The organism is Halomonas sp. SpR8, assembly GCF_031010195.1.
In the GTDB taxonomy this organism is placed as follows: domain Bacteria; phylum Pseudomonadota; class Gammaproteobacteria; order Pseudomonadales; family Halomonadaceae; genus Vreelandella.
In genome coordinates, this window is record NZ_JAUAMC010000007.1 from 111,585 (window position 1) to 226,290 (window position 114,706).

Annotated in this window: 110 protein-coding genes and 1 pseudogene (2 of these 111 only partly in view); 81 read left to right on the plus strand and 30 right to left on the minus strand. The window is 53.1% G+C overall.

What is annotated here, in order from left to right:
• From QT230_RS14690 to QT230_RS14700, 3 genes are all read right to left on the minus strand, one after another.
• Nucleotides 1-932, minus strand: the 5' portion of a protein-coding gene (locus QT230_RS14690) for an ABC transporter permease (protein WP_308322704.1). 22 nt of this gene lie to the left of the window's left edge; only the first 932 of its 954 coding nucleotides appear in the window; it begins with the start codon at nt 930-932; its stop codon lies beyond the left edge, outside the window.
• Nucleotides 929-1,978 carry an ABC transporter permease gene (locus QT230_RS14695; protein WP_308322705.1) on the minus strand — a complete coding sequence of 350 codons (1,050 nt, stop codon included), beginning with the start codon at nt 1,976-1,978 and terminating at the stop codon, nt 929-931. Before QT230_RS14695 ends, QT230_RS14690 begins: the two co-directional genes overlap by 4 nt.
• 189 nt (nt 1,979-2,167) lie before the next feature.
• Nucleotides 2,168-3,748: an ABC transporter substrate-binding protein gene (locus tag QT230_RS14700; RefSeq protein WP_308322706.1), complete on the minus strand. Its 1,581-nt coding sequence runs from the start codon at nt 3,746-3,748 to the stop codon at nt 2,168-2,170.
• A 299-nt stretch (nt 3,749-4,047) separates the two neighbouring features.
• Here QT230_RS14700 and QT230_RS14705 point away from each other — a divergent pair, with 299 nt between their 5' ends.
• Nucleotides 4,048-4,557, plus strand: a complete 510-nt coding sequence (locus tag QT230_RS14705; protein WP_308322708.1) for a hypothetical protein — start codon at nt 4,048-4,050, stop codon at nt 4,555-4,557.
• Nucleotides 4,558-4,608: 51 nt separating this feature from the next.
• On the opposite strand, the gene QT230_RS14710 is transcribed toward QT230_RS14705, so the two are convergent.
• Nucleotides 4,609-4,995, minus strand: a complete 387-nt coding sequence (locus QT230_RS14710) for a glutaredoxin (protein WP_308322710.1) — start codon at nt 4,993-4,995, stop codon at nt 4,609-4,611.
• Nucleotides 4,996-5,267: 272 nt separating this feature from the next.
• Between QT230_RS14710 and mpl the strand changes: the two genes are divergently transcribed.
• Genes mpl through QT230_RS14725 form a run of 3 tightly spaced genes read left to right on the plus strand, consistent with a single transcriptional unit; the run spans nt 5,268 to nt 7,957 of the window.
• A complete protein-coding gene (gene mpl / locus QT230_RS14715; RefSeq protein ID WP_308322712.1) occupies nt 5,268-6,677 on the plus strand; it encodes a UDP-N-acetylmuramate:L-alanyl-gamma-D-glutamyl-meso-diaminopimelate ligase in 1,410 nt (469 codons plus the stop codon).
• Nucleotides 6,674-7,330, plus strand: coding sequence for a flavin prenyltransferase UbiX (locus tag QT230_RS14720; RefSeq protein ID WP_308322713.1), 657 nt, complete (start codon nt 6,674-6,676; stop codon nt 7,328-7,330). The genes mpl and QT230_RS14720 overlap by 4 nt, the downstream gene beginning before the upstream one ends.
• Nucleotides 7,331-7,333: 3 nt before the next feature.
• A complete protein-coding gene (locus tag QT230_RS14725; RefSeq protein ID WP_308322714.1) occupies nt 7,334-7,957 on the plus strand; it encodes a LysE family translocator in 624 nt (207 codons plus the stop codon).
• Between the two features lie 18 nt (nt 7,958-7,975).
• On the opposite strand, the gene QT230_RS14730 is transcribed toward QT230_RS14725, so the two are convergent.
• The 3 genes from QT230_RS14730 to QT230_RS14740 are packed head-to-tail and all read right to left on the minus strand — an operon-like array spanning nt 7,976 to nt 11,201.
• Complete coding sequence (locus tag QT230_RS14730; protein WP_308322715.1) at nt 7,976-9,373, minus strand: bifunctional DedA family/phosphatase PAP2 family protein; 1,398 nt, start codon at nt 9,371-9,373, stop codon at nt 7,976-7,978.
• A 44-nt stretch (nt 9,374-9,417) separates the two neighbouring features.
• On the minus strand, nt 9,418-10,350 hold the full coding sequence (locus QT230_RS14735; RefSeq protein ID WP_308322716.1) for a diguanylate cyclase domain-containing protein: 933 nt from the start codon (nt 10,348-10,350) through the stop codon (nt 9,418-9,420).
• Entirely contained in the window at nt 10,347-11,201 is an 855-nt protein-coding gene (locus tag QT230_RS14740) for a hypothetical protein (protein WP_308322717.1), read from the minus strand. The genes QT230_RS14735 and QT230_RS14740 overlap by 4 nt, the downstream gene beginning before the upstream one ends.
• A gap of 197 nt (nt 11,202-11,398) precedes the next feature.
• Between QT230_RS14740 and QT230_RS14745 the strand changes: the two genes are divergently transcribed.
• The 11 genes from QT230_RS14745 to lipB all read left to right on the plus strand — a co-directional run bounded on the left by QT230_RS14745 (nt 11,399) and on the right by lipB (nt 22,127).
• Nucleotides 11,399-12,706: a glutamate-5-semialdehyde dehydrogenase gene (locus QT230_RS14745; RefSeq protein ID WP_308322718.1), complete on the plus strand. Its 1,308-nt coding sequence runs from the start codon at nt 11,399-11,401 to the stop codon at nt 12,704-12,706.
• A gap of 47 nt (nt 12,707-12,753) precedes the next feature.
• Nucleotides 12,754-13,413, plus strand: coding sequence for a nicotinate-nucleotide adenylyltransferase (gene nadD, locus QT230_RS14750; RefSeq protein ID WP_308322719.1), 660 nt, complete (start codon nt 12,754-12,756; stop codon nt 13,411-13,413).
• 78 nt (nt 13,414-13,491) lie between these two features.
• Nucleotides 13,492-13,890 carry a ribosome silencing factor gene (gene rsfS, locus QT230_RS14755; protein WP_308322720.1) on the plus strand — a complete coding sequence of 133 codons (399 nt, stop codon included), beginning with the start codon at nt 13,492-13,494 and terminating at the stop codon, nt 13,888-13,890.
• On the plus strand, nt 13,887-14,354 hold the full coding sequence (gene rlmH / locus QT230_RS14760; protein WP_308322721.1) for a 23S rRNA (pseudouridine(1915)-N(3))-methyltransferase RlmH: 468 nt from the start codon (nt 13,887-13,889) through the stop codon (nt 14,352-14,354). Before rsfS ends, rlmH begins: the two co-directional genes overlap by 4 nt.
• A gap of 72 nt (nt 14,355-14,426) precedes the next feature.
• A complete protein-coding gene (gene mrdA, locus QT230_RS14765) occupies nt 14,427-16,334 on the plus strand; it encodes a penicillin-binding protein 2 (RefSeq protein ID WP_308322722.1) in 1,908 nt (635 codons plus the stop codon).
• A 3-nt stretch (nt 16,335-16,337) separates the two neighbouring features.
• Nucleotides 16,338-17,498, plus strand: coding sequence for a rod shape-determining protein RodA (rodA, locus tag QT230_RS14770; RefSeq protein ID WP_308322723.1), 1,161 nt, complete (start codon nt 16,338-16,340; stop codon nt 17,496-17,498).
• 138 nt (nt 17,499-17,636) lie between these two features.
• Nucleotides 17,637-18,713, plus strand: a complete 1,077-nt coding sequence (mltB, locus tag QT230_RS14775; RefSeq protein WP_308322725.1) for a lytic murein transglycosylase B — start codon at nt 17,637-17,639, stop codon at nt 18,711-18,713.
• The gene (locus tag QT230_RS14780) at nt 18,710-19,798 is read left to right on the plus strand and encodes a septal ring lytic transglycosylase RlpA family protein (RefSeq protein WP_308322726.1); all 1,089 of its coding nucleotides are present in this window, start codon (nt 18,710-18,712) and stop codon (nt 19,796-19,798) included. Before mltB ends, QT230_RS14780 begins: the two co-directional genes overlap by 4 nt.
• Nucleotides 19,799-19,895: 97 nt before the next feature.
• Nucleotides 19,896-21,095: a D-alanyl-D-alanine carboxypeptidase family protein gene (locus tag QT230_RS14785; protein WP_308322727.1), complete on the plus strand. Its 1,200-nt coding sequence runs from the start codon at nt 19,896-19,898 to the stop codon at nt 21,093-21,095.
• 49 nt (nt 21,096-21,144) lie between these two features.
• Entirely contained in the window at nt 21,145-21,456 is a 312-nt protein-coding gene (locus QT230_RS14790) for a DUF493 domain-containing protein (protein ID WP_308322728.1), read from the plus strand.
• Nucleotides 21,453-22,127, plus strand: coding sequence for a lipoyl(octanoyl) transferase LipB (gene lipB / locus QT230_RS14795; RefSeq protein WP_374694470.1), 675 nt, complete (start codon nt 21,453-21,455; stop codon nt 22,125-22,127). Before QT230_RS14790 ends, lipB begins: the two co-directional genes overlap by 4 nt.
• Nucleotides 22,128-22,251: 124 nt before the next feature.
• Here the strand turns inward: lipB and lipA are convergent, their stop codons facing one another.
• Nucleotides 22,252-23,310, minus strand: coding sequence for a lipoyl synthase (gene lipA / locus QT230_RS14800; RefSeq protein ID WP_308322731.1), 1,059 nt, complete (start codon nt 23,308-23,310; stop codon nt 22,252-22,254).
• 465 nt (nt 23,311-23,775) lie between these two features.
• Between lipA and QT230_RS14805 the strand changes: the two genes are divergently transcribed.
• The 6 genes from QT230_RS14805 to QT230_RS14830 all read left to right on the plus strand — a co-directional run bounded on the left by QT230_RS14805 (nt 23,776) and on the right by QT230_RS14830 (nt 31,534).
• Complete coding sequence (locus QT230_RS14805) at nt 23,776-26,352, plus strand: DUF3141 domain-containing protein (protein ID WP_308322732.1); 2,577 nt, start codon at nt 23,776-23,778, stop codon at nt 26,350-26,352.
• Nucleotides 26,353-26,666: 314 nt separating this feature from the next.
• Nucleotides 26,667-29,294 (plus strand): type I DNA topoisomerase, encoded by a 2,628-nt coding sequence (topA, locus tag QT230_RS14810; protein WP_308322733.1) that lies wholly within the window; start codon nt 26,667-26,669, stop codon nt 29,292-29,294.
• A complete protein-coding gene (locus QT230_RS14815) occupies nt 29,291-29,752 on the plus strand; it encodes a DUF6586 family protein (RefSeq protein WP_308322734.1) in 462 nt (153 codons plus the stop codon). The genes topA and QT230_RS14815 overlap by 4 nt, the downstream gene beginning before the upstream one ends.
• A 51-nt stretch (nt 29,753-29,803) precedes the next feature.
• On the plus strand, nt 29,804-30,268 hold the full coding sequence (locus tag QT230_RS14820) for a 2-hydroxyacyl-CoA dehydratase (protein WP_308322736.1): 465 nt from the start codon (nt 29,804-29,806) through the stop codon (nt 30,266-30,268).
• 157 nt (nt 30,269-30,425) lie between these two features.
• The gene (locus QT230_RS14825; RefSeq protein WP_308322737.1) at nt 30,426-31,052 is read left to right on the plus strand and encodes a L,D-transpeptidase; all 627 of its coding nucleotides are present in this window, start codon (nt 30,426-30,428) and stop codon (nt 31,050-31,052) included.
• A gap of 218 nt (nt 31,053-31,270) precedes the next feature.
• Nucleotides 31,271-31,534: an Lpp/OprI family alanine-zipper lipoprotein gene (locus tag QT230_RS14830; RefSeq protein ID WP_022523170.1), complete on the plus strand. Its 264-nt coding sequence runs from the start codon at nt 31,271-31,273 to the stop codon at nt 31,532-31,534.
• Between the two features lie 166 nt (nt 31,535-31,700).
• Here QT230_RS14830 and QT230_RS14835 read toward each other — a convergent pair whose 3' ends face one another.
• Both QT230_RS14835 and mfd read right to left on the minus strand, forming a co-directional pair.
• Entirely contained in the window at nt 31,701-32,858 is a 1,158-nt protein-coding gene (locus QT230_RS14835; RefSeq protein WP_308322748.1) for a L,D-transpeptidase family protein, read from the minus strand.
• A 96-nt stretch (nt 32,859-32,954) separates the two neighbouring features.
• Entirely contained in the window at nt 32,955-36,404 is a 3,450-nt protein-coding gene (mfd, locus tag QT230_RS14840) for a transcription-repair coupling factor (protein WP_308322890.1), read from the minus strand.
• A 236-nt stretch (nt 36,405-36,640) separates the two neighbouring features.
• On the opposite strand from mfd, the gene QT230_RS14845 reads away from it, so the two are divergent.
• From QT230_RS14845 to sthA, 9 genes are all read left to right on the plus strand, one after another.
• Nucleotides 36,641-38,095: a glyceraldehyde-3-phosphate dehydrogenase gene (locus tag QT230_RS14845; RefSeq protein WP_308322750.1), complete on the plus strand. Its 1,455-nt coding sequence runs from the start codon at nt 36,641-36,643 to the stop codon at nt 38,093-38,095.
• A 307-nt stretch (nt 38,096-38,402) separates the two neighbouring features.
• A complete protein-coding gene (locus QT230_RS14850; protein ID WP_308322752.1) occupies nt 38,403-39,767 on the plus strand; it encodes a Na(+)-translocating NADH-quinone reductase subunit A in 1,365 nt (454 codons plus the stop codon).
• Nucleotides 39,767-40,993: an NADH:ubiquinone reductase (Na(+)-transporting) subunit B gene (locus tag QT230_RS14855; RefSeq protein ID WP_308322753.1), complete on the plus strand. Its 1,227-nt coding sequence runs from the start codon at nt 39,767-39,769 to the stop codon at nt 40,991-40,993. The genes QT230_RS14850 and QT230_RS14855 overlap by 1 nt, the downstream gene beginning before the upstream one ends.
• Nucleotides 40,993-41,814, plus strand: a complete 822-nt coding sequence (locus QT230_RS14860; protein WP_308322755.1) for a Na(+)-translocating NADH-quinone reductase subunit C — start codon at nt 40,993-40,995, stop codon at nt 41,812-41,814. Before QT230_RS14855 ends, QT230_RS14860 begins: the two co-directional genes overlap by 1 nt.
• Nucleotides 41,815-41,816: 2 nt before the next feature.
• A complete protein-coding gene (locus tag QT230_RS14865; RefSeq protein ID WP_308322756.1) occupies nt 41,817-42,485 on the plus strand; it encodes an NADH:ubiquinone reductase (Na(+)-transporting) subunit D in 669 nt (222 codons plus the stop codon).
• 1 nt (nt 42,486) lies between these two features.
• Entirely contained in the window at nt 42,487-43,104 is a 618-nt protein-coding gene (gene nqrE, locus QT230_RS14870) for an NADH:ubiquinone reductase (Na(+)-transporting) subunit E (RefSeq protein ID WP_308322757.1), read from the plus strand.
• 72 nt (nt 43,105-43,176) lie between these two features.
• Complete coding sequence (gene nqrF, locus QT230_RS14875) at nt 43,177-44,409, plus strand: NADH:ubiquinone reductase (Na(+)-transporting) subunit F (protein ID WP_308322759.1); 1,233 nt, start codon at nt 43,177-43,179, stop codon at nt 44,407-44,409.
• 222 nt (nt 44,410-44,631) lie between these two features.
• Complete coding sequence (nqrM, locus tag QT230_RS14880; protein ID WP_308322760.1) at nt 44,632-44,886, plus strand: (Na+)-NQR maturation NqrM; 255 nt, start codon at nt 44,632-44,634, stop codon at nt 44,884-44,886.
• A gap of 147 nt (nt 44,887-45,033) precedes the next feature.
• Nucleotides 45,034-46,425, plus strand: coding sequence for a Si-specific NAD(P)(+) transhydrogenase (gene sthA, locus QT230_RS14885; protein ID WP_308322761.1), 1,392 nt, complete (start codon nt 45,034-45,036; stop codon nt 46,423-46,425).
• A 10-nt stretch (nt 46,426-46,435) separates the two neighbouring features.
• Here sthA and QT230_RS14890 read toward each other — a convergent pair whose 3' ends face one another.
• The 6 genes from QT230_RS14890 to leuS form a co-directional block, all read right to left on the minus strand.
• Nucleotides 46,436-47,635, minus strand: a complete 1,200-nt coding sequence (locus tag QT230_RS14890) for a GGDEF domain-containing protein (RefSeq protein WP_308322762.1) — start codon at nt 47,633-47,635, stop codon at nt 46,436-46,438.
• 272 nt (nt 47,636-47,907) lie between these two features.
• Entirely contained in the window at nt 47,908-48,846 is a 939-nt protein-coding gene (locus QT230_RS14895; protein WP_308322764.1) for a PA2778 family cysteine peptidase, read from the minus strand.
• A 10-nt stretch (nt 48,847-48,856) separates the two neighbouring features.
• Nucleotides 48,857-49,255, minus strand: a complete 399-nt coding sequence (locus QT230_RS14900; protein ID WP_308322765.1) for a PA2779 family protein — start codon at nt 49,253-49,255, stop codon at nt 48,857-48,859.
• A 106-nt stretch (nt 49,256-49,361) separates the two neighbouring features.
• On the minus strand, nt 49,362-50,444 hold the full coding sequence (holA, locus tag QT230_RS14905) for a DNA polymerase III subunit delta (RefSeq protein ID WP_308322766.1): 1,083 nt from the start codon (nt 50,442-50,444) through the stop codon (nt 49,362-49,364).
• Nucleotides 50,441-50,935 carry a hypothetical protein gene (locus QT230_RS14910; protein ID WP_308322767.1) on the minus strand — a complete coding sequence of 165 codons (495 nt, stop codon included), beginning with the start codon at nt 50,933-50,935 and terminating at the stop codon, nt 50,441-50,443. Before QT230_RS14910 ends, holA begins: the two co-directional genes overlap by 4 nt.
• Nucleotides 50,932-53,517: a leucine--tRNA ligase gene (leuS, locus tag QT230_RS14915; RefSeq protein WP_308322768.1), complete on the minus strand. Its 2,586-nt coding sequence runs from the start codon at nt 53,515-53,517 to the stop codon at nt 50,932-50,934. The genes QT230_RS14910 and leuS overlap by 4 nt, the downstream gene beginning before the upstream one ends.
• Nucleotides 53,518-53,678: 161 nt before the next feature.
• Here leuS and QT230_RS14920 point away from each other — a divergent pair, with 161 nt between their 5' ends.
• Nucleotides 53,679-54,200, plus strand: a complete 522-nt coding sequence (locus QT230_RS14920; RefSeq protein ID WP_308322769.1) for a zinc ribbon-containing protein — start codon at nt 53,679-53,681, stop codon at nt 54,198-54,200.
• Between the two features lie 8 nt (nt 54,201-54,208).
• Here the strand turns inward: QT230_RS14920 and QT230_RS14925 are convergent, their stop codons facing one another.
• Both QT230_RS14925 and QT230_RS20880 read right to left on the minus strand, forming a co-directional pair.
• Nucleotides 54,209-55,522, minus strand: coding sequence for a hypothetical protein (locus QT230_RS14925; protein WP_308322770.1), 1,314 nt, complete (start codon nt 55,520-55,522; stop codon nt 54,209-54,211).
• A 599-nt stretch (nt 55,523-56,121) separates the two neighbouring features.
• Nucleotides 56,122-56,223: a hypothetical protein gene (locus tag QT230_RS20880; protein WP_374694471.1), complete on the minus strand. Its 102-nt coding sequence runs from the start codon at nt 56,221-56,223 to the stop codon at nt 56,122-56,124.
• 428 nt (nt 56,224-56,651) lie between these two features.
• Between QT230_RS20880 and QT230_RS14930 the strand changes: the two genes are divergently transcribed.
• The 3 genes from QT230_RS14930 (at nt 56,652) to QT230_RS14940 (ending at nt 58,139) form a co-directional block, all read left to right on the plus strand.
• Nucleotides 56,652-57,044: a hypothetical protein gene (locus QT230_RS14930; protein WP_308322771.1), complete on the plus strand. Its 393-nt coding sequence runs from the start codon at nt 56,652-56,654 to the stop codon at nt 57,042-57,044.
• 126 nt (nt 57,045-57,170) lie between these two features.
• Complete coding sequence (locus QT230_RS14935) at nt 57,171-57,626, plus strand: GNAT family N-acetyltransferase (RefSeq protein WP_308322891.1); 456 nt, start codon at nt 57,171-57,173, stop codon at nt 57,624-57,626.
• Nucleotides 57,627-57,773: 147 nt separating this feature from the next.
• Nucleotides 57,774-58,139, plus strand: a complete 366-nt coding sequence (locus QT230_RS14940; RefSeq protein WP_308322772.1) for a cupin domain-containing protein — start codon at nt 57,774-57,776, stop codon at nt 58,137-58,139.
• 500 nt (nt 58,140-58,639) lie between these two features.
• On the opposite strand, the pseudogene QT230_RS14945 reads toward QT230_RS14940, so the two are convergent.
• Nucleotides 58,640-59,753: pseudogene (locus tag QT230_RS14945) on the minus strand (IS110 family transposase).
• On the opposite strand from QT230_RS14945, the gene QT230_RS14950 reads away from it, so the two are divergent.
• From QT230_RS14950 to QT230_RS15055, 23 genes are all read left to right on the plus strand, one after another.
• On the plus strand, nt 59,753-60,529 hold the full coding sequence (locus tag QT230_RS14950) for a hypothetical protein (RefSeq protein ID WP_308322773.1): 777 nt from the start codon (nt 59,753-59,755) through the stop codon (nt 60,527-60,529). The pseudogene QT230_RS14945 and the gene QT230_RS14950 overlap by 1 nt on opposite strands.
• Complete coding sequence (locus tag QT230_RS20885; RefSeq protein WP_374694472.1) at nt 60,526-60,792, plus strand: HNH endonuclease; 267 nt, start codon at nt 60,526-60,528, stop codon at nt 60,790-60,792. The genes QT230_RS14950 and QT230_RS20885 overlap by 4 nt, the downstream gene beginning before the upstream one ends.
• Before the next feature lie 85 nt (nt 60,793-60,877).
• Entirely contained in the window at nt 60,878-61,612 is a 735-nt protein-coding gene (locus tag QT230_RS14955; RefSeq protein WP_308322774.1) for a hypothetical protein, read from the plus strand.
• A gap of 637 nt (nt 61,613-62,249) precedes the next feature.
• Entirely contained in the window at nt 62,250-63,500 is a 1,251-nt protein-coding gene (gene ltrA / locus QT230_RS14960) for a group II intron reverse transcriptase/maturase (protein WP_308322775.1), read from the plus strand.
• Nucleotides 63,501-63,635: 135 nt separating this feature from the next.
• Nucleotides 63,636-65,210, plus strand: coding sequence for a transposase (locus QT230_RS14965; protein ID WP_308322776.1), 1,575 nt, complete (start codon nt 63,636-63,638; stop codon nt 65,208-65,210).
• Between the two features lie 222 nt (nt 65,211-65,432).
• Nucleotides 65,433-66,056 (plus strand): Type 1 glutamine amidotransferase-like domain-containing protein, encoded by a 624-nt coding sequence (locus tag QT230_RS14970; protein WP_308322777.1) that lies wholly within the window; start codon nt 65,433-65,435, stop codon nt 66,054-66,056.
• An 84-nt stretch (nt 66,057-66,140) separates the two neighbouring features.
• Nucleotides 66,141-66,572: an acetyltransferase gene (locus QT230_RS14975; RefSeq protein WP_308322778.1), complete on the plus strand. Its 432-nt coding sequence runs from the start codon at nt 66,141-66,143 to the stop codon at nt 66,570-66,572.
• A gap of 99 nt (nt 66,573-66,671) precedes the next feature.
• Entirely contained in the window at nt 66,672-67,421 is a 750-nt protein-coding gene (locus QT230_RS14980) for an endonuclease NucS domain-containing protein (protein WP_308322779.1), read from the plus strand.
• Between the two features lie 396 nt (nt 67,422-67,817).
• Nucleotides 67,818-68,090 carry an antitoxin gene (locus QT230_RS14985; RefSeq protein ID WP_308322780.1) on the plus strand — a complete coding sequence of 91 codons (273 nt, stop codon included), beginning with the start codon at nt 67,818-67,820 and terminating at the stop codon, nt 68,088-68,090.
• An 87-nt stretch (nt 68,091-68,177) separates the two neighbouring features.
• Nucleotides 68,178-68,681, plus strand: coding sequence for a GNAT family N-acetyltransferase (locus tag QT230_RS14990; protein WP_308322782.1), 504 nt, complete (start codon nt 68,178-68,180; stop codon nt 68,679-68,681).
• A 90-nt stretch (nt 68,682-68,771) separates the two neighbouring features.
• A complete protein-coding gene (locus QT230_RS14995; protein ID WP_308322783.1) occupies nt 68,772-69,278 on the plus strand; it encodes a DUF6151 family protein in 507 nt (168 codons plus the stop codon).
• Nucleotides 69,279-69,496: 218 nt separating this feature from the next.
• Nucleotides 69,497-70,075: a dienelactone hydrolase family protein gene (locus QT230_RS15000; protein ID WP_308322784.1), complete on the plus strand. Its 579-nt coding sequence runs from the start codon at nt 69,497-69,499 to the stop codon at nt 70,073-70,075.
• A 125-nt stretch (nt 70,076-70,200) separates the two neighbouring features.
• Nucleotides 70,201-70,527, plus strand: coding sequence for a hypothetical protein (locus QT230_RS15005; RefSeq protein WP_308322785.1), 327 nt, complete (start codon nt 70,201-70,203; stop codon nt 70,525-70,527).
• A 239-nt stretch (nt 70,528-70,766) separates the two neighbouring features.
• Nucleotides 70,767-71,606 carry a GNAT family N-acetyltransferase gene (locus tag QT230_RS15010; RefSeq protein WP_308322787.1) on the plus strand — a complete coding sequence of 280 codons (840 nt, stop codon included), beginning with the start codon at nt 70,767-70,769 and terminating at the stop codon, nt 71,604-71,606.
• Nucleotides 71,603-71,782: an MFS transporter gene (locus QT230_RS15015; RefSeq protein ID WP_308322788.1), complete on the plus strand. Its 180-nt coding sequence runs from the start codon at nt 71,603-71,605 to the stop codon at nt 71,780-71,782. The genes QT230_RS15010 and QT230_RS15015 overlap by 4 nt, the downstream gene beginning before the upstream one ends.
• A 290-nt stretch (nt 71,783-72,072) precedes the next feature.
• Nucleotides 72,073-72,921 (plus strand): sulfurtransferase, encoded by an 849-nt coding sequence (locus tag QT230_RS15020; protein ID WP_308322789.1) that lies wholly within the window; start codon nt 72,073-72,075, stop codon nt 72,919-72,921.
• A 150-nt stretch (nt 72,922-73,071) separates the two neighbouring features.
• Nucleotides 73,072-73,422 (plus strand): VOC family protein, encoded by a 351-nt coding sequence (locus QT230_RS15025; RefSeq protein WP_308322790.1) that lies wholly within the window; start codon nt 73,072-73,074, stop codon nt 73,420-73,422.
• Nucleotides 73,423-73,534: 112 nt separating this feature from the next.
• Complete coding sequence (locus QT230_RS15030; RefSeq protein ID WP_308322791.1) at nt 73,535-73,915, plus strand: VOC family protein; 381 nt, start codon at nt 73,535-73,537, stop codon at nt 73,913-73,915.
• A gap of 175 nt (nt 73,916-74,090) precedes the next feature.
• The gene (locus tag QT230_RS15035) at nt 74,091-74,681 is read left to right on the plus strand and encodes a GNAT family N-acetyltransferase (RefSeq protein WP_308322792.1); all 591 of its coding nucleotides are present in this window, start codon (nt 74,091-74,093) and stop codon (nt 74,679-74,681) included.
• 39 nt (nt 74,682-74,720) lie between these two features.
• Nucleotides 74,721-75,119, plus strand: a complete 399-nt coding sequence (locus QT230_RS15040) for a DUF4019 domain-containing protein (RefSeq protein WP_308322793.1) — start codon at nt 74,721-74,723, stop codon at nt 75,117-75,119.
• A 324-nt stretch (nt 75,120-75,443) separates the two neighbouring features.
• Complete coding sequence (locus QT230_RS15045; RefSeq protein ID WP_308322794.1) at nt 75,444-75,773, plus strand: LysR substrate-binding domain-containing protein; 330 nt, start codon at nt 75,444-75,446, stop codon at nt 75,771-75,773.
• A complete protein-coding gene (locus tag QT230_RS15050; RefSeq protein WP_308322795.1) occupies nt 75,712-76,242 on the plus strand; it encodes a macro domain-containing protein in 531 nt (176 codons plus the stop codon). Before QT230_RS15045 ends, QT230_RS15050 begins: the two co-directional genes overlap by 62 nt.
• A 16-nt stretch (nt 76,243-76,258) precedes the next feature.
• Nucleotides 76,259-76,633 carry a hypothetical protein gene (locus tag QT230_RS15055; protein WP_308322796.1) on the plus strand — a complete coding sequence of 125 codons (375 nt, stop codon included), beginning with the start codon at nt 76,259-76,261 and terminating at the stop codon, nt 76,631-76,633.
• A gap of 78 nt (nt 76,634-76,711) precedes the next feature.
• On the opposite strand, the gene QT230_RS15060 is transcribed toward QT230_RS15055, so the two are convergent.
• The 5 genes from QT230_RS15060 to QT230_RS15080 all read right to left on the minus strand — a co-directional run bounded on the left by QT230_RS15060 (nt 76,712) and on the right by QT230_RS15080 (nt 83,873).
• Nucleotides 76,712-77,134: a hypothetical protein gene (locus QT230_RS15060; protein WP_308322797.1), complete on the minus strand. Its 423-nt coding sequence runs from the start codon at nt 77,132-77,134 to the stop codon at nt 76,712-76,714.
• The gene (pgaC, locus tag QT230_RS15065) at nt 77,124-78,374 is read right to left on the minus strand and encodes a poly-beta-1,6-N-acetyl-D-glucosamine synthase (RefSeq protein WP_308322799.1); all 1,251 of its coding nucleotides are present in this window, start codon (nt 78,372-78,374) and stop codon (nt 77,124-77,126) included. The genes QT230_RS15060 and pgaC overlap by 11 nt, the downstream gene beginning before the upstream one ends.
• On the minus strand, nt 78,371-80,332 hold the full coding sequence (gene pgaB, locus QT230_RS15070; RefSeq protein WP_308322800.1) for a poly-beta-1,6-N-acetyl-D-glucosamine N-deacetylase PgaB: 1,962 nt from the start codon (nt 80,330-80,332) through the stop codon (nt 78,371-78,373). The genes pgaC and pgaB overlap by 4 nt, the downstream gene beginning before the upstream one ends.
• The gene (pgaA, locus tag QT230_RS15075) at nt 80,329-82,752 is read right to left on the minus strand and encodes a poly-beta-1,6 N-acetyl-D-glucosamine export porin PgaA (RefSeq protein WP_308322801.1); all 2,424 of its coding nucleotides are present in this window, start codon (nt 82,750-82,752) and stop codon (nt 80,329-80,331) included. The genes pgaB and pgaA overlap by 4 nt, the downstream gene beginning before the upstream one ends.
• Before the next feature lie 218 nt (nt 82,753-82,970).
• Nucleotides 82,971-83,873, minus strand: coding sequence for a LysR family transcriptional regulator (locus QT230_RS15080; protein WP_308322802.1), 903 nt, complete (start codon nt 83,871-83,873; stop codon nt 82,971-82,973).
• Between the two features lie 159 nt (nt 83,874-84,032).
• Here QT230_RS15080 and leuC point away from each other — a divergent pair, with 159 nt between their 5' ends.
• From leuC to QT230_RS15155, 15 genes are all read left to right on the plus strand, one after another.
• Nucleotides 84,033-85,484: a 3-isopropylmalate dehydratase large subunit gene (gene leuC / locus QT230_RS15085; RefSeq protein WP_308322803.1), complete on the plus strand. Its 1,452-nt coding sequence runs from the start codon at nt 84,033-84,035 to the stop codon at nt 85,482-85,484.
• A 3-nt stretch (nt 85,485-85,487) separates the two neighbouring features.
• Nucleotides 85,488-86,135, plus strand: coding sequence for a 3-isopropylmalate dehydratase small subunit (gene leuD / locus QT230_RS15090; protein WP_308322804.1), 648 nt, complete (start codon nt 85,488-85,490; stop codon nt 86,133-86,135).
• A gap of 35 nt (nt 86,136-86,170) precedes the next feature.
• Nucleotides 86,171-87,250, plus strand: a complete 1,080-nt coding sequence (gene leuB, locus QT230_RS15095; RefSeq protein ID WP_308322805.1) for a 3-isopropylmalate dehydrogenase — start codon at nt 86,171-86,173, stop codon at nt 87,248-87,250.
• A gap of 80 nt (nt 87,251-87,330) precedes the next feature.
• A complete protein-coding gene (gene asd / locus QT230_RS15100; protein ID WP_308322806.1) occupies nt 87,331-88,443 on the plus strand; it encodes an aspartate-semialdehyde dehydrogenase in 1,113 nt (370 codons plus the stop codon).
• Nucleotides 88,444-88,674: 231 nt separating this feature from the next.
• Nucleotides 88,675-90,384 (plus strand): FimV/HubP family polar landmark protein, encoded by a 1,710-nt coding sequence (locus QT230_RS15105; RefSeq protein ID WP_308322807.1) that lies wholly within the window; start codon nt 88,675-88,677, stop codon nt 90,382-90,384.
• A gap of 9 nt (nt 90,385-90,393) precedes the next feature.
• A complete protein-coding gene (truA, locus tag QT230_RS15110; protein WP_308322808.1) occupies nt 90,394-91,332 on the plus strand; it encodes a tRNA pseudouridine(38-40) synthase TruA in 939 nt (312 codons plus the stop codon).
• Nucleotides 91,329-91,967, plus strand: coding sequence for a phosphoribosylanthranilate isomerase (locus QT230_RS15115; protein ID WP_308322809.1), 639 nt, complete (start codon nt 91,329-91,331; stop codon nt 91,965-91,967). Before truA ends, QT230_RS15115 begins: the two co-directional genes overlap by 4 nt.
• Nucleotides 91,968-92,114: 147 nt before the next feature.
• A complete protein-coding gene (gene trpB, locus QT230_RS15120) occupies nt 92,115-93,302 on the plus strand; it encodes a tryptophan synthase subunit beta (RefSeq protein ID WP_308322892.1) in 1,188 nt (395 codons plus the stop codon).
• Between the two features lie 23 nt (nt 93,303-93,325).
• Nucleotides 93,326-94,129 carry a tryptophan synthase subunit alpha gene (gene trpA / locus QT230_RS15125; protein WP_308322810.1) on the plus strand — a complete coding sequence of 268 codons (804 nt, stop codon included), beginning with the start codon at nt 93,326-93,328 and terminating at the stop codon, nt 94,127-94,129.
• 94 nt (nt 94,130-94,223) lie between these two features.
• The gene (gene accD, locus QT230_RS15130) at nt 94,224-95,243 is read left to right on the plus strand and encodes an acetyl-CoA carboxylase, carboxyltransferase subunit beta (RefSeq protein WP_308322811.1); all 1,020 of its coding nucleotides are present in this window, start codon (nt 94,224-94,226) and stop codon (nt 95,241-95,243) included.
• Nucleotides 95,236-96,579, plus strand: a complete 1,344-nt coding sequence (folC, locus tag QT230_RS15135) for a bifunctional tetrahydrofolate synthase/dihydrofolate synthase (RefSeq protein WP_308322813.1) — start codon at nt 95,236-95,238, stop codon at nt 96,577-96,579. Before accD ends, folC begins: the two co-directional genes overlap by 8 nt.
• Nucleotides 96,566-97,255: an SPOR domain-containing protein gene (locus QT230_RS15140; RefSeq protein ID WP_308322814.1), complete on the plus strand. Its 690-nt coding sequence runs from the start codon at nt 96,566-96,568 to the stop codon at nt 97,253-97,255. Before folC ends, QT230_RS15140 begins: the two co-directional genes overlap by 14 nt.
• A gap of 2 nt (nt 97,256-97,257) precedes the next feature.
• Complete coding sequence (locus QT230_RS15145) at nt 97,258-97,833, plus strand: CvpA family protein (protein ID WP_308322815.1); 576 nt, start codon at nt 97,258-97,260, stop codon at nt 97,831-97,833.
• A gap of 80 nt (nt 97,834-97,913) precedes the next feature.
• Nucleotides 97,914-99,434: an amidophosphoribosyltransferase gene (purF, locus tag QT230_RS15150; RefSeq protein ID WP_308322816.1), complete on the plus strand. Its 1,521-nt coding sequence runs from the start codon at nt 97,914-97,916 to the stop codon at nt 99,432-99,434.
• 12 nt (nt 99,435-99,446) lie between these two features.
• Nucleotides 99,447-100,673 (plus strand): O-succinylhomoserine sulfhydrylase, encoded by a 1,227-nt coding sequence (locus QT230_RS15155; RefSeq protein ID WP_308322817.1) that lies wholly within the window; start codon nt 99,447-99,449, stop codon nt 100,671-100,673.
• 117 nt (nt 100,674-100,790) lie between these two features.
• Here QT230_RS15155 and QT230_RS15160 read toward each other — a convergent pair whose 3' ends face one another.
• Nucleotides 100,791-101,069, minus strand: coding sequence for a hypothetical protein (locus tag QT230_RS15160; protein WP_308322818.1), 279 nt, complete (start codon nt 101,067-101,069; stop codon nt 100,791-100,793).
• 411 nt (nt 101,070-101,480) lie between these two features.
• Here QT230_RS15160 and QT230_RS15165 point away from each other — a divergent pair, with 411 nt between their 5' ends.
• The 3 genes from QT230_RS15165 (at nt 101,481) to QT230_RS15175 (ending at nt 104,139) form a co-directional block, all read left to right on the plus strand.
• A complete protein-coding gene (locus QT230_RS15165; protein ID WP_308322819.1) occupies nt 101,481-102,047 on the plus strand; it encodes a cytochrome b in 567 nt (188 codons plus the stop codon).
• Nucleotides 102,048-102,126: 79 nt separating this feature from the next.
• Complete coding sequence (locus tag QT230_RS15170; protein WP_308322820.1) at nt 102,127-102,711, plus strand: YceI family protein; 585 nt, start codon at nt 102,127-102,129, stop codon at nt 102,709-102,711.
• Nucleotides 102,712-102,792: 81 nt separating this feature from the next.
• A complete protein-coding gene (locus QT230_RS15175; RefSeq protein ID WP_308322821.1) occupies nt 102,793-104,139 on the plus strand; it encodes an MATE family efflux transporter in 1,347 nt (448 codons plus the stop codon).
• On the opposite strand, the gene QT230_RS15180 is transcribed toward QT230_RS15175, so the two are convergent.
• The 3 genes from QT230_RS15180 to QT230_RS15190 all read right to left on the minus strand — a co-directional run bounded on the left by QT230_RS15180 (nt 104,136) and on the right by QT230_RS15190 (nt 107,296).
• Entirely contained in the window at nt 104,136-105,620 is a 1,485-nt protein-coding gene (locus QT230_RS15180; RefSeq protein ID WP_308322823.1) for an NCS2 family permease, read from the minus strand. The genes QT230_RS15175 and QT230_RS15180 overlap by 4 nt on opposite strands.
• Before the next feature lie 146 nt (nt 105,621-105,766).
• Complete coding sequence (locus QT230_RS15185) at nt 105,767-106,957, minus strand: amino acid aminotransferase (protein ID WP_308322824.1); 1,191 nt, start codon at nt 106,955-106,957, stop codon at nt 105,767-105,769.
• The gene (locus QT230_RS15190) at nt 106,958-107,296 is read right to left on the minus strand and encodes a 4a-hydroxytetrahydrobiopterin dehydratase (protein WP_308322825.1); all 339 of its coding nucleotides are present in this window, start codon (nt 107,294-107,296) and stop codon (nt 106,958-106,960) included. It lies immediately after the preceding gene.
• Between the two features lie 216 nt (nt 107,297-107,512).
• On the opposite strand from QT230_RS15190, the gene cobA reads away from it, so the two are divergent.
• The 4 genes from cobA to dcd all read left to right on the plus strand — a co-directional run bounded on the left by cobA (nt 107,513) and on the right by dcd (nt 111,189).
• Nucleotides 107,513-108,304, plus strand: coding sequence for a uroporphyrinogen-III C-methyltransferase (gene cobA / locus QT230_RS15195; RefSeq protein ID WP_308322893.1), 792 nt, complete (start codon nt 107,513-107,515; stop codon nt 108,302-108,304).
• 284 nt (nt 108,305-108,588) lie between these two features.
• On the plus strand, nt 108,589-109,647 hold the full coding sequence (locus QT230_RS15200; RefSeq protein WP_308322826.1) for a kinesin: 1,059 nt from the start codon (nt 108,589-108,591) through the stop codon (nt 109,645-109,647).
• 163 nt (nt 109,648-109,810) lie between these two features.
• On the plus strand, nt 109,811-110,611 hold the full coding sequence (gene apbC / locus QT230_RS15205; RefSeq protein WP_308322827.1) for an iron-sulfur cluster carrier protein ApbC: 801 nt from the start codon (nt 109,811-109,813) through the stop codon (nt 110,609-110,611).
• A gap of 11 nt (nt 110,612-110,622) precedes the next feature.
• Nucleotides 110,623-111,189: a dCTP deaminase gene (gene dcd / locus QT230_RS15210; protein ID WP_308322828.1), complete on the plus strand. Its 567-nt coding sequence runs from the start codon at nt 110,623-110,625 to the stop codon at nt 111,187-111,189.
• A 112-nt stretch (nt 111,190-111,301) separates the two neighbouring features.
• Here dcd and purN read toward each other — a convergent pair whose 3' ends face one another.
• Nucleotides 111,302-112,051: a phosphoribosylglycinamide formyltransferase gene (purN, locus tag QT230_RS15215; RefSeq protein ID WP_308322829.1), complete on the minus strand. Its 750-nt coding sequence runs from the start codon at nt 112,049-112,051 to the stop codon at nt 111,302-111,304.
• A complete protein-coding gene (gene purM / locus QT230_RS15220) occupies nt 112,048-113,115 on the minus strand; it encodes a phosphoribosylformylglycinamidine cyclo-ligase (RefSeq protein WP_308322830.1) in 1,068 nt (355 codons plus the stop codon). The genes purN and purM overlap by 4 nt, the downstream gene beginning before the upstream one ends.
• A 243-nt stretch (nt 113,116-113,358) precedes the next feature.
• Here purM and QT230_RS15225 point away from each other — a divergent pair, with 243 nt between their 5' ends.
• Both QT230_RS15225 and hda read left to right on the plus strand, forming a co-directional pair.
• The gene (locus QT230_RS15225) at nt 113,359-114,486 is read left to right on the plus strand and encodes an AI-2E family transporter (RefSeq protein WP_308322831.1); all 1,128 of its coding nucleotides are present in this window, start codon (nt 113,359-113,361) and stop codon (nt 114,484-114,486) included.
• Nucleotides 114,483-114,706 carry the 5' end (the start) of a DnaA regulatory inactivator Hda gene (gene hda / locus QT230_RS15230; RefSeq protein ID WP_308322832.1) on the plus strand. The gene runs 484 nt beyond the window's last position, so the window shows 224 of its 708 coding nt (coding positions 1-224); the start codon lies at nt 114,483-114,485; the stop codon falls past the right edge of the window. The genes QT230_RS15225 and hda overlap by 4 nt, the downstream gene beginning before the upstream one ends.

Sequence of the window (114,706 nt, forward strand, 5' to 3'; positions counted from 1 at the left end):
TTCATGACATCACGCAGCCAATCGCCGAGTAGATTGATCGACAGCACCAGCACTACCAGTACGGCACCCGGAATCAAGGTGATCCACCAGGAGCCGGACTGGATATAGTCAAAGCCTGATTTGATCAGTGAGCCCAGCGACGGGTGCGTCTCTGGCATGCCCAGCCCCAAAAACGACAGTGCCGCTTCAGAGATAATCGCGTTGGCAATCTGCACGGTGGAGATAACAAAGATCGGCGACATGGTGTTGGGCAGCACGTGGCGGAACATAATCCGTTTGCTGCGTAGCCCCATCACGCGGGCGGCATCAACGTACTCTTTGTTTTTCTCTGCCAGCACCGAGGCGCGCACGGTGCGCGCATACTGCGGCCATTCGGCCAGGCCTATAATCAGTATCAGCATCATCACCGCGTACTGGCTATAGAAGGCGCTGCCCATGGTCGCTTTGACCAAGGCGCCCACCACAATGGCGACCATAAGAGTCGAGAAGGAGAGCTGAATATCTGCCAGTCGCATCAAGATAGAGTCAACGCGTCCGCCCAGGTAGCCTGCCATGAGGCCGAAAGTGACCCCCAGCAGTGCCTGCAAAATCACCGCGCCGAAGCCGATCAGTAGCGAGACACGGGTGCCATACAGCACCACCGACCACAAATCGCGTCCCTGAGCGTCGGTGCCCAGCGCGAAGCGCTCGTCGGCGCCGTCGATCCAGAAGGGCGGCAGCTCGGATGACATGATGTCGATCTGAGAGAGGTCATAAGGGTTCGTGGGCGCCAGCAGCGGTGAGGCAAAAGCCGCGATCACCATACAGATAAACACGGCCAGGCAGAGCTGGGCAGTGTAATCACGTTTAAAGCTGTACCACATATAAGAGTCGCGTAGGCGTGCCCAGCGGCTGGGGGTGGCGCTCGCGGGGGAATTCGTTGTCGTACTCATGCGGGCTTCCCAGTCAGTTTAACGGTGGGGTTCACGAAACCGTAGATCAGATCCACAATCGTATTGGTGACCACAAAAATAACCCCGACAATCATCAGGTAGGTCACAATCAGCGGGATATCGGCGCGGTTAATCGCGTCTAGGAACATCAGGCCCATCCCTGGCCATTGGAAAACGGTTTCGGTCAAAATGGTGTAGGCCACCATGGTGCCGATCTGCACGCCGCCCACGGTAATCACCGGCAGCATGGTGTTCTTGAGGGCATGCACGAAATACACCCGGCGCATTGAAATGCCTTTTGCACGGGCATACTTCACGTACTCCGACTGCAGGACTTCCATCATTTCGGCGCGAATCAGGCGGATAAACAGCGGTAGCATGATGGAGGCTAGGGAGACCGCCGGTAGTACCAGATGCTGTAAACCGTTCCAGGTCGCCAGGTTGGTGTCCCAGTGACCCACCACGTTGACGAGGTCATAGCCTCGGCCGAAGGAGGGCATACTGCCCTCCGTCGAGAAGAAATCATTCAGCCACGCGCCCCAGCCGGTACTCTCTGGGAATAGCGTAACGGTGACGCCAATGGCGAAAATCTGAATCAGTACAATCGCGGTCAAAAACACCGGAATCGAAATGCCGATGATCGACACGCCCATAAACAGGCGCGATATCGGCGAGCGCGGTTTGATGGCGCTATACACCCCTATGGGGACTGAAAACAGCACAATAATCAGCATTGCCGCAAATACCAGCTCCAGGGTGGCGGGTAAGTGGCGAGCAATCACTTCCAACGCCGGCTCGCGGTAGAAGTACGAGTTGCCAAAATCACCCTGCATAGCGTTTTTGGCAAAACGGACGTACTGGATCAAAAAAGAGTCATTCAAGCCTAGGCGCTCGCGAAGGGCTTCACGCTCACTTTCCGGCACCGACTGGCCGACCATCTGTTGTACGGGGTCACCCAGGTTGTCCTGAATGGCGAAGGCCAGCACGCTGATGACAAACATCACCAAAATCGCGTGCATCAGCCGCTTGATTAAAAAGGCAATCATGGCGTACGCCACCTATGTGAAGGGTTCATCAAAGGGAGTAGGGGCATGTAATACAGAGTTTTCCCAGCCTCGAACCGCCATACAAAAGGCTTCGCCCCCTAAACGCTTAGGGAGCGAAGCATCCTTGCGGTTTATGCTGAAGTAACTCTTTTGATTTAATACTAGGCACTTAATCAGCGATGTTAATGCTTAGTCGCCGCTGCGATTAATTACTAGATCACCCAGGTAGGGGAAATCGATGGCGTTGACCACGGGTTCAACGTCAATGCCGTCAGCGGCGGCATAGGCAAGGTTCTGCCAGTGCAGCATGATGTAGCCTACATCTTCGTAAAGCATAGCTTCGGCTTCACGCAGCATTTCGTTGCGTTTTTCCAGATCGGTTTCGCTGTCGGCTGCTGTTACCAGTGCGTCGATCTCTTCGTTGCAATAGCTGCCGTAGTTGTACTGGCCAGCGCCGGTCTCTTCATCGATGCAGAAGGAGAGATACTGGAAGAAGTTAGCGGTGTCTTCGGTGTCCGCGTGCCAGCCGATCATCGCCATATCGGATTGGCGGGTATCGTACTCAGGCCAGTACTGCGCCAGCGGCATGGTACGCAGATCAACGTCAATATTGATCTGTGCCAGCATGTTGGCGACCGCTTGGGCAATCTGGGCATCGTTCACGTAACGATTGTTGGGAGCGATCATTTCAACGCTGAAGCCCTCTTCGTAGCCCGCTTCGGCCATCAGTTCCTTGGCGCGCTCAATGTCGTAGCGCGGCACTAGGTCAGGGTTATGGCCGGAGTAGCCCTCTGGTGAGAATTGACCCGCCGGGTTAGCGAAGCCGCGCATTAAACGGTCGGCAATGCCTTCCTGGTTGATGGCCAAATCAACCGCTTGGCGAACGCGAGCATCCTGGAAAGCTTCAACGCGCTCTTCGTTCATTTGGAAGCCAATGATACGTGTACCGTCAATCTCAACCAGATTGACGCCATCGGCCTCGCGTACGCGATCCAGATCGTTGGGCGGAACGGCATCAATAAAGTCGACCCCGCCGGAGAGCAGGGCGGCAACCCGTGAGGCGTTCTCAGCGATAGGTGTCAGTACAATGCTGGATACATTACCTTCACTTTCGGTATCCCAATAATCTTCAAAGCGTTCAAAATCAACCCGGACACCCTGGCGGCGGTCGGTGACAATAAATGGGCCGGTGCCGGAAACGTTGCGCGAAGCAAAGGAGTTGCCTGCTTTAACGATCTCAGCTTTGTCGTTGCCGCCGTCGGTTTCACCGCTATAGAACTCGCTATCCATCGGGAAGATGTAGGTAGCCAGGTTGAGGAGCAGCGGGTAAGGTTCGGTGGTGACGATCTCAACGGTATAGTCGTCAATGGCCTCGGCGCTTTCAACCGGCTCAAAAATAGCACGGTAGTCAGGGCTCTCTTTTAGACGCTCAATGGTCCAAACCACGTCTTTGGCAGTAAAATCGTTCCCAGAGTGGAAGGTAACGCCTTCACGTAGCGTCATACGCATGGTGGTTTCGTCGACTTGCTCCCACTCAGTGGCCAAGCGCGGCTCAAACTGGAAATCTTTTGTCCAGCGGACAAGCGGATCAAACGCAAGGTGAGAGAAGCGCAACATGCCGCCAGAGAGCTGCTCGTGGATATCAAGGGTTTCAGGGTCAGCGGAGTAACCAATGCGAAGCGTTTCAGCACTTGCGGTCATCGGCAGCAACGCCGTACCCGCTACCACTGCACCAATAACGGAAGCCAGTAGGGTTTTCTTGAGCGTCATATTCGTTCCCTCAGATCATTGTTTATTGTTCGTTTTGTCGCCGTTTGCCCGGCTAGAGGCACTCTTCCCGCCAGGCAAGCGTCAGCAAAACAGACACGGTCAGTCTGTAAGCCTTCTTTACAACATAAGCTTACAACCTAGGCTTACAACATAGAGAGTGCTTATCACGTCATACAATCGAAATAATGACAGGCATCATTCGTCTACTGAATGATGGGGCTAATAGCGGTGCGCTGATGGCTTTGGTTAAGACGAAAGTCGTAAGCGAAAAGCGACACATAACAGGACGAAAAAAACGTATGTGGAAGCAAATTGGGACAGCGTTGATCGCTGTTTGGCTGCCGATCAGCGGTTTTGCCACTGAGCGCACAGCGCCTGACATAGCAGGATCGCTGGATGGTGAACGACGCGAGTGGTTTATTTTAAGTCATGGCAATGACTCCAATGCATCCTTTGTTGAGCTGGGGGACGATATCAATATTGATATCACCGGCTCTGTTGACGATGAAGCATGGGAAGGCGCAGAGGCACTCTCTATTAGCCTGACCATGAACGAAGAACAGCTGGCCAATGCGGTTGTTATGCATTCTATAGGCGCTACTATTGCCCCGCCGCTGTACACCTCTGAAGGCGGCAAAGTGGCCGTAACCCTGACGCGCTACGAACGCTCCAGCCAAACCGTGCATGTGGCGGGCAAGATAGAAGGAGTGCTGGCGTTGCAAATCGAGCTGGGTGAACCACCAAGCCTTGACGAGGGCATTGAGATTGACGTGGCGTTCGATATATCAGCGCAAAAAATAGAGTTCTAATTCAGCAGGCTGGCCTTTGCCGCCCTGCTGAAAGCACCTGGCAGGGCGATGTTAGGAAAATTGCTGGTGTAACCAAGCATTAATGGCGTCAGATTCGTACATCCACTCTTCACGCCCATCGTCGTGGGTAATTTTCAAGCAGGGTACTTTGACTTTACCGCCCCCTTCCAACAGCGCCTGCTTATGGGCAGGGTCAAGCTGGGCATCGCGTCGTTCAATGTTCAGGCCTAAGCGCGCTATCTCTTTACGCACCTTGATGCAAAAAGGGCAGGTGCGGAATTGGTAAAGCGCCAGCTTCTGACAGGCTTGATCCACGCTAGCTTGCTCTTCAGGCGTGCGCTCTACAGACTTAGGTGTTGAGAGCTTCTCTGAGACCAGCATGACCGGCGCAAGCACCAGGCGAAGGCCACGGAAAAAATAGCGAATTAAAATGCGCATCGAAAGACTCCTTTGCTGATGTGTCGACTTACAACAGCGTGACGAGTGGGAAGTAAGTGATAGCCACTATTGATAAACGGTGGCTGCATCCTGCAACAACTGGAAGGATTTGTCACTTGAGGGGCGTTTTGCCAGCGTTTATAGCGATGAGGTGATGAGCAAATAGCGTCAACATGCTAGTCTGCTTAGCTATTTTTAAACCATTTGGCTATTTTTACGCCATTTTTGACTTTTAGTAACTCAGTCTATGGGCGATTAACGGGGCGAGAGCCATGCATCTGCATATTATGGGTATCTGCGGCACCTTTATGGGTAGCTTGGCGCTGTTGGCGCGTGAAATGGGGCACCAGGTGAGTGGCTCCGATCAGAATGTTTACCCACCTATGAGCACCCAATTGGTTGATGCGGGCATTATCTTGATGGAGGGCTACCACGCCGAGCATCTGTCGCCGTCGCCGGAGCTTGTCGTGGTAGGCAATGCTCTGTCACGGGGCAATGAAGAGGTTGAAGCGTTACTCAATAGCGGCCTGCCGTACACCTCAGGAGCGCAGTGGCTGGCCGAGCATGTACTGCCCGGCCGTCGCGTGATTGCCGTGGCAGGTACTCACGGAAAAACCACCACCGCGAGTGTATTAGCCTGGCTGTTGGAAAGCGCCGGCTTAACGCCGGGGTTTTTAATTGGCGGGGTGCCGCGTAATTTTGGCGTGTCGGCTCGTTTAGGTGATCCCCAAGCGCCGTTTGTAGTGGAGGCTGATGAGTACGACACCGCGTTCTTCGATAAGCGTTCCAAGTTCGTTCACTACCGTCCGAATATTGCCATACTCAACAATCTTGAGTTTGACCACGCCGATATCTTTCCCGACCTGGCCGCTATTGAGCGCCAGTTCCATCACCTGGTGCGCACCGTGCCCAGCCAGGGCCAGTTGTTAGTTGCCGATCAGCAGCCTGCGCTTGAACGTGTATTAGATCAGGGAGTCTGGACGCCGGTAGTGCACTTTGGCGACCAGGACATGAGCGAATGGCAGCTTAAGTTAGAGCGTGCCGATGCCAGTCGCTTCCAGGTTATTTATAGTGGTGATAAGCAGGGACAGGCGGGCAGCAGCCAAGAGCAGGATGGGGTCGTTGAATGGCCGCTGACCGGCGAGCATAACGCCCGCAATGCCTTGGCAGCGCTAGCAGCAGCCCATTTGTGTGGGGTGGATTTAGCCCGTGGCTGTGCGGCACTGGCGCGTTTTGAAACACCCAGAAGGCGCCAGGAAGTGCGTGGCGAGATCAATGGCATCCAGGTCATTGATGATTTCGCTCACCACCCTACGGCGATTGCCGCCACGCTCAAAGGGCTACGTGCGGCAACCACTAAAGGGCGCCTACTGGCGGTGATTGAACCGCGCTCTAATACCATGCGTTTAGGCGCGCTGCGCGCGCGGCTAATTGAAAGCGTGGCCGACGCGGATGGCGTATTTTGGTTTCAGCCCGCCGGACTAGATTGGTCTATGGACGAACTCGTCGCCAGCCAGGGCGCGCACGCCCAGTTGTTTAGCGATATTGAAGCGCTGGTGGCGGCTGTGGTCACTCAAGCGTCACCGTTAGACCGTATTGTGGTGATGTCCAACGGTGGCTTTGAGGGCGTGCATGAGCGCCTGCTAGCCGCCCTGGCGATAGCCAAAGAGGGGCAAGCGTGACAGATATAGCAGAGGCAGCGTTTAAAAAGCCGATTACCGTGGCGCTCACCGGCGCGTCGGGGGCGCAATACGGTTTACGCCTGATTGACGTATTAGTCGCTGCGGGTCATGAAGTGTGGATAATGATTTCCAAAGCCGCCCATCTGGTCATTGCCACGGAAACTGATGTTGAGCTGCCTGCACAGCCCCAGCGTTTAGTCGAAGCGTTGAGTCAGCGTAGTGGCGCGCAGCCGGGTCAGATTCGCTGTTTTGGCCGCGAAGACTGGATGGCACCAGTGGCATCAGGTTCCGGTGCCCCGTCGGCCATGGTGGTGTGCCCGTGCTCTACCGGTACGCTCTCCGCCGTGGCAACGGGAGCCAGTAATAACCTGATTGAGCGAGCGGCAGATGTGGCGATTAAAGAGCGCCGCACGCTGGTGTTGGTGCCGCGGGAAAGCCCGTTTTCGCCGATTCACTTGGAGCATATGCTGGCATTGAGCCGCTTGGGGGTAGTCATCTTGCCGGCCGCGCCAGGGTTTTATCACCGCCCACAGAGCATTGATGATCTGATTGATTTTATTGTCGCACGGATCCTTAATCAGTTGGGCATCGAGCATACGCTGGTTCCTCGCTGGGGTGAGGTCGGTGACGCTGCAGCTGTTAAGGATGACTAATTTATGATGTCGTGGGCGACGCTCTCGGTTTTTGTGCCAACGTTTCTGTTTGTCTCGCTGACCCCAGGCATGTGCATGACGCTTGCTATGGTGCTGGGTATGACCCAGGGCGTTAAGCGCACGCTATGGATGATGATTGGCGAGCTGCTCGGTGTAGGCTTGGTAGCCGCGGCTGCAGGTGCCGGGGTGGCGGCACTGATGCTGCGTCAGCCAGAACTGTTCGTGCTGTTTAAATGGGTGGGCGGGGCGTATCTGGGCTATTTAGGCATCATGATGTGGCGCTCACGGGGGCGCATGGCGATTCCCAGCGAACTGGATGCTGGCCCACCCGCGAGCCCACTGCAACTGGCGATGCAGGGCTTTGTCACCGCAGTAGCAAATCCCAAAGGATGGGCGTTTTTCATGGTGTTACTGCCACCCTTTTTGGACAGCAATCGTCCCCTGGCAGGCCAGCTTAGCCTACTGATTGCGGTAATATTGACGATCGAATTTGCCAGTATGCTGGTCTACGCCACGGGCGGTAAAACGCTGCGCAATGTGCTCGGTAAGAGCGGCAATGTTCGCTTGCTCAACCGCATCGCTGGTACATTGATGATTGGGGTAGGTCTTTGGCTGGCCCTTGGCTAATGGGGGCTTCACTTGCTTTTAAATCGGTGGCAGTAGGCCCACACGGGCGCTAACGAGTATCAGCGAGGCGACGCTGAGCAGAAGCCAAGGGCAGGGGCGTAGGCTCAAGCGGGGCTGCTGTTGCCAGTGAAGCAGGGTGAAAGCGCAAACGACTAAACCTAACAAGGCGCCTCCCACTAAGTCGCTAAACCAGTGAACGCCCACTACCAGACGCGACAGAGCCATTGGCAACACCACCGCCATCGCAACCCAATAAGCCCCAAAGCGTTGATGACGGGGTAGCTCGGCTGCAATAAACGCTGCAGTTAGTCCGAACAGCACCACGGCTGTTGATGTGTGGGCGCTGGGGTAAGAAAACGACCCTATCAGATAGTCCGGGGTATCCGGACGCGGACGCCCAAACACCCCTTTACCCGCGATGTTAAGCAGCGCCACCGCCGTAAAAGCGCCACACCAGTGGAGTAGGGCATCCCAACGTTTACCCATTAGTAACCACACTGCCCATGGCAGGGTTAAGGCGATAAGGCCGAGGGTGTCGCCGATGCGCGCAAAAATATTACCCACTATGTAGGTGGCATCGCTCTGGAGATGGGTAAATAACGCCTGAACGAACAGGTCCATTTCCAATGGCCCGTGGTGGGCGATCACCAGTAGCGTCCAGCCCGATAAACTGCCAATCGCTATCACCAGCAGCAACAGAGAGGCCAGCGGAACATCGCCGGTTTGGCTCATGGCAAGCCATGGACGGCGCAGCAGCGGCAAACGACGAATACTGCCGGCAACTATCCGGTAAAGCCTGCCGTGCCGGGTGGCTTGTTGGCGTCCCCAGGAGAAAATTATCGCGAGTACGACCATAATCGCGACCAGTATAAGTAACGCTGCCTCCAGCCCCGGAGGAAGGTTTAAATGTTGCTGCCAAGTTCGGCCCAGTAAATAGCCGGGCAGTATATAAGCAGGCGCCCAGAGTGCCGCAGAGGTTATATTAGCCCAAATAAAAGTGCGCGGTGGCATCCGCATCATGCCTGCTACCAGTGGAATAATGGGTCGTACTGGACCAACAAAGCGGCCAATAAAAACCGACGACACGCCATAGCGCTCAAAGAAGCGTGCTCCTCGTCCCAGCCACTCAGGATGCTGTGAAAGCGGCCAGCGTTGTGTGACCTGTTCGCGATGTTTAAAACCCAGGGCGAAGCTGAGCCCGTCACCAGCGACCGCCCCTAAAAAGGCCGCCCCGATTAACCAAGCCAAGGCAATATCCTGGTGACCGGCTAAAGAGGCCGCCGTAGTAATCAGCACTACACCGGGAACCAGCAAACCCACCAGGGCAAGCGATTCTACCAGTGAAATCACCAGCACCAGGCAGAGCAATAGCGCAGGCGATGGCGTTAATGAGTAAAGCGAATCGACTAGCGGCACTGATTTCTCCAGCGAAAAGTGGGGCAGGATTTGGCCACTGATGATTAAACGCGGGCAAGAGCGTAGCCGCGGGCTTCAAGACGCTTTATATAACTTTCAAAGTTCTCCCTGCGACTCGGTAGGCAGGCCGCAATACGCACTTCTAGTCGGCCGGTTTCGACTAGCACACATTGAGAGAGTGCCCGCTGCAAACGTTCGCGAACCAACAGGGCACCGCTCTCCGTTGTGTTTGGCAGCACAAGCCAGAATATAGTGTTATCAGCGCGCCCGAGCACGTCGTGATCGCGGCAACGGCTATTAACTTCACTACACAGAGCACTTAACAGCGCCGTTTTCGCTCGATAGCCAAACTGCTCCTCCGCCATATCTGACTGCGGTAAGTGCAATACCAGTACCGCCAACTGTTGATTGAGCATGGCGGCGCGCTGAAACTCACTCTGCAAGCGCTCTTTTAAGGTATCGATATGATAGGCGCTGCAATCGTTGTCGTTGGGGTCGGTGGCCCGAAGCAGCGCCCGGCGGCGTGCATGCTCCCAGCGTGGGAGCGCAAGCAGCAGCGTTAAGGCGATGTAGCCAACAATGATCGCGGTTGGTGCGGCGGCTATGGATGGGAATAGCCACCATAGCGGGCCACCGGCAATATTAATCAGTAGAGCAGCCCATAGCGGTAGTAGTAAAAAGGCCGCAGTAATCGGCAAGCCTAGCCAAATAGGCGATACCTGGGGGTTATAGTAGAAGGATCCGATTACTGCTGCGTAGGTACAGCCGAGCAGAACAATACGTGGCAAAAAGATTTTAAACCCTTGCCCGATATGCATCAGCAGGGCCGATATGAGCAGTAAAGTAGTAAATGTAGGGATCAGCAGTTCGCGATAGTCACCCATGGCATAAAGCCAAAGCGCGTAGCCTGCCATCAGCACAATACTGGCGCCATAGGCTAGCGTCATTAACCGCTTGGAGATGTGATACTCAATCATACTGTCTCCCGCACACGCTCGGAGGGCAGTTTGCTCATCTCAAATACCGTTAACTCTGCCGGTTCGATATCTATTAATTCCAGGTGCTCGCTTGTCGTGTTGTCAGGTAGTTCGCTTAGCAGTTGGTTGCGCCGCTGAGCCGCTTCTTTTTGCGAGCGTGAGAGCATTAGTGTGGCGAGCGTCGTACTGTTCAGCCGGTAAACGTTTTCAAAGTCATAGGTTAGCTCACACAATTTTTGTGCCGTTGGCCAAAGCTGGTGGCGTTTTATATGCACAATAATCACTTCGGCATGAATCCCTTCGCGTTCGCAGCGCGTCTGCTCCCGGGGGATATCACGCAGCAGTTGCTCACCGGCCCATAAATTAAGGCCTGGGATTAAGCGAAGACGCTGGCGGATTGAGTCGTTTACATCGATAAGTTGCTGCGCCTGTGACAAGGCCAGCAATCCGAGCACCAGCAAAGAACAGAGCAGAAGAATAAATGCAGGAGCATCCAGTTGAGGAGCTACCATCGCTGCACTAATCAACGCGGCACTCAGGTTAAAGGCGGCCACCCAGGTGGTTTGAGGCAACATCAGCATTGCTGCCCAGGCCCAGATTAAAATGCTGTGTCTCTCTGGGGCGGCTGCAATTAAGCATACCAACAGCCCACCGGCGACGACTTGCCACGGCAATCCCTGTGAACGGCGATGGCTGAAATCGAGCAGCAGCGCGGTAATCAATAGCCAACTGACTGAAAGCCACAGTACTAGGGCTGCAGCGGGAGAAGTGGCCGGGGTCCAGAGCGCTAAAGCGACGGCAGCGGCTAGCAGGTTGGCACGAATTAGACGGATTTTGTACTTGCTTTGCATGGTGACTTACTATTCGTCCTGAACAACCAAGTGTATCCGAGCAAGTGGGTGAGCACGGAATGACAAACGTACACTACACACATGAGCTTATTAATCATCCTCAGTATAACGTCGAAATGGCGTAACATAGGCATAAAGGTGAAATCGGCTACATTTTGCCAATTAAAATTTAAAGCACCCTGTTGCACGGAGACATTATGAGCGTTTCAACACCGTTCCAAGACGAGGCCCATCAGCACTTGTCTGAGGGCAATGTGCCGGCTTACATGCAGGCCGTGGGTCAGGCGGCGCGTCGCGCATCAAGCGAATTGCGCCGGGCAGATACGGGGATGAAAAACCGCGCCTTACTTGCCATGGCGCAGCGCCTGACCGAAGCGCGTGGGCGCATCCTTGACGCCAATGCAGAGGATTTACAGCGTGGGCGTGAGAACGGTTTGGAAAGTGCTTTGCTGGATCGTTTGGCCCTGAATGACACACGCGTTGACGCCATGATTGAAGGGCTCCACCAAGTAGCGAGCCTGCCAGATCCGGTGGGCGAAATTAGCGATATGCGCTATCGGCCGAGCGGCATCCAGGTCGGTAAAATGCGCGTGCCATTAGGCGTGATTGGGATTATTTACGAGTCGCGACCCAATGTGACGATGGAAGCCGCTAGCCTATGTTTAAAATCCGGTAATGCCTGCATTCTCCGTGGTGGCTCGGAAGCGCGTGAGTCAAATGCCGCTATTAGCACCTGTATTCAAGCGGGGCTCGCAGATGTCGGCCTGCCCGCTGGCAGTGTACAGGTTGTCGCGACCACCGACAGAGAGGCGGTGGGCGAATTGATCAGCATGCCTGACTATGTTGACGTTATTATTCCTCGCGGCGGGAAATCGCTGATTGAGCGTATATCACGTGATGCCCGCGTGCCGGTGATTAAACATCTCGACGGCGTTTGTCATGTCTATATCGATACGACCGCCGACCCCGCCAAAGCCCTAGCCATCGCCGTGAATGCGAAAACGCATCGCTACGGCACCTGCAATACGATGGAAACGCTACTTGTCGACGCGCCGATTGCTGATCTGTTATTGCCCGAACTGGCTCGCGCCTATGCGGAACATGACGTTGAGCTGCGGGGCTGCCAGCGCACGCAGGTGCTGTTGCCGCAAGCGACCGCTGCGGATGAGCAAGATTGGTATGCCGAGTACCTGGCACCGGTACTGGCGATCAAAGTGGTCGATGGCATTGATGAAGCGATCGCACATATTGAACATTATGGCTCTCACCATACGGATGCGATTGTCACCCAGGATTACTCACTTGCACGGCGCTTTATGGCAGAGGTGGATTCCAGTTCGGTCATCGTTAATGCCTCGACTCGCTTTGCTGACGGCTTTGAGTACGGCCTGGGTGCCGAAATTGGTATTTCAACCGATAAACTTCACGCCCGTGGGCCGGTGGGGCTAGAGGGTTTAACCACACAGAAATACGTTGTCTTCGGTGACGGCCAGGTACGTGGGTAGGCTATGGCTAGGCATAAGTAGGTTACTGACATGAATAAGGTGTTGGCATGATTCAAACGGCACAGCGAATTGGCATGTTGGGCGGCACATTCGACCCCATTCATGTTGGGCATTTGCGTAGCGCGGTCGAGTTATTAGAAGTGCTATCGCTTGATCAGTTGCACATGATACCCGCTAAGCAGCCGCCGTTACGCGACAGGCCCCAGGTCTCGGCGCGACAGCGCTTGGCGCTTTTAAAAGCGGGTATCGGCGATACGCCGGGGCTAATTGCCGATGAGCGTGAGCTGCAACGGGCAGGGCCGTCCTATAGCGCTGATACGCTTGCCGAGCTGCGCGCCGAGTACGGTAGGCAGGCACGGCTGGTCATGATTATTGGCTTTGATACTTTTTTGCGGCTCGCTGAGTGGTATCAGCCTGAGCGTCTTTTCGAGCTTGCCAATCTAGTCGTGATTGCTCGTCCCGGTTACAGCGAGCCATTGCCGGCATTATTAACGGAACTGGTCGAACATCGTAGAGTCGATAGCGTTGAGACATTAATGCAGCGCCCCTGTGGTGGTTATTTGCCGTTGGAGCTGCCCTCGCTAATGGCAATTTCTGCGACCTATATTCGCGAGTGTTTAGCACGGGGCAAGAGCGTGCGCTATTTGGTGCCCGCCAGCGTTGAACAGGCCATTGAGCATGACGGACTTTATCGGCAGCGTGAATAGCGCTGGCAGTCACCAAAGAAGCCGTTACAATGGCCGGCTTTATTGATTGATTACCCAACGAGGTTGTCTTTAGGAGTCATGCACATCGATACATTGAAAAATCTAGCGGTTGACGCGTTAGAAGAACTGAAAGCACGCGACATTACCCAGTTGGATGTCGCTAAATTAACCGAGGTCACTGACCTCATGCTAATTGCCAGCGGTACGTCGACACGTCATGTCGCTGCTCTGGCGCAAAACGTAGTGGAAAAGGCCAAAGCTGCAGGCGTAGGGCCGTTGGGCGTTGAAGGTGGCGATAACGCCGATTGGGTGCTGGTCGACCTGGGCGACGTTGTGGTTCACGTGATGATGCCCGAGGCACGCGCCTTATACGATTTAGAGCGGCTATGGGCCGATCTGCCTAGTGATTCTGGCGCTATCTCCGGAGCGCTCAATGAAACACTCGAACGTTTCCATGAGCGAGCCGGCATGTCATGAGGATTCGGCTGTTAGCGGTGGGAAGCAAAATGCCAGCTTGGGTTGAAGAGGGTGTTGAGACCTACCGCAAGCGGCTCCCCAGAGATTTCAATCTCGAAATTGAAGAAATCGCGCTCGGCCAGCGTGGCAAAAATGCTGACATCGCGAAGGCGCGCGCTCAAGAGGCGCAGCGAATTCGCGATAAACTACGTGGCGACGAGTATGTCGTTGCTTTGGAAGTTAAGGGCAAGCCGTGGACGACCGAGCAGTTGGCGCAAGAGGCGGATGCTTGGCGCATGTCAGGGCGCGATATTGTGCTGCTGGTGGGCGGGCCGGACGGGCTTGAGCCTTCGCTTTCCGCTACGGCTGAAAAGACGTGGTCGATTTCTCCGCTGACGCTGCCACACCCCTTGGTACGAATTATCCTGGCCGAACAGTTGTACCGTGCTTGGACACTACTGGTAGGCCACCCTTATCACCGCTGACGGTTAAACGGTGAGCAATCGCTGTCAACGACCTGTTGCGCCTTTTTATTCGATTTGAGAGTCATCGTCGCCATGCCGAAGCGCCCCAACACGCTAAAAAACTCTGAGCAAGAATTGCGTATTTTTCGTGTTAGGGCGTTGCTTGCCGTTTTAGTCGTATTGACGCTGGCAAGCCTTATCATGGGGCGCTTGGTGTATTTGCAGATCGTTCAACATGATATGTACAGCACGCGTTCCGAAAATAACCGGGTGCGCGTCGAGCCTCTCCCGCCGAATCGTGGGCTCATTTATGACCGTAATGGCGTTCTGCTGGCTGAAAATCGCCCGACTTACAACCTGACGTTAGTTCGCGAGCGTGTCGATGAGCTCGATGAGACACTGGCACTGCTGGTAGAGTTATTAGAACTGCCTGAAGAAGAGATTGAAGCCTTCAACGTGCGCTCCCGTCAGCGTCAACGCCCTTATCAACCTGCGTTACTTATCAGTGATTTAAGCGAAGAGCAAATTGCTCGCTTGGCAGTTAATCGCCATCGCTTGCCAGGTGTTGAGATAGAGGCTCAGCCGTTGAGATATTATCCCGATGCCGACATCATGGCTCACGCATTGGGTTATGTTGGCCGAATTAACGCTGAAGAAATGAAGACATTGGATGCGGGTCGCTACGCGGGAACCCATTTTATCGGTAAAACCGGTATCGAACGTTTTTACGAACAGGAGCTTCATGGTCAAGCAGGTTTGCGAAAGGTGGAAACCAACGCTCGCGGCCGCGTCTTGCGGGAGCTTGGACGCACTGACCCTGTGCCAGGTGAGAATATAACTCTGACGCTGGATAAGTCGCTGCAGATGCTGGCTTATGAACTGCTGGATGGTCGTCGCGGCTCGATTGTGGCTATCGCACCGGCAACCGGCGAGATTCTTGCTATGGCGTCGGCCCCCGGTTTTGACAGTAACCAGTTTGTCACCGGTATTGACGTTGCATCTTATCGCGGCTTGCAGGAGGACCTTGACTTACCGCTATTTAATCGCGCCATTCGCGGTCACTACCCGCCGGGTTCTACGATCAAGCCTTTTTTAGCTTTGGCGGGTTTAGTGGAAGGAGTGATTACACCTGATAGCACGATTAATGATCCGGGCTATTACCAATTACCCAACGACTCCCGTCGCTACCGCAACTGGCTGCGTTGGGGGCATGGCCGAGTCGATATGGAGCGCTCTTTAGCGGTCTCTAATAATACCTACTACTACACCTTGGCGCATGATTTAGGTATCGATAATTTGCATAAGCAAATGAGTAACTTTGGATTTGGGCAGCGCGTTGCCCATGACGTTCAAGGTGAAAGCGGGGCGCTAATGCCGTCACGCGATTGGAAGCGCGGGCGTTTTAACCAGCCTTGGTACCCTGGCGAAACCCTCTCGGTAGGCATTGGGCAGGGTTATTGGCAGGTAACTCCTCTCCAACTCGCCAGCGCTACGGCCACCCTGGCCAACCGCGGTCATTGGGTAAAACCCAGGTTAGCCCGTCAGATCGGCGATACCCCCGTGCCGCGTGACTTGCCGGATACCCTCAATGATATTGAGCTAGCCAACGACAGTTGGTGGGATCGTGTATTTAACGGTATGGAAAAAGTGATGAGCGGTACTGAAGGTACCGCTCGTCGGACCGGCGTAGGTCTTGAGTACCGCATGGGCGGTAAATCAGGCACCGCGCAGGTGTTCTCGTTAGGTCAGGATCAACGCTACAACGCCGATGAGATAGCGGAGCGGCTGCGTGACCATGCACTGTTTATTGCCTTTGCCCCACTGGACGATCCTCAGATTGCCGTGTCAGTGATTGTAGAGAACGCCGGCGGCGGAAGTACTCATGCGGCCCATTTGGCGCGCGCAATGACCGATGCCTGGTTGTTGAAAGACGATGCGCCTGATGCAGAGGAAGTACGCGAAGTGCTAGAGAGAGATGATGCCAATGTGGAGGGTAACTAAGCCATGCCTTGGCATTATATCGCCCGTTCGATGCGGAGGCATCCAGTGCGGCCACCGGAGAGTGGTATCCCGCGGCGCAAAAGCATCTGGGAGCGAATCCATATTGATCCATGGCTGCTTGGCTTGCTGTTGGTGCTTATGGGGGGAGGCTTAGTCGTTCTTTACAGCGCTACCGGTCAGTCCATCGATGCGGTGATTGCCCAAAGCCTGCGTTTTGGTATAGCGCTGGTAGGTATGGCGATTATTGCCCAACTTTCGCCCTCCACTTTTTTACGTTTTGCGCCACTGGCCTATGGTATCGGCTTGGCCATGTTGATAGCCGTTGAGGTGGCGGGTGATATAGGGATGGGGGCCAAGCGCTGGCTTGAGATTCCGGGGGTGATTCGTTTTCAGCCCTCGGAAATGATGAAGCTGGCGGCACCGTTGATGGTTGCGGCTTATCTTAACCGCTGTGAACTGCCGCCGCGGCTGCGCGATATAGCGATATGTGCGGTCATCATCGGTGTGCCGGTCGTGCTGACGGCGATCCAACCTGATTTGGGCACTTCGCTGCTAGTGGCGAGTGCTGCGGTAATCGTGGTGCTGTTAGCGGGTTTGTCATGGCGGTTAATAGGATTTATGGCCGTGCTGGGGGCGGCGTGTGTTCCTATATTATGGATAAACATGCATAACTATCAGCGTCAGCGCGTATTGACGTTTTTGAATCCAGATAGCGACCCGCTAGGCTCTGGGTGGAATATTATTCAATCGACCACGGCCATTGGTAGCGGTGGCTTGTGGGGGAAAGGGTGGCTTCAGGGGACTCAGTCCCAGTTGGAGTTTTTGCCTGAGCGGCACACGGATTTTATTATCGCTGTACTAGGTGAAGAGTTCGGGCTAGTAGGCATGTTGGTGCTGCTGTGCCTGTATCTGTTAATCATCAGCCGTGGTTTATGGATGGCAAGCGGCGCTCAAGATACCTTTGGGCGCTTAGTGGCGGGCAGTATTATTTTGACGTTTTTTATCTATGTCTTCGTCAACATGGGCATGGTGAGCGGCATTCTGCCCGTCGTTGGCGTGCCGCTACCGTTAGTCAGCTTCGGTGGCACCTCAAGCGTGACCTTGTTAGCGGGTTTCGGTATTCTCATGTCGATACATGCCCACCGTCGGCTGCTGTCGCGTTAAGAAGCCAATTTACCGTCCACGCGCGAACTGCTCGCGAATGGAGACCTAAGTAACGAATGGTTCTGGAAAAGTTAGTTCTGGAATAGATAGTTCTGGAATGGATAGTTCTGGCATGGATAGTTCGGGAGTGGAGAGTTAATGAACAGGGTCAAAGGAAAGACGAGCGGTTATTTATTGGTGGCCTTGATGTGCTGTTCAGCGCCCGTGGTATTTGCCAATGAGCCTGCGCAAGCCTCTCAGCAAGACACTGCCCGCCAGGGTTTTGCCCCGCAGCAGAATGCTGATAGCCGAGCGCTGATGAATGAGTTGGTTGAGCAGGGGTTGCCGCAAGCGTGGCTAGAAGAGTCGCTGGGTCGGGCACATTATACGCAAAACGTGTTGGACGCCATGGAGGGCGCCGCTGAGCGTCGCCTTAAATGGTATGAGTATCGCGCTATTTTTCTGACTCAGCAGCGCATTGAAGAAGGCGTTGCTTTTATTGAAGCCCACGCTGATGCATTAGCGCGGGCCGAAAGCACTTATGGAGTGCCTGCCGAGGTTATTACTGCCATTATTGGTGTCGAGACTTATTATGGCCGCCATAAAGGTCAGCACCGTGTATTGGACTCTCTGGCCACGCTGGCATTTCATCACCCGACAAGAGGCGATTTTTTTCGCGGTGAACTCGCGGCGTTTTTACGCATAGCCTATGAGCAGCAGGTTGATCCGACTGAGCTTCGCGGCTCTTACGCGGGCGCCATGGGCTATCCGCAGTTTATTCCCACTAGTTATCAAGCCTATGCGGTGGATTTTGATGATGATGGGCGCCGTGACCTGTGGGAGAATCCGGTCGACGCTATCGGCAGTGTGGCAAATTATTTTGCTGAACACGGCTGGAAGCCAGGTGGCGACATTTACCATCAGGCCGACGGCCCAGATGTGCTGCCCGTAGAGCTACTAAAAGAGCTGTCGTTCAATCAAACGTCGTCTCCCACGGTAACCATCGCGCAGCTTGCCGACCATGGGCTAGAACCCAGTGAGCCGCTGGATGATGCGTTAGAGGTGGTGCCGTTGGCGCTTGAGTTTGCCGATGGTGAAACGCGCTATCGGTTTGGCGAGTTCAACTTTTATGTCATTACCCGCTACAACCATAGCCACCTTTATGGCATGGCTGTCGCCGAGCTATCGGAAGCGATTGCCGAGCTAGAAAATGAGTTGCACGAGGACGAGGCATGAATACTTGCTTGCTAAAGCCCCGATTTGCTAAAGCCTCTATAGCGACTGCCCAGCGTGCAGGGGGAGTGCTAGCTGTGTTGGCGTTGGTCAGTGGCTGTGCCAGCAACGACACACAGCGTGTTGACGCGCCTGGTACGTCCCAGCAAACGACCACTAATCAAGCGGCTGCGCCAGCCCCAACGGCTGCCGGCGCCAGCGGTGGTCGCTATGCCATGAGCGGTGATGCCTACCCCCTTGAGCCGCCGGATGTAACCAAGGTGCCCGACGCAGAGCCGCGGATAGAGCAGCCTTCACGTGCGGGCAACCGGTCAAGCTATGAGGTGTGGGGCAAAACCTACCACGTGCTGCCCGATGCAACGGGGTATGAGAAGCGTGGCACGGCATCCTGGTATGGTGAGAAATTCCATGGTTACGCGACGTCTAACGGTGAAATCTACGACATGTATAAAATGTCGGCGGCCCACCGTTCGCTGCCACTGCCAACCTTTGCGCGGGTAACCAGTCTAGATAGCGGCCAATCGGTGATTGTGCGCGTCAATGATCGCGGGCCTTTCCATAGTGATCGTGAAATAGATCTCTCTTATGCAGCGGCGGCGCGGCTAGGGTTTCTCGACCACGGCACCGGTTCTGTGAAAGTGGAGGCGATTGATCCTCAACAATGGCTAGCCGAGCGTGGTAGAGATGGTAGCGCGCCTATCCAGTCAAGGGCGTCAGAAGCACCCCGTGTCGCAGCAAACACTGTGCCTGCCGCTTCTCGTCAAGAGGTCCCAGCGCCTTCAGCGCAGCCACCATCGCAGTCACAAGCCCAGTCACAAGCTCAGGCATCGACCTCGGAGTTTCAGAACCAACCAAATCAAAATGATGCTAGCAACGCGGTTTATCTCCAAATAGCTGCTTTAGGTAACCCGGAAGGCGCGCAGCAGTTACAGCGGCGTTTGCAGGGTGAGCAGCCTCATTCCGTACGTATCATGAACGATGCCAGCGTGTATCGTGTTCAAGTCGGCCCAATTAAACCTGGGCAAGAAACCCAGGTGCGTGAAACACTGCGCCAAGCAGGGTTTCCTCAGGTCTTTGTTGTGCGATAATTCGCACCCTGTTTATTTCTTGTGGCGCGCCTAGCGCGCCACCGTGTTTTATAAATTAGCTTTGCAAGTAAGCTTTCAAGTAAGCGAGACTGACGTTATGAACGTGTTTACATCCATTGGTCGCTCTGCGCGCCTGTGCCTTTTTGCTGCCATGGCGACAGTAGCGGTGCCTGTTTCAGCTCAGGTGATTCCGCAGCCGCAAACTATTATCCCCTCTGCCCCTCAGTTAGCGGCGAGTTCGTGGATACTCATGGATGCCAATAGTGGTCGTATATTGGCAGAGCATAACTCAGACGAGCGCCTGCCGCCGGCGAGCTTAACTAAGCTAATGACGGCCTATCTGGTTGAGCGTGAGTTGGATCGCGGCACTATCAAACCGGATGATATGATCAATGTTAGTGAAAAAGCCTGGCGTACCGGCGGCTCGAAAATGTTTATCGAGGTGGGTGATCAAGTCTCAGTCGATGATCTGCTGCACGGCATTATTATTGTATCGGGCAATGACGCCAGTGTTGCCATGGCAGAACACTTGGCAGGTGGTGAAGCGCCGTTTGCGGATCTCATGAATCAGCACGCCACACGGTTGGGCATGGATAACACTAACTTCCAAAACGCCACTGGTTTGCCAAGCGAGAATCACTATTCGACTGCCCACGATATGGCGCGTTTATCACAGCACATCATTAATGATTATCCTGAACACTACGAAATCTACTCCCATCGCACCTTCTCTTATGGCGGTATTGATCAACCCAACCGCAACCGCTTGCTATGGCGTGATCCTTCAGTAGATGGTCTCAAAACCGGCTGGACTACAGAAGCGGGTTTTTGCCTTGTGTCATCGGCTAAGCGCGATGATATGCGCTTGATTTCCGTTGTGATGGGGACCACGTCTGATGAGGCCCGCGCGCAGGAAACGCAAAAACTGCTTAGCTACGGGTTCCGCTTTTTTGAGACATTGAAGCTTTATGAGCGCGGTGCTGTGCTGGCAACGCCTCGTGTTTGGGGTGGTGATATCAATGAGCTGCGGGTGGGTGTTGACGAAGAAGTGTATATGACCCTGCCTCGCAATCGTAATGAAGAGCTGCAAGCGCGCCTTAACATTGATCCAGACCTGCAAGCGCCGATTGCCATTGGTGATGAGGTCGGCACCTTAGAAGTTCACTTGGGTGATGAGGTCGTCGGTGAGCGTCGCTTAGTGGCGTTGGAAAACATCGAGGAGGGCGGCCTCTTCAAGCGTCTTTTTGACCAGGTACAGCGCTTCTTTAGTGGTCTGATCAGTAAGTTTACCGACTAATTGTGTTGGCTTTGGCCGTTGATTTTGTATTAGTAACGATAGGTTCGCTATGAAAAAAGATGCTCCACAGGGGCTGCGCGATTTGCGTCAACCGGCGGCTCAGGAGCCGCCTAAAATCACTTTCCCCTGTGATTATTCGTTAAAAGTCGTCGGCGATGCTGCCGACGACTTTCCCGCCTGTGTATGCCAAGTCATTGTGCGCCATGCGCCTGACTTCGACGCCACGACGATGCAGGTAGTTGACAGCCGCAACGGACGTTTCCAATCGGTACGAGTGATGATTAGAGCGACCAGCGAGCAGCACATTAAAGACCTGTTTGAAGACCTCAAGGCGACGGGTCGTGTGCATATGGTGGTGTGACCGTGGACGACACCACGCCGATTGAGTTCTATCACTTGGGCCGCCAAACGTATCACCCCGTTTGGGAAGCGATGCGCGCACTAACCGATACCCGCGATGCCCAGACGCCTGATCAATTTTGGCTCGTCGAGCACGACCCGGTGTTTACCCAAGGGCAAGCAGGCAAGCCAGAGCATTTACTGCTGCCTGGCGATATTCCGGTCGTGCATACTGATCGCGGTGGTCAGGTCACCTACCACGGGCCAGGACAGGTGGTGCTTTATCCACTGTTGGATGTTAGGCGCGGCAAAATTGGCGTGCGGGATCTGGTCACGGCGTTAGAGAATGCGGTAATAGAGGTGTTGGGTGATTACGGCGTGACCGCTAGAGCACGGCCAGATGCGCCCGGCGTCTATGTGCCAGTACAAGCGGGAGAGGCTAAGATTGCCTCGTTAGGCTTACGGATTCGGCGTGGCGCTAGTTTTCACGGTGTAGCGTTAAATGTTGACGGCGACTTGACGCCATTTCTACGCATTAATCCATGCGGCTACGCAGGCATGCCGATGGCAAAGCTTTCTGACTTTGTCGAGCTGCCAAAGGATCATCGTGTAGGTGAGCAGCTAGCCAAGGCTCTGGCCAAACAGTTGGGCCGCCAGCTAATCTGTATTGATCGCTCGCCGTTATATGCTTAATTCCGCACTACCAATTCCACAATATTTAGCTCGCCCCTATATAAAAGCTCACCCTATCTAAATTGAGCAAGCTTAATCTAGATAGAGTGAGAGGCTTGGCGGTTTACTTGATGAGCTACTTGGGCTAGCCGACGTTTAACGCTGGGATAAGGTTGGGGTCCGCTTGCTGCTCCTGACCCGGAATAGCGGCTGGTGAAGCTAGGCCTAGATTGTTCTTCTCGAATACGCGGTCAGCGCGGTAGCTAGAGCGCACTAGTGGGCCAGAAGGCACTTCCATAAAGCCTTTTTCAAGGCCGATCACGCGGTAGCGATCAAACTCTTCAGGCGTTACCCAGCGCTCCACTGCCAAGTGATTTTTGGTCGGGCGCAGGTATTGACCCAGTGTAACGATATCCACGCCGATTTCACGCAGGTCGTCAAAGGTCTGCAAAATCTCTTCGTCGGTTTCACCTAAGCCCAGCATTAGGCTGGTTTTGGTGATGATATCAGGGCGGTAGCGCTTGGCATGTGCAAGTACATCCAGCGTTTTGCGGTAGCCCGCTCGCCGGTCACGTACGCGCCCAGTGAGGCGTTCAACGGTTTCCACATTCTGGGCAAATACCTGCAGACCGGAGTCTACAACGCGCTCTATAGCGGTTAGCTCACCGTCAAAGTCGGGCGTTAAAGCTTCGACCACTACCTCCGGCGTACGTGCTTTAATCGCACGTATGCAGTTGGCGTAGTGCGTTGCGCCACCATCGTCAAGATCGTCGCGGTCTACCGAAGTAAGCACGATGTAACGCAGGCCCATTAACTCCACTGATTTAGCGGTGTTTTCAGGCTCTTCATGGTCTAGCCAGCCTTGAGGGTTGCCAGTATCGACGGCGCAGAACCGACAGGCGCGGGTACAAACTGAGCCCATTAACATAATGGTAGCCGTACCATTGCTCCAGCACTCGCCCATATTGGGACAGTGGGATTCAGCGCAAACGGTGCTTAATCGGTGGGTGGCAACATTTTTCTTGACCGCCTCAAAACGCTCCCCCCCAGGGATCTGTGCTCGCAACCACTTGGGCTTGCGCTCAAGAGAAGGAGCCTCAGCCTGCGCTTTGCGCTCCTTCATGCCATCCTTGATCACCGTCATGCCGTGTTCGTTACGGTACTTTTCACCGCTAGACACGCGCTTAGAGGGGGTATTGCTCATAGTGACAGAGCCTCTCTTCTGTGCGGTAGGCCGAAGGAGTGAGTGGATATGAAACTCTTCCAGGGCCTGACAATTGATACCTAACTAATTCGCCGTTAACTAATTCATGGTTAATCAATACACGGTTAATCAATACGCAATTAGTTAATACGGGGTTAGTTAATGCAAGATTCGCTCGATATTTTATCGCGCTAATAGCCGTTAATGTAACATATCTCGCTGTTAACAGGACACCTGGGCCGCTATGGTGAGAGCACCGGTAAGCAGGCGACGCGGTGGCTGGTTAGCGGGCCGAAGGGCGCCTGAAAATGGCAACGGTAGTCGTATAAGGCGTAATTATCAGGGTTAAAGATCGACGCCGTGGGCGTAGTGGCCTAGACTATATTGCATTGCAGCATCATTATTGTATGGTCGCATCATTGCTTTCGGGGCTGATGCCTGTGCATCAATCCTATGGGAGAACTTATGAACTTTCTCGCCAATCCTTTGTTTCCTGCTTCCGCTTTCACAAGCGCATGGATGAAGCAACAAAATGGCCCCTCAGATTTGCCCGGTAGTGAGGCGCTTGCTTCTTTGATTGATCCGTTTGGGTTTGGCCGTTCGGCATTTGCTTATTGGCGTGACAGCGTGGAGCGTAGCGTTCTGTATTTTGATGTTATGCGCGAGCGCGGCAATCAATACCTTGAGCACATGGAGCAAACCAAGCCCAATGTGCTGGGTTTTAATACCGAAGTACTAATGGATGGCCGGACGCTGCCGCGTCCTACCAACTATGAGCTGCTGCGAGTATTGCCCCATGAAGGGACTGAAATCGATCTCCAAAAGCGTCCCTTCGTGGTGGTCGATCCGCGCGCGGGACACGGGCCAGGGATTGGCGGTTTTAAACCTGACAGCGAGTTGGGTGTGGCGTTAAAAGCCGGACATCCCTGCTACTTTATCGGCTTTTTGCCGTTTCCAGAGCCGGGGCAGACCGTCGAGGATGTTGTCGAGTCGGAAATTGCCTTTTTGCGTCATGTGATTGAGCTCCATCCCGAAACCACTGAAAAGCCGATGGTGGTGGGCAATTGCCAGGCAGGCTGGCAAATCATGATGGCAGCCGCCTTAGAGCCAGACGTTTTTGGTCCTATTCTAATTGCCGGTGCGCCGCTCTCATACTGGGCGGGCGAGCATGGTAAGGCGCCCATGCGCTATACCGGTGGCATGTCAGGGGGGAGCTGGATGACGGCGCTGGCCAGCGATCTGGGTGACGGCCTTTTTGATGGCGCTATGTTGGTGCAGAATTTTGAGCGTCTCAATCCAGCCAACACTTACTGGAAGAAGCAGTATCACCTTTACGACAATGTCGACACTGAGGCTAATCGTTATCTTGAGTTCGAACGCTGGTGGGGTGGTCACGTCGTTTTGGGTGGTGAAGAGATCCAATATATCGTTGATAACCTGTTTGTCGGTAATCGGCTATCTACCGCTCAGTTGGTGACACAGGATGGCCGCCGTATTGATCTGCGCAATGTGCGTTCGCCAGTGGTGGTGTTCTGTTCGCGTGGGGATGATATTACTCCGCCCCCCCAAGCCTTGGGCTGGATTCGTGATCTTTATGAAGATGAAGACGACATCATTGCCAATGAGCAAACCATCGTTTATTGCCAGCATGATACAACAGGCCATCTAGGTATTTTTGTGTCAGGTAGTGTGTCGCGCAAAGAGCATACCGAATTCACTGCGAACATGGATTATATCGATGTGATGCCGCCGGGGCTCTATGAAACCACGGTGACGCATGTAGACGATCACCATGATCCTGAGTTAATCGAGCGCGACTACCTGTTGGAATTCACGCCCCGTAATTTTGATGAGCTGGATCGTGATGTGATGCACAAGCCTGAAGACGACCGTCGTTTTGCCACGGTGGCGCGGATTTCAGAAATCAATTTGGGAATGTATCGGCTTTTCATGCAGCCTTGGCTAAAAGCCATGATTACGCCAGAAGCGGCGCGTTTAATGCGCCGGATGCACCCGATTCGTTTGGGCTATAAGCTGCTTTCTGACCGTAATCCGCTGACCGTACCGCTGCCTGTTATGGCGGAAGCGGTGCGTAAAAATCGTCACCCGGTCTCCCAGGGCAATCTGTTTAAAGCGCTGGAAACCATGGGCTCTGACCAATTAGTCGCCAGCCTTAACGCGATGCGCGATTTTCGCGATAGCAGTACCGAAAAAATGTTTATGGATGTCTACGGCCAGCCTTTATTGCAGGCCGCTGTTGGCCTCTATGGCGATGCCCATGTGCATCGCCGTCGGCCTGGAGCAGAGCCCGAGCACCGTCGCTTCGTTGAACAGCGTCAGGAAGCGTTAAGTGCGAAAATTGCTCACGGTGGCGCTCATGAAGCGGTGATGCGTTCGCTTATCTACGTATTGGGCGGCGCTCCGGCCACCGATGAACGCAACTTTAAGCGCCTGCGCGCCTCGCGTGCAGAGCTTGAGCCAGGCATTGAGTTGAGTGAGTTCAAGCATCTGGTGCGTGAACAGTTCTTTATTTTAAAGCTGGATCGTGAGCAGGCACTCAACTCGCTGCCCGAGTTATTGGCCGGTCAAAGCAATAGCGAAATTGACGGTCATATGAAGCATCTTGAGGATGTGTTTGCAGCCAGCGGCGAGCTTTCAGAGCATATGGCTGAACGCTTTACTAAGATTAAAGCGCTGTTTGATAAGGCAAGACCCCGTAAGACGGCAGCCCCGGCCAAGCCAGTCGCTGCACAGCAGTCTGCCGTCAGTGTTAAAGCCGAGTCGACAAAAGCTAAAACGCCTGCTCAGCCCAAGGCTGCTGCAGCTAAGCCTCAAGCCGCTAAGTCTCAAGCTGCTAAATCAGAAGCAGCCAAGCCAGAAGCAGCCAAGCCAGAAACTACGAAATTGGCCTCTGTTAAGCCGACAGCTGAAACCGACGAAAAAGCAGCTAAACCGTCCGACGGTAACGAGGCATCGGCGACGTCGGCTCCACCAAAAGCCGCTAGCACCTCCGGGCGTCGAAAGACACCGCGTAAGCGCTAAAACAGTGCGTTAGCTGACATCGCCCCCGCCTATTAGGTGGGGGCGCTTTGTTTGTCTCATTACCTTTTGGGTTGCCGTAATGCTGGTGGCAGTCTAGTGTCTAGCTACTATTTATCTGAAATATAACCTTGGTTGTCTAAGATCTACGGATTCTCCCTGGAGCTTGGTTGCTACTGGCGCTTAGCCAAAGGCTGGGGTAGGGTAGGCGCATTTTTTCATCCGTATCTTTTTTCACGGGCTATTTTATCCCGGCGATACGGCACCGAATTCAGAGCACGCGCTAGACAGCCCGTGCATTAGGAAAGTGGAGCACTATGGGCAAGTCACTGGTCATCGTCGAGTCGCCAGCTAAAGCGAAGACGATTAACAAATATCTCGGCAACGATTTCATCGTAAAGTCGAGTGTAGGTCATATTCGTGACCTGCCGACCAGCGGCTCAGGTAAGGCTGCCTCCGATCCCAAGGAGCGCGCGCGCCAAGCCGCAGCGACACGTAAGATGTCGGCGGAAGAGAAAGTTGAGTATAAAAAGCGCAAAAGCCAGGATCAGCTAATTCGCCGTATGGGGATCGACCCCAATAACGGTTGGGAAGCGCGCTACGAGGTGCTGCCCGGTAAAGAGAAGGTCGTTGCCGAGCTTAAAAAATTGGCTGAGAAAGCTGACGCTGTCTACCTCGCGACGGATTTGGATCGCGAAGGGGAAGCCATTGCTTGGCACCTGCGCGAGACCATCGGCGGAGATGACAGCCGCTACAAGCGTGTAGTGTTTAACGAAATCACTAAAAACGCTATTCAGGACGCCTTCAAGGCGCCTGGCGCGCTGAATATTCCTCGGGTGGAGGCTCAGCAGGCACGGCGTTTTCTAGACCGTGTTGTAGGCTTTATGCTTTCGCCGCTGTTGTGGGCCAAAGTAGCCCGGGGTTTATCAGCCGGGCGTGTGCAGTCAGTGGCGGTACGCTTGATCGTTGAGCGTGAACGCGAAATTCGTGCGTTTATTCCAGAAGAGTTCTGGGACGTGCACGCTGATTTGGCGTCGCCAGACGGCGATTTGGTGCGTTTTGCGCTGATGCGCCAGGATGGTAAGGCTTTCAGGCCCACCTCTGAAAAAGATACCTTGGCGCGCATCGAACAGCTTAGAAAATCCAAGTTGGCGATCACCTCTCGCGAAGATAAGCCCACTAGCTCCAAGCCTACTGCTCCCTTTATTACCTCTACGCTGCAGCAGGCGGCAAGCGGCCGGTTAGGGTTTTCTGTTAAGAAGACCATGACCATGGCCCAGCGCCTCTATGAAGCGGGCTACATCACCTATATGCGTACCGACTCGACCAATTTGTCGAAAGACGCGGTAGAGGGTGTCCGCAGCTACATTGGCGAAGCGTATGGAGAGCGTTACCTACCCGAAGCGCCTAACCGCTATAGCAGCAAAGAGAGTGCTCAAGAGGCGCACGAGGCGATTCGACCTTCCAGTGTAGAGCGTCAAGCCTCCGACTTGGCTGGCATGGAGCGCGACGCAGAACGCCTTTATGAATTGATCTGGCGCCAGTTTGTCGCCTGCCAAATGACACCCGCTGAGTACCTGTCGAGTACCCTCAGTGTCGAGGTCGATGGTTATGATCTGCGCGCTAAAGGGCGTGTGCTTAAGTTTGACGGCTACACGCGTGTCATGAAGCCCAGCGGTAAAAATGAAGACCAGAGCCTTCCTGACTTGCCGAAGGGCACGCCCATGACATTGGAAGCGCTCGATCCTCAGCAGCACTTTACCAAGCCTGCGCCGCGCTACACGGAAGCCAGCCTGGTTAAAGAGCTTGAAAAGCAAGGTATTGGCCGACCCTCTACCTACGCATCGATTATCTCGACTATTCAAGATCGTGGCTATGTGAAGCTAGAAAATCGTCGTTTCTATGCCGAGAAGCTGGGCGATATCGTCACAGAACGGTTGAAAGAGTCGTTTCCGGATTTGATGGATTTCTCGTTTACCGCGCGTATGGAAGACAGCCTGGATGAAGTTGCTGAAGGTGAGCGCAATTGGCAGGCGCTGCTAGATGCTTTCTACGGCGAGTTTCGCGAAGAGCTTGCCCAGGCGGAAAGCGATGACGGCATGCGCCCCAATCAGCCGGTGCCGACGGATATTGACTGCCCGACATGTGGTCGCCACATGCAGATTCGTACCGCTTCAACAGGCGTTTTTCTGGGCTGTAGTGGCTATAACCTGCCACCTAAAGAGCGTTGCAAGACAACTATCGATCTTATTCCTGGTGAGGAAGCCGTAGCCGAAGACGCAGGCGAAGAAGCCGAAACTGATGCGCTGCGCGCCAAGCGTCGTTGCAAAAAGTGCGGCACGGCGATGGATAACTACCTGATTGATGAAACGCGCAAGCTGCACATCTGTGGTAATAGCCCTGATTGCGATGGCTATGAAGTTGAAAGCGGGAAATTTAAGATTAAAGGCTACGACGGTCCGATCATCGAATGCGATAAGTGCGGCTCTGAGATGCAGTTGAAGTCTGGCCGCTTTGGCAAGTATTTTGGTTGTACCAACAGCGAGTGTAAAAATACCCGCAAGCTGTTAAAAAGTGGTGATGTAGCCCCGCCGAAGATGGATCCAATTCCCATGCCTGAATTGGCTTGCCAAAAGGTGGAAGACCACTACGTGTTACGTGATGGTGCCAGCGGGTTGTTCCTAGCGGCAAGCAAATTCCCGAAAAACCGGGAAACGCGCCCGCCGCTAGTGAAAGAGCTAAAAGCGCACGCCGATGAACTGCCGGAGAAATATCACTTTATTCTTAAAGCGCCCAGTGAAGACCCGGATGGCCGTCCGGCGCAAATTCGTTATTCGCGCAAAACCAAAGAGCAGTACGTAATGACTGATGAAGAGGGCAAGGCGACTGGCTGGAAAGCCATGTTCGATGCCGGTAAGTGGCATGTGGAAGATAAGCGCAAGTGAATGCTCGTTCGCGCACTAATCAGTTGCTCTATCAGGCAGAGCTAATAGCCGCTATGCCCGCCGGGGATGATGAGCACGCCTCGGCGCGGCAAATGGCGTTGGATGAGAGCGCTCTGGCGCTGTTTGAGCTGGCTTTAACATCCCTATTGCGTGAAGTCACCGAGCATGCACGGCTAGCAGAGCATCGCTGGAGTGTGCTGCTTGCAACAGATGGCCCTCAGCTAGCGGAGCTGCACCGCTTACGCGATTTGAAAGAGCAGCCTGAGAGTTGGTTGAATTGGTTAGTGGTACAGCTTGAGCGCCTGCATAGCGACGAAGGTGCCGCCCGACGAACGGTGCACAATCCCGCTATGATTGCGGTAGGTAATCAAACCAGTTTACGCCAGCAACTGCAGGAAAATCTTCAGGCCGCCAAGCGCGAAATAGGGGCGCTGCGCGAAACCAGCCTGGAGTGGTAATTGGCTTGGTTTGCAAACGCTGAGTATGAGTAGGCTGAAAAGGAGATCACGATGCGCTATAACCAAGTTAAAGATTTAGTCGAATGGGCAGCAGGTTTTCATGCGCGTATGGCTCGCCAGTACAGTGAAGCTGCTGATGCGGCGGAAAATGAACGCCTGCAAATGGCATTGAACTATTTGGTCAGCAGAGAATTGAAAATGAAAACGGGCCTTGAAGATTTGTTTCATGATGGCTCTGATCATTCAACAGTGTTGGAGACATGGTTCGATGAATCAGGTGAGTTCCCCGAGCCCCCTGAACTAAACCGACTTGCGGAACAGACGGTCATCGGTTCTATTGAAGATGCGATGGAAACGGCGACAACCGCGCATCAGCGTTTGCAGTCACTGTATAAGCACCGCGCTTCGCGTGCGAAAATCGAGCCTGAAGAGGAGTTCTTTAACTCGTTGGCTGAAGGGCATAATTCAGAAATACGTCATATGATGGCCAGCATGGAAGAGCTGCAGGGCATTTAATGTCGTACCTGTCAGTGTTTATTGCCGACCTTACGCAGGACTCCATTATTGCACTCATGACGAAATTACTAACGGTGGATATGGGAATAAGGTATAACAGCCACAAGATGTGCCTAGTCGATCAACCGCAGGCTAACTTGTTTCGAGAGCTGCCAAGATGTTAGTTAATCGTCGTCGTTTTTTAGTTATGGCGCTGAGCCTGCCAGCCGCTGCTAGTGCCGCTGTCAACGCGCCTAGCCAGACGGGCACGTCAGACCTCGTTGAGGCAATGCTGGCGCGTGCTCACGTGCCACGCCATAGTAGCGAGTTGTGGGTGCTGATTGACGATCAGGACGCTACACTGAGCGTGTTTCGCGGTAATGCGCTGGTAGAGCGTTTTGCGCCAATATCGTTAGGGCGCGCTGGGGCTAAGACCCAGCGGGTTCGGGGTGATAATGTCACCCCAAAGGGTGAGTTTCGTATCAATCGATTTAACTATGAAAGCCAATGGCGTACCTTTATGGGGATTGATTTCCCCACCCCAGCTCATGCTCGCATGGCGTTGGAAAAAGGAATTTATTCACAAGCTGATTATGATGATTACTTCGATTACTACCGACGTAACGGCCACCCACCGCAAAACACCGCTTTGGGTGGGGCGATTGGAATTCACGGCCTGGGCAGTGCAGATCCTGATATTCATGGGCGCTACCACTGGACCCAAGGATGTGTTGCCGTTACCAACGAACAAATTGATCGCTTGGTGGAGCTAGTGGGTGTTGGCACCCGCGTAGTGATCCGTTAAGCTTATGCCGTTGAAGGAAGTTCGAGGTTTTAAACAAGTGGCTATAGACAACCGCTGTCTTCTATTATAAAACAGCGTTTGACTTGCAAGCGTCAAGTCACTGTAATGAACCTGCACCGCAGGTAGACAAATTTAAGCTAAGTACTTACGCTAAGTACGTAACCTTACCTTTGTCATACCCTTAACGTAGTACCCAAGGACGACTCAAGGAGAACACTATGACTCTGAAAACTACTCTCAAGATGACTGCTGCTGCCGCTTCTCTGGCAATTCTTGCAGGTTGTGCTTCTACCAGCGCACTGGAAGAAGTTCGCATGACTGCTGAATCTGCGCAGGCTGACGCTGCAGAAGCACGCAGCATGGCTTCACAAGCTATGAACACTGCAAACCAAGCCCAGCGCGATGCGCAGGCTGCTCTGCAGATGTCTGAGCAGAACCGTGAAGAAATGAACCGCATGTTCCAGCGTTCCATGCAGAAGTAATTCTGCCTGGGCTGCTGAGGAAGTCTCCTGACTTTCTCAGCAGCTGTTGGATGAATGACGTAGTTAGTTAAAACGCAGGTTAGTATCAATGTGAGGCAAGCAGTATTTGCCGCTAGCTACGCAAAAAACCCCGCTTCGGCGGGGTTTTTTGTTGCTGCGTACGGAGTTAGGCGTCTTCGTTCTCAGCGGAGGAGGCGCTTAGCTTAAGCTCGTCAATCAATTCAACGGGCTCAGGTTCTGGCTCAGGGGCTTGGGGGCCGTGGAGGGCAATAAAGTGGCCGTCTGGGGCTTCTACGATGCGCTGTATCTGCTCGGCGTCTATTTCAATCTCTTCGTCAGTCAGCTCGTTGACCCGTTCCAGTGCGTTAAGCAGTGGTTCAAAGCCTTCTACATTCTCTTCCAGCTGTGGGAAAGACTGCACGAATAGAGTGCCGTCGGCAGCAAAGCCTGCTTTGAATGGCGCATCCATCAGGTTGACCTGGGTGCCGCTAGGTAAACGCTCATAAAGTGATTTGATGTCTTCCGGGTACATACGAATACAGCCACGACTAACGCGCATACCGACGCCTTCGGGGCGGTTGGTGCCGTGAATCAGATAACTCGGCATGGCGAGAAGAATCGCGTGTTCACCTAATGGGTTATTAGGGCCCGGCGGCACAACAGAGGGTGCTGGCTCGCCACGTGCGGCGGCTTCGTGGCGCATGGATGCTGGTGGTGCCCAGGCGGGGTCTTTGACTTTAACGGTCGTGCGGGTGATGCCAACCGGGGTAGCAAACTCTTCACGCCCCACGCTGACAGGATAGGTTTCGACAATACCTGGCTTATCGGCTGGGTAGTAGTAGAGGCGCAGTTCAGAAAGGTTGACGACCACACCTTCCCGCGGAGCAGGGGGCAGAATGTACTGCGCCGGAATAACAACTTCAGTACCTACCCCGGGCACCCAAAGGCTAACCCCTGGGTTGGCCATGCGAATTTCTTCGTAGCCAATATTGTGGCGACGGGCAATATCAACCAGCGTCTGCTTAGGATCTTCGACGACGACGGTATAGCGCTCGCCAATCACATCGCCTTTCTCGGGTAGACGGAAGTGGCCGCGAGGCAGTTCATTCTTATCAGCAACCTGGGCGGCGCTATCAATGGCGTCGATGCTGATTTCCTGTGCTTGCGCCTGGTCTTGCCCTTGTTCTTGCTGCTCTTGCGTTTGGGCAGCACTGTCGGCTTGCTCATCAGTTTGCTGCGCAAAAGCGGGGCTGATCAGGCTAGCGGCTAATAGTACTGCCAGGCTGGTGGGGCCCCAGTGGGTAAAGGTATCGCGAATGTTCATGGTCGTTCCTAATGTGTTAATTCACTGCTGATGCGCGTTGTTGGGCCACTGCTTTTATCCCCTGCGGGATAGCTAGTGATAAGTTTGCCCCAAGGTTCACGCCGCCGCTACTTTTTGATTAAGGGTGCTGAGTAGGTTTTCTAGCTGCTGAAAACGCTTGTCGGCAGTTTCCATAGGTAATTCAAATCGTAAGGTGTCAGAGCCATCCAGACGGTAATGCGTTGGTGACGTCTGAATAAGGGTTACCAGGGTCATGGGATCTACTTGGGTGCTGCTTTCAAATAGCACTCGACCACGGCTTTCGCCGGCTTCAATCTTGCTGATGCCCAACTGCTCAGCGCGATGACGCAGCTTGGTCTGTCGAATAAGATTCTTCAGTGCTGCGGGCAGTAGGCCAAAGCGGTCAATAAGCTCAACCTGCAGCTCTTTAAGTTCACTATCGCTTTGGGTATTGGCAATCCGCTTGTACATCACTAGTCGCTGCTGCACATCGTGAATGTAATTATTAGGAATCAACGCAGGCAGGTTAAGGCTAATTTCTACGCCGGTATTAAAGGGCGCATCAATATTAGGTGTTTTGCCTGCACGAATCGCTTTTACCGCGCGATCCAGCATCTCCATATAGAGCGTGTAGCCAATGGTTTCCATCTGGCCACTCTGCTCGTCACCTAACAGTTCGCCTGCGCCGCGGATCTCCATATCGTGGCTGGCCAGCGTGAAGCCAGCGCCTAAATCATCCGAGGCGCTAATCGCTTCCAGGCGCTTAATGGCATCGCGGGTCATCGCCTTAGGGGTTGGTGTTAATAGATAGGCGTAAGCCTGGTGATGGCTACGGCCGACTCGGCCCCGCAACTGGTGCAGCTGAGCCAAACCGAATTTGTCGGCACGCTCAATAATAATCGTATTGGCGCTCGGCACATCGATGCCGGTTTCGATAATGGTCGAGCAGACCAGCACGTTAAAGCGGCGGTGGTAGAAGTCCGACATGATGCGTTCCAGGCTGCGCTCTGGTAGCTGGCCGTGGGCAACCCCCACACGTGCTTCGGGAACCAGTTCGCGGATTTTTTCTGCCGTATTTTCGATTGTCTTGACTTCATTATGTAGCACATAGACTTGGCCGCCACGCAGTATCTCGCGCAGCAGCGCCTCTTTAATAATGCTGGGGTCGTGCTGCTGGACGAAGGTTTTGACCGACAGCCGACGGGCGGGCGGCGTGGCGATGATCGACAGGTCGCGGATGCCGCTCATGGCCATATTCAGCGTGCGTGGAATCGGTGTGGCGGTCAGCGTCAAAATGTCGACTTCGGCACGCAGCGTCTTGAGCTTCTCTTTTTGCGCAACGCCAAAACGGTGCTCTTCATCGATAATCAGCAGGCCCATTTTGGGTAGCTCGACACTTTTGGCCAGCAGCTTGTGGGTACCGATCACAATGTCTGTTTGACCGCTTTTAATGCTCTCGAGCGTCTGGGTCACTTCTTTGCCGCTGGTAAAGCGCGAGATCAGGCCGATATTCACGGCGGTATCGGCAAAACGGTCGCGGAAGTTCTCAAAATGCTGGCGTGCCAGCAGCGTCGTGGGCACCAGTACCACTACTTGGCGGCCGGACTGCACGGCTAAAAATGCTGCGCGCATGGCCACTTCGGTTTTGCCGAAGCCGACGTCGCCACACACCACGCGATCCATGGGCTGCGGCGACGTCATGTCGCTGATGACGGCTTCAATCGCCGCGTGCTGGTCGGCCGTTTCTTCAAACGGGAAGTTGCCGGAAAAGCGTAAATACTCCTCGCCTGGTGCTTCATAGACCACTCCTTGCTGGGCTTCCCTGCGTGCGTAAACGTCCAGTAGTTCGGCGGCGGTATCGCGAATTTTCTCTGCGGCCTTACGGCGGGCTTTTTCCCACTGGTCGGAGCCCAGTTTATGCAACGGTGCCAGTTCGTCGTCGGCGCCGCTATAGCGTGAAATAAGGTGCAGGCTGTCGACAGGCACATAAAGCTTGGCGCCATCGGCGTAGGAGAGGGCGAGAAATTCGTTGGCTTGGCCGCCAGCCTCAAGTGTTTCCAGGCCTAAATAGCGGCCCACACCGTGGGCCTGGTGAACCACGGGTGCGCCTTCGCGCAGCTCTGAGAGATGGCGTACCGCAAGCTCGTTATCATCGGTGGCTTTTTCGCGGCGACGGCTCTGGCGAACGACATCGCCAAACAGCTCCGTTTCGCTAATCACCGCAACACTGGGGTTATTCAGCCACAGGCCGCTGTCGATGAGGCCTTCGGTAATTGCATACTGTTCGTTACTGGCCAGAAAAGCGTGAAAGCTATCGGTATGAGGTAGCGATAGCCTTAACGGAGCCAATAACTCTTCTAGTGCTTCGCGACGTCCCCGAGACTCTGCTACAAACAGTACGCGGGTTTGGGCATGGGCTTTCAAAAAAGCGCCAAGCTCCCCGAGCGGCTGCTTGGCGCGAGCGTTGATTGAAACCGAAGGTAGTGGCGCTGATTCGGGATCAAGCGCGTGGCGTTGTTCGCTGTTTTCGGTTAACTCTATACGTGGGCGTGCCTTGATAGCCGCGAATACGTCACTGACCGGGAAAAATGCCCGGTGTGGCGGGAGCAGCGGCCGCGTGGGATCCACGCCTAAATTCGCATAGCGGGCATCGATGGATTGCCAGTGCTGCTCGGCAGCATGAAAGACCTCGGGCAGCAGTGCGACCCGCGTGTCGTCGGTCAGGTGGTCAAACAGCGAGGCCGTTTGTTCGAAAAACAGCGGTAAATAGTGCTCAAGGCCCGGCGAAGGGATGCCTTTTAACGCATCGTTGTAGAGCGGGCATTGGCGCGGATCGACATCAAACAGGGTCTCAAACTGCTCGCGAAAACAGGCGATAGCGCTGCGGCTGAGCGAGTATTCATGGGCAGGCAGTAGTTCCAGCGATTCCAGTTTGTCTGTGGAGCGCTGGCTGCCGGGGTCAAAGTGGCGCAGCGTATCGATCTCGTCATCAAATAAATCGATGCGGATTGGCTCATCCATCCCCATTGCAAATAGGTCGATCAGCGCGCCGCGCATAGCGTATTCGCCGGGCTCATACACGGTTTCAACAGCGCGATAGCCCGCCCGGGATAGCGATTCTCGGAAACTTTCGCGATCCAAACGCTCGCCGGTTTTAAGCGTCATGACCCGCCCGGCGATATATTCAACTGGGGGAAGGCGCTGCATCAGCGTATTGATCGGCACCAGGACAATGCCGCGCACGCCGTCTTGCAGTTGGCGCAGCGTGCGTAGACGGGCCGATACAATGTCCTGATGGGGAGAGAAGCTATCGTAGGGCAGCGTTTCCCAGTCAGGGAAGGGCAGTACCGGGACGTCGCTGTAAAAGTAGAGGTCTTGCTCCAGGCGCTGGGCGCTGGCCGTATTGGCCGTAATCACCAAAAGCGGAGCTTGCGTGGCGACCCGAGAGAGTGCCAGCGCAGTCGCACTGCCCGGCGGCGATGTCCAGTAGAGCGTATCGCGAGTCCCTTCAGGCTGGGGCGGTTCGAGCAGAGAGAAAGTCGGCATAATCAAGATATCGTTTTGCGCTGAAACGGAAAGCAGATCATACACGATAGCGCCTTTCAGTTAGAGTGCTCGCGCAAATCGTTAGCGGAGTAACATTGAACTTGAATAGGTGATTTTGTAGTGAGATCGCTGTTTCTGTAATACCCCTACATGGTGTGCGACTATCCTTTCATTGCGGCCACAAAGCTTGCCCCGGATAATGCTTCCACAGTTTCCACTACATGATGAGGCCGCACGTGAGTCAGCAAGCTCTCGAAAACGTTTTTCAAGAATGGCAAGGTAACGAAGCCTTGGCGGAGCAACTAATTCCCTTAGTGGGGCAGCTCTATCGTCAGAACAACGTCGTTGCCACCATGTTCGGACGTTCGCTGATCAAACGGTCGGTTATTCGTATCCTTAAAGACCACCGTTTCGTGCGCAAATTAGAAGGCACTGAGCTCTCTGTTGAAGATACTTACCCCCTGCTTAAGAGCATGGTTGAGCTAAATCTTGGCCCCGCTCATGTGGATGTAGGCAAGCTCGCGGTGATGTTTAAGCGTCAGGGCGGCGGAGATGTAGAGACGTTCCTACGTAAAGAGTTGCACGAAATCATTGACGGGTATCAGCCCGGCGCCAGTACCGGCGAGCCTCAAGATGTGGTGCTCTACGGTTTTGGTCGTATTGGCCGCCTGCTGGCGCGGGTGATGGTTGAGAAGGCTGGCGGCGGTAACCTCCTGCGTTTGCGCGCAATTGTGGTGCGTGGTCATGGTGATGTGGCCAAAGACCTTGAAAAGCGTGCCAGTCTACTGCGTCGTGACTCGGTGCATGGGCCTTTTGACGGCACTATCATAGTGGATGCTGAGGCGCGCACGCTGACGGTCAATGGCAACGTGATTCAGGTGATCTACGCCGACTCACCCAGCGAGATCGATTACACCGAATACGATATCCAGAACGCTGTAATTGTTGATAACACTGGTATCTGGCGTGATGAAGCGGGCTTGGGTCAGCATCTGCAGTGCAAAGGCGCTGCCAAAGCGCTGCTGACGGCACCGGGTAAAGGCGATATTAAAAATATCGTTTACGGTATTAATCACGAGTCAATCGGCGACGATGACCTTATTGTGTCTGCCGCCTCGTGTACCACCAATGCTATTGTGCCGGTATTGAAGGTGCTCAACGATGAGTACGGTGTGGTCAATGGTCACGTGGAAACCGTGCATGCTTACACCAATGATCAAAACCTGATCGACAACTACCATAAAGGTGATCGTCGCGGCCGCAGTGCGGCGCTGAACATGGTATTGACCGAAACAGGCGCGGCGAAAGCGGTGTCTAAAGCACTGCCTGAACTTGAGGGCAAGCTGACCGGGAACGCCATTCGCGTACCGATCCCCAACGTTTCCATGGCGATTCTTAATCTAACGTTAGACAAAACCACTGACGCCGTCGCGCTCAATGACTATTTGCGCCGTATGTCGATTGAATCTGCCTATCAAAAGCAGATTGACTACGTTGACTCAGCAGAAGTGGTGTCGTCGGATTTTGTGGGCAACCGCCATGCGGGTATTGTCGACGCCAAAGCGACCATCGCGAACGGTCATCATGCGGTCGTTTATATGTGGTACGACAACGAATTTGGCTATAGTTGCCAAGTCGTGCGTATTTTACAGCAGATGTCGAATGTACGGTTCTTAAAACTGCCACGCTAACTTATTGAGCTAGTTTGGCCTGATACGGGCCTTTCAGGCGGTAAGCTGCTATCAACGTCACCCTCGGGTGGCGTTTTTTTGCCACAATCAAGGCTTTTTACGATGTCTATAGCACTTTAGGTGATGCTCAGGGATGTGGTCATTGGACGCGGTTATCTTTATAATACGATGGATTTTTCGGGGTGGTTCAAGTGCTACTTGGGCCGGACTGGTAACAATCTGAGCAGAAAAAAACAACTCGCTGAGCAGAAAATAAGCATTCGAACCCCATACCTTCGTATATCCGATCCAACAACTGGGCGAGACTATGATCGAAGTCAAAAAAGGCCTGGATCTCCCCATCACGGGAGCGCCCGAGCAGCGTATTGAAGATGCGCGGTTTGTGCGCCACGTGGCAATCCTGGGAACTGACTACGTTGGCATGAAGCCGACAATGGAAGTCCAGGAAGGGGATAAGGTCAAACTGGGCCAATTGCTCTTTACCGATAAGAAAATTGATGGTGTGCGCTATACAGCGCCCGCTGCCGGTGAAGTGCTTGCAATAAACCGTGGCGAAAAACGTCGTTTACTATCTGTCGTAATCAAAGTCGATGAAACTGAGGAAGCGGTTGAATTCGCTGCTCATGACCGTAATGCCTTGGCGCAGCTTGAACGCCAGGTCGTCGTCGACCAACTGGTAGAGTCGGGGCTATGGACTGCTTTACGCACCCGTCCTTTCTCGCGGACACCGGCCATTGATAGCACTCCGGCCGATATTTTTGTAACCGCCGTAGATACTCATCCACTTAGCCCTGACCCTGCCCTGATCATCAACGAACAGGCGCAAGCATTTGAAGATGGCCTCAAGGTGTTAGCGCGCCTGACCGAGGGCAACGTCTTCCTATGTACAGGAGATAATGGTACAGGCGGAAATGCCTCAATTCCGGGCGGCGATGTGGACGGCGTAAAAGCTGAAAGCTTTGCAGGTCCTCATCCGGCCGGACTTGTTGGTACGCATATTCACTACCTTTCGCCGGTCGCGCTGCATAAAAAAGTCTGGCACATCGGCTACCAGGACGTTATCGCGTTCGGTAAGTTGTTTGTAGAAGGGAAGTTGGATATGAGTCGGGTGGTCGCCATTGGCGGCCCACGTGCTGAAAATCCCCGCCTGGTGCGTACACGCGTCGGCGCCAGCACGGATGAACTCCTGGCCGGCGAAGTCATCAAACCCGATGACACACGCGTTATATCAGGTTCAGTGTTCTCTGGTTTTACCGCTGAAGGTAAGTTGACTTACCTTGGTCGCTTCTGCAATCAACTAAGCTTGCTTGAAGAAGGCAACAAGCGCACGTTCATGGGGTGGCTCTCTCCTGGCGCCAATCGCCACTCGATCTTGGGCATCTACATCTCCAAGATAAAGGGCCTGAGCAACTATGCGCCGACTACCTCTACCAATGGCTCCGAGCGTGCAATGGTGCCCGTAGGTGCCTATGAAACGGTTATGCCGCTGGATATCATGCCGACTCAGCTACTGCGTTCGCTGATCGTGGGCGACATTGAGGTTGCCATGCAGCTTGGGTGTTTGGAGCTGGACGAAGAGGATCTGGCGCTGTGTACGTACGTTTGCCCCGGCAAATACGAATATGGCCCCATCCTGCGTGACAATCTCACCATGATCGAGAAAGAGGCCTGATGATGGGTATTCAACAGACACTCCAAAATATCGAGCCGCATTTCCACAAAGGCGGGAAGTACGAAAAGTTCTATCCGTTATTTGAAGCGGTAGATACGATTTTTTATACGCCGCCGAGCGTGGCTAAAACTACCGCTCACGTGCGTGACGGTATCGATCTCAAACGCATCATGATTACCGTTTGGCTATGCACCTTCCCAGCCATGCTGTTCGGTATGTGGAATGCAGGCTGGCAGGCTAACACAGCTATCGACGCGGGCTACGCTTCTATGGCTGGCTGGCGCGAAGCGATTATGATGACGTTGGCAGGTGGGCATGATCCCAGCAGTTTTTGGGCTAACTTTGTCCTTGGTGCCACTTACTTCCTGCCCATCTATCTGGTCACCTTTGTTGTCGGTGGCTTCTGGGAAGTACTGTTTGCCATCAAGCGTGGCCACGAAGTGAACGAAGGTTTCTTCGTTACCTCGGTGCTGTTTGCGCTGATTCTTCCAGCCACTATTCCGCTGTGGCAGGTAGCTCTGGGGATCACCTTTGGTGTGGTAATCGGTAAAGAGATCTTCGGTGGCACGGGTAAGAACTTCTTGAACCCAGCTCTGACTGGCCGTGCATTTCTTTACTTCGCCTACCCAGCGCAAATCTCCGGTGACTCTGTATGGGTGGCCGCTGATGGCTATACTGGTGCGACGGCGCTCTCTATGGCGTTTCAGGACGGTATGTCTGCGCTGACCGACGCCTTCAGCTGGTGGGATGCCTTCCTTGGCTTTATCCCTGGCTCTGTGGGTGAGGTTTCGACGCTGGCGATCTTTATCGGCGCTGCAGTGCTGCTGTGGACGCGGATTGCCTCCTGGCGGATCATGCTAGGGGTGTTCCTGGGCATGGTGGTGACGAGCACGCTGTTTAACCTGATCGGCTCTGATTCAAATCCCATGTTTGCCATGCCATGGTACTGGCACTTGGTAATCGGTGGCTTCGCTTTCGGTATGGTTTTCATGGCGACCGACCCTGTGTCAGCCTCGATGACTAACCAAGGCCGACTGCTGTTTGGTGCGCTGATTGGTGTGATGACCGTCTTGATTCGCGTTGTGAACCCGGCTTTCCCGGAAGGCATCATGCTGGCGATTCTGTTCGCTAACCTGTTTGCACCGCTGATTGACCATTTCTTCGTTCAGGCCAATATCAAGCGTCGTGTGAAGCGTAGCGGCGTACCGGCCGAGGAGACTGCCTAATGGCACAAGGTAATAACTCCATCAAAAAAATCCTGATAGTGGCGTTCTCACTGTGTATCGTGTGTTCTGTCATTGTCTCGACTGCGGCGGTCGCGTTGCGACCCATGCAGCAGCTTAATCAGGAGCTCGATCGCAAAACTAATATCCTGAACGTTGCCAAGCTTTATGAGCCGGGCATGGACGTTGAAAAGGTGTTTAGCGAAGAGATCACTGCGCGAGTCGTTGATCTGGATACGGGTGAATACTCTGATGAGTTCGATCCCGATACCTACGACAGTTTTGAGGCCGCTCGAGACCCAGCTTCGGGACGCACGCTTTCCGGCGATCAGGACATCGCGGGGCTATCACGCGTTGAAAACTTCGCCACGGTTTACCTGATTGGCGGTGAAGATGACCCGGAACAGATCGTGCTACCTATTCGTGGTCAGGGGCTTTGGGGCTTAATGCGTGGCTTCCTGGCCGTAGAGGGTGATGGCAATACCATCGTGAGTATCACCTACTACGAGCATAGCGAAACGCCAGGCCTAGGCGCTGAAGTTAACAACCCACGCTGGCAAGCTCAGTGGGAAGGTAAGAAAATTTACGATGAAGAGGGCGACCTCTCACCGGAAATTCACCTGACCAAAGGCGGTGCCAGTGACGAATACGAAGTAGATGCGCTATCTGGCGCTACGCTAACCAGTAACGGTGTGACTAATATGTTGCAGTTCTGGTTAAGCGAAGAAGCATTCGGACCTTATTTGGCTAAATTCCGTAGTGGTACTGAGCCGGAAGACGCCGAAGAGACCGATACCAACTTCGAAGACGTTGAGGGGGCCTGATCATGGCGGACGTAAATGCAAAAGGCGTTTTAACGGCGCCGATTTTCCACAACAACCCCATTGCGCTCCAGATTCTGGGGATTTGTTCGGCACTGGCGGTAACCACCAGTATGAGCGTATCGCTCGTTATGGCATTGGCGGTTATCTTTGTTAGTTCGTTATCGAATCTGTTCGTATCGTTGATCAGGAATCATATTCCCTCTTCGATTCGTATCATCGTGCAGATGACCATTATTGCCTCGCTGGTCATCGTGGTTGACCAGATTCTAAAAGCCTACGCCTATGAGATGTCCAAGCAGCTCTCGGTGTTTGTTGGCCTGATCATTACCAACTGTATCGTCATGGGGCGTGCAGAAGGTTTTGCGATGTCCAACACGCCGGGCATTTCATTTTTAGACGGTATCGGCAATGGTCTTGGCTACGGTTTCGTGCTCATGGTAGTGGGCTTTGTACGCGAGCTGCTAGGCTCGGGCAGCGTATTTGGCTTCACTATTTTCCAAACCGTGCAAAATGGCGGTTGGTACGTGCCAAACGGCTTGCTGTTACTGCCGCCTTCCGCGTTCTTTATTATCGGCCTACTGATCTGGGTGATGCGCTCTGTTAACCCTGAGCAAGTAGAAGATAATGAGTTCAAAATGAAGGAAAACACCAAGCCTCAGGAGGCCGTGTAACATGGAACATTATCTGAGTCTTTTTGTTGCCTCGGTGTTTGTTGAGAACATGGCGCTGGCCTTCTTCCTGGGCATGTGTACCTTCTTGGCGGTTTCCAAAAAGGTCTCCTCAGCGATTGGTCTAGGTATTGCGGTTATCGTTGTGCTGACCGTTACGGTACCGGTGAACAACCTGGTATTTACCTACTTGCTGCAAGAAGGGGCGTTGACCTGGACCGGCATCAACGGTGCTGAGAATATTGACCTGTCGTTCCTGGGCCTGCTCTCTTATATCGGTGTCATTGCTGCACTCGTACAGATCATGGAGATGTTCCTCGATAAGTACGTGCCTACGCTTTATAACGCACTAGGGGTATTCCTGCCGCTGATCACCGTTAACTGCGCCATCTTGGGTGGCGTACTGTTCATGGTTGAGCGTAACTACAACTTCGGCGAAGCCGTGGTTTATGGCTTTGGTGCAGGTACCGGCTGGGCGTTGGCGATAGCCGCACTAGCGGGTATTCGTGAAAAGCTGAAGTACAGCGATGTGCCGGGCGGCCTGCAAGGGCTGGGCATTACTTTCATCACCGTGGGTCTGATGTCGTTGGGCTTTATGTCCTTCTCAGGCATTCAGCTTTAATCGGAGCCGGTTTTCTCAGCGGTGCCAAGGGCGTCGCTGGGTAATTAAAACCGCCAGCAATAGGAAACCGACATGGTTGATACAACAGTCATCTTGCTCGGTGTTGTCATGTTTACGGTCATCGTTATTAGTTTGACGGCGATCATTCTGGCAGCTCGTAGCAAGCTTGTGAGTAGTGGGGACGTGACCATCGAGGTCAACGGCGACCCGGAGCATACTTTAAGTACTCAGGCCGGTGGTAAGCTGCTAAATACGCTTGCTGCCAACGGGATTTTTCTCTCTTCCGCCTGTGGTGGCGGTGGTTCATGTGCCCAGTGCAAGTGTCGGGTAGAAGAGGGCGGTGGCTCAATTCTTCCCACCGAAGAGTCGCATTTCACTATGCGCGAGAAGAAAGAGGGCTGGCGTCTATCTTGTCAGGTGCCTGTGAAGCAGGACATGAGGATAGAAGTCCCTGAAGAGGTCTTTGGGGTGAAAAAGTGGGAGTGCGAGGTTATTGCTAATCCCAACGTTGCCACCTTTATCAAAGAGCTGAACTTGAAACTGCCTGAAGGTGAAGAAGTAGCTTTCCGTGCCGGTGGCTATGTACAGCTCGTCGCACCGCCTTACGATATCAAGTTCTCTGACTTTGATATCGATGAGGAGTATCGGGGCGATTGGGAAAAATTTGATATGTTCAAAGTTTCCCATAAGAATAACGAGGAAGTGATTCGCGCCTACTCCATGGCGAACTACCCGGATGAAAAGGGTATCCTCAAATTCAACATCCGTATTGCGACACCGCCTCCCGGCACTGATCATCCGCCTGGCTTGATGTCTACTTACGTATTCAGCCTGAAAGAGGGCGATAAAGTCACCGTGATGGGTCCGTTTGGTGAGTTCTTTGCCCGTGATACTGACGCCGAGATGATCTTTATCGGTGGCGGTGCGGGTATGGCACCGATGCGTAGCCATATTTTCGACCAGTTGAAGCGTTTGAAGACTGACCGCAAAATTAGCTTCTGGTACGGCGCACGCTCTTGGCGTGAAACTTTCTACAACGAAGAGTACGATCAATTAGCCGAAGAGTTTCCTAACTTTGAGTGGCACTTGGCGCTCTCTGATGCTCTGCCAGAAGACAACTGGGAAGGCCCAACCGGCTTTATCCATAACGTGCTGTACGAAAACTATCTGAAGGACCATCCGGCGCCGGAAGATTGTGAGTACTACATGTGCGGGCCGCCGATGATGAACGCCTCGGTTATCAAGCTGCTGCTTGATATGGGGGTTGAGCCGGAAAATATCCTGTTGGATGATTTCGGTGGCTAAACTGTCGGTGTAGAGCTGATAGTTGTTGTAAGCGGGGCTGGCCTTTTGGTCGGCCCCGTTTGTTTTATAGATGAAGACGCGCCCCAAGCGCTGATATGAATAGCTCGGCTGAGGTACAATAGGGCTAATCAATAAAGACCGTGAGGCACTTATCTATACGACTGTTGTCGGCAGGTGAGGCAAATAATTTTAAGCTAGGCAATGTAACGCTGGGAGGTTGATATGACTATTTGGCTACTGGTATTCGGTTTCATGGCACTGGTTATGGGTGCGATGGCCGTGGGCGTCATTATGGGACGCAAACCAATTGCCGGTTCATGCGGTGGTTTGAATCAAATCGGCATGAAAGACGGCTGCGATATTTGCGGCGGTAAAGACGAAGTCTGCGAAGAAGAGAACCGCAAGCGTGGCAGCGTACGCCGCCGTAGTGATGAAAGCCGCGGCGCCGATTTAGGCTACGACGCATCACGTCGGTGAGTGGTAAGTAGTGAATAGTAAGTGGTCAATAGTGGGTGATATAAAGGCATGCAGCTCTAAGTGGCCCCATCAGCAGTGATTCGATGCATAAAACATGCGTGTTGGGCGGGCGTGTTTTTCTAACGGGGAATAGGAGACGCAGCGAGTATGGCGGTTCACAATTACGATGTCGTGGTTATTGGTACGGGTCCTGCGGGAGAAAGCGCGGCTATTAACGCTGCAAAACATGGCCAACGCGTGGCGATTATTGAAAAGCAGGCCCAGGTAGGGGGCAACTGCACTCACTGGGGAACGATTCCTTCCAAAGCGTTGCGCCATCAGGTCAAACAGATCCTGGCGTTTAACACTAACCGTATGTTCCGCGATATTGGTGAACCGCGCTGGTTCTCTTTTCCGAAAGTGATGGAGCGCTCACGTGGCACGATCGACAAGCAGGTCGAAATGCGTACCACGTTTTATGCGCGTAACCGCATCGATCTATTCCATGGCGTTGCCCGGTTTAAAGATGAGCATACCCTGGTAGTGCGTGACAGCCAGGAAGGCATGGAAGAGCTAGTAGCCAAGAAAGTTGTTATCGCCACCGGCTCGCGCCCCTATCGCCCGGCGGATATTAATTTCCGCCATCCGCGCATCTACTGCTCTGATACGATTTTAAGTCTTTCGCATACGCCGCGAACACTGGTGATTTTTGGGGCCGGTGTGATTGGCTGTGAGTATGCATCGATTTTTTCTGGGTTAGGTGTCAAGGTCGATCTGATTAATAACCGCGACAGCCTTCTATCATTCTTGGATGACGAGATTAGCGATGCGCTCTCCTACCATTTGCGCAAACATGGTGTGTTAGTGCGCCATAATGAAGAGTATGAGAGCGTTGAGGGCGATGAATCAGGTGTCGTCGTGCGTCTCAATTCGGGTAAGAAAATTCGTGCAGACGCGTTTTTATGGGCGAACGGCCGAACCGGTAATACCGACAGTTTAGGCTTGGAGAATATTGGCTTAAACGCCAATGGGCGTGGCCAACTCAGTGTCGATGAGCATTACCGTACCGAGGTGCCGCATATTTATGCGGCGGGTGATGTGATTGGTTGGCCAAGCTTGGCGAGTGCCGCCTATGACCAGGGGTTGAACTCGTGTAATGAATTGCTCGATAAAGAGTATCGCTTTGTTAGCGATGTGCCGACCGGTATTTATACCATTCCCGAAATCAGCTCCTTTGGGCCGAATGAGCGCGAGCTGACAGAAGCAAAAGTACCATACGAAGTTGGCAAAGCCTTTTTCAAAGATACCGCACGGGCGCAAATTACCGGCGATACGGTCGGCATGCTTAAGATCCTCTTTCATCAGGACACGTTGGAAATATTGGGGATTCACTGTTTTGGGGATCAAGCCTCTGAAATTCTGCATATCGGCCAAGCGATCATGCAGCAAGAGGGCGGCGCCAATACACTTAAGTATTTTGTTAATACCACCTTCAACTATCCCACAATGGCGGAGGCTTATCGGGTGGCTGCGCAAAATGGCTTAAATCGAGTGTTTTAATCTTTAAGCGCTAAAAATCAATGGTTTGGCTTGTAAGTATGGGGAAGTACGTTTTTTCCTCACTGAGCGCTGTTGGAGCTGCGTGTGGCAACATGCTTTCAACGCAGTTGCGTCCCAGTGCTTTGGCTTGATATAGCGCTTTATCCGCAAAGCAGTAGAGCTGTTCATAGGTGTGAATGCCGCCGTATCCGGTTGTTACACCAATGCTGACGGTAGGGTTCGCGTTCAGTGCCAGGCCATCGAGCTGATTGCTTTCAATCTCTCGGCGCAGTCGATCTGCCACCTGCAGCGCATCATGGGTGGTGGTGTTGGGCATTAGTAAACAAAACTCTTCACCCCCAATTCTTGCCAGGGTATCCGATGGTCGGCTCAGGTGACGCAGTTGCTGACTGATCTGACGCAGCACTTCATCGCCGGTAGGGTGCCCATAGGTGTCGTTAATTTGCTTAAAGTAATCTAGGTCCAACAGCAGTAGGCTGAGCGGCTTGTTATCACGCTGTGCTTGAGCCAGAGCAGCTTGGGCGGCACTGACTAAATGCCGACGGTTATAAAGCCCGGTCAATTCATCGATTAACATCAGCTGCTGCATTAAAGTGCGTTGGCGATGTAGATGCACAACCGCCAGGCAGAGCGTGATCGCTGCACTAACTACCAGCACCAGTAGTACGCTAACCGCGATTGAAAGCCGTTGCATATCTAAACGTTGCCGAAAAGAAAGGGCATGAATTTCGTCCGATAATTTGCTATAGAGCCCTGCCTGCATGCCTCCCGCCGCGATAGCTGAGCGTTGCAACGAGTCAATAAGTTCGGGGCGTTGATGAGCTTCTTGTAACTGTTGCGCTAAGTGCACCAAGTGCTTATCAAGTTTGCTAAAATGGCCTTGAAGATATTCGACTCTCGAAACGAGAGAGCGGGTTCGAATGTTCGATTGGATAGTCGTTAAATGCTGTTGAGAGAGCGAAATAAAATAACTAATAGATTCAATATGGTTGCTGTTAGCTTGACGACTGCTGTCTTCTAACGCAGCTCGCAATAGTGGTGCAGCTTGCTGCGCCAGCATAACGTCACTAATCAATGAGGTGTAATCAGCACTGGCTTTTTGACAAGCGTTGTAAACATAGCTGCCCACCAGGGCCGACATGGCACAGAGGATAATGGCAAAAATGACGGCCATACTCCTGCCAGGCTGCTGAATGAAACGAGAAATCATCACGACACCATCGACGTGATAATAGAGATGGTGTCCCTGTTGGCGAAGGGGAGTGAGCACAAGGCTACGTGCGGAGCGTGCTTATGATGCAAAAGGTATTTCCGCATGGCACCTCTCCCATTAATGGTCAGGTAGTCCAAAGAACAACTTGAAAACGTCTTCCTTATGCAACTTAAGCACTCGCCCGCAAACTCTGCCATCCCACAACTTTACTAATTGTAGGATCATACTTATGCTCGTTATTATTAATAAATAGTGGTATTAGTTGATATTTAACGGTTATTTAGCGAGTCTAAGGCTAGCCGCGCTTTTTCTTGCCAGCTACCTTCAAGTGAAGCGGCTTGAGTTAGTGCCTTACGTGCAGCATCAGACTGATCTAGCTGACGTAATACAAGACCTAGATTTAGCCAAGCGGCCCCAATCTCTTCATCAAGCTCGGTTGCGCGCTCAAACGCTTCGCGTGCCTTGTCGGGTTGCCGGTCGGCGTAAAAGGCGTTGCCCAGCGCGAACTGACCCACTGCGTTAGCCGGATGGCGCTCTACAAACGCTTCCCAACTGGAAAGTGCTGCCTGAGGCCCGTGGCTCTCTTCGTAGGCGCTAATCGCCTCTAGCGCGTTACGGGCGGTAATGCCCGTGGGCAGTGTGCCTGGCTCGGCAACGACAAATCCCCACCGTTCAGTGCGTGCCCAGGTCGCGTCAAAGCGACTAAACGACATCGTATGGCGCTCAACCTCACCGCTACGCAGGATAAGAGTCTCGTTAGGTAAGTCGTAACCAATCGCAACCGCATAGTGCCACATGGGGTAAATGGGTAATGATAAATTTTGCATGACCACGACAGGATCTCCCGCTGCCAAGTGGCCTAGCAGCTCATCCATCGTGCCGCGAATAGGATAAGCTATCTGCTTATAACGGCGCACAGTGGCGAGCATTTCAGGCTGTACACTGCCATCGCGCTCCGGCAAGAATACTTGTGGAATCAGTTGCTCAACGTCCGTCTCAACATCTTGATGATTAAGCACCATTGCGAGCGTTGCAGGTCCGCACTGAAATTCCGTTTGCGCATAAAATGGAACGCTTTCAATCTCAACTTGCGGCGGCAGCTCGCTGTAACTGCTTTGCAGTAACACCGGGTTACGGGCACAGCCGCTCATTAGTAGCAGCAAAATAAAAACGCCCGCAAAGCGGGCGTGATAAAACCTGTGATTCATGTGTTGCCTATTAACGAGTGAACGGATAAACGTCGGTTAGACCGAGAATGTCGGTGACTAACAAAATGATGAAAACGGCGAATAAAGCGCCTACAACGCCAGCACCGGCAGGCAGTTGCTCAAGCTGCTCGGCCATCTGCTGTGCTTCAGCATCGCTAAGTGCGGCAACACGGGCATCGACTTCGTCCAAGTCAACACCCTGTTTTAGCAGCTGATCTTGCACATCGGCGCGGGCCAGAATTTCGTTGATACGTTCACGGTCAGCGCCCGCACGATCACCTGCCAAAACAGATTGGGTAGAGACTAAATCCATTGACTGAGGTGCAGCGGGGGCGGCAGCAACGGGTAGGCTGGTAATAACGAGTGCCGCAATGAGCAGGGTAGAGAGGTAAGCACGCAATGTTTTCATCGTCTTCTTCCTTATAGACTAGTCGGGTGGGGACAAGCTTTTTTTATGGCTTGAATCAACAGTATAGAAACTATTGAAGTGATTTTTAAGCCCAATATGCAAAGTGCTAATTATTTGCACTAATGCGATAAGTACTAATGCGATAAGTCCAGGCGCTCTCTGAGAGTAACCCGCGTCCCCCGGCCATGGTCATGGCCAAATCGTGTAACCCTGGCCACAGCGGTACCGCTGCTGCTCCCTTGACGGCTAAATCAAGCCGTTGCGCCATTAACAGCAGCTTATGCAGGCGCTTCATAGGCAAACGGCTGATGGCCTTTTGATAGGCCGGGCGGCGCTTATCAAAAATCATCGGCTTTTGGCCTTTGCAAGCGTGTTCAAAGCTCTGCCCTTGATCAAGATGCTGGTGCAGCGAAAGTAGCGTGCGCAGTTCACGGGTCAGTGCCCACAGCACAATTGGCGCTTCAACGCCTTCACTACGCAGGCCATTAACAATGCGTGAAGCGCGGCTGGGTTCGCCTTTTAAGCAGGCATCGGCCAGGTTGAAAACATCAAAGCGTGTGCTGTCTTCGACCCCTTGGGCAATGCTCTCTACGTTAAGGCGCGTGCCTTGAGGATGAATCAGCGCCAGCTTTTGCAGCTCCTGATCGGCGGCTAGTAAGTTGCCTTCGGTGCGCTCGCCCAGCAGGCGGGCCGCATCCAACTCAATTTGCAAACCGTGCAGCGAAGCGCGGTCGCGTAGCCAGTAACCCAAACGGGAAGCATCGACAGGCCAGACCGGTACAAACAGACCATGCTTATCGAGTGTTTTAAACCAAGCGGCTTTTTGCTGCTTGGCGTCGAGCTTGCCCATACTGATGAGCAGGACATCATCGCTGTTATCCAGCGTCTCGGCATACTGCGCCAGCGCTTTGCTTCCTTCCTGGCCGAGCTTGTGATTACCCAGCCGCAGCTCCAGCAGCTTACTGGTCGCGAACAGCGATAGGTTGCTGGACATTTCCATCAAGCGGCCCCAGGCGAAGTTGGGCTCAACATCCAGCACTTCGCGCTCTTCAACACCCGATTGTCGAGCGGCGGCCCTTACCGCATCGCAGGCATCGCGATGCTGCAAGGGCTCGTCGCCCGCCACGATCACCACGCGAGGAAGCTTTTTTGCCAACGCAGCGGGTAGCTGATCAGCAAATACCTTCACTGCATGCCCTCAACGTAAGTGAGGCGCTCGATAATGCGTTGAGAGAGCTGACGCGCCAGCGTTTGTTCGGCTTCCATCATCAGCGTTTCGCGGTTGAGCAGGTCGTCATCGTTGACTCGAATGCGCGTGCTCGTCGATACCGTTGCGTTATTGATGTGATAAGCATTAGAGGCGCGCTCCTGCACTGAAAGCGAGGTTCTTAGGGTGAGCTCATGCTCCCGACTGGCGCGGCCATCGCCGCCTAGCTGGCGTTCCGCTAACGATGGTGTTCCCAACGTCACCCGCCAAGGTGCACCGGCCTCAACCTGGGTGCCAAGCTGTTGAAGACGCGCTGCGACCCGCTGGGCTACGGCGCTATTGGTATCGCCCTCTAAGGAGAGAGTGGGCAGCGTAGGCAGCGATTCGCTGCCCCGTAGCTGAAAACCACAGCCGCTGAGTAGCACCGCCGCGGAGGCGGCGATGCTTAGGGTAAGAAACTTGCGACGATTCATCCGCTCACCACAATGTTGACCAATTTGCCGGGCACCACGATCACTTTACGCACGGTGTTACCTTCAAGGAACCGTTGAACGTTTTCGTGCTCCATGGCGAGTTTTTCGATAGTCGCTTTATCGGCGCTTGAAGGCACCTCAAGGCGGGCGCGCAGCTTACCGTTTACCTGCACCACCAGCTCAATGCTGTCGCGGGTAAGGGCGGTTTCATCAAGAGCTGGCCAGGGTGCTTCAATTGCGGGGCCCGAGTGGCCAAGCGCTTCCCACAGGCTGTGGCACAGATGCGGCGTAATCGGCGAAAGCAGTAGTACACAGGCTTCCAACGCTTCACGGCTTACGGCGAGACCAAGCTCGGAAGTATCTTCAAACTTACCAATCGCGTTAGAGAGCTCCATCACCGCGGCAATGGCAGTATTGAAGGTAGTGCGGCGGCCAATATCGTCGCTGGCTTTCTTGATCGTCTCGTGAGTTTTCCGACGCAGCGCTTTTTGGTCGTCGTTGAGCGCATCGATAGTTAGCGTGCCCGGCGTACCGGCTGCCAAATGCTCGTTAACCTGACGCCACAGGCGCTTCAAGAAGCGGTGGGCGCCTTCAACGCCAGAATCCGACCACTCCAGCGACTGCTCGGGCGGGGCGGCAAACATCATAAACAGGCGCACGGTATCAGCGCCGAACTTGTCGATCATCGACTGAGGGTCAACGCCGTTGTTTTTCGATTTAGACATCTTCTCGATGCCGCCCATTTCCACCGGCTCGCCGTCGCTCATCAGAATGGCGCTGAGCGGGCGGCCTTTCTCGTCGCGCTTCACTTCTACATCAGCCGGGTTAAACCACTGCTTGCCGCCGTTATCGGTAGAGCGGTAGAAGGTTTCGGCGATCACCATGCCTTGGGTCAGCAGCTGCTGGAACGGCTCGTCGGAATCCACCAAACCGAAGTCGCGCATCAGCTTGTGGAAGAAGCGCGCATACAGCAGATGCAGAATGGCGTGCTCGATACCGCCAATATAGAGATCCACCGGCAGCCAGTAGTTGGCGCGCTCATCCAGCATGGCCTCGGTATTGTCGGCACAGCAGAAGCGCGCGTAGTACCAGGAGGACTCCATAAAGGTGTCGAAGGTGTCGGTTTCGCGGGTCCAGCCGTCGCCCAGGTCAGAGAAGGCGGGCATCTTTTTCAGCGGCGAGCCGGAGGCATCCACGGTGACTTCCATGGGCAGCGATACCGGCAGCTCGTCATCGGTGAGCGGTACGGTTTGACCTTCCGGGCCGTATTTGACCGGAATCGGTGCGCCCCAGTAGCGCTGACGGGCAACACCCCAGTCCCGCAGGCGGAAGTTAGTTTTGACTTCGCCACGGCCAAGTTCCGCAAGCTTTGCAGCAATGGCGTCAAAGGCTTGCTCAAAGCCCAGGCCATCGAATTCACCGGAATTGACTACCGTGCCGTATTCGGCGTAGGCAGCTTCGGAAATATCCGCAGGCTGGCCGCTCTCGTCGGCAATGACTGCTTTAATCGGTATGCCGTACTTAGTGGCAAACTCCCAGTCGCGCTGGTCATGGCCGGGCACCGCCATGACCGCACCGGTACCAAACTCCATCAGCACGAAGTTAGCTACGTAAACGGGCACTTCATCGCCGGTCAGCGGGTGAACCGCCCTATGCCCGGTGAGCATGCCTTTCTTCTCTTTGGTGGCCATTTCGGCTTCAGTGGTACCACCTTTAGCACACTCATCGCAGAATGCAGCCAGATCGCTATTCTGTTCGGCTGCCTGCTTGGCCAGCGGGTGGCCAGCGGCAACGGCCACATAGGTCACACCCAACAGTGTATCCGGGCGGGTGGTATAAACCGCTAGCGGTTCATTGGCTTGGCCATCAGCGTCTTTAACATCAAAGGTCATCTCGACGCCGCGGGATTTGCCAATCCAGTTGCGCTGCATGGTTTTGACCTGCTCCGGCCACTCTACTTTATCCAGATCGGCGAGCAGTTCATCGGCGTAGTCGGTAATCTTCAAGAACCACAGCGGGATCTCTTTACGCTCAACCAGCGCACCGGAGCGCCAGCCGCGGCCCTCGATAACCTGCTCATTGGCGAGTACCGTCTGATCGACCGGATCCCAGTTGACCGTCGACATCTTCTTGTACACCAGGCCTTTTTCCACCAGCTTGGTGAAGAACCACTGTTCCCAGCGGTAGTAGCTGGTATCGCAGGTGGCAAATTCACGGCTCCAGTCGTAGGCAAAGCCCAGCGCCTTCAACTGATTGCGCATGTAATCGATGTTTTGGTAGGTCCACTTGGCGGGCGGCACTTGGTTCTGGATGGCGGCGTTTTCTGCGGGCATACCAAACGCATCCCAACCCATGGGCTGCATGACATTTTTACCCTGCATGCGCTGGTAACGAGACACAACGTCACCGATAGTGTAATTACGCACGTGGCCCATGTGCAGCTTGCCGCTGGGGTAGGGGAACATGGAGAGGCAGTAAAACTTCTCGCGGTTCGCGTCCTCTACGGCTTTGAAGCACTGATGTTTGTCCCAGTACTGCTGGGCGTCGCGTTCGATTTCACGAGGGCTGTAGTGTGCGTCCATCGGTTTATTAATGCCTTGGCGTATTCGCCCAAAAGGGGCGCAAAGTGAATGTGAGATGACATCTGTCAGATAAGTGAGGTCGATTGTATCCTATGCAGGTGTATCCTTGAACGGTAAGCCGATGATAGGTAACCGCACGCGTCGACAAAAGGAGAGGCATCATGAGTGAACAACAGAATGACAATCGCCTACGCGAAGGCTACGAACGCTTGTTAGAGCGGATGCAGGGGGGCGCTAACGAGCTAACCTGGGAAAACTTACAGAAGGATCTGGACGACGCGGTGGAGTTTGAAGCGGAGTTAGAAGAGTACACCAAAGACGAGCTAGCCCTGCTACGCGCCTGGGTAGAGCGCGACCTTAAAGACATGCGCTACTTCATGGCAGACACTGGCAAGCAGGTCGCCAGCTGGTTGGGCATTGATATTGACGGCCTTTCTCGCCGCGTAGCCGAGTCACTGCTGTCGATTGCCGACCGCAGCGTGGTCGAGCGCGAACGCTTTGAAGATGATTTAGAAGCCGCCCGCGCCGACTACTGCGAAGGCGAAATGGCCGCACCCGGTTTAATGGCCTGTACCCACTGCGATGCCCAGGTAATGCTGCCATCCGTGGCCCGCCTGGAACCCTGTCACCAGTGTGGCCATCGCTACTTCTACCGCTTCCCCAGCAAAATCATCGAGACGTAAGACGCTGCTTAACCGGCCAAATAACTGACGCCTGCGATCGCCCCCAGCGAAAGCAGGCTCATTATCGCCGCGTAGAGCAGATTATTTTTCATCATGCGATAACCGCTCACGCCGTAACGCCCTTGCAGCGAAAGATTAATTCCCGAAAGCGGTCCCACGCTGGTGCCCACCGCCCAAGACGTTAATGCCACAAACGCAAACACGGTCTGTTCGCCGCCCTGCAAATTTAGCATCGACGCCAGCACCGAGACGCCAATAATCGGGTGCAGGCCTGCCAGCGCGCTAAGCGTAATCCCCGCAAAGCTGATCATCGCCTGTGGCGCGCCAAAGCGGGTGAATAGCGTCCAATCGCTGCCAGCCGCCGCCGTGACCAGCGTCGAAAGGCCAATGGTTAACAAGCCTGCCGCCAAAAATAGCGAAATCTCCCCGCGCATGGCGGGTAGACGCGTAGTGGTGTGCTGACGAATGCGCCGAAGGGGAAATTGGGGCCCATGGGGCAGGTTGCTCAGCAGTGCAACGCTGGGTAGCAGAAAAGTGATAATGCTAACAATGGTAAGAGCAGGGGTGAGCACAAAGTGAAATAGCATCACCAGCGCTGCCATACCCACGGGCATTAACAGGCTACGCGGTGCCAGTGAGTAACCATCCACCTCGCTGAGATCAAACCGCCGCCTTAGCTCCAGCGTGGTTAACAGCCCTGACAGCATCGCCATGGGAAAGCCCACCACGGCAATTTGCGCATACTCAACCTCGGGCACCAGCGCGATCACCACGCCCATCGAGGCAAAAAATGGCGACCACAGCGCCGCGCTACTCAGCCCCCGGTTAAGTGCTAACAGCTGCGGCGTCGTCAATGGCCCGCGCCGAGCAAGCTTATCGCCGACCATAAACACGGTAGAGAGATTCAAAATCGTGCCCAGGAAGTGCACCCCCAACCAGGTACGCAAAATACCGCCCGCCCCAGTCACTCGGCTTCCCGTCGCGCCCTTATTACCTTGCTTACCAATCAGCGAGATAAAGCTAACGCCCACCAGCATCGCCGCTACAAAGATATTCCCTTGCAACATAGCGGGCCAATCCACCTCAGCGCCATACACAAACCGCGCCACCAGCAGCATGCCCACACCCAGCGCAATCAGCACGCCCGCCTGAATGCGCGAGCGGCGAGGAATGTCCCGCCAAAGCAACACAACCGCCGCCCACAGCAAATAGCTCACCGCATGGGCAGTGCTCAACCAGCCGGTAAAGCCAATAATTTGTGCGATCAAACCAAGCAGAATCAACACGCCCGCCAAGCGCTGCCGAGAAGTCGTCTCTTGCATGCCAAACCCTTAATAGTGAATTAGCAGGCTAATAGGATTTGCAGAAGAAGGCCAGCGGTAGGCAGGTAATGATCGAGTGGTTTTCGTAGCGCGTGGTAACGAGTGAAGCACCCGCGAAGTACTACACAGCGGCATCAGATCAGCAGCCAACAAACGGTTGGCCCCAACGCTTTCTTGCATTATCACGAGACCTAAGCCAAATTTATGAATGAGGTATGATCAATGAGCCAAACACGGTCGCAATTGGCGCGTTTTTAACGTAATCCAAATGTGCCGTGGCGGTAGCGTGGCTAGAGTAACGGCCTAGTAATTAAGTTATAGCATCAAGAGGGCTTGTTAAGCCTGCGATCTTTCGATTCTTTACCGTCCCTCACTGTGATTGACCCACGAGAGAAGTCGATATCTTTCACCCCCTTAAGCGCAGGCACTCAGTAATTCGCAGCCCAGAACCGTACAGAAGTGAAAAAATCAGTTTATCTCTACCGGTCATCTCCTTAAGGATATTAGCGACTTCAGCCGCCATGAGCGCTTCAGGTAAACGCTGTGGTTTAGAGGCATAATTGAATTCAAGATCACCTAATGGCTGCTTGAGAAATTGGTTAATAAGCTAGCGCACTCAACGCTATGCACTGGGTGTTAACTGCCACATTGCGTTCGGTGGCGAGGTAGCCCAGAAAACGTACTACTTCAGTTGCTTCCATCTCACTGGGGTGGCGACAATTGTTGTACCGAATAAAAAAACGTATTCAGAAAATGTATGTTTCTCGGTTCGGATGCTCATCCCACGAACACGGACGGAGGTGCGAATCTCATTAAGGAAGGGGCTGCTAGCCATTTAGTTAAACCCTTAATTATGCTGTATTGAGGGTTTTAAATCTGCAATGCATGTTTTTCCGTATTCCTGGTATGGGAATTTGCTTAATTTTGCACGTGCTGTTTTATAAAATACATAAATAACAAGGAGTTGATGAGCTCATTTGTGCGTTTATGCGCAATTTGTAAAGATGACTTAGAATGATAACGCGCATGCGCATTTTTCTAGCAAGCTCAAGCATGAGGATTGGTAATTTTTATTATTATCAACGGATTGTAGGTTGCTGGTGAAGCTGGGCTTTCCAGGGAAACGCGCATGCGCACTAATAAGCTGCTACGTTTCGTCGTCGACAAGGCATCGAGTAATTGGATGAATGTAGAAATCATCGGTGATCGCGAATTTATCACGTCTGCTCAGGAGCAAGACGGTGTTTGGGTGCTAATGGCAGGCCAATCGCTATATGCCCTACCAGCGGAGGGTGGCAGGGATCTTCCCGTTTGGTCGTCAGCAGAGAAAGCAGAAGTGTTCGCCGAAAATTTGAACCAAAGAGGGCTGTCCCCTGTGTTTGTACCGATGAGTAATTTCCTGGGTGCTGCCTGGTTGGGTTCTTCGAGCCTACAAATCGTCGATGTCTTGGCTTCACCGCGCTATGGCCAAGAGTCTCTCGCCTACACAGCTGAGGAACTCCGTGCCACACTCAAAACGTAACAAGTCGTTCAAGTACGTTCCGGCCTTCGGCCTCCACCGGACGCGCTTTCCATGGCGCCTTTGGCACCATTCCAAGGTCGCCGCTTAACATTGGCGTTAGCAGTCAGAAGCAAGAAGGATCTTTCAATGGAGTTAAAGTATCGTTCGGCTAAATCAGAAGACTTGGAAAGTCTTGTAACTTTGCTGTCAAAAGATCCTCTTGGTAGCCAAAGAGAAGATTCAACCATTCCACTGAATAGTGCATACATTGCTGCATTTGAAGCAATTGAGCGCGACCCAAACAACGAGCTGTTAGTCGTTGAACTGGGGAGTTCGTTAGTTGGAATGCTTCAAATTACGTTTATTCCTTATCTCACACACAAAGGTAGTTGGCGTTGCCTCATTGAAGGCGTCCGAATTCATAGTGATTATCGCGGTCAGGGCTTTGGAGAGAAAATGTTCGAACACGCTATCAGCTTGGCAAAAAATAAAGGCTGTACAATAGTTCAGTTAACAAGTGATAAGCAGCGTCCTGATGCAATCAGGTTTTATGAAAAACTCGGATTCAAAGCAACGCATGAAGGGTTCAAACTCACGCTGTAGGTTGCCTGCTAACAAATGGTTCAAGAGTGTTTCGACACGCGTGGCATTTTTACTAGGCGTTGGGTTTAGTGGTTAGGGTGGTATGCTGAAGCGTTGTATTGCGTGCCTCACGTCTAAGGCATTAACTGTCACAGAAAAGGAGTTCACATGAGCTATCAGGCGGTAAATTTCAAAAACAAGCTCGGCCTGTTTGATGAGCAATGGTCACCGAAGGTCATCGCTGAGATGAACGATTACCAGTTTAAGGTCGTTAAAATCCAGGGCGAGTTTGTTTGGCATGACCACAAAGACACGGATGAAACTTTCATAGTGCTTGAGGGCTGTCTCAGAATCGATTTCAGAGATGGGTATGTAGATCTGTCTGAAGGCGAAATGTACGTGGTTCCAAAGGGTATCGAACACAAGCCTTATGCGGAACATGAAGCAAAGGTTTTGCTTATCGAGCCACGTGGCGTCGTGAATACTGGCGACCAGACTGGTAGCCAAACAGCAGAGAATGACGTTTGGATCTAAATCAGTTAACACCTATGAGCCTTCTCTCTGTCAATAGGCCGCAGTGTTTTTTATTGGCCGCGTCAGCGGCCAACATCAAGTCCCTGAGCCAGTGATCCTACTTCATCTGTCATCGTTGGCTGTGAGTGGCTTACAGCAAAAATACCGCAAGGGTACTTCCTTCGATCGCCTATTGAGGCTCTCTTAACGTGGTGGTTCACCACTGCCAAACCGGGTTGCTCCTTGCAGATGGGTCTGGGGCACTAGACATTCATCGGCTAACCGGCATCTGTCCTATTCAAACAGCGGGTTACAGTCCCAGTTAGTTTCAGGTTCAGCGCCGGTGTAAGCCCACTCGCTCGGGGTATTGGTGCACGCCAGCAGGATGGATAATCAAAGCGACGGGCTTCGAGTTGGGTGTAGAAGTCGGGGTTCAGATCTTAAGATCAGTCAGCAGACACCCGGTTTCAGAACACTCCGTGATGATCCAGTTAGACATTGATCATCATCCTGCTGCGTGACTAACTCGTTAAAAAGCGTTGTTCATCAAACACCTTTTCGTTCTTTAACATGAAATAGACCGCACGCCCCAGCTTGTGAGCCAAAGCCGATAGAGCCTTGGCTTTACTCATGCGTTTCTGGAAGCGTTGCAACAGCTTTTGTGCACCAGGATTGCCGCGCAGATAAAGCACAGCAGCCTCAGAAAAAGCCCACTTCAGATGGGCATTACCAATCTTGTTGCCCTGGGTGCCATAGGTCTTACCGGCCGATTCGGCTTTGCACTTAATCAGCCGGGAATAGGAGGCAAACTTCTGGACAGATTCAAAGCGTCGAATATCACCCACTTCATACAGAATAGTGAGAGCCAGAATACGGCCAACGCCGGGAATGGTTTTTAATAAGTGGTAGTAGGTTGGCTGATGCTTTTTGGCCTGCTTTTCCAATAGCCATTCCACCTAGCTTAGTTCCCGGTGGTAGCACTCTAAAACGGCCATATCTAGATCGATATTGCGCTGAACGAGCGGGTCATCAAAGGTTCTGCCTAACTGCTCTCGGGCACTGACATTTTTCAAATTGACCTTGTTGGGCGGCAGATTGTACTGACTCGTGGTGTTGACAACATGGGCTTGGAGATCAGCGCCGTGACGAACGAGTCCAGTACGACGACGGAGTAAATCCCGCGTTGCTCGCATGCTGCGAGGGTAGACATAAGCGAGGGGAAAGTTACCGCCTCGAATAAGCGCGGCGATCTTGTAAGAATCCACGCGGTCATTCTTGGTTTTACCGCCATGAATGACGTTGAAAAGTACGTCCTGTACTTTTCCCTTCGGGCTAGCTGAAGCTATCCAAATTCTTTCGGGAAGAATTTGTCATATAAAGGGCATGACCGAGAATGAAAGCAATGCCCTGATCTTCACAGAAATCGGCGATCCAGTACCAGCAGTGCATGCATTCAACCCCGATGACCAGATCGTCCAGGTAGAGTTCGATCAGACGCAGCAGGGGCTCTGGTTTGGCAGGAATCTCTTTATGCAGAAGGGTTTCACCCTGCTGATCCATGATGCAGACATACAGGCTACGGGCATGAAGATCAATGCCACAGTAGTGGCGATGAGTGCTATTGTAAAAGTTCATTGAGTCTTCTCCTGTTAGGGTTTGGTCGCCTTTTCAGCTTAGCCAAACGGCTGAGCTGGGGGAGAAGGCTCAATGAGTATCAAGGCCAGGCACAGCGACAGCTTTTTCGTTGCGGCTACGCCTTCACTACAAAGCTGCGCGTGCTGGCAGCGTTAAATTCTCAAGGAGAGCCAGTGCTCGAAGCTCGTTTCTATGAAACCTGCTACTTCTGTAACGTGGTGAGAAACGTACTCCACGATCAGTTTTCTTATATACGAAATCTGAACAATTTTTATTGTGACGAGCGAATATTTTATTTGGTTTCCCCGTTTCAAAAATATTCGGTATTCCATGAGTTTATCGAGTTCATAGTAGAGGATATCTACTATGAAGAAGCATCGAATGTAGGGTTAGAGGATCGGAGGGAGCTGATCGAAAAGTTCAAAGATATACCTTCGGCGATAAATGACATGAAACCGCAGAGGTTGCCAATTGAGCAAGCATTCGAGTTTCATGACATTGAATGCTTGAGTTTTGAGTCTCATTTAGAGAGTGTCGGAAAGTCGTTTTTAGATGCCTCTGAGGATGATGTGTATGACTACATGGGCGAACTCCGCCTAAGCGGCGACTATGAAATGTTAGTTCAGCAAACGGTTAAAGAGGTTTTTCACGTTCTTTTTCAGAACAGAAGCCTTCTGATGATTTTTAACCAGATGATGGCAGGCGAGCTTGAGCGGCAAGTCGACATAGAACCCCAGAAGAGCAAGATTCTCTGTTTTCCCGACCTGGTGTCTTGAAACGAACCACCATACCGAGCTGGGTTAAAAGAGCTGTATATTTTAGAGATCGTGGGCGTTGTGTCCTGTGTGATAAAGACCTTTCAGGGACCCTTAATCTGGACAATCAGGAAAATTACGATCATATAGTTCCGCTAGCTAAACACGGGTTAAATGACGTATCAAATGTCCAACTGCTCTGTAAAGAATGTAACCAAAAAGAAAAAAGAGCAGGAAATGCCATTACTTCTAATAGGTATCAGTCTTGGTATCTCTATGATTAAATTTAACAATACGCTGTTGTCGGACAATTTTTACACCGCTTCGCGCCTCCAAAATTGCCGCAAAGCTCTGCGTTAGAAGGTAAGAATGGATACTAAAGAATCTATCGCGAAGGAAGTGAAGGATCTATACCAAGAGGGTGTAGAACTTGCGCAAGCCTTCCAAAAAGAAGATGAAAAACAGAACTTTCCATATGACTATCAGACTTGGTATACCAAGTCTTTAAGGGTGGTACAGGTTCTTGCTCCAGATCGATACCAAGAGTTCAAATCTTACTACGAAATTGATTCGAAGAGAAAAAGCCTTGGGTATGGAACTTATGTCATTCAAGATTTTTTAAAAGGTGTTGCTCCTGCAGCACATAGAATTCCTGGTTTTGATACGCGATCACAAGCTCTACAGAATGTTTTTAATCAATTAACTATTCTAAATGCTCTATCGAGTCGCGTTGATTCTGTTCTAGCTAATATCGACACTGAGCTTCTTTCAGAAATACAAGATGCGGAGCTAGAAACTGCAAAGAAATTATCAAAAATCAGCTTGCGAGCAGCAGGGGCACTTACAGGTGTAATTATTGAACATCACCTCCAGAAGTTGGCAGATAATCACGGGATCAAACTTCGAAAGAAAAACCCTACAATCAGTGATCTAAGCGATCCACTTAAATCGGAAGGAATATTTGATACTCCAACATGGAGGAAGGTTACTTACCTTGCCGATATTAGAAACATTTGCTCACATAAAAAAGATTCTGAACCAACTCAAGAGCAGGTTAATGAGCTAATCGAGGGGGCAAATTGGTTAATCAAAAACACCTTCTAACAAGTCAATCAACTATGCGCCTGCGGCGCCGGACGCAGCAAAGCTGCGCCGGTTATTGAGGCGTTGAGGCTGTAGAAAGTGTGCCGTAGGCACACGGAAGAGCAGGAGATTCTTGGCAAGCTCTTCTGTGTATAAGCTGCATGAAAGATGAAGGCGGGCCCTTCGAAGTCGACTTTCAGGAGTAGGCTTCAAACCACCCCAAGCTGCGCTGGTAAAGAGCCAGGGTAGTGAGCGTTGGGGTCAAAGCCGCGAGAGACGATCTTGGGCAGGTGTGGATTAGAGAGACGAACGCAAGTGAACCCTCGATGACGCGTCGTTATTCAGAGACCCGCTTTCAAAACCAGGGGCGTTTCTACCTTCTGGGACAAGCTTGTCGGATACCTGATTACTGGACAAGCGGCAGCCGGCGTATAGGGGGCGTGAATCTGATTCAGGCTTTTGTGCGGAACTGCGGGAACCAGTCGTTCCGATGATAAGGGAGAAGCACAAGTGGCTAAAACCACGAGGCGAGAGTACCGATGCGGAGCACTGGGACGGACTGGGTTGTAGTAGCGATGAAGGCTGGTAATGCGGCTGGAGCGAAGGGCCCGGATCAAGTGGTTGCATTGTGCGTCCAACTGGACACAGGAGGAGACGGATGAGTGCAACAAAGTCATACGCCATTGATAAGTGGTCAGTGTACAACGCCTATAAGGCAGTGAAGGCCAATGCGGGCGCAGCGGGCGTGGATCGACAGTCGCTTGCCGATTTCGAGGCAGATCTGAGCAGTAATCTGTATAAGATCTGGAATCGGATGTCGTCAGGTAGCTATTTCCCTCCTGCTGTTAAAGCTGTGGCCATCCCTAAAAAGAGCGGTGGAGAGCGCATCTTGGGTATTCCCACCGTCGCTGATCGTGTGGCTCAAATGGTGGTCAAACGGGAGATTGAACCTGCCATCGAATCCAGATTCGCCCCCGACTCTTACGGTTACCGGCCCGGAAAATCGGCGCTGGATGCAGTAGGAATCACACGTGAGCGATGCTGGCGATACGACTGGGTTCTTGAGTTCGACATCAAAGGCCTGTTTGACAACATAGACCATGAGTTGCTGCGGAAGGCTCTTCGAAAGCATGTGCACTGTGAATGGGCGAGTCTATACATAGAGCGCTGGCTAACGGCCCCCATGCAATTGGTGGATGGAACCCAGGAAGTTCGATCTCGGGGAACTCCCCAAGGGGGCGTGGTCAGCCCGCTGTTGGCTAACCTGTTCATGCATTATGCTTTTGATCTCTGGATGGGGAGAATGTTTCCGGGGGCACCTTGGTGCCGGTATGCAGATGATGGACTGGTGCATTGTCGAACCGAACATGAGGCCCTGGCTGTTAGGGCCGCGTTGGAAAAGCGGTTAGGGGAATGCGGCCTGGAAATGCATCCGGTGAAGACCAAGATTGCCTACTGCAAGGATGGAAAACGGAGAAGGCAGTACCCGAACACGCAGTTCGATTTTCTTGGGTATACCTTCAGGCCACGGCTGGTTAAGAACCGCAAACGAAACAGCATGTTTGTGAACTTCACGCCGGCGGTCAGCCAAGCGGCTATGAAATCCATGCGGCAAACGACCCGGAGATTGAACTATCGCAATCGTTCCAACCTGAGTCTGGCCGATATATCGCGACTACATAACCCGATTCTTCGGGGGTGGCTGGCGTACTATGGAAGGTTCTATCCCTCCGCCATGTACCCGGTGCTGCGACATTTCAACCGGACGCTGGTGGCATGGGCGATGAAGAAGTTCAAGCGCCTGAAAGGTCGGAAGATGCGGGCGAGTCAGCTTTTAAAAACACTGGCTAAGACCCGACCTTCCCTGTTCGTACATTGGCAGCGAGGCATGGTGGGTGACTTTGCTTGATGGGAGCGGTGTGAGTCGAGAGGTTCACGCACCGTTCTGCGAGAGGCCGAGGGTGAAATTCCCTTGGTCTACTCACCAACCCCGCTGACGGCTAAGTTTTGGTAGGATCGAGAAAACAGACGAGGAGTGGTCAGCATGCCGCGCTTCAAGGCTTATAACTACGATCAGAACGCCATGGTGGTGATCAACTACCAGGATCAGCTCCAGCCAGGCACCTTTGAACACGCTGTGCACTACCTGATCGAGCACAAACTCGACTTGTCTGTTTTCCATCCCAAGTACCGCAATGATGCGACCGGTCGGCTGGCCTATGATCCGGCTATCTTGTTGAAGATCATTCTGTTTGCTTACTCAAAAGGCATCACCTCCAGCCGTGAAATGCAGTGGAGCTGTGAGACCAATATTATTTTCAAAGCCCTTTCCTGCGATACCGTTCCCCACTTCACCACACTGGCAAGCTTCGTTAGTCGCCATGCTGATGAGATTGAAGCACTGTTCGAACAAGTGCTACTGGTGTGCCACGAACAAGGCTTGTTGGGTAACAAACTCTTTGCGATTGACGGCTGTAAGATGTCCTCCGATGCCTCCAAAGAGTGGTCTGGCACGTTCAAAGAACTGGACGAGAAACGGGATAAATTGAGAGGTCTGATTCGGCATCACCTACTGGAGCACTACGCGCGTGATGAAGCCGAAACGGAAGCCGATCTGGATCGGGATATCCGACGGGCCAAGACGATTCTCTCGCTAGATGCCGCCATGAACAAAGTGGATCGTTTCCTAAAGACGCACAGCCCAAGGATGGGGCGGGGAAAGCGAATCAAGGAAGTGAAGAGCAATCTGACCGATAACGAAAGTGCCAAAATGACCACCAGCAAGGGCACGATTCAAGGCTATAACGGTGTAGCCACGGTGGATAAAAAACACAAGATCGTCATTGATGCCCAGGCCTTTGGCGAAGGCCAGGAACATCACACCTTACAGCCCGTACTGGAAACGGTCGAAGCCCGTTTTAAGAAACTGGGGATTGCGGAAAACATCTACCAGAGAGGCACCGTCGTCACGGCAGATACAGGCTTTGCCAACGAAGCCAATATGAAGTATCTGCACGAACAGCAGATCAATGGCTACATCCCCGATAACCAGTTCCGCAGCCGAGATCCGAAATTCGCCGACCAGAAAAACAAATACGGCAAGCGCCACCAGAGCTTACCAGATAAAGGCTGGCGAGAGACGACGCCCGCCAGCGCGTTCCAGTTTGATCCGGTAGAGCTAACGTGTATTTGCCCAACTGGCGAAAAACTGTCCTATCGCGGGCAACGAGAAACGGACAATGGCAAGATCCGGGTACACTTTGAAGGGCGTCTGCTGCAATGTCGGCATTGCCCAAAAAAATACCGATGCATGCAGAACCCAAGCTCGGCCGACCATCGCAACGGCGCTGGCCGACAAGTATCTTTTATTATCGAGAACAAGCGCTTACCCAATTACACTGACTGGATGAAGCACCGAGTCGATAGCCCCAAGGGCAAAGAAATTTACAGCCACCGTATGTCGGTAGTAGAACCGGTGTTCGGTAACATTGGCACGACGAAGAGACTTAGCCGCCTCAGCCTGCGGGGCAAGAAGAAGGTGCAAGGTCAGTGGAAGCTCTACTGTATGGTGCACAATATTGAGAAGTTAGCGAATTATGGTCATTTGGCCGCGTCATGAAGGGGTTGGGGCGGGGCATGTAGCTTTGTGACAGCAAAACACCGTCTTCAACTAGCTTTAGCTGGGCGCTCAAGTGGCTGAATACCAATATTAGGATGACTCAGCCAGATGACTGGCTGAGTCAATAAATTAGGACGACAGGCGATAGACGTGGCTCGAAATCGGGTTTTTCTACAGCCTCGTTAAGTTCCTAGAGAAGTACTCGGGCAGTAAGGAGGTTTAATGAAAAAGATGTTTTTAGCTTCATCTTTCGTTGATGTAGCAGATTTATTCGTGAAGTTCGCCGAGGAAAAATGTGCAGGCAAAACTGTTACATTCATACCAACGGCGAGCCTTGTCGAAGAGGTGAAGTTTTATGTGGATGCTGGCAAAAAGGCCCTTCAAAAATGCGGGCTAATTGTTGACGAGCTTGAAATTTCAACGGCAACAAAAGAAAAAATAGAAAGTACGATTCAAAAAAATGATTACATTTATATTACTGGTGGTAACACTTTCTTTCTGCTTCAAGAGCTGAAAAGAACAGGCGCGGATAAAATCATATCAGAACAAATCAGTTCAGGAAAAATTTATATTGGAGAGTCTGCCGGCTCCATTGTGCTTTCATGCAATATTGAGTATGTAAAAGACATGGATGATTTCACTGCCGCGCCGAACATAGGTACGTTTTCATCATTAGGCATGATTGATTTTTGTCCGGTTCCTCATCATACAAACTTTCCATTCAAAGAGTCAGTTGAGAGCATCATCTCTAGTTATGAAGGGAAAATGGATCTTTGCCCAATTAGCAACACTCAAGCAATTGTCGTACATGGCAATAAATTTGAAGTATGGGGTGTCGAAACTTAACAAGCTACTGCACCGGAAAAATAACTCGCTGCCGCTCGTCATTTTTAGGTGAGTAAAGCGTTAAATTTTCAATTGGGTTTAGTGATGAATATTGAGGTCGTAGGAAAAGCAGATCACCTTAAGCTGATAGAAATCTGGGAGGCATCGGTCAGAGCAACTCACGGCTTTTTAGCTGAAGATTATCTGCAAGAATTAAAGCCGTTAATTCTGAAGCAGTACTTTGACGCTGTTGATTTAAGGTGTGCTAAAAACAGCAATGGTGAAATACAGGGATTCTGCGGCGTGCATGACGGTAATATTGAAATGTTGTTTATTTCACCTGGTGTTCGCGGAAAAGGCATTGGTGCAATGTTAGCGGCCCATGCTCTCAAAGAGCAGGGGGCGACAAAAGTCGATGTAAACGAACAAAATGAGCAGGCGCTAGGTTTTTACCAGCATATTGGTTTTAAAGTGACGGGGCGCTCCCCAGTCGATGGGCAGGGTAAAGCCTATCCGCTGTTGCATATGGCGTTATAAAAATTTAACAAGGCCAGCCAAGACAACGTCTTTTTCGTTACGGCTCTGCCTTCACTACAAAGCTGCGCGTGTTAGCGGCGTTAAATTCTAAGGGGTTTCATGGCATCACTTTATGACAAACCCGTCCGCGCCCTTATGCATGACATGGTGCGTGACATAGATTTGAAGCCGGATACCGTGATTTCGCGTGACCGAGTCCGTTCTTGGTTCAGGGAAAACTATCCAAAAATCAAAGACGGAACGATTGCTGCGCACCTGCTTAGAATGTCGGTTAACTCGAAAAGCCGGGTGCACTACGGAGCCAAACCAGGAGAGGATGATCTATTCTTTCAAGTCGACTCCAAACATTTTCGCCTCTATCGACCACAGAATGACCCGGTGCCAATATATCCAGGGGATGATGTCGAACATGCCATAAAGGAAGAAGTTCAGGAGCTAGCAGAGGAAGGTAGCCCAGCATTTGCGTACGAAAAAGACCTGCAGAATTATCTCGCAAGAAACCTTCACCTCATAGAATCAGGCCTCACTCTGTTTGAGGATGAAGGGATAAATGGCCTTGAATTCCCAGTGGGTGGAAGGTTTATCGATATTCTGGCTACGGATTCAGATGGCAACTACGTTGTCATAGAGCTAAAAGTATCCAAAGGGTACGACAGGGTCGTCGGTCAGTTGCTGCGGTACATGGCCTGGATCAAGAGAAACCAGACGGAACCTGAGCAGTCGGTTCGAGGTATTATCGTGGCTCGGCATATTTCGGAGGATTTGTTACTCGCTTGCTCTGGGGTGCAGGGCGTTCAGTTATTCGAATATGAGCTATCCGTCAGTCTGCGAGAGGCTCGAATTGAGTGAAGAATTTAACAATACGCGTCACACGGATGCTCTTTTCTCTGTTTCGCTCCACAAAGGCCACCGGTGTGCTCTGCGTTAGCTTCTGAGTACATAAAGCACACAATGTGCTAAACTTTGGATTATGAAACCGATCACATGGAACTCAGAGAAGAACAAGCTTCTCGAAGAGGAACGGAATATCTCTTTCGAGGATGTAGTCTTGCATATCTCGATCGGGGGTATTCTGGACACATTCGAGCATCCGAATCAGCAACGGTATCTGGGCCAGCAAATCCACGTGATTGAGATAGAGGGGTATGCCTATTTGGTCCCCTTCGTGGAGTCGGAGGATGAGGTTTTTCTGAAAACGATCATTCTGAGCCGGAAAGCGACCAAAACCTATTTAGGAGGTCCAAAATGAGCAGACTGGATAAAGAAGAGCAGGAAATTCTGGACGCATTTGATGCAGGAGAGCTGCAGCGAGCGTCAGACATTGAAGATGGGAAAGTGCGGCACCAACAATACGCCAAGGCGATGTTCAAGAAAGATGCCCGTATCAACATCAGGCTTTCTTCCAAGGATCTCCGGGGGCTCCAGAAGAGAGCTCTTGCCGAAGGTATTCCTTACCAAACACTGGTTGCCAGCATCCTTCACAAGTATGTGGAAGGTCGCTTGCATGAGGATCGGTAGCTAACCAGGCCGTGCACCGGATGCCAGACCCTCCGCTTCGCTGAGGTCTTGTCACCGGTGATGGCGGGCGTTAAGGAGCATATTCGAGTGCAGTTAATACTTCCGAGCCCAGATTATGAGAGCAGCTACCGAGAATATATTCAGGAGCTGGGTGATGAGGAGCGCTACCCGTTCCCTCTGGACTTTGATTGTACTGATTTTTCAGGGCTGCTGGCGAAACTAGAAAATTTCAAAAATGGAGTTGATCTTCCGGAGGGTTTTGTTCCGGCATCGACTTACTGGCTGGTCGACGACGGTAAAATACTGGGCGTGTCCAATCTCAGGCTCCACCTAAATGACAGAATACGGCATGCGGGAGGCCATATTGGGCTCGGTATAAGGCCTTCCAGCCGGGGAAACGGGCTTGGTAGTGTTCTAATGACGCTCACTATCGAGAAGGCTATTGAATACGGAATTCTTGAGATCCATGTTCATTGCCACAAACACAATGAGCCATCGGCCAGAATGATCAAGGCTAATGGTGGCAGGCTGGAATCTGAGATCAACGATGGCGGGGAGGTTGTTCAACGCTACGTGGTCAATGCTCCTTAACAATCGCAAGCAATACGGACCTACGGGCCCGGACGTCGCTACGCTCCGTCGTTGTTGCGAGCGTTATACGCCACGCGAATAGAAACGATGATGCCAAACACGAAAAGAACAATTGCTCAATGCGCCTGCGGAAGTGTCGAATTTTACGTGATCGGTAATCCAATCTTGGGGGTAGCCTGTTACTGTGATGACTGCCAGGAAGGCGCACGCCAGATTGAAGCCCTGCCGAGCGCATCTCCTGTTATGTGCGCGGATGGCGGAACTGAACTTCTGCTCTTCCGAAAAGATCGTATGGAGTTTTTAAAAGGTGGTGAACTCTTACGCGACCATCGGATCAAGGATGGCTCTCCCACAAGAAGAGTTGTCGCGACATGCTGTAACACCGCGCTGTTTCTCGATTTTCAGAAGGGGCATTGGTTCTCTGTCTACCGGGCCAGATTCGGCGATGATGCACCACCAATCCAGGTGCGTATTCAAACTAAGTTCAAGCCCAATCATGACACCATTTTGAACGACGTACCTAGCTACAAGACATATCCGCTAAGGTTTGTAGGGAAGCTCATGGCTGCAAGAGTCGCCATGTTAATTGGTCGATGATACATGTATAACAATCGGCTTATGTTTGCACCCTTCGGCTGCCGGACGCTCGCAAACTCGCGCCGTCTAGCCGGGCGTTTAGGGATTAAATGAACTATCGATTTGTAGTCACCGGTGGCCCAGGCGCTCGGCTTAATTCAGGCGTTATCCTCACGAAGATCGTTGAAGTCCTGCAATGCCGATAGGTAGTCGAGCAATAACCCAGGAACAGAATCTACATGGCACAGATACTTCTTTTTCATCACGCGCAAGGGCTGACATCCGGGATCCGTGAGTTTGCCAATAGGCTGAGACACGCGGGTCACATTGTTCATGTTCCGGATCTGTATGAGGGGCGTGTGTTCGATGATTTAGACAAGGGTGTTGCCTATGCACAGGAAATCGGATTCGACTCAATAATAGAGCGCGGTATTAAGGCCGCAGAGGGTTTGCCTCGTGAGCTCGTTTTCTCTGGGTTTTCCATAGGTGTTCTGCCTGCACAAAAGCTGGCACAGACTCGCGCTGGGGCGATTGGTGCCCTGTTTTTTCATTCATGCGTTCCGTATTCGGAGTTCGGTCCCGCTTGGCCCAACGGCGTCAGGGGGCAGATTCATGGGATGGATCGGGACAAACTATTCGTGGATGAGGGTGACCTCAACGCGGCCCAAGCCATAGTCGAGACAACCGAGGAGGTTGAACTTTTCCTCTATCCGGGGGAGAAGCACTTGTTTGCAGACAACAGCCTAGCATCGTACGACGAGGGAGCAGCTGCGTTGTTGACCAAACGCGTACTTGGCTTTCTCAATGAGCTCGGCTAACTCTATGCCACACTATATGATCCCGGATAACACGTTGTTGCACACAGAAAAATTACTCGCTGCGCTTCCAATTTTCTGATTAGCAAGGCGTTAGCTGCTTGAAACGTGAAAGAGGATTAGTACTAATGAAAAAGAGTGTAGAAAACACGGAACAGTTGGCCACTGTAAATCAGAAAGTAGTCAGTGACGGGGAAGTCCTACCCTCAGTTCATCTAAAGGATGGCAGTAAGGTTCAGACAGGAACCGTTGCAACTATGCTACATAACATTAATCTTTATAACGCTGGTGAGCGAGGTCAAGTGGAGAAAGAGCTTGAGCTCGCTGTTCCAACGCTTATTAAGGTCGGTCTGTTTGATCTCTTTTCCGTCGAGGATTGGATAGCTGGCACTAATCCTGGCCGGCGTTTCGTAGGTGAATGTGCAAAAACCTATTTGGCTCGTTCAGGCAGCTAACAAGACAACTAAATTAAATTCGCTCCCTGCGGTCGCCGGACGCTCGTTCCTCGCGCCGTTTATTACGGGCGTCAGGCACAACGAAATAAAGTATGAGCGCGATTAATGACCGCTGCTTAACAAGGCGCAGCCGTTCGCGGTGGACGCCGAACGCCCTTTACATGGCTCCTTAGTCGCCACTCGCTGTGCTTCGGCGTTAAGCCGCTCCCCATGCCGACGATACAATCGGAGGTGACGAAATGAATGTAAGAACCCCTAAGGAACTAGAGGTCGATCAACTGGCGAAAATCTGGTACGACGGCTGGCAGGATGCTCACTCCAAGATTCTGCCGCCAGAGCTTGCCCGATATCGGACCCTTGAAAGCTTTAAGGACAGACTCCGTTCAGCGCTTCCAGACGTGCGAGTTTCAGGGCCAGATGGTCAACCTCTTGGCTTCAGCATGACAAAAGACGACGAGCTCTACCAACTCTATGTAGCGACGGAGTCGCGCGGCTCTGGATTGGCTGTGGCTCTTTTGGAAGATGCAGAGGAACGCATTGGCGCGCTTGGGTTCCAGACTGCTTGGCTGGCGTGCGGGATAGGTAACGAGCGTGCCGCCAAGTTTTACGAGAAGAATGGTTGGGAATGCGCTGGAAAGATGCTTAGTGAGCTACCAACCCCGGATGGGCCATTTACACTCGAAGTGTGGCGTTATGAGAAAAAACTGAATGGACTACGCCCAAGAGTGAGTATCGTCCACGTCGTTCTGGAGACAGATCGCATGGAGGAAACATCACGATTCATGCGCATGGTTGGTATGCGCTCTATCTTCGATGGCTCTGATGTTTCTGTTTACGAGATGCGCGGCGGAACACACCTAATCATGATGCGCAAAGACAGCGTTGTTGGAGGCAATGCCTCGTTTGATCTGATGGTTGATGACCTTCGCACAACCCACAAACGGTTTGTGGCCGCGGGACTTGATCCTTCACCGATTGAAGCGCGCCCGACCATAGATCATGAAGTCTTCACCCTTCAAGAGCCAGCAGGGCACGTGATTACATTTTTTTCCAGTCACGCGTCTGGTAAGCCTATATGACTATTATGACTATTGCTGTGATCGGCTCAACGATCGAAAAGAGGCAACTCGGTCGAATTTTCGGAACCCTTGGCTTGGTCATTGCGCTAGGGCCGGCAATCGGGCCAGCAGTGGGTGGTTTTCTTCTCGATGCCGCATCATGGCGCTGGCTGTTCTGGATCAATGTTCCAATATAGTATCGGATTCACATCGCTCGCAGCCATATCAGCATTAACAATAGTCACCGCCGGGCTTATGTATCGGCAATCAAAGCTTAACTCCGTACACGATGTCTGACTATGCTCTAACCCTTTGCGCCTTCTGCTTGTTATATGAATACGGCTCCCGCATCCGATCCAGTCGGCACGCCCGGCGCTCTGCAGTTCGTCGATCAGCATGCCACGAATTACGCGGTCCGCGTCAACTTGCTGGTCTCGCCCGTCCGCGATCCTGTACTGTTGCATGTTGACCTAGACCGGAGAACGCCATGCCTTCCCCCCTTGTGACCACCGACTGGCTGCAGGACAATCTGGATAACGAACATTTGGTGCTGATCGACGCTAGCATGGCCAATGTCGTTGGCAAGGAGCCGATCGTTTACGACCATCCGATGTTGATCCCGGGAAGTTTCCGGATCGACCTGGAAGGAATGCTTTGCGATACCGAAGCTTCCCAAGCTCACGCCTTCCCAACGGAAGAGCAGTTCACGGCGGAGGCCCGTAGATTGGGCATCGAGCCCGATAGCCTGGTGGTGGTGTACGACGATCAGGGTATCTACTCGGCACCACGCGCCTGGTGGATTCTGCGGGCTATGGGCCTCAAACAGGTGTTTGTTCTGGATGGCGGCCTGCCGCAGTGGTTGGCCGAAGGGCGGGACATCGATTCTGCTTCGGTTGCAGATGCGGCCAAGCATGGCAGCGTGGTTGGCAAGCTCGACCACACCCTGGTTCGAGATTCTGCCTACGTTTTCCAGCATCTGGAGGACGAGCGAGTAACGGTCATCGATGCGCGATCACAGGCACGTTTCCTGGCGCAAGCGCCAGAACCCAGGCCTGGTGTGCGCGGCGGCCACATCCCCCACTCCCTCAACCTGCCGTTTACAGAGGTGCTGGAGGGTTATCGGTTCAAGCTAGCCAGCCAGCTGGCGTCAACGTTTTCCCAACTCGCTCCCTCCCTTGAGCACAGCAACGGGCATCAATTGGTGTTTTCCTGTGGTTCCGGCATCACCGCTTGCATCATCCTACTGGCGGCCGAGCTGGCCGGGTATACTCAGTTGTCGCTGTACGACGGCTCCTGGGCCGACTGGGGCAGCAGTGAGTCGTTGCCGGTGGCGTAGCGGACATCATCTCGCTACAAGAGGAATTGGCAATTCCTAACAGTCACCGACACGGCGACGTCTACGCCATTGCGGCTTCGCCTCTATTCCGTAGCCGCGCAAGCTGGCTGGCGTTAGAGCTAGACGATCCGCAACCTGCGGGAGGATAAAATGAAGGTCAAGCGCATAGTCTCAAATATTGCGGCAGCCAATCCGTCAGATGCAGAGCAGTTTTATTCAGCTATTTTTGGTTTAAAGGTCGTGATGGATCATGGGTGGATAAGGACCTATAGCTCAGGTGAGGAAATGACTACGCAGATAAGTGTGGCCTCGGAAGGCGGGTCTGGTACGCCTGTTCCTGATCTGTCTATAGAAGTTGACAGTTTGGAGACCGCCTTGGAGCGTGTGAAGAACGAAAGCATAAAGATTGAGTACGGGCCAGTAACTGAGCCTTGGGGTGTCCGTCGGTTCTACATCCGTGACCCTTTCGGCAAATTTATCAATGTCTTACAGCATGAGTAGTCATCGAGCATGCTCTAACAATCCGCGCCACTCGGATACCCATGTCGCCGCTTCGCTTCGTCAAGGCCGCCGGTGCGCTTTGTGGTATCTTCACTTGTGAAGGAAGTCATCTGTGTTTGAAATCAAAGCCACTCAGCATGTTTTGGCGGTCAAGGATCTTGAGGAGACCGAAGGCTACTTTATCAACAAGCTAGGGTTTTCCGTCCGGTTCCGTGTGGACGGCTGGTCGTTCTTGAATCTCGGCAGTTTTCATATCATGTTGGGGCATTGTCCGGATGAACTTTCGGCCCGTGATACACATGACCATTCGTACTTCGCGTATGTGAACTGCGTGGGCATTGACGACCTTTACCGTGACTATCAGCAACGCGGTACCGAGATTTTCCAGGCAATATCGGATAAACCTTGGGGCTTACGTGAGTTTGGTGTAGCAACACCAGAGGGGCATCGAATCATGTTCGGTGAAGACATTGAGCCATCAGGGAACTTATAACCAAGCCATGCCCCCCCGGATGAAAACCCTGCATGAGCATAATGTTTCCCGCCCGAAAGAGATTACTAGCAGTTACGGCTGGCCTGGCTTTAATGCACATCAATCAGTTTCAGCGGATGTTGCGCTTGCAGCGTCGGCTTAACTGAGTTGTTATGCATGTCAAATGGAGGAATGAATGTCACAAGCGTTATTTTCCCCGGTTATTGAAACCGAGCGATTATCACTGAGGCCTTTAGTGATTAGTGATTCGGAGAGCCTGCTGAAAATATTCTCTGATCCAGAAGTCATGCGATACTGGAATACTGCACCTTGGGTCACCATTCAGGACTCTCTTGATTTCATCAATGAGAGTAACGAATCGATGGGGCTTCAAGAATCACTTGTACTCGGTGTGTATATAAAATCGACAGGCGAGATGGCTGGTAAATGTATGCTGTTTAGTTTCGTCAAGGAGTCCAAACGTGCGGAGATCGGTTTTGGGCTGGGCCGTGCTTGTTGGGGAAAAGGTTTTATCGCCGAGGCAGGGGAGGCATTGATTCAGTATGGGTTCAATTCGTTGGGGCTTCGTCGTATTGAAGCTGAAATCGATCCAGACAATCAGTCCTCGGCAAAAGCATTAGTGAAACTCGGCTTTACTCAAGAGGGATTGTTGAGACAGCGATGGGAAATTAATGGAATTGTCTCCGATTCCGCGTTATTTGGCAGGCTGGTAAGTGACTGTTCACCCAAACAGCATAACCAGGAAATGCATGCGACAAGCGTGTAATTTCGATGTTATGTATTAATTGTGCTGAGGATTAATCTCATGAAAAAAGTCTTTTGTTTAGTTTGCTTCCTCATCTTTTCACAGCCACTTTTAGCGGCTAGTGATGCTGAAATAGAGTCTGCTGTTCAATGGCTGGAAGTGATTGATTCTGGCGAATATGAAGAAAGTTGGAATTTGACGGGCTCACTGTTTCAGGATCAGTTGTCAGCTTCTCAGTGGGTGCAAGCTTTAGTGCAGGTGCGCCAACCTTTAGGTGACATAAAATCTAGAGAAGTGAGCAGCTCAAGCTCCGCTAGTTCCTTACCTGGTGCTCCTGATGGGGAGTATATTGTCATTACTTATGCTTCAAATTTTGAAAATGAGAGCAATGCGACAGAGACTGTTACCTTGAGACAGGAAGATGAAGAATGGCGTCCTGTTGGGTATTTTGTTCAGTAAGAAAGCTTCACGCACCAGCTTATCAAACCGGCAGTGGAAGTTTTCTGGGGCGGCTATTCTGGTTATTTTCAGGATCCGAAGGGGTATTACAGGGAAGTAGCCTATAACCCTTATCAGGACCTGACGTAATGGGCTATCGGCGATGTCTAATAATCACAGGCAAGCCAGTGTTTTACGTTAGGCGTTCGAGAGACGGTAATCTCCCCGTTACAAAAGTATCGGTTTATAGTGAGGTTTTGCGCTTTATTGCGACCGCAGCCGCGAGAGGAAGTAGATAGGTCAACAAGAAAATCGGTAACTCCGCCATAAACGTATAGCCAGCTTGTGTCACCCCTACCCAAACGTTCCAGCCTGGATGTTGCTGTGCGAATCGGTGAATTGCCTGATGCCGACCTGATCGCAAAAAGACTTGGATACAACGACAGAGTGCTGGCGGCTAGCCCTGAGTATTTGGCTGAGCATGGTACACCAGCATCCCCGGAGCATCTGGAAGCGTATAACTTTATTCTTTACTCCCCCCCCTCTTCAGACGGGGTGGTAATTTCGCCGAAAACCGCTGATTTGGGATGGGTGTTTATCGATGGAGGAACTAATGAGCGACAACAACAGCATCAGCGTACAGTGTGTGGTGGGCGATATTGCCCAACAGCCTGATGTAGACGCCGTGGTCAATGCTGCCAATGCGCAATTGAGGATCGGCGGCGGCGTTGCTGGAGCACTTCATCGCGCTGCGGGGCCTGGGCTAGCGAATGAGGGGCGGCCAATGGCGCCGATCAAGCCGGGTCAAGCGGTACTTACCGGTGGTCATAACTTGCCTAACCGTTGGGTAATCCACTGCCTAGGCCCAGTATATGGCATCGACGAGCCATCGGATCAACTGCTGGCGGACTGCTATCACAATGCTCTAAAACTGGCCGATGAGCATGGCATCGAGCGGCTGGCTTTTCCGGCGCTCTCCACCGGTGCTTTCGGCTACCCAGCGGAAGAGGCCGCTCAAGTGTGTGCGGCTACTCTCGAAACCGTGCTACCTACCTTGAAGAAAGTGCGCTTGATCCGCTTTGTACTATTCAACGAAGCGGCGCTGCATACTCTCCAGCAGGCCTTCACCCGCTTCAATCGTTAATCAAATAGGAGTCAATATGACCGACGCTGAACAGCTCCAGCCTAATACTTTATTTATCGAAGTTTCTGGCTCAGGCCTACCTGAAGTAGATGGACTTTATGTACCGTCAGAAGCGCCGCCGACCCAATCTGATGCAGGCGTTATGTCTCAACGCGGTTATTGGAATGGTCGAATGGCCTGGGATCGGGCTGACGGTAAGGCGGCAAGAAGTCCCGCCATTTCCTATTCAATTGGCTTTAAATCTTGGCGTATCTGCCGCTTGGACGGGCATCTAGCTTACGAAATTACCTGCGAAGATGAGTTGCCGCCCACGGATCGCCAGTGGAACGTTTACAAAATGGGTGTCGCCCCAGCTCCCAAAGTGGTGATTCATGATACTGATCCAAGATAGATCTAGCTCAAATTTAATGCCGTTAAAGCGAAGAATTCAGGCCTCTTATCGGCCTGAATGGAGGTCTTGAGCAGGTTGTTAATTGGCGGCTTGGCTGGGCTTTCCGGCTCTTTGGTGCTCGTGCATTTGTGCTCTTTCTATTTGGCTTTCCATCGTGCTCTCTATTTCATTATTGACTTTATAATCTACTGAATGCGTTGGCTGCTGGTCGTGGAGCATCTGGCGTTTGAGGTGGCTGGTGTATAGGAATCGGTTGTAGACCGCCCAAAAGTGGAACATCAGGAAGGTGACGACAAAGCCGACCAGCACCACTTTAATCATCACGGACGAATAGAGCTTCTCGAGGACGGCCTCCTCCGCAATAAAAAACATATATAGCCTCGACATGACCAGTAGCCACAGTACCAGTGTGGCAAGAGTGATGAGGATATCGCGGGTTCGGTAACCCCAGCTTTTATGGCTTGGGTTGTCGATGATGACGGGCACCAGTTTATTGCTCATTGAATTGTTCCCCTCGATCAGGACTGGACCAGGTGGCGGGTCTTCCTTTTTGCCGCAGTATGGCTTTGGGGAAGGCGATGACGACAGTGGCCATATTGAGAAACCAATAGGCGAATGGGTACCAAATACTCCAATACACACAGCGGAATATCTCTTTGTCGTAGCGGCTGTCGATATAGAAACTGACGGTAAATTGAATAAAGCTGATGGCGATCAACAGGCTGCCAAAGTAGGAGAACAGCCTGCCCGTTATGCCCCACTCCATGGGTGTAAGGAACTGAGAAACCAGCCAAGCGAGTAGTAGGGCGATGACCGAGTAGCACCAAAGCACACTGAAAATGTACTCCAGCATTAAGAGCCAGAAGCGGCGGTTTTTCCAACGAATCGTTTGCGAGAAGTAGCGTAAAAACACCTCACCGCCGCCTTGTGCCCAGCGCAGCCGCTGCTTGAAAAGGCCGCGCAGGGTCTCCGGCATTAATACCCAGCACATCGCTCTGGGCTCATAGCGTACATGTCCGCCTGCCAGCTGTAGCCGCCAACTGACATCGATATCCTCGGTAATCATGTCGGTGTTCCAGCCACCGATCTCTTCCAGTGCTTTGCGCTGAAACGCGCAGATCACTCCGGAAATGGTGAATACCATGCCGTAGATGCGCTGGGCGCGCTTGATTAGCCCGATGATGGCCGAGAACTCGCCAGTCTGAATCTTACCAATGGCGGTCGAGCGCGTTCTTACCCGCGGGTTGCCGGTCACGCCACTAACCTTTGGGCTACTGATGAAGTGGCTAACCATATAACCGATAGCGTCATAGTCGAGTATTGCATCGCCATCAATGCCTACAATGATGTCGCCCGTGGCTTTGCTTAGGCCACTGTTCATGGCGCTGGCTTTGCCCTGGTTGGGCTGGTTCAGCACGGTCAGCGCAGGGTAAATAAGCGCCAGCGCTGCAAGTCGGCTGGCGGTATCGTCTTTGCTGCCATCGTTAATGGCGATAACGTTCATGAATGGGTAGTTCTGTTTAAACAGATGATGGATCGTCTCATCGACATTTAAGCCTTCGTTATAGCAGGGCAGCAGCACCGTTACTTTGGGAGCGCTTTCGTCCCACACGAATGTCTCGGGCCAGAGCTGCTTGCGCTCCCAGTGAACGTAAAAGTAGATACCACCACAGATCCATATCGTCGCCATTAGGCTGGGGTAGCCCAGAGTAAAGATAGCTAGGGTGTCGAGTATGTTCATTGGATGGCCCTAAACCGACGTCCGATAGAGAAAACCGGCCTCATCACATTGATATCAGGATGATTTTGATGAAAATCGTCAGGGTAGTAGCCTATGTGTTTAATGCCCTCTTCGCGCAGTATGCGTACCCACTGGGCCATCTCTTCGCTGGGAATGGAGGTCTGGGTGCGCCAGTCTTGGGCCTGCAGCTCAAACACCAATTGATCTGCACTTACCTGGGCTAGTGAGCGTTGGGCGAGTGATCGTAGCCACTCATCGGGGTTCTCGGCTTCTTCCATATAGGGCATGGCCATAACCGCAACGAAGTCGTAGCCCGAGGCGAAGTTTTGCATGTCTTGAGCAAACCAGCGCTGGCTGCGTGGCTCCATTACTGTGACGGCATAAAGGTTGCGAGACGTGGTAAATACTTTGTTGTCTGCCTGACGGTAGTAGTTAGCGGCCTCCTCAAGCTCTAGGGTGAAGTCGGTCAGGTACTCCGTCCTGAAACGAGTCCACGTGTTCATTAAGCTATCGTTGTTGCGTATCGCGTTGATATCGCTGGGTAATGAAACCTCCTGATAGGCGGCCAGCGCTTCTGGATTGGCATCTTCGAAATCAGTAAAGAAAGCGTCATCATGAAACAGTAGGCCGTCGTACTTCGTCATCCGGCCGAGATCTAGGTAAATTTCGCGAATCGTATCGCGGTTCTCCTGCACAAAAGGGGAGAGTCGACGGTATTGATCGGGCGACTCACTGCCTGTTCGTGCATCAGTGACGTATTGATAGCCCGACCCCAGGTCAAACGATAGCACCGGCATCCACGCGTAGACCTTCACATTGGCGCGCTTCTTTAACTGCCAGGCAACGCGGTTGAAAAGGTCGGCTCTTACCGGCAGGTGGCGGTTGGGGAAGTAGAGCTCGTCGGCAACGCCGTCACCATCAGGGTCGGCGTAGGCTTGGAGATAAACGGTGCTAACGCCGTAGCGGTAGATGCGATCTATCAGCTTGTCGAGATTGTGTTCTTGCTGAATAGGGTCCGGGTCATACACGTAATCGAGATCAACATGCACAATACGCAGCGACTCATTTTCCCACAGCCGATTGGAGAGTATTTCTTCGATGGTTTGTAGGCTGGTTTCCTGGTCAATCAGGTAGCGGTTCATGGTGTTCATTGAATCGCTCAACTGATTGGGTGCGCCCAACAGGCTGAAGGTGTACTCCATGCCGTATTCCGCGGCCATATTAAGCGTTGCCTGGCTATAGGCACCGTAAGGCCACACCATGATGCGGGGGCTGCGGCCGACCTGCTCTTGAAAACGCTGCTGGGTGCGCGCCATGTCGCCGCGAATGCGCTCAATGTAAGCCGCTTCGCTTTCATAGCCGCTGCGCGCGTTCCAAATGCTGGTCACCGCCGCCGCCTGCTCATTGCCCATTGGATTACCGACCACACCTTTATGCAGGTCGTAGGAGTGGGAGGCGATTTCCACCAGCGGTGATTCATCAAGCGCCCTGACTTGCTCCCATGAGAGAAAACGTTCGCGGGGCAGGGTGATGCTACCATAGGGCACCTGGCCGCCAGCGGGCACGTCCAGCCAACTGCCGACCACCGCTTGAACGGCGGGGAAGTTGTAAAGTTTGAGGAGCGGAAAGACGATATCGTAAAAGCTGCGGTAGCCGTCATCGAACGTTAGCAACACGGCTTTTTCGGGCAGTGGTGTGCCGCCCGCTTTGGCATCGATGATCTGCTGTAAACTCACCGGCTGGTAACCGCCTACTTCTAGCATATTGAAGTGTTCAACTAATCGGCCGCGTGTGATGGTCTGCGAGTAGATATCCAGATCAGGGGTGACGCTGGAGTCCACGATATCGTGGTAGCTGATAACCACGTAATCACCCGGTGAGCGTGCGGCTTGGGCCTGCTGAATATTGACCACCACCAGCAAGGCCGCGCTCATTACAATGACGCGCCAGAGTGTCATAGGAATCTCCATACAAAGCCGGCTGAAATAACGTTGTCGTATTCAGGAACACCGTCGTAGACGGCCCTTTCGCGGCTAATGCCGTATTCAAAGTTGACCGTGGGGGCTAGCTCCCAACTATGTTGATAGCCAATCGACCAAGTGTTCTCGCTATCGAAATCCTCTTGCCAGTAGCGGCCTGAGCCGATTGAAAACGACTGAATAAAGGATTGGCGATAATCGATGGGGGTTTCGTAGTTAATTGTGAGCACACCGGCCAGACTGGCATCGCGGCGCGGGTTGAAATACCTGGCTTCTACCTCGTCGTTGCGAGACGCGGAGGCCTGTATCTCACCATTAACTTGCCAGCGATCCAGGTGATAGAGCGTTTGATCCCAGTAGCCGTACACGGATTGGCGCAGGTTGCTATCTTCAAAATCGGTGGCCATTACACCGATAGCTCCGGCGCCTCGCTCATCGTGACGATAGGCGAGTTCTCCTCGGTAGCGGTCGGCATGAATGCCATCGCGCAGCGCCCGTAGCGGGGTGTCAGTGGTGTTTAGCTCTACGCCCAGCGTGGTGGTGATGTGATCGGTAGGGGCGTACTGCAGTTCGGCCAACGCGAGAAAGTCTTCGTTAAGCTGTGACCCATGGCCCGCCGCCAGGGTGACCGTGGCCGGGTGCAGATTCCACTCGTAGCCCGCAATGTTGTAAGAGGCGTAAAGGTTTTCATCTTCAAACTCGCCGAACTGGCCAATGCGCTGAGCAAAGGGGCGGGAGCCGCTGTCGTTGCGTGGCCCTTCGAATAGCACTTCGTAGGTCCACTCGCGTGAGGCCTGGGTGCCACTGCCTTGACCTCTGCTACGCTCAAACGAGCTGCTCAGTTGAGGGGCGCGCAGTTCGCGCCATTCGCGAGCCATATCGTCCCGCGATGCGCTTGGCCGGGCTTCGGCTATTTCTCTGGCGATTTCGGTTGTGGTGCCTCTCCATTGGCCGCGCTGTAACCGCGAAAGCAACACGCCGTGATGGGAGGCTTCCTGACGATCTGGGGGTAGCAGTGGAGCGGCTTGCTGAAAAGATGCTTCGGCTTTTCGCGGCCAGCCCCTGTCGCGTTCAATATCGCCCTTTAACAGCCACAGGTAAGGATCACCCGGAGCTTGGTTTTGATACATTTCCAGGCGTTCGCTGGCGTCGTCAGTGCGCCCACGCCATGCATCCAATAGCACGTTGAGCATCAATGCTTTCTGATAATTGGGGTTCTCGATGCGTACGGTTTGGGTGAAGTCCAGGCGCTGCTCAGGCTCACTCGCTATCCACTCTTTCAGTAGCTTGTCCGCATCGCGAAAGCGCTGGGCGTCGGCATAGCTGTAAAACAGTCCTTCGTTAAGAGGGTCGTCAGGATTTGTTGCCTGGGCAGGGGATTGCCGGATCAAGTTTTCGTAGAGCGTGATGGCTTCTTTTGGGCGGCCCATGCCGTTGAGCGCATGCGCTCTGGCGCGCTCTACATAGCTTGGCAACTGGCCATGCTGGTTTTCAAGCCTTACGGCAAGCGCTTCTGCTTCTGAGAATCGCCGTAATTCAGCGAGCGCGACTACTTTGTCGTACTCAGCAATGGTAATGAGGTCCTGAGGTGCACCGCCGTTGCGCAGTACGCTATTTAGCTGCTCTAAGCCACTGCGCACTCGGCTGGGCTGGTCAGTATGAACACCCAGACGAATATCAGTTACCCCTTCGTAGTAGCTAAGCCACAAACGATCACTCGCCGAGAACACCTCGGGGTTAGCTTGCATAATGCGGCGTGCCGGAGGACTGGCACCTAATCCCACGGCTAACCGGTAGACCGCTTGCAATTCTCCTGTATTGCTGGGGTCTCGCCTTACAAGCGACTGCCGGGCATCCAACTCTTGAACGGCATTAGCGGTACGTGAAGCCAAGTAACCCCTTGCTTCAAGGCCTGCGGTGGTAGAGCCAGCTACTTGGTTATATTGCTGAAGAGAAATCTCCGCCAGGGTGTAGTTACCCATGTCAGTATGTACTAAGCTTTGGCCAAGCCACCCTTGAGCATTCGATGGGTTACGGTAGGTAAGCGTTCGGAACATCTCCAGCGCCTGGTCGTATTCACCCGCATTACGCGCCGCACCTGCCAAGTTGGCTAGCTCAGAGTCACTGTAATTTTCCGTTTGGCACCAGTCGCATACTGCCAGCGCTTCCTCATGGCGTGCTGCACGTACCAGCAGTGCCACCAGATCTGCGCGAACACGACCATCGCGCGTTTGATGATAGAGAGTCTTTAAGCCATCGATGGATGAGTCTAGTGCTCCCTGGCGTGCCTGTATGACCAGCGCTTCACGTTGTGCGTCTGTGGTTTGTCCATACGCAACGCCTGACGTCAGACAAGCGAGCAGGCATATCGGCAGTAGGGAGCAGTGACGGCTTTGCATGATGATATTCCTACCCTGGGAGAGCGTGATGACAGCTATGTAATAAAATGTATCTCGATAGTATATGGGAGTATCTTAAAGTAAAAGCTGCGCTAAAACATGAATCTGAAGATTATTATTATCATGATAACGAGTGATAAAATTAATATTGGCGTAATGAAATTATTACTCGTTAAGGCAGAGCTACCAATGATGAGCTCTCTAGCCATTTTGTAATGTCATGTTTTCCTGTTTGCCTCCAGTTCTTCAATCATTCGACGCGCCGCGTTAGAGAGTGTCCTATTGGTATGCACTAAATAGCCTAGCGGGCGGTAAATCGGTGCGGTATTCACGTTCAGCTCTATCAGTTCGCTGTCGATCATCTTCTCGGGCAGCAGGCTCCAACCTAGCCCTACGCTGCACATCATTTTTAGTGTTTCCAAATAGTTAGTCGCCATACTGACATGCAGTTGCAAGCCGGCTTGGCTAAAGCGCTGGGCAATTAGCGAGCCGGTAAAGGTTTTTGCCCCAGGCATGACGCAGTTATGTTCGCACAGACTTGTCAGCGATAACGCTTTGCGGTGTTCCTGTGAATGAGCCTGAGCTTGGACGGCGAGCGGATGGTCAATCGCGCAGGCAAAACAGAGCCGGTCACGCCACAGTTCCACAACGTGCAGTTGCTCATGTGGGTGGGGGGCTAGCGTTACCACGGCCATTTCCAGTGTGCCATCCAACACGCCTTGGTAAGCCTGCTCGGAATCCAAAAAGTGCAGGTCCAGCTCAACTTCCGGATGGCGCTGGGTGTACTGCTTTAACAGCGGTGGTAAACGGTGCAGGCCAATATGGTGGCTAGTGGCCAATGTGAGACGTCCGCCTACATGACCCGAGAGGTTAGCCAGGGCACGGCGGCTATCTTCAACGGTCATTAGAATTCGCCGTGCTTGGGGCAGCAGCACGCTTCCGGCCTCGGTTAGCGCAATACGCCGCCCTACGCGGTCAAACAGGCGTGTACCCACCTGGGATTCCAGCGTGGCAATGCGTTTGCTGACCGCCGGTTGGGTAAGGTGAAGCTGCTCGGCGGCGCGGGAGAAGCTTTGCGTATCGGCCACGGCCATGAAAGCTTGAAGGCTTTGCGTATCCATTAAAGAGATCCTATACATGTATTCCAGTTTGGAATCTAAACTATGAATAACATGAATTGCTTTTATGTTCGAGTCGCGTGACACTTGCTCAACAAACAATTCAAGCCGCCCATAGAGGCGGCCATACCGAACTAGCAGGGCACTGCCCAGGAGAGTCACATGTCAGGTCAAACCCTTTACGACAAGCTTTGGAATCAGCACCTGGTGAAGCAGCGCGATGATGGCACCGCGTTGATCTACATTGATCGCCAATTGCTTCACGAAGTGACATCGCCACAGGCATTCGAAGGGCTGCGTTTAGCCAACCGCAAGCCGTGGCGTTTGGATGCCAACCTGGCTACGCCCGACCATAACGTGCCGACAACTACTAAAGAGCGCGCCGAGGGCAACACCGGGATTAAGGACCCGGTGTCACTGATTCAGGTGCAGACTCTGGACGATAACTGCCTTGAGTACGGCATCGAAGAGTTCAAGATCAATGACCCGCGCCAGGGGATCGTTCACGTGGTTGGCCCGGAGCAGGGCGCAACGCTGCCGGGTATGACTGTGGTGTGTGGCGACTCCCACACCGCGACCCACGGTGCCTTTGGTGCCTTGGCCCACGGTATCGGCACCTCTGAAGTCGAGCATGTGATGGCGACCCAGTGCTTGCTGGCGCAAAAAATGAAAAATATGCAGGTGCGCGTAGAAGGCGAATTAGGCCTTGGCGTCACCGCTAAAGACGTGGTGCTGGCGATTATCGGCAAGATTGGCACCGCAGGCGGCACTGGTTACGCCATTGAGTTTGCCGGTAGCGCCATTGCCTCGCTCTCTATGGAGGGCCGCATGACCGTGTGTAACATGGCCATTGAAGCCGGTGCGCGAGTGGGCTTGATCGCCGTGGACGACACCACCATCGATTACCTTGCCAAGCGGCCCTTTGCGCCGACCGCCGAGCAGTGGGAAGCCGCCGTAACGGATTGGCGCAATCTGGTTTCTGATGACGATGCGCAGTTCGATAAAGTGGTTACTTTGCAGGCTGAAGAGATCGAGCCACAGGTGAGCTGGGGTACCAGCCCGGAAATGGTCACTGGTATTTCTGGCCAAGTGCCTGACCCGTTGGCTGCACTGGATGAAACCGTGCAGCGCAGCCATACCCGAGCACTGGAGTACATGGGGCTGCATGCCAACCAGAAAATCACCGATATCAAGCTGGATAAAATCTTTATCGGCTCTTGTACCAATTCGCGTATTGAAGACCTGCGTGAGGCCGCTAAAGTCGCCAAGGGCAAAAAAGTCGCTGACTCCATCAAGCTGGCCATGGTGGTGCCGGGGTCAGGGTTAGTGAAGCGTCAGGCGGAAGCCGAAGGTTTGGATAAGATCTTTATTGAAGCGGGCTTTGAGTGGCGCGAGCCGGGCTGCTCCATGTGTTTGGCCATGAACGCGGATAAACTGGGTGCCGGTGAACACTGCGCTTCGACCTCTAACCGCAATTTTGAAGGTCGCCAGGGCTACGGTGGCCGTACGCACTTAGTCAGCCCTGCCATGGCAGCGGCAGCGGCCATAGCCGGTCATTTTGTTGATGTCCGCAGCTTGCCCGCCAACGACGCCACTCATGCTCAGGAGGCCTAAACCATGAAAAAATTTGAACGCTTTGAAGGCGTAGTAGCGCCCCTTGACCGCGCCAACGTCGATACCGATTTGATTATCCCGAAGCAGTTTTTAAAGTCGATCAAGCGCACTGGCTTCGGCGTTAACCTTTTTGACGAGCTGCGCTATTTAGATGAAGGCCAGCCGGGTCAGGATTGCTCGCAGCGGCCGTTGAATCCAGATTTCGTCTTGAACCAGTCGCGTTATCAAAACGCCGAAGTGCTGCTGGCGCGGCGCAATTTTGGCTGCGGTAGCTCCCGCGAGCACGCCCCTTGGGCGCTGGAAGATTTCGGTTTTAAGGTGGTGATTGCGCCCAGCTTTGCCGATATTTTCTACAACAATTCGTTCAAGAATGGCATTTTGCTAATCACCTTCCCAGAAGACGTGGTGGATCGCATATTTGCTGAAGTTGCAGCAAATGAAGGCTATCAGTTGGAGGTGGATTTAGAGCATCAGCGGGTCATTACCCCCAGCGGCGAGATTCTAGAATTTGAAGTGGATGAGTTTCGCAAGCATTGCCTGTTGGAAGGGCTGGACGATATTGGTCTGACGCTGAAAGACGAAGACGCCATTCGCGCCTTCGAGCAAAAGCATAAAGCCGCGCGCCCCTGGCTGTTCCGTCAGTCTGCGTAAGCCAGTCTCCAATAATTAAGTGCTAAGGAATTTGCATGACACATAAGGTCTTGTTACTGCCCGGTGATGGTATTGGTCCCGAGATTGCTGCTCAGGCAGCGCGCTTACTGAAAGCGTGCCAGGAAGCGGGGTTGGATATTGAGGTCGAAGAGGGTTTGGTGGGCGGTTCTGCTTACGATGTTTATGGCGAGCCACTGCCTGCGGAAACGCTGGAAAAAGCCAAAGCGGCCAGCGCAATTTTGCTGGGGGCGGTAGGTGGCCCCAAGTGGGATAAAATCGAAAATCTCGCCAAGCGCCCTGAAAAAGGCCTATTGGGCCTGCGTAAAAACCTAGGCCTGTTCGGCAACCTGCGCCCGGCGATGCTTTACCCACAGCTGGCTAGCGCTTCTAGTCTGAAGCCTGAACTGGTGGCCGGGCTGGATATCATGATCGTCCGCGAGCTGACCGGCGGCATCTACTTTGGTCAGCCGCGCGGTATCGAAGAGCGCGATGGCGAGCGCGTGGGCTTTAACACCTACATCTACTCTGAAAGTGAAATTGAGCGTATTGGTCGTGTTGCGTTTGAAATGGCCCAAAAGCGTGGCAAAAAGCTCTGTTCGGTAGATAAAGCCAACGTATTAGAAGTAACCATTCTGTGGCGTGAAGTGATGGAGCGTTTGGCGCCGGAGTATCCGGATGTCGAGCTTTCCCACATGTACGTGGATAACGCCGCCATGCAGCTAGTGCGCGCGCCCAAGCAGTTTGATGTGGTGGTGACCGGCAATATGTTTGGCGACATTCTTTCCGATGCCGCTGCGATGCTGACCGGCTCTATCGGCATGCTGCCCTCTGCCTCGTTAAACGAGAGCGGGCAGGGCATGTACGAGCCATGCCACGGCAGCGCGCCGGATATCGCCGGTCAAAACGTGGCCAACCCGCTGGCAATGATGCTGTCGGTGGCGATGATGTTGCGCTACTCGCTGAACGAAAATGCCATGGCAGAGCGTATTGAAGCCGCTGTGGGCAGCGTATTGGATGACGGACTGCGTACCGCGGATATCGCCTCCGAAGGGATGCAAACCATCGGCACTGATGCGATGGGTGATGCGGTGTTGGCGGCGTTTGCCAAGCAGTAAGCCTAGGGTTGGGCCGCTTCAAAATCACCGTCAAGAATTGTGTATAATGTGCACATTCATTTTTTGCAGGAGGACTTTATATGTTGAAAGTCGGTTTCGTGGGATGGCGCGGCATGGTGGGCTCAGTGCTAATGCAGCGCATGCAGGAAGATGGTGATTTTGCCGGTATCGAGCCGGTTTTCTTCACCACCTCCCAGGTTGGCCAGCCCGGCCCCGACATTGGTGTAGACGTGCCTCCGCTGAAAGACGCCTTCGATATTGAAGCGCTTAAAGCGTTGGATGTCGTCGTGACCTGCCAAGGTGGTGATTACACCAAGCCGGTCTACAAAGATTTGCGTAGCGCAGGCTGGAAGGGCTACTGGATCGACGCCGCCAGCACGCTGCGCATGGAAGATGAAGCGACTATCGTACTGGATCCGGTCAACCGTAAGGTGATCGATGACCAGCTAGCCAAAGGCGCCAAAACGTTCGTGGGTGGCAACTGCACCGTGAGCCTTATGCTGATGGGCTTGGGCGGTCTGTTCGAAGCCGATATGGTTGAGTGGATGACCTCCATGACCTATCAGGCGGCTTCGGGCTCTGGTGCCAAGCACATGCGAGAGCTGCTTAATCAAATGGGCCAACTGCGCGATAGTGTTGGCGCAGAGCTAAAAGATCCGTCTAGCGCGATTCTGGATATCGATCGTAAAGTAACGGCTGCTATGCGCAGCGGTGACTTCCCGACCGATAACTTTGCCGCACCACTGGCGGGTAGCCTGCTGCCGTGGATCGATACCAAGCTGGATAACGGTCAGAGCCGCGAAGAGTGGAAGGGCAGCGTCGAGACCAACAAAATTCTTGGCCTCGACAACAATCCCATCCCCATCGATGGCCTCTGTGTTCGTATCGGTGCCATGCGCTCGCATAGTCAGGCGTTCACTATCAAGCTCAAGCACGATGTGCCGCTGGATGAGATCGAAGATCGCATCGCCAAGCACAACGAGTGGGTCAAGCTGATTCCGAACGATAAAGACGCCACCATTGCTGGCCTAACGCCTGCCGCTGCGACTGGTACGCTACAAGTGCCGGTGGGACGCTTGCGTAAGCTGCAAATGGGCGGTGAATACCTCTCGGCATTCAGTGTTGGTGACCAGTTGCTGTGGGGCGCTGCTGAACCGCTCAAGCGGATGCTGAAGATCCTGCGCGAACAGTAATAGTTTGTTTTAGCACGTTATCTCGTGCTTTATGCAGCACTTTACTGGGTACGTAGTGCCGTACGTCAGTCGAAAACGGGAAGCTGGTCACAGCTTCCCGTTTTTTTACGCGCTCCTCTACCTCGGTAGTGGGAAAAGTAGCGCCATTTCGTTAAGTTATAATAAAACCGACGTAATATTATAAGCTTAGCTAGATACTTAAAAATCGAAGTAGGCGATCAGGGAACATTCATGAAAAAAACACTGACATGGATTACATGGCTCTCACTGAGCGTAGTAAGCCCGGTCGCGCTGGCCATTGGATTGGGGCAAGCGAGTGTTAGCTCGTATTTGAATGCACCGTTAAACGTCAATATCCCGCTGCTGGAAAGCGGCGAATACGCAATTGAAGATATTCGTATCAGTATCGCCGACTCGTCTGATTTTGCCGCCGCCGGGCTAGAGTGGTCGCCAGTCGCCGCCAGCGTGGGCGCCCAGATTGTCGAGCACCAAGGTCGTCGGCAGGTGCACTTGAGTTCTGGTCAGGCCATACAGGATCCGTGGCTTGACCTGCTCTTATCGGTGGAATTCCCTGGCGGCCAGCAATTTCGTGACGTCACCCTACTTTTTGATCCCCAGGGCTATTCCCAGAGTCAAGTGAGGGCGCAAAATACCGCCCCTAGCGCGCTATCCATACCAAGCAATGCGGCCGCACCTCCGATTACTCAGCCCCGATCAACGGCGCCGTCGAGTGTCTATGTGGGCAGTGGCGATACGCTTTGGGGCGTTGCCGAGCGCGTTAAGTCCGCAGGGGTTAGCGTCCAGCAGATGATGGTGGCATTGCTGGAGGCTAATCCCAGCGCCTTCCCATCGGGCAATATTCACGCCATGCGCTCAGGCCAAACGCTAAACGTGCCTGACACTGAACGCGTAATGGCGCGCTCCAATGCTGAAGTTGGCGCGACTATCCAAACAATGAATGAAATGTGGCGCGCGCGCCGCAATAGCGAGCTGCTGCCAGTGCCGCTGCCAGACGCTGAAATCACACCTGTTACTGACGTTGCTATTGCCGCAGGTAGCGCAGAAGCTAATGCGCCTGCGGCGATTGAGGCGGAGAGTGCGGGGAAGAGCAACGAAAACGGCCAAGAAGATCAACAAGAGCCACAACCTGAAGCGTTAACTCGCACAGAGTTGACGGAACAGCTGCGTCTTAGCCAAGCGACCCTTCAGCAGGTGCTCGAAGAGCGTGAACTGATGCGCGCCGAGCTTGATCAGCTACGTGGCGAAGTGGCCTCTTTAATTACGTCGCAGCGTGATGCGCTGGCTTCCCAAGAACGCTCGTTAATGCCCCAAGCCGCCAGCATGAGTGAAACAGATAGCCAGGGCATAAGTGGCCTAATTGCTCGCTATCAGTGGCCGCTTACGTTATCGGCTATCGTGCTGTTGGTGGCACTGCTTGTGTGGCTGCGTAAGCGCCGTGAGGAAACTTGGGAAACGGCGTCATTTACTGATCCCATTGTCAGGCCTACGGCCTCTCCTTACATAACATCCGGGCCTGCGGTAAACAGAGGCCAGGTGCAAGCCGCAGAAGTTGAAGTTAAAAAAGCTGAAGCTAAACAAGTTGAAGCCACAGAAGTCGAAGAAGAGAAGACTGACGCGGTAAAAGTGCCCATACCCAGGGCGCAGGCTGATGAGAGAGAAGGGCAGAAAACGCCCGCAGCCGATGAAAATTCTGGTCATCGCTTTGTCGATTACCACCCGCCGAGTTTAAATAGTGCTTCAAACAATCACGCTGAGCTGCGCACCGAAACCCCAATGCAGCCCACAGTAGAGTTCGCCAGTGAGCCGCTGTCACTAGCGAAACAGTCGCGTCGTCCAATCGAAGAAGAGTGGGAGATTGAAGAGGTAGCATTCAAGCCGCGAGGGCTGGATAATAGCGATCCTTCAAAATCTTCAAAATGATGTGGCTTGATGACGCTGTTCTATCACTTCGATGAGAAAATTCCGCTTACCGGCCGCTTGGCAATGGGTATCGAGTACGATGGTACCCGCTACTGCGGTTTTCAGCGCTTAAACCACGCCGCGTCAGTTCAGGCCTCGCTGGAAGAGGCGCTAAGCAAAGTGGCCAATGAGCCAATCCAAGTGCACGCTAGTGGGCGCACCGATTCGGGTGTGCACGCAACGCGCCAGATTGTGCATTTTGACCCGCCGGTAGGGCGTTCAGAAAAAGCCTGGATATTTGGTGCTAACACTCATTTACCCCGCGATATTGCCGTACGTTGGGTAAAACCGGTGGGCGATGACTTTCACTCGCGCCTATGCGCCCTTGGTAGGCGTTACCGTTACGTGCTGCTCAATCAAATCAGCCGTCCGGTATTAGAGCGGGCCAATGTGACTTGGTGCCGTGACCCGTTAGACGCCGATGCCATGCATCGTGCCGCCCAGGCGTTAGTCGGCGAACATGATTTTTCCAGCTTTCGCGCTGCAGGCTGCCAATCGAAAACGCCTTGGCGTCATATGCACTTTATTGATGTCAAACGCTACGGCCAACTGGTGATGATCGATATTCAAGGCAATGCGTTCTTACACCATATGATTCGTAACATTGCCGGTGCCTTGGTTAGCGTTGGTCGTGGCGCCCAGGACGAAGCGTATATCGGCGAACTGCTGGCGCTCAAAAATCGCCGCAAAGGTGACGTGACGGCGCCAGCCTGCGGGCTGCATTTTGTCGATTCGGTCTACGATGAGCGCTTTGATCTGCCCAAAGAGCCGCTGGGGCCGCAGCTGCTCTCGTTTACCGGTGAATGGACGGGTGAGCGCGAGTTGCCTGATACGCCACGGGTTGCTTATCGGCGCAATCGTTCACTGCGTAATCCGGCCGCTAACCCTGAACAGGAGGCGTCGTCATGAGTGCTGCTGCGCTAACCCGTACCCGCATCAAGTTCTGTGGTTTTACGCGTGGGGAAGATGTTGATCATGCCGTGGCGCTGGGCGTGGACGCCTTGGGTTTCGTTATGTGGCCCAAAAGCGCTCGCAGCGTGAATGTCGAGCAACTGGCGGCGCTGTCAGCCCGCGTGCCCGCGTTTGTGACCCGGGTGGGGCTATTTGTAGATCAACCTGCAGAGCTTATTGAGCAGTGTTTGCCCTATCTCGATATGCTCCAGTTTCACGGCAATGAAACGCCAGAGGCTTGTCAGCAATATCAACTCCCGTGGATGAAAGCGCTGCGTATGCGTGATGAGGTCGAGCTAAGTCATGAAGCACAGCGCTACCATCAGGCCCAGGCGTTATTGTTAGATGCCTATCGGCCGGGAACACCGGGAGGCACGGGGGAGACCTTTGATTGGTCGAGAATCCCCGCAAATCTTGCAAAACCTGTTATCCTCGCCGGTGGGTTGAGTGCTGATAACATTGCTGACGCTGTGCGTCAGGTAGCGCCTTATGCAGTGGATGTTTCGGGCGGTATTGAAGCCTCCCATGGCTGTAAAGATGCCGACAAGATGGCGTCTTTCGTTCGTTATGTAGCGTTAGCCGACGCTCGTTAGAGTACGCTGCGCAGTGACCTGTACTGAATCTGCTGCGTTATTAGTGAGTTCATTTATTGTTTGCCTGTTCTGGCGATCTTGTGAGGTATCTCTGTGACAGTTTCTGCGACGCCTGCTCCGAAAACTAAATTCAGCGATCTGACCCGAATGCCGGATGCCCGTGGTCATTTTGGCCCCTACGGCGGTCGGTTCGTGTCAGAAACTCTCAGCTTTGCGTTGGAAGAGTTGGAGAAAACCTACTTAAGTCTGCGTGATGACCCCGACTTCCAAGCCGAGTTTGACTACGACCTTGCCCACTACGTGGGGCGTCCGTCACCGCTTTACCACGCCAAGCGCTGGTCGGCGAGTCTTGGCGGTGCGCAGATTTGGTTGAAGCGCGAAGACCTGAATCATACTGGCGCTCACAAGGTCAACAACACCATTGGCCAGGCACTGTTGGCCAAAAAAACCGGCAAACCGCGCATTATTGCTGAAACTGGGGCGGGCCAGCATGGCGTTGCTTCGGCGACCGTGGCTGCTCGTTTAGGGCTTGAGTGCGACGTTTATATGGGCGCTGAAGACGTCCAGCGGCAAAAACTCAATGTCTATCGTATGCGGCTGCTGGGCGCGCGGGTGATTCCGGTGGAGTCCGGTACACGCACGCTTAAAGACGCCATGAACGAGGCGCTGCGTGACTGGGTCACCAACGTTGATAACACCTTCTATATCATCGGCACCGTGGCAGGCCCGCATCCATATCCGCTGCTGGTGCGCGATTTCAATGCGGTGGTGGGGCGTGAAGCGCGCCGCCAGTCCCTAGAGCAGATCGGTCGCTTACCCGATGCACTGATTGCCTGCGTAGGCGGCGGCTCTAACGCTCTGGGGCTGTTCTATCCGTTTGTAGAAGATGACGACGTGGCCATGTACGGCGTCGAAGCCGGCGGTGATGGCGTTGAAACCGGCCGCCACGCCGCACCTTTGGCATCCAATGCCCCCCGCGGCGTGCTGCACGGTAACCGCACTTACTTAATGTCAGATGAAGCCGGGCAGGTGTCTGATACCCACTCCATTTCAGCCGGGCTGGATTATCCGGGCGTGGGCCCCGAGCATGCGCTGTGGAAGGACGTAGGGCGGGTGTCCTATGTGGCGGCAAACGATAAAGAAGTGCTCGGAGCGTTTCGCGAGCTGACCCATATGGAGGGCATTATGCCTGCCCTTGAGTCAGCTCACGCGCTGGCCCATGCCAAGGTATTGGCGCCTACCATGCGTCCTGACCAGCATATCGTGGTCAATCTCTCCGGGCGTGGCGACAAAGACATCATGACCGTTGCTAAGATTGACGGTATTGAATTTTAAGGGCAGCTTTTTTAAGGGCGAGCATGAACCGTATTGATCAGCGTTTCAGTGAACTTAAGCAGCAGGGTCGCAAGGCCTTGATTCCTTACATCACCGCCGGGGATCCAGCGCCGCAGCACACCGTAGGCTTTATGCATGCCCTGGTGGAAGCAGGTGCCGATGTCATTGAACTAGGCGTGCCGTTTTCCGATCCAATGGCAGATGGCCCGGTGATTCAAAAAGCTTGTGAGCGTGCCTTAAAGCAGGGTACCCGGCTGATTGACCTTATGCAGATGGTTAAAGAGTTTCGCCAAACCGATACCACCACGCCGGTAGTGTTGATGGGGTATTTAAATCCTATTGAGCGGATTGGCTATGAGAACTTTGCTGATCAGGCAGCCAGTGTGGGCGTCGATGGGGTATTGATTGTTGATATGCCGCCAGAAGAGGCTGACGAGATTGGGCCGCTGCTGAAATCACGTGATTTAGCCGCGATTTTTCTCGTTGCGCCTACCACTTCGCACCAGCGTGCCGCTACAATATGCGCCCACGGCGAAGGTTACTTGTACTATGTTTCGCTGAAAGGCGTTACTGGGGCCGCTACCCTAAACGCAGACGATGTGGCCGAGCACTTGGCGCCGTTGCGCGAAATGACCGATTTACCGCTCTGCGTTGGCTTTGGCATTCGTGATGGCGCAACCGCTGCAGAAGTCGCTAAAGTTGCCGATGGCGTTATTGTAGGCAGCGCGTTGGTTAACCGCATTGCGGAAAGCGTCGATGTGCCGGAAACCATCCCGGGCCAGTTGAAAAGCGTATTAGCAGAAATGCGAACGGCGATGGATGCCTAAAGCGGAATGCTTTATCGCCTAAACTGAATAGATTGACGACACTCATCAAGCTTGGTTTTGCCAGGCTTTGACGTATAACGGAAGCCTTTTTGATATGAGCTGGTTAGACAAGATCGTTCCCTCCATGGGTCGTATCCAGCGTAAAGACCGTCGCGCTAGCGTGCCCGACGGCCTTTGGCGTAAATGTCCCAAGTGCGAAGCGGTTCTCTATCTCCCTGAGTTAGAGAAACATAACAGCGTATGCCCCAAGTGCGATCACCACCTGCGCTTGACGGCGCGTAAGCGCTTGGACTGGTTCTTAGATAAAGCCGGACGCAAAGAGATTGCGGCGGAAATCGAACCCAATGATCGATTGAAATTCCGCGACTCTAAAAAATACAAAGACCGCCTGACCGCAGCGCAAAAAGATACCGGTGAGAAAGATGCGCTGGTTGCCATGCGCGGTGAGCTGGATGGTCTGCCGGTGGTGGCCGTTGCCTTTGAGTTCACCTTTATGGGCGGCTCGATGGGGGCAGTGGTCGGCGAGAAGTTTGTTCGCGCCGCTACGCTGGCGTTGGAAGAGAGTATCCCGCTGGTGTGCTTTGCTGCCTCTGGTGGTGCGCGCATGCAGGAAGCACTCTTCTCGTTGATGCAGATGGCTAAGACCTCCGCTGCGCTTGAAAAACTCAAGCAAGCCGGTGTGCCGTATATTTCGGTACTAACGGATCCCGTTTTTGGTGGCGTGTCAGCCTCGTTAGCGATGCTGGGTGATTTGAATATTGCCGAACCCAATGCCTTGATTGGTTTCGCAGGCCCGCGGGTTATCGAGCAAACGGTGCGTGAAACCTTGCCAGAAGGTTTTCAGCGCAGCGAATTTCTGCTCGAACACGGCACTGTCGATATGATCGTTCATCGCCATGAAATGCGTGAGCGAGTTGGCAGCGTACTGCGCAAGCTCACTCACCATGATGCTTCTCCCGTGAACACGCAGAATATCGACGAAATCGATGTTTCTGAGCCGATCGTCGAGGAGCCTATGTTAGCCGATGTCGCAGATACCACTTTTCATAAGGTAGAACCGACGAAAGGTGATGCTCCCACCGCCAAGAGTGACGATCATACGCGCAATGCCTGACTCTCTGGGGCCATACTCTCAAAAATCGTACTCTCTACAGCAGTGGCTCCAGCACTTGGAGACGCTGCACCCGGTAGGGATTGATCTTGGCCTGGAGCGGGTCTCGCAGGTGGCGCAGCGCATGGGGCTGCTTTCAAGCCCTATCGCTCCTTGCGTTATCACGGTGGCTGGCACCAATGGCAAGGGTTCGACCCTTGCTATGATCGATAGCATTGCCCGCGCCCACGGTCAGCGAGTGGGCACCTATACCTCTCCCCATTTACTGCGCTATAACGAGCGCGTCAAAATCGACGGTCAGGAAGCAGATGATGAACTGCTTGTACAGGGTTTTGAACAGGTTGAGCGCGCACGTCTGCAACAGCCGGCAATCAGCCTGACCTATTTTGAAGCGGGTACGCTGTGCGGTTTGTGGTGTTTGGCGGGCGCAAAGCTTGATCTTGCGGTACTCGAAGTGGGCTTGGGCGGACGGCTTGATGCGGTCAATATTATCGATGCCGATGTGGCTGTTGTGACGACCATCGCCCAGGATCACGCTAACTTTTTGGGCACCGATCTGGCTCAGATTGGACGTGAAAAGGCCGGTATTTTCCGTGCGGGTCGACCCGCCGTACTGGGCAGCCAGACACTGCCCGCAAGCGTCGCTGAATGTGCCCAGGCATTGGCGGCACCGGCGTTTGTTTTGGGTCACCACTTCGCGCACCAAACTAGTACGAGTGAGCGCGCTGAATGGCGCTGGCAAGGGCAGCAAGCAGATGGTGCCAGTCTGGTTATAGATGCGCTTACCGATCCTGGCCTACCCATCGATAATGCGGCGACTGCTTTGCAGGCGCTCGTGCTTACAAGCTTAGTGCTTGATGAGTCTAGCGTCAGAAAGGCGCTCAGCACGGTGCAATTGGCCGGTCGATTGCAATGGATTGGGCCTTGGTGTTTGGATGTCGGACATAATCCCCATGCCGCTGAATATATTGCCAGCCACTTGCCGCCACCGCCATCAGGTGGTCACCAGTGGGGACTTATCGGCATGTTGAACGATAAAGATGTAGACGGTGTTATAAAGGCACTTGCAGCGCGTATTAGCGATTGGGTATGCGTAACGCTGCCAGGGGAGCGAGGGTGTCAGGCGGAAGCGCTGTCACAACGTATAATAGCTCAGGGAGGGCGAGTGCACTTTTGCGCCGAAACGCCGCAAGCAGGCGTTGATTGGCTCGCCAAAGTGCTAACGCCCAATGATCGTGTGTTGGCTACTGGGTCGTTCTTTACAGTCGCGGCCTTGTTAGCTCAGCCACTGCCAACAGGCGCTGCGTCGCTTGATGGAGACGGAAATGAAATACGGTAAAACGGAACGTATTAGCGGTATTGTGATTCTACTCGCGCTGCTGGCAATTATCGTGCCGTGGCTAATGAGTGATCCCGCGCCGCGAGAAGATCGCCCGCAGCCAAGCTTTGTGATCGAGCAGCCGGTGGAAGTGGAGCGTCGTGATGTGCCCGCGCCCGAGAGACCTTCATCCATTAACGACCCGCTGTCACCTGCATCAAGTGGTGAAAACGAAGACGGTCAAGCCGACATCGACGCCAATCCTCGCTCGCCGAAAACTGATCAAATTGCGGCTTCGAATCAGTCACCCAGCCGTGCAGAAACGACGGGCTCCAGCGAGCCTGATGAAGCGCCTGCCACCGTTGAGAGCGATCCCATCGCGGAGTTAATCGCCAGCAATAGTGCCAGCGGAGGAAACAGCGCTAATAGCTCTTCACAAAGCGCTTCGAGCCCATCTTCTAGCGCTCAGGGGGAGTGGGCAGTTCAGGTTGGTAGTTTTGGCGAAGCGGCGAACGCTCGGCGGTTGGATGAGCAACTCTCAGCAGAGGGCTTTACCGTCTATCAACGCGAGCGTAATAACAGTATGACTACCGTATTTGTGGGCCCTTACGCGACCTCTGAAGATGGCGAAGCCGCCATGACGTTGATTAAAGAGCGAGCCAATGTACAAGGGCTGCTTGTACGGGTAAGAGACTAATCATGGCGTTAACCTGGATTGATGCGGTTTTCTTGGCCGTGCTGACGCTGTCGATGTTGGCCGGGTTCGTCAGAGGGTTTGTACGTGAAGCGCTAGGGCTGGCCGCCTGGGTGGTTGCCTTGATGGTGGCTCGAGTGCTTGCTGAGCCGGTAGCTGAATTAATGAGTGGGCTTATCGAGAGCTTTGACGCCCGCTTGGTGCTTGCTTTTGTGCTGGTTATTTTCGCCGTTATCTTACTTTGCGGCATTGTGATTCGTTTGGTGCACGCTGCGGTAGAGTGGGTGGGCATGGGGCTATTGAACCGCGTGGCCGGGGCTGCTTTCGGTGTCGCCCGCGGGGCGGTTATTTTGCTCGTTGCAACGGTGCTGATTACCCTTACGCCACTGGCTGAACTTCAAGCGTGGCAGGAAGCGGAGCTACGTCCGACGTTTATTCAACTGCGCGATTGGGCGGTGAGCCAGCTAAACCAGTGGGATCGCGAACTGCCCGAAGCTCCGACATCCTTACGTGATATCTCATTACCCGAACTACGCCTGCCCGGTACGGCAGAGCGCGAGGTTATCCCAACAGGTGATTGACCTGTCACTGAAGTTGAATCTACGAACGTACGGGCTTGTTTGGTTACAAGCAAGCCATGGCATTAAGCGAGGTAACGTGAATGTGCGGTATAGTGGGCCTTCTGGGCAAGCAAGCGGTAAATCAGGGAATCTACGATGCCCTGACCGTACTTCAGCATCGTGGCCAGGACGCTGCCGGCATGATGACATGGAGCGAGGGACGCTTCTTACTGCGCAAAAGTAACGGCTTGGTGCGTGATGTTTTTCATACCCGCCATATGGCCCGCCTAAAAGGCAATCTAGGCATTGGTCACGTGCGTTACCCAACGGCAGGCTCTTCAAGCGAGGCTGAGTCGCAGCCGTTCTATGTTAACTCGCCTTACGGTATTGCGCTGGCGCATAACGGTAACTTGACTAACTCTGAGCAGTTGAAGCAGGAGCTGTTCTCTACGGATTTACGCCACATCAATACCAGCTCCGATTCTGAAGTGCTGCTCAACGTCTTTGCCCACGAGCTGGGCAAGCAGGGGTTGCACCTGGAAGCGGAAGATATTTTTGATGCCGTGCGTCGTGTGCATCGTCGCTGCAAAGGCGGTTATGCGGCCGTGGCGATCATCAATGGCTTCGGTATGGTGGCGTTCCGCGACCCCTTCGGCATTCGCCCGGTGGTGTTTGGCACTCGTGAAGAGGAGAACGGCCAGGCGGTAATGATCGCCTCTGAATCCGTTGCCTTGGATGTGGGCGGTTTCGAGCTTGAGCGCGATCTATCGCCCGGTGAAGCGATCTTTGTCGATATCGAAGGTAATATTCACACTCAGGTGTGCGCTGACCGCCCGCAGCTGCGTTCGTGCATTTTCGAGCATGTCTATCTCGCTCGTCCTGACTCGCTGTTAGACGGTGCCTACGTATATGGCACCCGCATGCAGATGGGGCGTAAGTTGGGCGATCGTATCTTAAACGAGTGGCCGGATCATGATATCGATGTGGTGATTCCGATTCCGGATACCTCGCGCACCTCTGCGCTGGAAATGGCCCAGCATCTTGGAGTGACCTATCGCGAAGGATTTATGAAGAATCGCTATATTGGCCGGACCTTCATCATGCCGGGACAGACTCAGCGTAAGAAATCGGTGCGCCAAAAACTCAATGCCATCGATGTTGAGTTCAAAGGCAAAAACGTCCTGCTGGTGGACGACTCGATTGTACGTGGCACTACTTGTAAGCAGATTATTCAGATGGCTCGCGATGCAGGAGCGTGTAAAGTTTATTTTGCCTCGGCTGCGCCCCCGGTACGCTTCCCCAATGTGTATGGCATCGATATGCCAGCGGCATCTGAGCTGATCGCTCATGGTCGTAGTGAAGCAGAAGTGGGGGATTTGATTGGCGCTGATCGTATCTTCTACCAAAATTTGGAAGATCTAAAAGCGGCTTGTCGGGAAGTTAATCCTGATATGGAAGAGTTTGATTGCTCGGTGTTTGATGGCAAGTACGTGACTGGCGATATCGACGATGCCTACCTGGCTGCCTTGGAAGCTAGCCGCAATGATTCCGCCAAGGATCAAAGTGCCGGTGACCATGCGCTGGTCGATATGCACAATCAGGACGATGACCTGGACGATTAGGAGAGACGCCTTATGTATGATGATGATCACCAGGAAGACAGTCACCAGATTGGCAGCCAACAAGACGAATGGTCACTAGAGACGCTGGCGATCCGTGCGGGTCATCAGCGCACCTTCGAGCAGGAGCACTCGGAGCCTATTTTTCCGACCTCAAGCTTTGTCTACGCAAGCGCTGCTGAAGCGGCGCGTAAGTTCGGTGGGCATGAGCCGGGTAACGTTTACTCGCGCTTTACCAACCCTACGGTGCATACCTTTGAGCGCCGCCTAGCGGCTCTTGAGGGTGGCGAGCGCTGTGTCGCCACCAGCTCGGGCATGTCAGCGATTCTTTCCACCGTGCTGGCGCTGCTTTCAGCAGGTGATGAGATTGTGGCTTCCCGGTCGCTGTTTGGCTCGACAGTGAGTCTGTTTGATAAATACTTTGGTAAATTCGGTATTACCACGCGTTATGTTGAGCTTTCCAATGTTGCTGCGTGGGAAGCTGCCATTACCCCCAAAACGAGGCTACTGTTTGCCGAAACGCCCTCAAATCCGCTATCAGAAATTGCCGATATACCAGCCCTGGTAGCGTTGGCAAAGCGTCACGATGCGTTCTTGGCCATTGATAACTGCTTTCTTACCCCGGCGCTGCAGCAGCCACTGGCGTTAGGCGCCGATTTGGTTATTCACTCGGCGACCAAGTATTTGGACGGCCAAGGCCGTGCAGTCGGCGGTGCCGTGGTAGGTAGTCATGCACTGCTTGAAGAAGTCTTCGGCGTGGTACGCACTTGCGGGCCTTGCCTTAGCCCCTTCAACGCGTGGATTTTTACCAAGGGTCTGGAAACCCTGTCGCTGCGCATGAATGCTCACTGTGACAACGCCTTGACCCTGGCGCGCTGGCTAGATGCCCACCCGGCGGTTAACCAGGTGTTCTATAGCGGCCTGGAAAATCATCCCCAGCACTTTTTGGCTAAGCAACAGCAAAAAGGTTTTGGCGCCGTATTGGGTTTTGAAGTGAAGGGCGGCCAGGAGGGCGCGTGGCAGGTGATCGATGCGACGCGTATGCTTTCGATCACGGGCAACTTAGGTGATGTTAAAACTACCATTACTCATCCTGCGACGACGACCCATGGCCGTTTATCGGATATGCAGAAAGAAGCGGCGGGTATTTCGCCAGGGCTGATTCGTGTGGCGGTAGGCCTTGAGAGCCAGCAGGATATCCAGCGCGATCTTGCCCGTGGCCTGGATGTTCTCGCTGGCTAGTTGATAGTGAGCAATCCGGCGCGGTAACGAAAAACCCACCTTTGATGAAGGTGGGTTTTTCGTATTTCTGAAACTTAATGGATCATATCCTGTGCAAGCAAAGAACCATTATGTGTTTTAAGAAGCGTTGCGGTGGGGCAAATCCGATAGCGCAATCTGGTCTTCATTATTGGAAGAGCGATTGATGTGCGAGCTCGGAGCAACAACGCTGTTTTTCTCTGCACCGCCATTAACCAAAGGCAAATCAGCCGGTGTCATGTGCAAAGTGTCAGCGCTGTAATTCGCTGAAGAGCTAGGGTGAACAATCTGGTTAAGTTCGCCAGAGCCCTGTTCAGCTAGGACAGCAGTAGAAGTCAATGTCATGGCAATAGCGGTGATAAGGGTGATTTTTTTCATGATTGGCGCTCTCTAATAGAAAATTTGTGTGCAGCTGTTTGATGACGCTGCACGATGCCTCTTAGGACATGCGATAATAGTAAGCGTGCAAACAAAATAATAAAATTGAATAAAATTGCTTATATTTTCTTAAATTATTCACTTTTTTAGAATGAATTGTCGGGTCCATTTTACAAAAGCGCTGCGTAAAAATTGTTAGCCGATTATTCAATGGTTTTTACGAATGAAATATTCTGCTTTTTTCAGAGGTTTTCAGTAGCCTATAGCGGTAAGGTTCACGGCATGATGAATAATGTAACGAATAGCGTAATCCCAGCTCTGATAAGTGCGTTGGCGAAGCTAGAGTCGTCATAGAGAAGTTGAAGTATCCATAGAAAAGAAGTAGTCATAGATAAAATGAGGAATAGCATAATGTTGCGGAACAGTCGCAGCGGATGGGGGTTGATCAGTATTCTATTTCACTGGCTAAGCGCGCTGACCATTATTGGACTGTTTGCGTTGGGCTGGTGGATGACCGATTTGGGCTATTATGACCCTTGGTATAACCAGGGGCCCTGGGTACACCGCTCAATTGGTATCCTGCTGCTGTTTGCCACACTGGCGCGTTTGGTATGGCGCTTCGTCCAGCCGACACCCCGTGCAGAGGGAAGCCGTTTGGAAACTATTGCGGCTCATCTCGGTCATATTCTCCTTTATTTGCTTGTATTAGCGGTCATGGTGAGTGGCTACTTAATCTCTACCGCCGATGGTCGTGGTATCAGTGTATTTGGTTGGTTTGAAGTGCCTGCGCTGTTATATGACTTGCCTAATCAGGCAAGCTTGGCAGGTGACATCCATTGGTACAGCGCATTGGCGCTAATGATTCTTGCCGGTGGGCATGCGCTCGCAGCGCTCAAGCACCATTGGTTGGACAAGCACGCCACGCTGGTGCGCATGCTTAATCCAGTCTATAGCATGCGCTCTGATTCAAAGTCGTAAGATAGATTCGTTTTGACCGGCGTGAAGGCGATATTCGCCTGTCACGGTGTTTATTAAGTAACCCAAGGAGTTGTTTATTATGTTGAAGAAGACTGCATTTGCCACTGCGATTGCCGCCGCGGCGCTGGTACCATTGAGTCAGGCCCAGGCAGCTGACTATCAAATCGATACCGAAGGCCAGCACGCTTTCGTTCAATTTAAAATTTCACACCTGGGTTTCTCTTACATCCTGGGCAGCTTTGAAGAGTTTGATGGCCAGTTTGCTTACGATCCTGAAAACCTCGATGCCTCCTCTGCCGAAATCGAAGTGCAGGTTAATAGCCTGACCAGCAACCACGCTGAGCGTGATCGCCATATCTTAAGCGATGACTTCCTCAATGCTAGCGAGTTCCCCACCGCTACGTTCACCTCAACAGGCTTTGAATCAACTGGCGAGAATGAAGGTGTGCTAACCGGTGACCTGACCCTACACGGCGAAACCCAGGAAATTGAAATGCCGGTGACGTTGATGGGTGAAGGCGATGACCCTTGGGGCAATTACCGTGCTGGTTTTGAAGGCAGCACTACGCTGACTCTGGGTGATTACGGCATCGATATGAGCGATTTCCCTGAATCGATGCATGAACTTGAGCTATACGTCACGTTTGAAGGTATTCGTCAGTAAAGAGTATGTTCAGTTAAGCGCCATCACCCCGTTAGGGGTGGTGGCGTTTTTGCGTTTAAGGTAAATGAAAGGAGAGTTGACTTGGCAATTGTTATGCCGCAACGCGAGTTGGCGATAACCCTATGGCGACAAACCTGGCCGATGGCCATCGGGGTGCTGGCGCTATTGGGTTTTCAACTTGTTGATAGCGCATTTATTGCCAGACTTGGGACTGCACCGCTAGCCGCGCAGTCGTTTACGTTTCCGCTTTCATTCCTGATTATCGGTATCCAGGTTGGCATGGGGATAGCGATTGCCGCACTTATTTCTCGGGCCTTGGGCGCAGGTGAAGAGGCGCGCGCCAAGCGGTTGAGCAGTTTGGTGTTAATGGCAGGCGGTGGAGTGATTGGGCTATTGTCGATCGCTTTGTGGCTCTTTCATGTGTCTATTTTCCAATTGCTGGGGGCTGATGAAGCGACCCTTGGCTACATTCGAATTTACTGGGGGCCGCAGCTATTATCAGCCTGGCTGGGGGCGCTCCTCTATTTTAGTTACAGTGTCTTTCGTGCCCACGGTGATACCCGTCTACCGGGCAAAATGATGGTGCTGAGTAGCCTTGTCAATCTTGTGCTAGATCCTGTGCTGATTTTTGGTGTTGGCAGCTGGCAGGGCTGGGGGTTGCCAGGTGCTGCCTGGGCAACCGCGATTGCCTTTTCAGTGGGGCTGGTGGTGACCACGCGCAAATTATTCAAGCGCCAGTGGGCATCGCAACAGGGTTTGTGGCGAGAGGCGAAGCAGTCGTGGCGGCCGTTTGCCGGCATTGCCGCTCCCGCTATGGTTAGCCAACTGATGCCACCCTTGGCGGCGATGTTGGCTATCTCCGTAGTGGCGGGGCTGGGTGAAAGTGAAGTGGCTGCCTGGGGCTTGGCGAGCCGGTTGGAAACACTATCGCTGATGGTCATTCTGGCCATGACCATGTCGCTGCCGCCTTGGTTGGGGCGTTGCTACGGCGCCGGTGATTGGGGCCAGATACAGCAGTTGATGCGCTTGGCGGTTAAGGTCGCGCTAGTTTGGCAGCTAGGCCTGGGCGTGTTACTAGCGTTAGGAGCGCCCTGGCTGGCTATAGCGTTAGCGGGCAACCCGGATGTGCAAAGCGAACTGACGGTGTTGATCCGCTTTCTACTGCCTAGCTATGCTGCACTGGGGCTCTGCATGCTGGTAGTGTCAGCGGGCAACGCTTTAGGTTGGCCATTACGTGCCATGCTGCTATCCAGCGCGCGGCTGTTTATTTGCTATTTACCCTGTCTCTGGTTGGGCTCGCAGTTGTTCGGTTGGTTGGGCTTAGCTGCGGGCGCCGCTATAGGCAATCTGCTGGCGGGTTTAATGTCATGGCAAGTGATGTGGCGTATTCTGTCCCGCCCGCATCGGCAGGCGGGATTCGGCAATTAACGCAGGCGTGCAGCTTCTTGAAAGGAGAAGTATATAAACAGCAGCGCCATGCCCAGATAGCCCATCACAAATTCAGGAGCGGCATTGAAGGCCAGCTCCGGGGCGTGCATTAGTCCAACGAACGAAAATCCCGCGGCAATAGCGGCAAACGCAGCAGCTCGTCGGAACTGGTGGTCAATCACCGACACCGTCATGGCACCGAGCAGAATAGCCATAAACATGGCCCCTTGGCCCATCACCACAATGGCGCTGGATATATCAGTGACGACCTCGCCTGCCCCGCGGTTAAAGCGCGTCATTACGTAGTTGGCGAAGTAGGGCAGCATGGCCAGCGCCACAGCGGGGTAGTAGCGTGTATCGTTGGCTTGGAAGGCGGTGGCAATCATCGACATGCCGACAAACACTAAAATCGGGGCGACCACCGAAACGGGAATAATGGCGGCCAGGGCGGCGATTAGGCCGAACATGGTCGCCAGCGCATATACTGCACCGTTGAGCAGACTGTAGCCACGGCCCGCGCCCATCCACTTGGCTCCAACGGTGGCAATATAGACCGTGGTAGGAAACACGCCGCCAAACAGCGCGCCGATCATGGTGCCTGCGCCATCGACTGCCTGGCACTCACGCACATCGTACTTATCGCCTGCGGCTTCCATTGCCTCTACGTTGTTCATCGTCTCTATGGCGTTGTATAGCGTAATCGGCAGCACCACGGTGAGTACTGCAAGCATGCTGGTTAGCAGTAACCCCAGCCCTTCAAACCAGGCCAGATTGGGAAGCAATGGATAAAAGCCTAGGTGGGTAAAGGCATCGCTAAAGCGTTCGCTACCGGCATCGCCAATCAAATAGGCCATGGCAGTACCGACGATGATGGCGAAGAGCGAGGTGGGTAGTTTAAACGGCATGCTTACTCTGGCGACCAAGCCAACAATAATGATCGCTAACACCAGAAGGCCGATAATCGGCATTTCCAGCGTTTTGAACAGCATTTCTCCAGCGATGAAAGTAAGTGCGACGCCGGCTACAGCGCCGAGCATAGCGGCTCGAGGCAGGTGATGCTGCACCCAGCGGCCAATCACGCTTATGGCGGCTTCAATGGCACCGCTAATAAAGCAGGCCGCAACGGCTACTTTCCAGGCCATTTCCGCATCGCCGGTCAATTGTTTAGCGGGTAGCAGCACGCCGAATAGGAATACGAACATCACCGGTGTTGAAATACCGTATGAGAGTGCCGTCACATCAGCGCGGTTCTCCTTGCGTGCCAGCCTGGCTGCGCTCCAGGCGTAGTAGAAGTTGCCCACCATCACGGCTACCGCTGCCCCTGGCAGCACTTGCCCATATACGATAGATGAGGGAAACCCCATGCCTAACATGGTGATGGCGATAATCACAAAGTTGGCGATGTTGTTTTGAAACAGTGCAAAGAAGGCGTCGGTATCTTCTTTTTTGTACCACGGGTAGTAAGTGCTGGCAGCCGCCATGATAGGCCTCTTAGTTATGGTGTGTTGTATACAAGGCAACGTTGAGTGTGCCGAAGTATTGACTAATCGGTCAAGCATGGCAGCATACAAAAACGCCCAGGAGGGCCTGGGCGTTTGTTCGTGCTCTAATGCTCGGTGTGGTCTAACTAGTCGTTTACAGCGGCGATTGCTTTGGCCAGGTAGGGGAGATTCTCCTGGGAGAAGCCCGCCACGTTAGCGCGGCCTGAACGCACCATGTAGATACCAAATTCATCGCGCAGGCGATCCACCTGTTCTGGCGTTAACCCGGTATACGAGAACATACCGCGCTGTTCGGCGACGCAGGCGTACTTCTGGTCCAACCCGTAAGGCTTCAAGGCTTCGACAAAATCGCGGCGCAGCGTGTTGATACGGTCGCGCATCTCTGTCAGCTCATCACGCCATAGTTCAGTCAGCTCTGCGTCGTGGAGAATCTCACTGACGATAGCGCTGCCGTGAGCGGGCGGGTTTGAGTAGTTTTCCCGGGCAACGATCGCGACCTGAGAGCGTATGTTATCCATCTGCTCGCTGTCTTTTGCCACCATGATTAAACAGCCGGTACGCTCGCAGTAAATACCGAAGTTTTTCGAGCAGGAACTGGTGATGATCGCCTCTTCAAGATGTTCTGCCAGTAAGCGTACGCCATAGGCGTCTTCGTCCAAGCCTTCACCAAAGCCTTGGTAAGCGAAATCGATTAGCGGCAGTAGCTTACGCTCACGAACGATCTCTAGAACTTCCTGCCACTGGTCGTGAGAAAGGTCAAAACCCGTCGGGTTGTGGCAGCAAGCGTGGAGTACCACCACATCGCCTTCTGGAATACTTTTAAGCGCGGCCCGCATGCCGTCAAAATCGAGGCGATTGTCTGGATCAACGTAAGGATACTTGTGCAGCTCAATACCGGCAGCGGTGAAAATTCCGTGGTGGTTGGGCCACGTTGGGTCGCTTACCCAGATACCTTTACCCGGCAGTTGGGAGGAAATGAAGTCGGCTGCTAAGCGCAGTGCACCGGTACCACCCGGCGACTGAGTAGCACTGGCGCGGTTGGCTTTCAGCACCGGTGACTCAGCGCCGAATACCATGGGAAGGACGACCTCGCCATAGCTGGGGGCGCCGTGAGAGCCAATATAGGTTTTCGTCGTTTCATTCTTGAGCAGGCGAGCTTCTGCTTCCTTGACGGCGCGCATTACCGGCGTATTGCCTTGAGTATCACGGTAAACACCAACGCCTAGATCCACTTTTTGTGGATTGGTATCTTTTTTGAAAGCTTCGATTAGCCCGAGAATGGCGTCTCCTGGGACTCGCTCAATATGCTCAAACATTTAGTCGGCTACCTCGTCGGTTCTGGCGGCAAGAATGAAGTCATTTAAATGCAGGCCTTTAATGGCATGAGACCACCATAAAACGGTGACTTTCCCCCATTCAGTGGTAATCACGGGATGATGACCAGCCTGCTCTGCAATATCGCCAACGCGCTGGGTGAATGCTAGAGCGCTGGCAAAGTCACGAAAGTTAAAACGCCGCGACAGCTTCATGATGCCATCGTGCTCGACAATCTGCCACTGGCTGAGGCTTTTTAGCCGCTCTTCAGCTTCAGTTTGACTTAATGGATGGGTACTTTTACTGCAAGGTTCGCAGGTGGATTTGGCGAGCGTTGACATTGGTAAGCTCCTACATTGGGGATGTTTACCTAGCGTAGAAGGCATACGCCGTCGCGACCAACGTCTTTGGTACTGTGCATTGAAAGGTAAGTTTTAAACGAGGCGTTATGGGTATTTAGTGATAAAATTAACTACTTTTTGCATATTAAAAACCTTTTTTATTCCTGAGGTGGATTCTTGGAAGCAGGACGAGAGCAAAATACGCAACCAGCAGGCATGGTCAGTTTGGTAGGAGGAGGGCCCGGCGATCCGGAATTACTGACGTTAAAAGCCTATAAACGTCTGCAGTCCGCTGAAGTAGTGCTCTATGATCGTTTAGTGAGCGATGAGGTTGTCGCGTTTATACCGCACCAGGCACAGCGTTTTTACGTCGGCAAAGCGCGCTCGCTGCATAGCGTTCCTCAGGATGGTATCAATCAAGCGTTGGTCAAGTGGGCTAAGCAAGGGAAGCGAGTAGTGCGCCTTAAAGGCGGTGATCCGTTCATTTTTGGCCGTGGAGGAGAAGAGCTTGAAGCCTTGGTGGCCGCCCAGGTGAGCGTTGAGGTTATTCCGGGGGTGACCGCTGCATCCGGCTGTGCTGCCTATGCGGGCATTCCACTGACCCACCGTGATCATGCGCAGTCAGTGCGTTTTGTCACCGGTCATCTAAAGCATGGCGAATGTGAGTTGGATTGGGATGCGCTCGCGCGGCCTGGCCAGACGCTAGTGTTTTATATGGGGTTAGGCAGTGTCAATCTTATTAGTCAGGCACTTATGGAGCATGGTTTGACGCCTGAAACACCGCTAGCCCTGGTGGAGCAAGGGACTACGCGCCAACAACAGACCCATATTGGGTCACTATCAGCACTGCCGGGCGCGTTTTTGGCAGGCCATATTAAACCGCCTACGCTATTAATAGTAGGTAGCGTGGTGTCGCTACACTCGACGCTGAATTGGTTTGATTCACTTAACGGTCAGGCATCAGGTTTTCATGAAGGCAAGCATCCACCTCCTGTCAGTCATGATTAGGTTTTTTTGTGCTTGAATGGTAACGCTACAGCAACATTTATATACGATTTTGCAAACATACTGGCTAGATACAGTGAGCTGTGTATGCTGAAAGGGAGATTATCCACGGCTAGCGCATTATAAACACAGTTGATTATCGCGCAGCGGATTATCGTTAGCACGGGCAAATGCAAGCTTAGACCATAGAGGAACGTACAATGTCAGAAACAAACTCTACTGATAACCAGCCACCGGCCAACAAGCCAGAGCCCTCTAATAAGCCAGACTCGGCAAAGAAATCAGACATGAAAACTCTCTTTCAAGATAACCGTGTAAAAGCGATAGCCGGTATCGCGGCTATCGCGGTTATTTGGGCGATTATGGCGCAATCCAATTCGGGGACTCACCAGGAGCGCGTCGGCAGTTTAGAGCAGCAACTGGCGAGTGCCGAGCAAGAAAATGATCAGCTAAGTCAGCGTATTGCCGAAATTGAGGAGGCCGAAACCAATCTGGTCGCGCTGCAAGAAGAGACGGCATCTCTGGAAGAGCAGCAGAGTGAGGCTCGCTCATCGTTGGAGAGCTCCCAAAGTGAAGTCAGTGATGTACAGTCGCGCTTAGAAGAGCTTGAATCTGAGCGCTCTGCGCTTGAAGGAGAGGTAGCGTCTTTAAACGAGCAAGCCGAGAGCGCCGAAAGCAATATGACGGCACTGCGCGAAGAGCGTGAAGAGATAACGACGGCTCGGGATGAGGCTGAAAGTACTCTCCAGGAAGTTGAAAAAGCGCGTCAGAGCGCCGAAGAGGCTCGTCAGGAAGCCGAAGCGGCCCGTCAGGACGCTGAGCAGCAGCGTCAGGAAGCGGTTGAAGAGCTGAATGCTACTGAAGAAGCAGTATCTGGGTTGGAAGATCAAATTAGCCAAGCCAACGAAGAGCTTAGTGTCCTTGAAGAAGAAATCTCGACAGTTCAAAGCGAGCTTGATGAGCTGAAGAGTGAGCGCGATTCATTAACCAGCGAGCGTAATGAGCTGCAAAATGAAGTCGACTCACTGACTGAACAGCGTAACGAGGAAGAGCAAAGTTTAAGTCAAGTGCGCAGTGAATTAGACGATGTAACGGTTGCACTGGAGATGGGGCGTGAAGAAGTAGCTAACGTCGAGAGTGATATTGAAGACCGTGAAAGTCAGTTGGAGCGCCTTGAGAGCCAGCTTGGCGAATGGCGCGATGAGCTATCAACATTAGACAGCCGCTTATCAGATGCAGAAGCGTCGGCTAGTGACGATGCTTCATCTTCGCAAGGCAGCTCGTCTGACGAAAGTGCCAACGACAGCGATGGGGGTAGTGAAGAATCTCAGCAAAACGCTGGTTAAACGCCGTTATGCAGTAACGCTTCTAGGTTAATCAATCATGTAAGCGGTGAGAGCGGGTGTCGGGAAGCTGGCATCCGCTTTCTTGTTGTTGGTTTATGAATGTGTCCCTGAGGAGTATCATTAACGCACGTAAAATATGAGCCCAAATGAGGAGTGCCATTGAATGGATGGGGTTAAGCATATTATCGCAGTGGCATCGGGTAAGGGCGGCGTGGGTAAATCCACCGTCACCGTAAACCTGGCGCTAGCATTAGCGGCACAGGGATATCGCGTAGGTGTTCTTGATGCTGACATCTATGGCCCCAGCCAGGCACAAATGCTCGGCGTTAAAGAGGGTGTTCGCCCGCAGGCCGCTGGTAATGATAAGTTTCTGCCACTGGAAGCCCATGGCGTCCAGGCGATGTCGATGGCGTTCATGGTGAATACTCGTGAACCGATGGTTTGGCGCGGGCCTATGGTGGTGGGCGCATTCCAGCAGATGCTAACGCAAACCCAGTGGGATAATCTCGATTTTCTATTGATCGATATGCCACCAGGAACCGGTGATATTCAGCTAACGCTGGCACAAAAAGTACCGGTGGCCGGCGCGGTAATTGTGACTACGCCGCAGGATATTGCGCTATTAGATGCCCGTAAAGGGATCGAAATGTTCCGTAAGGTTAACGTTCCGGTGCTGGGCGTGGTGGAAAATATGAGCCTCTACCACTGCGAAAATTGCGGCCATGAAGCGGCTATTTTCGGTACCGGCGGCGGAGATAACATTGCCCAAGAGTACGACACGCAGGTGCTGGGTCGACTACCGCTAACGCTTTCTATCCGTGAGTTAACCGATTCAGGACGACCTAGCGTTATCTCTGAGCCGGAAGGGTCGGTAAGCCAAACTTTTGCTGTGATCGCCCAAAAAGTGGCCGAGGCAGTAAGTGCCCATCAGGGCGATGCTCCCACAATTTCTTTTAGCGAGTGATGATGTAACACATGAGTATCAAATCTGATAAGTGGATTCGTCGCATGGCAAAGAGCGACGCGATGATTGAGCCTTTTGAAGCCGAGCAGGTGCGCTATGTGAACGATCAGCGTGTTATCTCCTACGGCACTTCAAGCTACGGTTATGACGTGCGTTGCGCTGATGAATTTAAAGTGTTTACCAATATTCACTCGGCGATCGTTGACCCGAAAGCGTTTGATGCGAACAGCTTTGTCGATATAAAAGGCGACATGTGCATTATTCCGCCTAACTCATTCGCGTTGGCGCGCACGGTGGAGTACTTCCGTATTCCACGCAATGTGCTCACCATTTGCTTGGGGAAATCCACCTACGCGCGCTGCGGTATCATTGTTAACGTCACGCCGCTGGAGCCCGAGTGGGAAGGACACGTGACCTTGGAATTCTCTAACACTACCAATCTGCCAGCGAAAATTTATGCCCATGAGGGCGTCGCGCAGATGCTGTTTTTGGAGTCCGATGAAGTGTGCGAAACGTCGTATAAAGACCGTGGCGGCAAGTATATGGGCCAACGCGGCGTGACTCTGCCGCGCACTTAATCATACTGTTCCCCACAAAACTGTCCTCTACAAAACTGCGCTCTATAAAAAAGCGCCTTACGATGATGTATGTCCGTAAGGCGCTTTTTAGTGTCTGATTCACACGCTGATGTTAAGACTCTTCGTCAAGCTCCTCATCAAGCTCTTCGGCTGCATCAGCGTGGGAAAGTCGCATACCGTGCTCAGGGAGCCGATGGCCGTCCATTTTGGCGCCTTCGGCGCTGAACTGCAGCCTGCCTTCCAAGAACCACTGTACCGCAATCGGATAGATCAAGTGCTCGCGGGAGCGAATCTTCTCTTGCAGCGTTTCTACCGTATCGTCAGCGCTGACCTGCAGCTCGGCTTGAAGGACCACCGGCCCGCCATCAAGCTCTTCGGTGACGAAATGAACGCTGCAACCGTGGTTGGTAACGCCATCGGCGAGAGCCCGGGCATGGGTGTTGAGCCCTTGATAATCCGGCAGCAGCGAAGGATGGATATTCAGCATGCGACCGAGAAAGCGCTGCACAAAGCGAGGCGTTAAAATACGCATAAAGCCCGCCAATACAATCAAGTCGGGCTCGTGACGCTCAATGACTTTGATCAAAGCGCCGTCATAGGCTTCACGGCTATCATATTCGCGATGGGGAAGAGCGACCGCTTCAATACCCGCTTCGTGAGCGCGCTTCAGGCCATAGGCATCAGCGATATTGGAAATGACCGCCACAATTTCACCGCCGCCTAAACGGTCGTGGGACTGGGCATCAATCAGCGCTTGTAGATTACTGCCGCTGCCTGAAATAAGCACCACGATGCGGCGGGCGCCGAGAGGCTCTGGGGTAACATCTTTAATGGTATCGCTTTGGTAGTCCATGTTGCTCATACCGAGAGGTTCTCCAGAATAACGGCTTCCTCTTGGCGCTTAACAATCTGACCCAAATGGTAGACAGATTCGCCCTCGGCTTCCAGGTGAGCCATTGCCTGCTCGGCCTGATGCTGGGGCACTACGACCACCATGCCAATTCCGCAGTTCAACACGCGGTGCATTTCCGTTTCGTTGACATTGCCGTTGGCTTGTAACCAGTCAAACACCGCAGGGCGCTGCCAACTGTTAATGTCGATATGCGCAGCGAGGTCATCGGGCAGCACGCGGGGAATGTTTTCTAGCAGCCCGCCGCCCGTAATGTGCGATAAAGCGTGTACGGCAATATCGCTACTGCGCATTAAAGAGAGCAGTGATTTTACGTAGATACGCGTTGGTGCCATCAGCGCATCACCAAGAGGTTTACCCTGAATGTCGGTCGTTAAAGACGCGTTACTGACCTCGAGAATTTTACGAATCAGCGAGTAGCCGTTGGAGTGTGGTCCTGACGATGCCAACCCCAGTATTACATCTCCTGCGGCAACTTTGCTGCCATCTAAAATATCGGCTTTTTCAACCACACCCACACAAAAGCCTGCTAAATCGTAGTCGCTGCCTTCATACATGCCGGGCATTTCGGCGGTTTCGCCGCCCACAAGGGCACAGCCAGCCAGTTCGCAGCCGGCACCAATGCCGGTAACGACATCGGCAGCAATATCCACATCAAGCTTACCCGTGGCATAGTAGTCAAGGAACAGTAGCGGCTCGGCTCCGGCTACGATTAAATCGTTGACACACATGGCGACTAAATCAATACCAATGGTGTCGTGTTTGCCAAGGTCCATTGCGAGACGCAGTTTAGTGCCTACGCCGTCGGTACCCGAGACGAGAACGGGTTGTCGGTAACCTGCTGGGATTTCGCAAAGCGCGCCAAAACCGCCTAATCCGCCCATTACTTCTGGGCGAGTCGTGCGTTTGGCAACGTGTTTAATGCGGTCAACCAAGGCGTTACCGGCATCAATATCGACGCCTGCGTCCTTATAGCTGAGGGAAGGAGTAGCCGAAGAAGAGGAGGTCTCGGTCATGACAGATCCTGTGAGGCAAATAACGGTGCGGTAGTGCTGGCGACATGGCCAGTGCTGGGCTTAACTTCGGCTGATTGTATCACCCAGCGGCTCGCGCCGCACCGCCGTCGGGCACGATGAAAAGCTTACGAGCGACTTTCGCTCATATGCGGCATAGTAGACATGAGTAGCAATAGTAGCGATGCGTAAAACAGTCGTAATAAGCGAATGTATGCGGATTAAATCCAAGGTTGAGAGGGAACTATGCGGAATTCTTGGTGGGGTATCCTGTTTCTGGTGGTGATTGGCGGTTTGATTTTTTTGTTAGATGCCGTATTGATGCCTTTTATTGCCGGGATGATTCTCGCTTACTTAGCCGACCCGTTGGCAGACCGGTTCCAACGCTGGGGCATGAACCGGCCCTTAGCGGTTAGCAGCGTGTTTTTGGTTCTGCTGTTAGTGCTTGTGGCGAGTTTATTGATATTGATACCGCTGTTGGTCCAGCAGTTGAAACAGCTGGGAGAGGCAATTCCCGGTATCTTCGCCTGGGTAGAAAATGTACTTGCCCCACAAGTAGAGGTCTGGACAGGTTACGACCTAACCGCGGAGTTAACCAATGTCCGTGAAACCCTGGTTGAAAACTGGCGAGACGCAGGCGGCTACTTAGCACAAGCGCTGGGGCAAATTGGTCGGTCGGGAATGGCGTTTGTATCCTGGATCACCTATGTCGCCTTGATTCCGGTCGTTACCTTCTATTTGCTTTTGGATTGGGATCGGCTACTTGGCAATATCGCTAACTTAATACCACGCCATTGGGCGGACGATACCTTCCGCCTAGCTCGCCGCTGCGATGAAGTGTTGTCATCTTTTTTACGTGGTCAGCTACTGGTGATGCTGTGTTTGGGAATTATCTACGCAGTTGGCCTGACGCTGATGGGGCTGAATTTTGGCCTGCTGATTGGCTTTGTATCCGGGTTGGTGAGTATCGTGCCGTTCTTGGGTTTTATTGTCGGCTTGGTCATTGCCTTGGTTGTCGCGCTTTTTCAGTACGCTACTTGGTGGGCGGTAGCTGGCGTTATTCTGGTATTCAGTATTGGACAAATGGCTGAAAGCGTCATTCTCCAGCCTAAACTGCTCGGTGATAAGATTGGTCTGCACCCCGTTGCAGTGATTTTTGCTGTTCTGGCAGGGGGCAACCTATTTGGATTAACGGGGGTGCTGCTGGCGCTTCCGATTGCAGCGGTCATCCTCGTGCTGCTTAAGGAAGTGAAAGTTCGCTATCAGGATAGCGAGCTTTACGATGAGCACAATGCTGATGATCAGACAATCATCGAGGTCAGTTCTTCGTATCATGATGAGCTGGGACATCGTGATGAACGGGAGTCACCATGAGCCGAATACCGGCACAGCTTCCTTTGGGAATTGGGCTGCGCGATGATGCAACCTTTGATAACTTTTACGTGGCGCGGTCAAACGCGCCGCTGGTTGAGCACCTTACAAAGCAGTTAGCTTCAGGAGGGGAGCAGTTTTTATATCTATGGGGCGCACCAGGGGTTGGTCGAAGTCATTTGCTTCAGGCAGCATGTCACGCGGCGTCAGATGTTGATAAACG

What these genes read in the sequence shown, in the direction of transcription:
- QT230_RS14890 (WP_308322762.1), bottom strand. Translation starts at nt 47,635, where the DNA reads ATGATTTCTCGTTTCATTCAGCAGCCTGGCAGGAGTATGGCCGTCATT.
- trpB (WP_308322892.1), top strand. Translation starts at nt 92,115, where the DNA reads ATGCCGGATGCCCGTGGTCATTTTGGCCCCTACGGCGGTCGGTTCGTG.
- QT230_RS15165 (WP_308322819.1), top strand. Translation starts at nt 101,481, where the DNA reads ATGTTGCGGAACAGTCGCAGCGGATGGGGGTTGATCAGTATTCTATTT.
- QT230_RS14830 (WP_022523170.1), top strand. Translation starts at nt 31,271, where the DNA reads ATGACTCTGAAAACTACTCTCAAGATGACTGCTGCTGCCGCTTCTCTG.
- QT230_RS14820 (WP_308322736.1), top strand. Translation starts at nt 29,804, where the DNA reads ATGCGCTATAACCAAGTTAAAGATTTAGTCGAATGGGCAGCAGGTTTT.
- topA (WP_308322733.1), top strand. Translation starts at nt 26,667, where the DNA reads ATGGGCAAGTCACTGGTCATCGTCGAGTCGCCAGCTAAAGCGAAGACG.
- QT230_RS14805 (WP_308322732.1), top strand. Translation starts at nt 23,776, where the DNA reads ATGAACTTTCTCGCCAATCCTTTGTTTCCTGCTTCCGCTTTCACAAGC.
- QT230_RS14835 (WP_308322748.1), bottom strand. Translation starts at nt 32,858, where the DNA reads ATGAACATTCGCGATACCTTTACCCACTGGGGCCCCACCAGCCTGGCA.
- mrdA (WP_308322722.1), top strand. Translation starts at nt 14,427, where the DNA reads ATGCCGAAGCGCCCCAACACGCTAAAAAACTCTGAGCAAGAATTGCGT.
- mltB (WP_308322725.1), top strand. Translation starts at nt 17,637, where the DNA reads ATGAACAGGGTCAAAGGAAAGACGAGCGGTTATTTATTGGTGGCCTTG.
- QT230_RS15025 (WP_308322790.1), top strand. Translation starts at nt 73,072, where the DNA reads ATGAAGGTCAAGCGCATAGTCTCAAATATTGCGGCAGCCAATCCGTCA.
- QT230_RS14740 (WP_308322717.1), bottom strand. Translation starts at nt 11,201, where the DNA reads ATGCAAAGCAAGTACAAAATCCGTCTAATTCGTGCCAACCTGCTAGCC.
- QT230_RS15160 (WP_308322818.1), bottom strand. Translation starts at nt 101,069, where the DNA reads ATGAAAAAAATCACCCTTATCACCGCTATTGCCATGACATTGACTTCT.
- trpA (WP_308322810.1), top strand. Translation starts at nt 93,326, where the DNA reads ATGAACCGTATTGATCAGCGTTTCAGTGAACTTAAGCAGCAGGGTCGC.
- QT230_RS15145 (WP_308322815.1), top strand. Translation starts at nt 97,258, where the DNA reads ATGGCGTTAACCTGGATTGATGCGGTTTTCTTGGCCGTGCTGACGCTG.
- QT230_RS14895 (WP_308322764.1), bottom strand. Translation starts at nt 48,846, where the DNA reads ATGAATCACAGGTTTTATCACGCCCGCTTTGCGGGCGTTTTTATTTTG.
- purN (WP_308322829.1), bottom strand. Translation starts at nt 112,051, where the DNA reads ATGAGCAACATGGACTACCAAAGCGATACCATTAAAGATGTTACCCCA.
- pgaC (WP_308322799.1), bottom strand. Translation starts at nt 78,374, where the DNA reads ATGAACATACTCGACACCCTAGCTATCTTTACTCTGGGCTACCCCAGC.
- rlmH (WP_308322721.1), top strand. Translation starts at nt 13,887, where the DNA reads ATGAGGATTCGGCTGTTAGCGGTGGGAAGCAAAATGCCAGCTTGGGTT.
- QT230_RS15155 (WP_308322817.1), top strand. Translation starts at nt 99,447, where the DNA reads ATGTATGATGATGATCACCAGGAAGACAGTCACCAGATTGGCAGCCAA.
- QT230_RS14695 (WP_308322705.1), bottom strand. Translation starts at nt 1,978, where the DNA reads ATGATTGCCTTTTTAATCAAGCGGCTGATGCACGCGATTTTGGTGATG.
- purF (WP_308322816.1), top strand. Translation starts at nt 97,914, where the DNA reads ATGTGCGGTATAGTGGGCCTTCTGGGCAAGCAAGCGGTAAATCAGGGA.
- QT230_RS15040 (WP_308322793.1), top strand. Translation starts at nt 74,721, where the DNA reads ATGAAAAAAGTCTTTTGTTTAGTTTGCTTCCTCATCTTTTCACAGCCA.
- apbC (WP_308322827.1), top strand. Translation starts at nt 109,811, where the DNA reads ATGGATGGGGTTAAGCATATTATCGCAGTGGCATCGGGTAAGGGCGGC.
- QT230_RS15050 (WP_308322795.1), top strand. Translation starts at nt 75,712, where the DNA reads ATGAGCGACAACAACAGCATCAGCGTACAGTGTGTGGTGGGCGATATT.
- QT230_RS15140 (WP_308322814.1), top strand. Translation starts at nt 96,566, where the DNA reads ATGAAATACGGTAAAACGGAACGTATTAGCGGTATTGTGATTCTACTC.
- QT230_RS15055 (WP_308322796.1), top strand. Translation starts at nt 76,259, where the DNA reads ATGACCGACGCTGAACAGCTCCAGCCTAATACTTTATTTATCGAAGTT.
- QT230_RS14910 (WP_308322767.1), bottom strand. Translation starts at nt 50,935, where the DNA reads ATGAATCGTCGCAAGTTTCTTACCCTAAGCATCGCCGCCTCCGCGGCG.
- leuC (WP_308322803.1), top strand. Translation starts at nt 84,033, where the DNA reads ATGTCAGGTCAAACCCTTTACGACAAGCTTTGGAATCAGCACCTGGTG.
- QT230_RS14925 (WP_308322770.1), bottom strand. Translation starts at nt 55,522, where the DNA reads ATGCAAGAGACGACTTCTCGGCAGCGCTTGGCGGGCGTGTTGATTCTG.
- leuB (WP_308322805.1), top strand. Translation starts at nt 86,171, where the DNA reads ATGACACATAAGGTCTTGTTACTGCCCGGTGATGGTATTGGTCCCGAG.
- QT230_RS14965 (WP_308322776.1), top strand. Translation starts at nt 63,636, where the DNA reads ATGCCGCGCTTCAAGGCTTATAACTACGATCAGAACGCCATGGTGGTG.
- QT230_RS14705 (WP_308322708.1), top strand. Translation starts at nt 4,048, where the DNA reads ATGTGGAAGCAAATTGGGACAGCGTTGATCGCTGTTTGGCTGCCGATC.
- QT230_RS15010 (WP_308322787.1), top strand. Translation starts at nt 70,767, where the DNA reads ATGAATGTAAGAACCCCTAAGGAACTAGAGGTCGATCAACTGGCGAAA.
- QT230_RS15000 (WP_308322784.1), top strand. Translation starts at nt 69,497, where the DNA reads ATGGCACAGATACTTCTTTTTCATCACGCGCAAGGGCTGACATCCGGG.
- QT230_RS14940 (WP_308322772.1), top strand. Translation starts at nt 57,774, where the DNA reads ATGAGCTATCAGGCGGTAAATTTCAAAAACAAGCTCGGCCTGTTTGAT.
- QT230_RS14980 (WP_308322779.1), top strand. Translation starts at nt 66,672, where the DNA reads ATGGCATCACTTTATGACAAACCCGTCCGCGCCCTTATGCATGACATG.
- lipA (WP_308322731.1), bottom strand. Translation starts at nt 23,310, where the DNA reads ATGAGCAATACCCCCTCTAAGCGCGTGTCTAGCGGTGAAAAGTACCGT.
- nadD (WP_308322719.1), top strand. Translation starts at nt 12,754, where the DNA reads ATGATTCAAACGGCACAGCGAATTGGCATGTTGGGCGGCACATTCGAC.
- QT230_RS15020 (WP_308322789.1), top strand. Translation starts at nt 72,073, where the DNA reads ATGCCTTCCCCCCTTGTGACCACCGACTGGCTGCAGGACAATCTGGAT.
- nqrM (WP_308322760.1), top strand. Translation starts at nt 44,632, where the DNA reads ATGACTATTTGGCTACTGGTATTCGGTTTCATGGCACTGGTTATGGGT.
- QT230_RS14970 (WP_308322777.1), top strand. Translation starts at nt 65,433, where the DNA reads ATGAAAAAGATGTTTTTAGCTTCATCTTTCGTTGATGTAGCAGATTTA.
- accD (WP_308322811.1), top strand. Translation starts at nt 94,224, where the DNA reads ATGAGCTGGTTAGACAAGATCGTTCCCTCCATGGGTCGTATCCAGCGT.
- ltrA (WP_308322775.1), top strand. Translation starts at nt 62,250, where the DNA reads ATGAGTGCAACAAAGTCATACGCCATTGATAAGTGGTCAGTGTACAAC.
- QT230_RS14790 (WP_308322728.1), top strand. Translation starts at nt 21,145, where the DNA reads ATGAAAAAAGATGCTCCACAGGGGCTGCGCGATTTGCGTCAACCGGCG.
- rsfS (WP_308322720.1), top strand. Translation starts at nt 13,492, where the DNA reads ATGCACATCGATACATTGAAAAATCTAGCGGTTGACGCGTTAGAAGAA.
- QT230_RS15060 (WP_308322797.1), bottom strand. Translation starts at nt 77,134, where the DNA reads ATGAGCAATAAACTGGTGCCCGTCATCATCGACAACCCAAGCCATAAA.
- QT230_RS14860 (WP_308322755.1), top strand. Translation starts at nt 40,993, where the DNA reads ATGGCACAAGGTAATAACTCCATCAAAAAAATCCTGATAGTGGCGTTC.
- QT230_RS14850 (WP_308322752.1), top strand. Translation starts at nt 38,403, where the DNA reads ATGATCGAAGTCAAAAAAGGCCTGGATCTCCCCATCACGGGAGCGCCC.
- QT230_RS14920 (WP_308322769.1), top strand. Translation starts at nt 53,679, where the DNA reads ATGAGTGAACAACAGAATGACAATCGCCTACGCGAAGGCTACGAACGC.
- QT230_RS15225 (WP_308322831.1), top strand. Translation starts at nt 113,359, where the DNA reads ATGCGGAATTCTTGGTGGGGTATCCTGTTTCTGGTGGTGATTGGCGGT.
- pgaA (WP_308322801.1), bottom strand. Translation starts at nt 82,752, where the DNA reads ATGCAAAGCCGTCACTGCTCCCTACTGCCGATATGCCTGCTCGCTTGT.
- mpl (WP_308322712.1), top strand. Translation starts at nt 5,268, where the DNA reads ATGCATCTGCATATTATGGGTATCTGCGGCACCTTTATGGGTAGCTTG.
- QT230_RS14900 (WP_308322765.1), bottom strand. Translation starts at nt 49,255, where the DNA reads ATGAAAACATTGCGTGCTTACCTCTCTACCCTGCTCATTGCGGCACTC.
- QT230_RS14935 (WP_308322891.1), top strand. Translation starts at nt 57,171, where the DNA reads ATGGAGTTAAAGTATCGTTCGGCTAAATCAGAAGACTTGGAAAGTCTT.
- purM (WP_308322830.1), bottom strand. Translation starts at nt 113,115, where the DNA reads ATGACCGAGACCTCCTCTTCTTCGGCTACTCCTTCCCTCAGCTATAAG.
- nqrE (WP_308322757.1), top strand. Translation starts at nt 42,487, where the DNA reads ATGGAACATTATCTGAGTCTTTTTGTTGCCTCGGTGTTTGTTGAGAAC.
- QT230_RS14825 (WP_308322737.1), top strand. Translation starts at nt 30,426, where the DNA reads ATGTTAGTTAATCGTCGTCGTTTTTTAGTTATGGCGCTGAGCCTGCCA.
- QT230_RS15180 (WP_308322823.1), bottom strand. Translation starts at nt 105,620, where the DNA reads ATGGCGGCTGCCAGCACTTACTACCCGTGGTACAAAAAAGAAGATACC.
- QT230_RS14735 (WP_308322716.1), bottom strand. Translation starts at nt 10,350, where the DNA reads ATGATTGAGTATCACATCTCCAAGCGGTTAATGACGCTAGCCTATGGC.
- QT230_RS15015 (WP_308322788.1), top strand. Translation starts at nt 71,603, where the DNA reads ATGACTATTATGACTATTGCTGTGATCGGCTCAACGATCGAAAAGAGG.
- mfd (WP_308322890.1), bottom strand. Translation starts at nt 36,404, where the DNA reads ATGCCGACTTTCTCTCTGCTCGAACCGCCCCAGCCTGAAGGGACTCGC.
- QT230_RS14930 (WP_308322771.1), top strand. Translation starts at nt 56,652, where the DNA reads ATGCGCACTAATAAGCTGCTACGTTTCGTCGTCGACAAGGCATCGAGT.
- QT230_RS15200 (WP_308322826.1), top strand. Translation starts at nt 108,589, where the DNA reads ATGAAAACTCTCTTTCAAGATAACCGTGTAAAAGCGATAGCCGGTATC.
- QT230_RS15105 (WP_308322807.1), top strand. Translation starts at nt 88,675, where the DNA reads ATGAAAAAAACACTGACATGGATTACATGGCTCTCACTGAGCGTAGTA.
- QT230_RS14700 (WP_308322706.1), bottom strand. Translation starts at nt 3,748, where the DNA reads ATGACGCTCAAGAAAACCCTACTGGCTTCCGTTATTGGTGCAGTGGTA.
- leuD (WP_308322804.1), top strand. Translation starts at nt 85,488, where the DNA reads ATGAAAAAATTTGAACGCTTTGAAGGCGTAGTAGCGCCCCTTGACCGC.
- QT230_RS15190 (WP_308322825.1), bottom strand. Translation starts at nt 107,296, where the DNA reads ATGTCAACGCTCGCCAAATCCACCTGCGAACCTTGCAGTAAAAGTACC.
- QT230_RS14710 (WP_308322710.1), bottom strand. Translation starts at nt 4,995, where the DNA reads ATGCGCATTTTAATTCGCTATTTTTTCCGTGGCCTTCGCCTGGTGCTT.
- QT230_RS14985 (WP_308322780.1), top strand. Translation starts at nt 67,818, where the DNA reads ATGAGCAGACTGGATAAAGAAGAGCAGGAAATTCTGGACGCATTTGAT.
- QT230_RS20880 (WP_374694471.1), bottom strand. Translation starts at nt 56,223, where the DNA reads ATGGAAGCAACTGAAGTAGTACGTTTTCTGGGCTACCTCGCCACCGAA.
- folC (WP_308322813.1), top strand. Translation starts at nt 95,236, where the DNA reads ATGCCTGACTCTCTGGGGCCATACTCTCAAAAATCGTACTCTCTACAG.
- sthA (WP_308322761.1), top strand. Translation starts at nt 45,034, where the DNA reads ATGGCGGTTCACAATTACGATGTCGTGGTTATTGGTACGGGTCCTGCG.
- pgaB (WP_308322800.1), bottom strand. Translation starts at nt 80,332, where the DNA reads ATGACACTCTGGCGCGTCATTGTAATGAGCGCGGCCTTGCTGGTGGTG.
- cobA (WP_308322893.1), top strand. Translation starts at nt 107,513, where the DNA reads ATGGTCAGTTTGGTAGGAGGAGGGCCCGGCGATCCGGAATTACTGACG.
- QT230_RS15080 (WP_308322802.1), bottom strand. Translation starts at nt 83,873, where the DNA reads ATGGATACGCAAAGCCTTCAAGCTTTCATGGCCGTGGCCGATACGCAA.
- QT230_RS15185 (WP_308322824.1), bottom strand. Translation starts at nt 106,957, where the DNA reads ATGTTTGAGCATATTGAGCGAGTCCCAGGAGACGCCATTCTCGGGCTA.
- QT230_RS15115 (WP_308322809.1), top strand. Translation starts at nt 91,329, where the DNA reads ATGAGTGCTGCTGCGCTAACCCGTACCCGCATCAAGTTCTGTGGTTTT.
- QT230_RS14785 (WP_308322727.1), top strand. Translation starts at nt 19,896, where the DNA reads ATGAACGTGTTTACATCCATTGGTCGCTCTGCGCGCCTGTGCCTTTTT.
- truA (WP_308322808.1), top strand. Translation starts at nt 90,394, where the DNA reads ATGACGCTGTTCTATCACTTCGATGAGAAAATTCCGCTTACCGGCCGC.
- dcd (WP_308322828.1), top strand. Translation starts at nt 110,623, where the DNA reads ATGAGTATCAAATCTGATAAGTGGATTCGTCGCATGGCAAAGAGCGAC.
- QT230_RS14995 (WP_308322783.1), top strand. Translation starts at nt 68,772, where the DNA reads ATGCCAAACACGAAAAGAACAATTGCTCAATGCGCCTGCGGAAGTGTC.
- QT230_RS14780 (WP_308322726.1), top strand. Translation starts at nt 18,710, where the DNA reads ATGAATACTTGCTTGCTAAAGCCCCGATTTGCTAAAGCCTCTATAGCG.
- QT230_RS14865 (WP_308322756.1), top strand. Translation starts at nt 41,817, where the DNA reads ATGGCGGACGTAAATGCAAAAGGCGTTTTAACGGCGCCGATTTTCCAC.
- leuS (WP_308322768.1), bottom strand. Translation starts at nt 53,517, where the DNA reads ATGGACGCACACTACAGCCCTCGTGAAATCGAACGCGACGCCCAGCAG.
- asd (WP_308322806.1), top strand. Translation starts at nt 87,331, where the DNA reads ATGTTGAAAGTCGGTTTCGTGGGATGGCGCGGCATGGTGGGCTCAGTG.
- QT230_RS15035 (WP_308322792.1), top strand. Translation starts at nt 74,091, where the DNA reads ATGTCACAAGCGTTATTTTCCCCGGTTATTGAAACCGAGCGATTATCA.
- nqrF (WP_308322759.1), top strand. Translation starts at nt 43,177, where the DNA reads ATGGTTGATACAACAGTCATCTTGCTCGGTGTTGTCATGTTTACGGTC.
- rodA (WP_308322723.1), top strand. Translation starts at nt 16,338, where the DNA reads ATGCCTTGGCATTATATCGCCCGTTCGATGCGGAGGCATCCAGTGCGG.
- QT230_RS15005 (WP_308322785.1), top strand. Translation starts at nt 70,201, where the DNA reads ATGAAAAAGAGTGTAGAAAACACGGAACAGTTGGCCACTGTAAATCAG.
- QT230_RS14745 (WP_308322718.1), top strand. Translation starts at nt 11,399, where the DNA reads ATGAGCGTTTCAACACCGTTCCAAGACGAGGCCCATCAGCACTTGTCT.
- QT230_RS14975 (WP_308322778.1), top strand. Translation starts at nt 66,141, where the DNA reads ATGAATATTGAGGTCGTAGGAAAAGCAGATCACCTTAAGCTGATAGAA.
- QT230_RS14725 (WP_308322714.1), top strand. Translation starts at nt 7,334, where the DNA reads ATGATGTCGTGGGCGACGCTCTCGGTTTTTGTGCCAACGTTTCTGTTT.
- QT230_RS14855 (WP_308322753.1), top strand. Translation starts at nt 39,767, where the DNA reads ATGATGGGTATTCAACAGACACTCCAAAATATCGAGCCGCATTTCCAC.
- QT230_RS14955 (WP_308322774.1), top strand. Translation starts at nt 60,878, where the DNA reads ATGGATACTAAAGAATCTATCGCGAAGGAAGTGAAGGATCTATACCAA.
- QT230_RS15170 (WP_308322820.1), top strand. Translation starts at nt 102,127, where the DNA reads ATGTTGAAGAAGACTGCATTTGCCACTGCGATTGCCGCCGCGGCGCTG.